The organism is Alteromonas sp. WD8-37, assembly GCF_055326825.1.
In genome coordinates this window covers 1-92425 of the sequence record NZ_JBUZOV010000009.1, presented here as the reverse complement: position 1 = coordinate 92425, position 92425 = coordinate 1, and the positions used below count along the sequence as shown (strand labels likewise).

The following is a 92425-nucleotide window of genomic DNA, read 5'->3' as shown; positions in this document are numbered from 1 at the left end:
TGCGAATACATGCATGGACAGGGTTAGCTACCCAAATAGAGTCCGAATATACGCACGCATCAAACTTTTTACTGGGTCACAAACGTGTTGCTTAACAGGAGGAGTCCATATACGGGATGACGGAGTTTTTTGGAGACCCCGCCCTTCGTTGGGATGACTTTACATTTTGGCCCGACGCCCGTCTGGATGACGCACCCGAAAGTGATCGCGGTGCAGGCCGCGATCTCCTTCTATTACGAGTAATGCTGGGTACACCGAGCAGTGTTTGGGAGATCCTGACTTTCGTCGGGATGACGATATTGTTTGGCGTTAGTAGGACGAAACTGAAAATCGTCATGGCGGCGCAAACTGTCATTTTAGTGAGTTGCCAGCGACATTATGGGAGATCCCGGCGTGCGCCGGGATGACAATATTCTTTGGCATCAGCAGGACAAAACTGAAAATCGTCATGGCGGCGCACGCCGCCATCTCCATAATATACTAGCGATGCTTTGAAAGGCCTCGGCCTATGCAAACCAAACGGGCCTTACAACTTTTTTACCCCCCAAGGTGAACCGCAAAGCTAACAATTACATATTGCTATGATTGATTTTTTTTCCTAAAGCATTCTTAATAATGCGTTATACCGTGCTGCACGCTGCCACCGTTGCAGCCAGGCAGTACTTGCGATCGTAGCAGGATAACCATGATCTCAGTGACAAATCTTTGTAAGTCATTCGGCGCATTAACCGCGGTCGACGATTTATCGTTTGAAATATATGCCGGTGACATCGTGGGATTTTTAGGCCCCAACGGAGCGGGGAAATCTACCACCATGAAAATGCTGACCGGGTTTTTGACCCCGTCGTCTGGCCATGTGCGCGTCGAAGGCCAGCGCATGAGCCAGCATACCAGCCGTTTGCAACGTATGATTGGCTATCTGCCAGAAGGCGCGCCTGCCTACGAAGAAATGACGGTGTATCAATTTTTATGTTTTATCGCCGACATACGCCAACTCACCCGCAAGCAAAAACAAGCCGGCTTGCAACGGGTGATTGACCAACTCGATTTGTACAAAGTGCTGGACCAGAAGATAGAAAATCTGTCAAAAGGGTTCAAGCGTCGGGTCGGGCTGGCCCAGGCCATCATTCATGACCCCAAAATTTTGATCTTAGACGAGCCCACCGACGGCCTCGACCCCATTCAAAAACACCAGGTACGCAACCTAATTACCAGCTTATCCAAGGACAAACTGGTGATCATTTCCACCCACATTTTAGAAGAAGTGAGCGCGGTGTGTAACCGGGTAATGATCATTGCCCGCGGCCAGCTCAAATTTGATGGCACGCCGCTGCAATTACAGCAGCAGTCAAAATATTTTCACGCGGTGACGCTTAAACTCAGTTACGCGGCGGACATTACCGGCCTGCTGGAAGTAGACGGCGTGGATGATATGCAGGTGGACAAACAAACCGGTGAGGTCACACTGTTCCCGGAACCGGGCAAATACATTTTAGGGCCGCTTACCGAGTACATCCAGCATTACAAACTGCCTATCGATCGCTTACATGTGGAAGAAGGCAAGCTGGATGATGTGTTTTTAGCTATTACCCAGCAGGAGCGTGCATGAACCGGACCCTGACTATTGCACGGCGCGAATTTGCTGCGTTTTTTGCAACGCCCATCGCTTATGTGTTTATCTCAATCTTTTTGATATTAAGTGGCATGTTTACGTTTCTGGTCGGCGACTTATACGAGCGCGGCCAGGCGGATTTGCTGCCGTTTTTCAATTTTCATCCGTGGCTGTATTTATTTCTGGTACCGGCTATTGCCATGCGCTGTTGGGCGGAGGAACGCCGCGCGGGTACCATTGAACTACTGATGACGCTGCCCATCACCATCTGGCAGGCGGTGTTAGGTAAATTTCTGGCGGCCTGGGCCATCCTGTTGGTGGCCCTGGCGCTGACCTTTCCCATTTGGCTAACAGTGAACTATCTGGGGCAGCCGGATAACGGGGTGATTGCGACAGCGTACCTGGGCAGCTGGCTGATGGCCGGCGCCTTTCTGGCCATATCAATGTGTATGTCGGCGCTAACCAAAAATCAGGTGGTTGCTTTTGTGCTGGCGGTGCTGGTGTGCTTTTTATTTGTGGTCAGCGGCACCTCGGTGGTGTTGGATGCCTTTACCGACTGGGTTAGCCCCACCACGCTGGATGTAATTGCCCAGTTTAGTTTTGTACAGCATTTTGATGCGCTGGCCAAAGGGGTGCTGGCACTCAATGATGTGCTGTATTTTTTGATAGTAGGATCGCTATGGCTGTATGCCAGCCTGATTATCATTGAACAGAAAAAAGCGCAGTAAACCATGAATAAATCAACCGCCTACATCACCCTGGCGTTACTGGCCATCTTGCTGGCCGCACTGGTCATTGTGAATAATCAGTTATTGGACCGGTGGCGGGTGGATGTGACCGAGCAACAAATTTATACGCTGTCTGCGGGCAGCAAAGCCGTCATTAGCGAGCTGGAAGAGCCGGTGACTCTGCACTTTTTCTTTTCTGATGATGCCACCAAAGGCATGACAGCGTTGCGTAACTATGCCGACCGGGTCGAAAGCCTGTTACGAGAATATGTGCAGGCCAGTGATGGCAAGGTGCGCCTGCGGGTAATTGACCCCGAACCTTTTTCTGCCGCCGAAGATAAAGCCGCCCAGTTTGGCCTCACCGGTGCTTCATTGGGAAACAACAACCAAACCGTGTATTTTGGCCTGGCGGGCACCAATACCCTGGATGACCAGCTGGCCATCGGCTTTTTCGACCCGCAAAAAGAACAATTTTTAGAATACGATATCAGTAAGTTGTTGTATCAGCTAAGCATTGCCCAACAACCCAAGCTAGCGCTGGTCACCCAACTTCCGGTGCGTGGGGGCCAAAACCCGGTCAGCGGCCAGTACGAGCCACCCATGGTGCTTTTTGAGCAGCTATCCCACTTGTTCGATGTCCATGTAGTGCCGGCTGATGCCACTGAGTTACCGCAGGGCACTGACATTGTGATGCTGGCGCATCCGCCAACCCTGCAAGACCCGCTCAAATACGCGATTGACCAGTTTGCCATGGCTCAGGGGCAGGTGCTGGTATTTGCCGATCCGCATTACGAGTCAGACATGCTTAGCCTGCTGGGGAACCCGCAAGCCAACCGCTCTGACTTAAGTTTACTGGAAAGCTGGGGGATTGATATCGACCCGGCCAATGTGGTGCTTGATGGCACCTTGGGGTTGGAGGTGCAGAGCGCCAGTGGTCAGGTGGTACGGCATCCTGCCATGCTGGGGTTGAGCCCCGAGCAGCTTGACCGTGACGATGTGATCACCGCCAATCTGGAGTCTATCAATCTGGCTTCGGCCGGGCATATTTCTCTGATGGCCTCCTCTACACTGGATATGACGCCAATACTCACCAGCAGTGAAGACAGTTTTTTACACCCTACCGATGCGTATCTGGACACGCCGGATCCCAGCGTGCTGCAGCAAGCATTAGGAGAGCAGGGCCGGCAGTTCACTCTGGCAGCACATATTTCCGGGACCACTATCTCGGCGTTTGGCGAAGCATTACCCGGCCCGCATGACAGGCCATTTAAAGCCACCACAGAGCAGTTGAATGTACTGGTGGTGGCCGACGCTGACTTGCTGGCAGATCGGTTCTGGGTGCAGCAAACCGCCTTTTTCGGCCAAACCATGTATACGCCGTTTGCCAACAATGGCGACTTTGTCACCAACGCAGCAGAAAACCTGGCCGGTAGCAATGCGCTTATCAGTATCCGCAGCCGGGGCCAATCGAGCCGGCCATTTTCCCGGGTAGAGCGTTTACAACAGGCTGCGCAGAAGAAATTTCGCAGCCATGAGCAGCAGCTGCAGGATGAGCTGGCGCAAACCGAAGCGCAGCTGGCACAACTGCAAAGCCAACAAGGGCAGGGGCCAACCCTGGTTTTAACCGAGGCGCAACAGCAGGCCATTGATGCGTTTGTGGAAAAACGGGTGGCGATTCGCAAACAGCTGCGGGACGTGCAATATGAATTGGAAAGTGACATCGACAAACTGGGCAACTGGCTGAAATTTATCAATATCGCCGCTGCTCCGCTGGTGTTGGTCATGTCGTTGTATTTGCTATCGGTGGTGCTGCGACAGCGCGCAGGACGCCGGTTTACCAAGGAAAAACCATGAATGTGCGCATGGGATTACTAGCGGGACTGGTGGTGGGAGCTTCTGTGGGCGCCTGGTATGTATTGGACAATGGTCAGGCTCGACCGGCACCACCGGACAATCAGCAGTTGCAGGCCATGGCCGCCAGCATAAAAGCAGTCAACACCGTACATATTGAAAATGCCGCTGGCGTGCTGTTTCGCGCCGAGCGGGAAGATGGCCAGTGGTATGCCACACACATGGATGACACTCTGCGTTTTCCAGTGGATACCAAGGCCTTATCAACTTTGCTGCGGCGGCTAGAAAAAGCCAGGCTGGTGGAGCAAAAAACCGCCAGCGAAGCCCTATACCCGCGCCTAGGGGTGGAAGAGTTAAGTGCCGAGGATGCCGCCTCGGTATTACTCAGCCTGGAGACTGGCCAGGCTCAGTGGCAATGGCTGGTGGGCAAAAGGGCCAAGGGCCAGCGAGGTCACTTTGTGCGCGCACAAGAGGCTAAAACTAGCTTGTTGATTGATCAGGTCATACCCCTGCCGGCCACCGCCTCAGAATGGCTGAGCCAGCAAATTTTAACCTTCAGCAGCGGCCAGATATCGCAGGTGGTGTACACTGCCGCCGATGGCAGTGCGCTATTGTTGAAACGTGGCGAAGGAGAAGCCTGGCAGGCGCGGGCCGCCAATACGCCACAGGCTGGCCAGGTTGACCCGCAATCATTGAGTTATCCGGGGGTGCTGGCCCAGACCATAGACGATTTGGTCGGGTTTAAGTATCTAACGGTACAGCCGTGGCGCGAAGCATCTTGGCAGGCCTCAGAGCAGGCCGGGCAGGTGGCAGTCACCCTGCGCAGCGGGCAACAGTGGCTGTTGGCGATAAGCACCCCTGACGAATTGGGGCATTATCATGTACATATTCGAGGCGATGCCGCCCCTGAATGGCTCAATGACTGGCTGTTTGTGGTGTCGGGCTATCAGGGTCGCAGTCTGCTTACCACGACTGAAAGTCTTACTGCCGCGCCGGCTTCTTAACTGGCGGCTACACCAGGTTGCCGGGCGGCAGGCTGCTGGGTGCGTTAGGCCTTGGTTTCGGGCTCCGCCCGGCACTGCGCCAGCTCTGCGGCCAGCTGTTCACCGCCTAAGGCGTGTGTGGTGGCCAGGTTGTTTTCAAAAATCGCGGCTGGATCGTCGTGAAACTTCAACGCTTCAGAAATTTCCGCCTCACGCAAAATGTGCAGTGTGGGGAAGGGCGAGCGGTTGGTAAAATGTGATGGCGCGTTAGCCGGTTCACCTTCAAACAAATAGTCTGGATGAAAGCTGGCCAGTTGATACGTGCCTTCATAGTGCCACTGGCCTAGCATGACCTGTGCTAAATCCAGCATATCCAGATATTGATCAAAATCACTTAAAGCCGGCAGCATGATGAGGGTGGTCGACACTTCATTCTGCTGGTCCAGTCGCTGGCACTCACGATGTAGCGCCAGCATAATATCATCCAGCTTAGGCGCATGGCACACTGTGTAGTGAATGCTATTGGCCTGCTGCACAAAGCGGGCAAACGGGCAAAAGTTATGCCCGATGACCATAGTATCAAGCCAGCGTTGGGTGGCTGCAATAATCTGGCTGTCGCTCATGAGTGAAATTTCACGTAGGCTTCTAAGGTGTTTTCAATCAGGCTGGCTACTGTCATGGGGCCCACACCGCCGGGCACCGGGGTGATCCAACCCGCCCGCTCTTTGGCTTGTTCAAATTCCACGTCACCGCCTAATGAGCCGTCGGCCATGCGGTTGATGCCCACATCTATCACGATGGCACCAGGTTTGATCCAGTCACCCGGAATAAAGTCGGATTTGCCCACCGCGACCACCAACAGATCCGCGCGGCTGACATGCGCGCGCAAGTCTTTAGTGAACTTATGACACGTGGTAACAGTGCAACCTGCTAGTAGCAGCTCCAGGGCCATAGGCCGACCCACTATATTAGAAGCCCCCACAATCACAGCATCCAGGCCTTTTACCGGGCGCTTGGTGGCCTCAATCATGGTCATGATGCCTTTGGGCGTGCATGGACGTAAGGCTGGGATACGTTGGGCCAAACGCCCAATATTGTAGGGGTGAAAACCATCAACATCTTTATGCGGATGAATATGCTCCAGAATCTCTTCTGCATTGAGGCCCGCCGGTAAGGGCAGTTGCACCAAAATGCCATCCACTTCCGGATCATTGTTTAACTCATCAATCAGGCTCATCAATGACGCCTGGTCAGTATCCGACGGTAAGTCAAACGAGCGCGAGACAAACCCCACCTCTTCGCAGGCTTTGCGTTTATTAGCTACATATACCTGTGACGCAGAATCCGACCCCACTAATACCACCGCCAGGCCTGGCGGCCGTTTATTGGCGTTTTTTAATGAGGCGACATAAGACGAAACATGCTGACGAACTTGCTTGGCAATCTGCTTGCCATCAATGATGTGCGCGGTCATAAATGCAAAGACTCTTTAAATTAAGGAAAAAACCAACGTCTGTATTGTTTCACAAAAGCAGGGTGAGCTACCAGCGATTCGCCGGCTTGAATGCGCTCACACACGCAGACTTCTTTTATCAGGGTAAGCAGACTTTCATAGAGAATCTGCAGGCGCCTGATAAAAATGGCGAGTCGGTGGCGGCTTTCATCGTGCTTGTTAGTATTATTCTAAAGATTAGAAAGAGGCTGTTTCGGCCCTTTTTGGCTTAAAAACCAACATTTTGTACATTAAACCTACTGCGCTGCCTGCTTTGTGAGCGCTTGGTATTTTTATTTGAAAAAGTGTTTGACGAGATGGGGGGGAGTCAGTAATATTCGCAACCCGTAACGGCGAGGAACGAAAACGCCGATACGTATGGCGGTGAGTGGCGCAGTTTGGTAGCGCACTTGGTTTGGGTCCAAGGGGTCGCAGGTTCAAATCCTGTCTCACCGACCACTTTGCTAACGAGGATTCGTCGGGCGCCCGTAGCTCAGCTGGATAGAGCAACGGCCTTCTAAGCCGTGGGTCGCAGGTTCGAATCCTGCCGGGCGCGCCATTTTAAGCGGGTCGGGTAAGAAAAATAATCTGTCAGAAAACACTGACATTCAGTGTAAAATGATGATAGCATTAGTTTTCAAGTCGTTAGTCAACACCATCTATGGTGGGCGTAGCTCAGTTGGTAGAGCCCCGGATTGTGATTCCGGTTGTCGTGGGTTCAAGTCCCATCGTCCACCCCACTTTTTTGCGGAAGTGGTGGAATTGGTAGACACGCTGGATTTAGGTTCCAGTGCTTCACGGCGTGAGAGTTCAAGTCTCTCCTTCCGCACCATATCGTAATACAGTCTATATACATCGGTGAGTGGCGCAGTTTGGTAGCGCACTTGGTTTGGGTCCAAGGGGTCGCAGGTTCAAATCCTGTCTCACCGACCAGTTTCTTTTTTCCCTATCTTCTCTATTATTAAGCCTAAATATGCGTTGTTGGCATGATTTGCCTCGCATTTGTGGCTATTGCCTCTCGACTCAGAAATCTTGTAGCTGTATACTACCGCGTCTTTTTTTAACCAACGTGTTTCAACAGCGATTTGAAATCGTTAGTAGAGAACCTCTGACCCGGTATATTGGCTGTCGCATTGGCAGTGGGAAGGAGGCACGCAAATAAAGCGTCAAACAGACGTACAGTTGAGGTAACATAATGCAAGTTTCAGTCGAGACGACCCAGGGTTTAGAACGCCGTCTTACTATTACCGTACCAGCAGACTCTGTTGATTCAGCGGTAAAGTCACGCCTACAGCAATTAGCGAAAACCCAGCGTATTAACGGTTTCCGTCCAGGCAAGGTTCCAGTTAGCGTCATTCAAAAGCGCTTCGGTCAGGCAGTACGTCAGGAAGTTGCTGGCGATGTTATGCAGCAAAACTTTTACCAAGCGGTAATGCAGGAAAAAATCACACCTGCTGGCATGCCAAAATTTGAGCTGACCAAAGACAAGCAAGGCGAAGACCTGGAATTTGTCGCATCATTTGAAGTCTACCCAGAAGTAGAAGTACAGGGTGTAGATGAGATCGAAGTTGAAAAGCCGGTGGTTGAAATTACCGATGCTGACCTCGATAACATGATGGAGACACTGCAAAAGCAACACGCTACGTGGAAAGAAGTAAAGCGTAAAGCGAAAAAAGATGACCGTGTTGTAATGGATTTTGTCGGCAAGATCGACGGCGAAGAATTTGACGGCGGCAAAGCAGAAGATTTCTCGCTTGAGCTGGGTAAAGGTCGCATGATTCCAGGCTTTGAAGAGCCACTGGTAGGTGCTAAAGCAGGTGACGACGTGACCGTGGAAGTGACTTTCCCAGAAGACTATCACGCCGAAGCGCTGAAAGGTAAAGATGCCGTATTTGACGTTCACGTGAAAAAAGTGGAAGGTCAGGAATTACCAGAAGTGAACGACGAGTTCGCTAAGCTGTTCGGTGTAGAAGATGGCGGCGTTGAAGCACTGAAAGCAGAAGTGCGCAAAAATATGCAACGCGAGCTAGACCAAACACTCAAAGCCAGTGTAAAAGAAGATGTAATTGCAAAACTTCTTGAGAAAAATGATATCACTGTGCCACAGGCCATGATTGATCAGGAAGTCAATGCACTGCGCGAGCAGGCGAAACAGCGTTTCAGCCAGCAAGGCGGTGGTCAGAATATGCCTGATCTGCCAGCTGAACTGTTCACTGACAATGCCAAGCGCCGTGTTTCTATCGGTTTGCTGTTGGGCGAAATCATTAAGACCAACGAGCTGAAGGCCGACGAAGAAAAAGTAAATGCGATGATTGAAACGTCTGCTTCTGCATACGAAGATCCGCAAGAAGTCATTGAATACTATAAAAATAACGAAGAACTGATGCAGCAAATGCAAAATGTTGCATTGGAAGAGCAGGCCATTGAGTGGGTATTAGCGCAAGCTAAGACTCAGGAAGTGACCAAAGCTTTTGACGAGGTAATGAACAAACAGGCCTAATTTTTTGATGCCTGTTTGACTTAACCTGTCAGCAACTGCTTAAATGCTCGGAGCCTTCCGAGCATTTTTGTTTTTAACGCTAACAAATCAAGGTAGATATGATTAACCCATTAGAACCGCAAAACGCACTGGTGCCTATGGTTGTCGAGCAGACATCCAAGGGTGAACGTTCCTACGACATTTATTCGCGTCTATTAAAAGAAAACGTTATTTTCCTGGTGGGTCAGGTCGAAGATCACATGGCCAATCTGATTGTTGCCCAGATGCTGTTTCTGGAAGCGGAAAACCCGGAAAAAGACATCTACCTGTACATCAACTCTCCGGGTGGCTCGGTCACCGCGGGCATGGCGATTTACGACACCATGAACTTTATTAAACCTGACGTGAGCACGGTATGTGTGGGTCAGGCGGCAAGTATGGGCGCATTTTTGCTGTCCGGTGGTGCCAAAGGTAAGCGTTATTGTCTGCCTAACTCCCGGGTCATGATCCATCAACCATTGGGTGGATTCCAGGGGCAAGCCTCTGATTTTGAAATTCATGCCAAAGAAATTCTGTCGATTAAAGAAAAACTGAACCGCTTGCTGGCTCAGCATACCGGCCAGGATTATGAGACAGTAGCGCGTGACACTGATCGCGACAACTTCTTAAGTGCGACCGAAGCCAAAGAGTACGGTTTGATCGACCAGGTTCTTACAAATCGATCTGACGCTGCTACTACAAAGTAGTATATTATTAAGTAGTCCGGACTTCCGCTTGGTATGGTTTTTTGAGTCCGGTCAAGGCAGAGGCATAACGTAATGAGTGATAAACAGAACTCAGACGGTGACAATAAATTATTGTACTGCTCATTTTGTGGCAAAAGTCAGCATGAGGTAAGAAAGCTGATTGCAGGGCCGTCCGTTTTTATCTGTGATGAATGTGTCGAGCTATGTAACGACATTATTCGCGAAGAAATTAAAGAGATAGCGCCAAAACAAAAACAGGATGCCTTGCCCAAGCCGCATGAGATTCATTCGCATCTGGATGATTATGTAATTGGGCAGGAGCATGCTAAAAAAGTCTTGTCGGTGGCGGTGTATAACCACTACAAACGCCTGCGCCACGGTGATGTGCATGAAGGCGTCGAACTGGGCAAAAGTAATATTTTGCTGATCGGCCCCACCGGCAGTGGTAAAACCCTGCTGGCTGAAACCCTGGCGCGCTTACTCGATGTGCCGTTCACAATGGCCGATGCCACCACCTTAACCGAAGCCGGTTATGTGGGTGAGGATGTTGAAAACATCATCCAGAAATTGCTGCAAAAATGCGATTATGATGTGGAAAAAGCCCAGCGCGGAATTGTGTACATCGACGAAATCGACAAGATTTCGCGTAAGTCTGATAACCCGTCGATTACCCGCGACGTATCGGGTGAAGGGGTGCAGCAAGCCTTGTTGAAACTGATTGAAGGCACTGTTGCTTCGGTTCCGCCGCAAGGTGGCCGTAAGCATCCCCAGCAGGAATTTTTGCAGGTCGACACGTCTAAGATCCTGTTCATCTGTGGCGGGGCATTTGCCGGCCTGGATAAAGTGATTGAACAACGTGCCGCAGTAGGCAGCGGTATTGGCTTTGGCGCGAAAGTAAAGTCCAAAGAAAATCAGCAAGCCGCAGGTGAGTTGTTTAAACAGGTTGAACCGGAAGATTTGGTTAAATATGGCCTGATCCCTGAGTTCATCGGCCGGTTACCGGTGGTTACCAGCTTAGAAGAGCTGAATGAAGAAGCCTTGATTCAGATCTTGCGTGAGCCGAAAAATGCCATCACCAAACAATACGGTGCCTTGTTTGCCATCGAAGATGTTGAACTGGAATTTCGTGATGATGCCTTGCAGGCTATTGCGAAAAAAGCCATGCACCGCAAAACCGGCGCGCGCGGGCTGCGCTCAATTGTAGAAGGTGTCTTGCTGGACACCATGTACGATTTACCGGCCATGGACGATGTCAAAAAAGTGGTAATTGATGAAACCGTGATCCGCGGAGAATCAAAACCAATTTTGATTTATGAAAATGCAGAAAATAAAAAAGCTGCATCGGAGTAAATGAAAAAAAGATAAGAAAAAGACCCTCCGGGGTCTTTTTTTGTGTCTGTGTTTTACCTACACAGATTAATGCTACGGTACCAACAAATGCGCTGGCATTTAGCTGAGCATCGCGTATCTGGCGGTGCGTAGCATCACGCTCCTACCACAAATCATTTGCCATCAGCCGATAAATGGTTAAAGGTAAGAGCCACTGTGTCGGTAATACAACAGCCGATGCCTGACAGGTAACCTGTATTTATCTTGCTGATATGCATATAAACGTTTGAACTTTGCAGCACTAACCCCATATAAATCGACATTAGCAACTAATAGAGTATTCGTATGACAACGACGCGTGAAAATCGCATAGAGATCCCCGTACTGGCATTACGGGATGTAGTGGTCTATCCCCATATGGTCATACCTTTATTTGTCGGCCGTGAAAAATCGATCCGCTGCTTAGAAGCAGCCATGGAAAACGACAAACAAATTTTTCTGGTAGCCCAAAAAGATGCCAGTGTGGATGAACCTGAAGCCGACGACATATACAGCGTAGGCACCATCGCCACCATTTTGCAGTTGTTAAAACTGCCCGACGGCACGGTAAAAGTGCTGGTAGAAGGCAATGTGCGCGGTGAAATCGATAGCTATACCCAGGCCGAGCCTTACTACACCGCTACGGTGAACAAGGTTCAGGACGAAGCCATTGCCGAAAATGAGCAGGAAGTACTGATCCGCTCAGCGGTGTCTCAGTTTGAAGGCTATGTGAAGCTGAACAAAAAGATTCCACCTGAGGTGCTAACCTCGTTAAATGGCATTGAAGATGCGGCGCGCCTGGCTGATACCATGGCGGCCCACATGCCGTTAAAGCTGACCGAAAAGCAAAAAGTGCTGGAGATGAAAGGGGTCAATGAACGCCTGGAATACCTGATGGCACTGATGGAAGGTGAGATTGATCTACTGCAGGTGGAAAAGAAAATCCGTACGCGGGTCAAAAAGCAGATGGAAAAGTCTCAGCGCGAGTACTATTTGAATGAGCAAATGAAAGCCATTCAAAAAGAGCTGGGCGAGATGGATGACGCGCCGGATGAATTTGAGGCATTAAGCAAAAAAATCACCGACAGCAAGATGCCTAAAGAAGCCGAGGAAAAAGCCCGCGCGGAATTGCAAAAGCTGAAAATGATGTCGCCCATGTCGGCAGAGGCCACCGTGGTGCGCAGCTATATTGAATGGCTGACCAATGTACCATGGCAAAAACGCAGCCCGGTCAAACGTGATCTGGCCCGTGCCGAAAAAGTACTGGACGCTGATCACTATGGCCTGGAAAAGGTCAAAGAGCGCATCATCGAATACCTGGCGGTACAACAACGGGTGAAAAAACTGAAAGGGCCTATCTTGTGTCTGGTAGGGCCGCCCGGGGTAGGGAAAACCTCACTGGGTCAGTCGGTGGCCAAAGCCACTGGTCGCAAATATGTTCGCATGGCGTTAGGCGGCGTGCGGGATGAGGCTGAGATCCGCGGCCACCGCCGTACGTACATCGGCTCAATGCCGGGCAAGCTGATTCAGAATATGACCAAAGTGGGCGTGAAAAACCCGCTGTTTCTGTTGGATGAGATCGACAAAATGTCGGCCGATATGCGCGGGGACCCGGCTTCGGCGTTACTGGAAGTGCTGGACCCGGAGCAAAACAACAAATTTTCCGATCACTATCTGGAAGTAGACTACGATCTGTCGGATGTCATGTTTGTGGCAACGTCTAACAGTATGAATATTCCTGGCCCGTTGCTGGACAGAATGGAAGTGATTCGGTTATCCGGCTACACCGAAGATGAAAAGCTGAACATCGCTACTGGCCACTTGATTAGCAAGCAGATGGAACGCAATGGTTTAAAATCCGATGAACTGGAAATTACCGAGTCAGCGATCATTGGTATTATTCGTTACTACACACGCGAAGCGGGTGTGCGTAACCTGGAACGCGAAATCTCCAAGGTCTGCCGCAAGGCAGTCAAAGATATCCTGTTATCTTCCACCAAGGATAAAGTGGTGGTGACCCAGGAGAACCTGAAAGATTATCTGGGTGTGCAGCGCCATGACTATGGCAAAGCTGATAAAGAAAACCAGATTGGTCAGGTAACCGGTCTGGCCTGGACCCAGGTGGGCGGCGACCTGCTGACCATCGAAACCAGCACCGTACCAGGCAAGGGAAAGATGACTTCCACCGGTTCTCTGGGCGATGTCATGCAAGAGTCCATTAAAGCAGCTATGACCGTGGTGCGTAGCCGTGCCGACAAGCTGCGCATTAATGCAGACTTTTATGAAAAACGTGACATCCATGTGCATGTGCCTGAGGGTGCCACGCCAAAAGACGGCCCGTCTGCCGGTATTGCCATGTGTACTGCGCTAGTTTCGTCATTAACCGGAAATCCGGTGAAGTGCGATGTGGCCATGACCGGTGAAATCACCCTGCGTGGCGAAGTGTTAGCGATTGGCGGCCTCAAAGAAAAGCTATTGGCTGCACACCGCGGCGGAATTAAAACCGTAGTGATCCCACATGAAAATGAACGCGACCTGGAAGAGATCCCGGACAATGTTAAACAAGCCCTGTCAATTCATCCGGTAAAATGGATTGATGAGGTGTTAGACATCGCCCTGGAACATCCAGTGGAGTCGTTCGAAGTAGTGAACGCGTAAGCGTCTGCTAACATGGCTGCAGGTCCTGATATGAAAGGGTCGCAGCCATTTTTTTGGGCCTGGCGGGTTAAAAAACATCCAATATCCGCCAATTCCCTCACTTTTTTTAAAAATAGGGCTTTCAAGCGAGAAAAGTTGTGTTACCTTTACTCTGAACTCGCTTGAAGCCTTGTCTAGAAAGGGATTGCAGCGAATCATTACAAATTAACGAATCGAAACACACTGCTTGATGTTACCTATCAAGCTTGTTATAACGTTCCGGTAATTAATACATACATTGTTTCGGACAAACAGTATAATAACAAACGAAGGGGATCTAATTGTGAACAAGTCTCAACTCATCGACCAAATCGCTGCTGGTGCGGACATCTCTAAAGCGGCTGCAGGCCGAGCGCTTGATGCATTCACTGATTCAGTAACAGCTGCGCTTAAAGACGGTGACCAAGTTGCACTAGTCGGTTTCGGCACATTCGCTGTTCGTGAGCGTTCAGCTCGCAGTGGCCGTAACCCACAAACTGGTGAGACTATTCAGATTTCAGCAGCTAAAGTACCTTCTTTCAAAGCTGGTAAAGCTTTAAAAGACGCGTGCAACTAAGCACAACGATTTTCAAAAAGGCGATGGTTTGACCATCGCCTTTTTTATTTGTCTGGAATAAAGATTAAGCGCGGCTCCAGCGGCTCAACCAGTATTGCGACCCAGCCAACCCGATGCACCATTGTCGGTATCAGTGGGCAGCAAAAAGCATCGCGTTTGGAACACAAATCGCGCTATAATCCTGCCATCTTTGTCAGTACATTCAGTCAGGAAACCCCTGCAAATACCCATAATTCTGACAAATGTTGTAAGCAACGGAGTTGAAAGTTAATCATGCTAGAAAGAATCCGAGAAGGTTCTCAGAGCCCCTGGGCGATGATCGTTATTGGCCTGGTGGTCTTAAGTTTCGTGTTTGCCGGTGTGGGCAGCTATTTAAGCCAGCCGGGCAGCACTGCAGTGGCCACTGTCAATGGCGAGGAAATTAGCCAGGCCAGCCTTGAGCGAGCCTATGAAAGCCAGCGTGCGCAAATGGAGTCGCAATACGGCGATAGCGTCAGTGCTATGTTTGCCAATGAAGGTTATCTGCAGTCGTTTAAACAAAATGTGCTGCAAAGCCTGATCAATAACAAGCTGGTCGAACAAAAAGCGCAGGACATGGGGCTTCGCATTGGCGATGACCAGATCCGTACCACCATCCGCCAGATGCAGGGCTTCCAAACCGCCGGCCAGTTCGATAATGAACGGTATCTGCAGGTGTTGCGCCAAAATGGCTTTAGTCCAGCTGATTTTCGTGACTACCTGCGTGTGGAGCTGACTCGTGAGCAGCTGTCCCGTGCCCTGCAGGTATCTGCGTTTGCGCTGGATGGCGAAACTCAGCGTGCCTGGCAGCTGCAGTCGCAAACCCGCAATGGTCGCTACTTTATCTTGGATGCCAGCCAGTTTGCCGATAGTGTCGAGCTCACTGACGAAGACATCAGCACTTATTATGAAGCCAACATCGCTGCCTTTGATACCCAGGAACGGGTGAAGATTGCCTATGTTACGCTGGCGGTGGACGATCTGACCGGTGACGTATCAGTGACCGACGAAGATGTGGCCAGCTATTATGAAACCAATAAGCAGAGCTATCGGGAAGAAGAAGAGCGGCGCGTCTCACACATCCTCTTCGAGTTTGGTGAAGACAAAGACGCTGCCCGTGCCGAAGCCGAGCAGGTGGCACAAGAACTGGCGGATGGTGCTGAGTTTGCTTCGTTGGCAGAGCAATACTCTGACGATACCTTTTCGGCCGAGCAGGGCGGTGACCTTGAGTTTATCAACCGGGGTATGATGGGACCGGCATTTGAAGAAGCTGTTTTCAGTCTGCCTGAAACCGGTGCGGTATCTGATGTGGTGGAGTCTGAATTTGGGTTTCACTTAATCAAACTTACCGACATTAAAGAAGAGCAGATCACGGCACTGGCAGAGGTGCGCGATGAGATCCGTGAGCGCCTGCTGACCGACAAAGCCACTGAGCGCTTCTACGATCTGCGTAGCCGCATGGAAGAAGTTGCGTTTGAGGTTCCTGACACACTGAACGATGTGGCCGGCATTGCTGATCAGCCTATCGAGCAAACAGAGCTGTTTAGTCGCGACCAGGCGCCAGAAAGCATGAGCAACCCTATTGTGCTGAACCGTGCTTTCTCCGCCGAGCTGGTGGAGGAGCGCATGAACAGTGAAGTGATTGAACTGGATGACTCAACGGTGATGGTGATGCGGGTGCAGGAGCATGAGCCACAGCGTACGCGTGAGCTAAGTGAAGTACGCAGCAGTATTGAACGCCAGTTGATGGCTGAGCGTGCCCAAGCGGCAGCCTTGCAGTGGGCGGATGAACTGGTCGCAAAACTGACCGCCGGTGAGCCGGTAGACGAGATGTTGGCCGAGTATTCGCTGGAGTGGCAACAAGCCGAGCAGGTAGGTCGTGGTCAAAGCGAATTGCCACAAAATCTGGTTCAGACATTGTTCTCACTGTCTCAGCAGGAAGGACAGCAGGCAGGCAGTGCCGAGCTGGCCTCAGGCAATGTGGGTGTGGTTGAGTTGCTAGGCATTCAACAGGCTGAAGCGCCGGATAAAGAGCTTACCGCGAACCTGCGTCAGCGTTTGGGCAGTGCCTACGGTCAGAGCATGTATCAAAGCTTTGTCAACGGGCTGCGCGCAGAAGCAGATATCGAAATTTTGATGCAGTAATGTCTGGCTGATAAGCCGATACAACGCCCTGTCTGCCAAATGATGTGCAGTCAGGACAAACGAAAAAAGGTGCGTTTTAACGCACCTTTTTTTATGTCTGTAAAATTAATCGCTGTAGTGGAGGGAGATAAAGAGGCGTTACCGGCCATCATTGCCAAAACATATCTGCTGCCTCTCAAGGTGCACTTACCCAGTCTCTTCAAACCCGACGCTGCAATTAATGGGTTAAAAACAGCATAAGTGAATAAAACAGCGCAATCACTAGCGAAATCACAAATATATACAAAAAGCCCTGTTTACCCTGTTCCAGCGTGAAGCGGTTCAAACGCAAATACACAAACCACAGCAGGCTTAAGATAAGTGGCACCAGTACAATAATTTTAAGCACAACTAACACTATGTTAGATAACCATAAATCAATAATGCGCAATTTTTTGCTAAGCGTCCAGTGGTGTACCGGATTTGTGTCGGGTGTTTCTGTTTGGCTACGTAATTTCGTCAGCCTACTGGGACATTTCTTCTCAACTATGGCGTAGGGAGTGTTTGTATGCCCACAAGAAGTAGATAAATGATGCGTAAAAACAGGCTTTTAGCGATTAATTGCCCGTATGTGCCTGCTAGGTATGAGAGTTGCTTATATCAGCGGTGATTACAATTTTTAAAGGAAGTATCAGCTATGAAGTTTTCGGCACGTATTGTTACGGCCTTAATTGGTGCTTTACTTGGGACAACCATGGGAGTAGCTCAGGCTGCTGACCGTGGTCACTATGCGCCTCAAGGCGTAGAAAAAAAGCACGATGTGGCCGCACTGCCGGATGGCTGGCGTAAGCAGCTTTCAGAAGGCGAAGTATTGACCTACGAACTGTTCCGGCACGGTAAGGTTGTCTATCGTGATGCGGCGACCGGTACGGTCGCGGTGCGGCTGGAAAATAAAGTTGTCCGGCTGGTCGAGCAAACCCGCGAAATTGTGGATATCCTCGACGCATTTTAAAAACTGTCACTGCTCAGTGACAGTTTTTTTGCACTCAAACCCACTGTTGGCTTGCGCGCAAATAGCGGTGCCAGCGCCTCTTATTTTCAATTCTTACCTGACACCGCTACCCTGCGGTGGCTGGCCTGTCTGTATCCTGGATATGACTTTGTATCGTGTGGCTTAAGGCCTGGCGGGGGGATAGTGGCTTATCGCTTTGACCATCCGAGCTTAATCAACAGGCATAAAAAAAGCGCCATAAGGCGCTTTTTTTGCTTCCCGCTAGGGCTGTCTTACATTGCTTTGATTTTAGCAGCAAGACGGCTCTTATGACGAGCAGCTTTGTTCTTGTGAATCAAACCTTTGGTAGCCATTCTGTCAAGAATTGGAGTGGCAGCAGCCAGTGCAGATTGTGCACCTTCTTTATCGCCTTTAGCGATAGCCGCTACTACTTTCTTAATGCTTGTACGAGTCATGGAGCGGCGGCTGGCATTATGCTGACGACGCTTTTCGGCTTGAATTGCACGTTTCTTAGCAGACTTAATGTTAGCCAAGGTGTAACTCCCAAATAAAATTCATGTCAAAAACGAGGATGCGGATTCTGCCTAGCTATCGCTTATTTGTCAAACTATTTTGTGCCTGAGGCGCAAATGCTGGTAAACAAAAAGCTGGCTGATTCCGTAATGGGCGCAGAGTATAGCAAGCTGTGTGGCAGATTTCACTCCTTTTTGCCGGCTTTGCAATTTCCATTGGCGCTTTTAGCGAGTGCTTTCCCGCGGTTGTCGGCCAGCCAAATTGCCCGCCGGTGATTTCTTCGCTGGGGTTGATGGGCTATAGTGTGCCTCCTTGTAACTAGCTGCCCAGAGGGCTGTGTGTCAAAAAAATTGTTAAAATCTGGCCTGGTGGTGTCGGTAATGACGCTGCTATCGCGTATTCTGGGCCTGGTCAGAGATGTGGTGGTGGCCCGCCTGATGGGCGACGGTGCAGCCGCCGATGTGTTTTTCTTTGCCAATAAAATTCCCAATTTTTTACGCCGCCTGTTTGCCGAAGGTGCCTTTGCCCAGGCATTTATCCCGGTGCTTACCGAAGTGCATCATGCCGATGACAAGGCTGCACTGCGTTTATTTGTGGCCCGGGTATCCGGCACCCTGGGGGCCATCGTGTTTGTGGTGGCGCTGGTTGGGGTAGTGGCCTCACCAGTCTTGGCGGCCTTATTTGGCACCGGTTGGTTTATTGACTGGCTGAATGATAATCCCGACGGAGAAAAATTCAGCCTGGCCTCCACCATGCTCAAAATTACGTTTCCCTATCTGGCGTTTATCTCCTTAACCGGCTTGTCCGGGGCCATTCTTAATACCCTGAATAAATTTGCGGTGGCGGCCTTTACGCCAGTGCTGCTGAATATCTGCATCATCGGCTGCGCGGTATGGCTAGCGCCTACCATGGCCCAGCCGGCTTATGCTCTGGCCTGGGGAGTGTTTATTGGCGGTATTGTGCAGCTGGCTTTTCAGCTGCCGTTTTTGTACCGCGCCGGGTTGTTGGTTAAACCGCAGTGGGGCTGGCATGAGCCCAATGTGGTTAAGGTACGCAAATTGATGATCCCGGCTTTGTTCGGGGTCTCCGTTGGCCAGCTCAATTTATTATTCGATACCTTTATCGCCAGCTTTTTAGTAACCGGCTCTATCAGCTGGCTTTATTACTCTGACCGTTTGCTGGAATTTCCGCTCGGCCTGTTTGGCATCGCCATTGCCACTGTGATCCTGCCCACCTTGTCGCGCAATCATGTGGCCAAGGATCCGCGCGCATTTTTAGCCAACATGGACTGGGGGGTCCGCATGGTCTCGGTACTCGGTCTACCTGCCGCAGTGGGGCTGGGGCTGATGGCCGAACCTATCTTAACCGTGATTTTTCAGCGCGGTGCATTTACCGCCGAAACCGCGCGGATGGCTTCATATTCACTCACCGCCTACGCCTTTGGCCTGTGGTTTTTTATGCTGGTTAAAATACTGGCTCCGGGCTTTTACTCCCGTCAGGATACCAAGACGCCGGTGAAATTCGGTATCTGGTGCATGGTGTCAAACATGGTATTCAACCTGATCCTAGCCGTGCCCTACGGCTATATCGGCCTGGCTATCGCCACCAGTTTATCGGCAGCGCTGAACGCCGGCTTGTTGTATCAGCAGTTACACCGTGACGGTGTCTATCAGTTATCGGCCCAGACCGGCGGCTTCTTGCTGCGCAGTTTTATCGCTTGCGCCGCGATGGGGGCGGTGATTGTGGCGCTGGATGTGGGCGATGCTTTTTATCGGCTAAGCTGGTTAAAGCAGGTTGGCCAGGTGGGCCTGACCATTGGCGCTGCGGTGATGACCTTTTTACTGTGTATGCTGATTCTGGGCACCCGGCCAGGCCATTTTCGTGCTTCAGAAAGCTAAAAGCTGTAGCTCAACGATTGGTATTAGTGTAAGGGTCGTTTATAATCGCGTGCTTTGTGTCTAACATTTTGCATTGTTAAGGGTACCGGCAAGTTGTGGAATTAATTCGAGGTCTGCATAACCTGCGCCCACGTCATCGTGGCTGCGTGCTTACCATTGGCAAGTTTGATGGTGTTCATAAGGGCCATCAGGCGGTGCTGGCCAATGTGCAACAGCAGGCTCGACAGCTGGGGTTACCGGCCACCGTGATGGTTTTTGAGCCACAACCTGAAGAACTGTTCACACCAGACAAGGCGCCGGCCCGCCTGAGTACCCTGGCCGAAAAATACCGGCTGCTGGCTGCCCAGCATGTGGACCGCTTGCTGTGCGTGCGGTTTAACCAGGCATTTGCCAGCCAGCAGGCGCAAATCTTTATCGAAGATTTGCTGGTGGACCGCTTAGGTGTGCGCTTTTTGGTAGTGGGCGATGATTTTCGCTTTGGCCAGGGGCGGCAGGGCGACTTTGCCATGCTCACCGAAGCCGGTCAGAAGCATGGCTTTGAGGTAGTCAGTACCCGAAGCTTTCGGGTCGATGACTGCCGCATCAGCTCCACAGCCATTCGGGATGCGTTGGACAAAGGCGACTTTGCAAAAGCCGAAACCATGTTGGGGCGGCCGTATTCGATTCGCGGGCGGGTGGTCCACGGCGAGAAAAAAGGCCGGACCATCGGTTTTCCCACCGCCAACGTGCTGCTAAAGCGCTTTCGGACGCCATTAAAAGGGGTTTTTGCGGTCAAAGTGGTTTACCAGGACAAAGTGTACCACGGGGTCGCCAATGTCGGTTCTCGACCCACACTCAATGGTAAGCAGGTCCAGCTGGAAGTGCATATTTTTAACTTCGAGCACAGTGTATATGGTCACACAATCGAAGTGTTTCCCTGCTACAAAATTCGCGATGAGAAAAAATTTGCCTCATTCGAGCAATTAAAAGCACAAATTCATAACGATGCCCAGGTTGCACAGCAAGTGCTGGGCATGATTTCGTAAGTTGTCATCACAGATAACTAATAGTTCGGGTACATGCATGCAGCGTGTACAGTTCAGGTGGATGGAAAATACAATTTTATGAGCGATTACAAAGCCACATTAAACCTCCCGGAAACCCCGTTTCCAATGCGCGGTAACCTTGCGCAGCGCGAACCAAAAATGCTGAAAGACTGGCAGGAAAAAAACCTGTATAAGCAAATTCGGGCGGCCAAAGCAGGCAAAACCCCTTTTGTTCTGCACGATGGGCCTCCGTATGCCAACGGCAATATCCACATTGGCCATGCGGTTAATAAAATCCTCAAAGACATCATTGTAAAATCAAAGACCCTGGCGGATTTTGACGCTCCCTATGTACCGGGCTGGGATTGCCATGGCCTGCCTATCGAACTGATGGTAGAAAAAAAGGTCGGCAAGCCAGGCAAAAAAGTGTCTGAAGCAGAATTTCGCCAAAAATGTCGTGAATACGCCGAAAAACAAATCGACGGCCAGCGTGAAGATTTTAAACGACTGGGCGTATTTGGCGAGTGGGACAAACCATACAAAACCATGGATTATCAGGCCGAAGCCGATATCATCCGGGCGCTGGCGAAAATTGTTGACTCCGGCCACCTGGAAAAAGGCTTCAAGCCGGTGCATTGGTGTACCGACTGTGGCTCGGCACTGGCCGAAGCCGAAGTGGAATACAAAGATAAAATTTCACCCGCCATCGACGTTAAATTCCCGGTGCGCGATGCCGATAGCATTGCCAGCGCCTTTGGCGTAAGCGCCGGTGAGCTGGCCGAGCACAAAGCCGGTGTGGTTATCTGGACCACCACACCCTGGACACTGCCGGCCAATCGCGCCATCACCTTGCATCCAGAACTGACCTACTCACTGATTGAGCGTAAAGATACCGGCGAATGGCTGGTGCTGGCCCAGGAGCTGGTTGAAAGCTGTATGCACCGTTATGGGGTCAGCGAGTTTGCCGAGGTCGCCACCTGTGTTGGACAGGCCCTGGATACCCTAACTGTGCATCATCCGTTTATCGATGAGCTGGCCATTCCGCTCATTCTGGGTTTGCACGTGACCACCGACTCGGGTACCGGATGTGTACATACCGCGCCGGCACACGGGGTGGACGATTTTAATGTAGGTAAACAGTACAACCTGGAAGTGTACAATCCGGTGGGCAGCAATGGTGTGTACCTGGACAACACGCCGCTGTTTGCCAATCAGTTTGTGTTTAAAGCCAATGAGGCCATCATCGAGACCGTGCAGGAGCGCGGCAATCTGGTGCTGAATGTCAAATACGAACACAGCTACCCGCACTGCTGGCGCCACAAGACACCGATTATCTTTCGTGCCACGCCGCAATGGTTTGTCAGCATGGACAAGCAGGATCTACGCGGCCAGTCTATCGAACAGATTAAACAAACCCAGTGGATCCCGGAGTGGGGCGAAAACCGCATCGAAAAGATGGTGGAAGGACGCCCGGACTGGTGTATCTCGCGTCAGCGTACCTGGGGTGTTCCGATTGCCCTGTATGTGCATAAAACCACTGGTGAACTGCACCCGCGCTCTACTGAATTGATGGAGCAGGTAGCGCAGCAGGTGGAACAGGCCGGTATTCAGGCCTGGTGGGATCTGGATGATGCCGCGCTGCTAGGCGACGAGGCTGATCAGTACGATAAAGTCACCGACACCCTGGATGTGTGGTTTGACTCAGGCGTGACCCATCATTTTGTGGTAGATCGCCGCGACGATATTCCAGCCAGTGCTGATCTGTATTTGGAAGGCTCTGACCAGCATCGTGGCTGGTTTATGTCATCGCTGATGACCTCCACTGCCATGCATGGCCACGCCCCCTACAAGCAAGTGCTTACTCACGGCTTTACCGTTGATGCCCAGGGCCGCAAGATGTCTAAATCGGTGGGCAATGTGGTGGCACCGCAGGAAGTGACCAATAAACTGGGCGCGGATATTTTGCGTCTGTGGGTGGCGTCTACCGATTATCGCGGTGAGATTGCGGTGTCTGACGAAATCCTGAAGCGTTCGGCCGATAGCTATCGCCGGCTGCGTAATACAGCACGCTTTTTGTTGGCCAACCTGACCGGCTTCGAGCCAGCACAGCACGCTCTGGCCCCTGAAGACATGGTGGCACTGGACCGCTGGATTGTAGGTCGTACCCGTCAGCTGCAGCATGAGCTGACCAAAGCTTATAATGAGTACGATTTGCTGGTAGTCAGCCAGAAACTGATGCACTTTTGCTCGATTGAATTGGGCAGTTTTTATCTGGATATCATCAAAGATCGCCAGTACACCGCCAAAGCTGACAGCCACGCTCGTCGCTCATGCCAGACCGCGCTGTATCATATCGTCGAAGCCCTGGTGCGCTGGATGGCACCGATCATGAGCTTCACCGCACAGGAAATCTGGCAGGAAATTCCCGGTGAACGTGATGAATTTGTGTTTACCCAGAGCTGGTATACCGGCATGGATGCCTTTGCCGGGGACCACAGCTTTGGCGATAATTTCTGGCAGCGCATCATGGCAGTCAAAGATGCGGTGAATCACGCCATGGAACAAGCGCGTAAAGATGGCCGCCTGGGCGGCTCTCTGGAAGCTGAGATCCACCTGTATGCCAACGCCGATATTCAGGATTTGCTGAATCAGCTGGAAGACGAATTGCGCTTTGTTCTCATCACCTCAAAAGTGAAACTGCATGATGCCGGCTCGCAGGGTGATGATGCTCAGGCTACAGATGTGGCCGGCCTGGCTGTGGCAGTGCGTAAGGCAGACGGTAAAAAATGCACCCGCTGCTGGCATGTCCGTGAAGATGTGGGCACGCACAGCGCGCACCCTGAACTGTGTCAGCGTTGTATCACCAATGTCGATGGTCAGGGAGAGACCCGCCAGTATGCGTAATCTTTTTCGTCAAACCGGGCTGCGCTTTTTATGGCTCAGCCTGGTGGTGTTTGTGCTGGACCAGTGGACAAAATATGCTGTGCTGGGCAGCATGGACTTATACCAGTCGGTGGAGGTAACACCGTTTTTTAACCTGACCTACGTACACAATTACGGCGCTGCTTTTAGCTTTTTGGCTGATGCCGGCGGCTGGCAGCGCTGGTTTTTCACCGCTATTGCGGTAGTGATCAGTTTGGTGATCCTGGGCTGGCTGAAATCAGCCCCGCGCCAGCAGGTGCTGTTACCCGTGGCCTTTTGTTTTATCTTGGGCGGCGCGCTGGGCAATGTGTATGACCGTCTGGTTCACGGCTATGTTATTGACTTTTTAGATTTTTACGTAGGTCAATGGCACTGGCCGGCATTTAATCTGGCTGACAGCGCTATCTTTATTGGCGCGGCGCTCTTGATTCTGGACATGTTTACCTCCAGTAAACAGGCAGAATCCGACACCACACAACCATCGCAAAAGCAGTAAGCAGAGGTTTTTTTATGACAGAACAAGCCATTGGTAATCACAGTGAAGTGCTGATGCACTTTGATTTAAAACTGGAAGATGGCTCGGCGGCGGACAGCACCCGGGTCAATAAAAAACCGGCCAAACTGGTAATGGGCGATGGTAGCCTGACCCCCAACTTTGAAGCCTGCCTGCTGGGCTTGAAAGCGGGCGACAAAAAATCCTTCACCCTGGCGCCGGAAGATGCGTTTGGGCCGTCTAACCCAGACAATATTCATCATATGGATCGCACCCGCTTTGGCGCGGACTTAGAGCTGGCCGAAGGCTTGATTTTAGGCTTTGCCCAGCCTGACGGTAACGAAGTCCCGGGCATCGTGCGTGATATCGCCGGCGACTCGGTGACAGTGGATTTTAATCATCCGCTGGCCGGCCATACGGTCATCTTTGATGTCGAAATTTTATCGGTCAGCGAACCGGCCGCTTAAGGATACTCCCATGCAAATACATCTTGCTAACCCTCGTGGCTTCTGTGCCGGCGTCGATCGCGCCATCACCATCGTGGAACGCGCGCTGGAAATGTTTAAGCCGCCTATTTATGTGCGTCATGAGGTGGTGCATAACAAATTTGTGGTGGAAGGGCTGCGTGATCGTGGGGCGGTGTTTGTGGACGAATTACACGAAGTCCCCGACGACAGTATTGTGATTTTTTCTGCTCACGGGGTGTCGCAGGCGGTACGCAAAGAAGCAACCCGACGTGGCTTAAAAGTATTTGATGCCACCTGTCCACTGGTGACCAAGGTACATATGGAAGTGACCCGGGCCAGTAAAACCGGCACCGAGTGTATTTTGATTGGCCATGCCGGCCACCCTGAGGTGGAAGGTACCATGGGGCAGTACGACAACCCGCAGGGCGGTATCTATCTGGTGGAGTCTACGGCCGATGTGGCTACGCTGGATGTCAAAGATCCGACCCAGTTGTATTACTGCAGCCAGACCACCTTATCAGTGGATGACACCGCTGATGTAATTGATGCCCTGCGCGACCGCTTCCCCAAGATTCAGGGGCCGCGTAAGGATGATATTTGCTATGCCACGCAAAACCGCCAGGATGCGGTGCGGGATCTGGCCAGTGACTGCCAGGTATTGCTGGTGGTGGGCGCACAAAACAGCTCTAACTCCAACCGCCTTCGCGAACTGGCCGAAAAAGTCGGCGCGCGTGCGTATTTGATTGCCGATGCTAATTGCATTCAGCGTGAGTGGCTGGAAGGCATCGAGCATATTGGGGTGACGGCCGGCGCCTCGGCACCAGAAGTGCTGGTGCAGGGCGTGGTGGATAGACTGCTAAGCTGGGGCGCGGTAAAAGCCACCGAGCGCAGCGGACGTGAAGAAAATGTCGAATTTGCGGTGCCTAAAGAGCTGCGTATCAAGCAGGTCAGCTAAGCACCACGGGAATTGAATTCGATACTTGGGCGCGCCTGCCAATACTTAAACCTGTACCTGACTGATATAGCATAAAGTCGTCAAGGTTTAACAAGGTGTTGGCAGGGCATGCGCCATCAGGGATTTGCACACAATCAGCAAGGGGTCGGATTAATCGAGATCCTGATCACGCTGTTTATACTGGCCATCGGCTTGCTGGGCGTGGCCTCGCTGCAGTTTGTGGGCTCGTTTGCCAACAAGGATGCCATCAGCCGTACCCAATCTGAATTTGTTGCTGAACAAATCTCTGAGCGCCTGCGCAGCGCCGCCCGCCCGGCGGCAGTGGGCGATGGCATGGTAGTAGAAAATGCCTATTTTGATGCTGCCAACTATAACTTCTCCGGCCTGTCCTGCGCCGGTTCTGATCCCTACGACTGTTTTTGTCTAAGCCGCCCGGCCAGTGTGCCTGATTGCGAAGCCACTCAATGCAGCGAACCGCAAATGGCCCGCTACGATGGCTGGGCATTATCCTGCGCGGCAGTGCAGACCAACCCGGCGACCCACATTGTGCTGAGCTGCACCGATTCGGTGGCAGGCGATGGCGATACCTGTAGTGCCGGCTCGCGCATTCATATCGATCTGCGCTGGCCGGTGAATACCCGCGCCAATCAAACCAGTGCGCTGCCGGCACGCTGCAACCCGGCAGCCGGGGATACCAATGCCTGTGTGTTTAAGGACATCACCTTATGAAACGGGCGCACGGTTTTTCATTGGTAGAGCTGATGATTTCGCTGGCACTGGGGCTGGTGATCACCGCGGCGGTGATCCAGGTCATGGTCAGCTCGCGGGTAACCAATAATCTTAATCAGGCGGTAGCGCAGGTGCAGGAATCGGGGCGCTTTATCATGACCCGGCTGACCCGGGAGCTGTTGCCGGTTGGCCGCTATGATTTGGTCAGTGCCCGAGTGGAAGACAGTGTAGATACCACTATGGAAGCCGCGTTTGTACAAAACCGGCCGGTGGCACTGGCGGGCGACTTTGCTGCCATGACCACTTTAGGCAGTGTGCAGGCGGCCAATGGTGCCAATGACACGCTGGTGGTCAATTTGCTGGCTGCGGCGGATTGCAGTGGTGCCCGCCACGGCTATACCGACAATCGCGAATTTCATGTGGTCAATGTTTACCGGGTCATCGCCGGCAAGTTGACCTGTACCGGTTATGACGGCCGATTGTTAACAGGGCAAAAAGCTGGCGCCATCAACAGCAGCGCCATCACCCTGGTAGACAATGTGCACAGTTTTCAGCTGATGTATGGCATCAGTGAGCCCGCCGCTACGTCTAAAGGCTTGCCGGTGCAATATGTGACCGCCAACGAACTGGGCGCCGCGCGCGCGCAGGGTCAGCAAGTGGTAACGCTGCGCTTAGGTGTTTTGCTAAAAAGTGATGCGCGGGAAACCAGCCAGATGCCAGTCAATCAGATCGCGGTGCTCAACGAGTCGCCGATTAGTACCGACTCTAACCATTATTTTCAGGTCTTCTCGCAAACGCTGGCGCTGCGCAACATGAAAAATTTTGTCAGGAGTGCAAAGTGAAAAAACAACAGGGTGTGGTGCTCATATTAGCCTTATTGGTGTTGCTGTCACTGACGCTATTAGGGGTAAGTGCAGTCTCCGGCAGTTTAAGTCAGGCGCGGATGGCCATGACAATGCAACAGTCCGGGCTGGCCTTCGACGCGGCTGAGGCCGCGTTGGCCGGGGTGTTTTTTGAAGCAGAAGATGAAGCCCTATTGGCTAACACGAACCTGATGGACCCGCTGTCCCAGGCCCGCCAGGGCACCACGCTGGACCCGCAAACCGATACCTTAAGCTGTTTTGAGGATGCTCAGTGGACCAACCGTCAACTGACCAATGCCGGGCTAACCGTGAACGCTGTGCATACTGATGCCGGCGATTACCAAACCGAAATTACCACCCGTAGCTGGTCGCGCACCGCGTTTGTGCGTGAGCAGGCCTGCCGCGGCTCCTCCAATGTGATTGGCGGCAGCAACTTAAGCTGTCATGTATTTGTGGTGCGCGGGTGCGGCCAGGTGGATGGACGGCCGATGGTCGTGGCCAATTCGGTATCAGCCGCTGTGTTGGCACCGGCCAGTAATTAATAAGAGCCTATGATATGAAAACATGTCTACGAATTTGGTGTGCTGCAATTTTATGGCTAAGTATCGGCAGTGCTGCGCTGGGCGATGATTTGGATATTTACTTAGGCACAGCCGGCTCGGCGGTGACCTATAACCCGAATGTTCTGTTTATCATGGATACCTCCGGCAGTATGTCGAACAGAGACGATACTGATAAATCGCGCATGCTGCGGGTAAAAGAAGCATTCAAAACCGCCATTTCTTCAGCCACCAATATCAACGCCGGACTGATGCGCTTTTCTGACCAGGGCGGGCCGGTGCTGTTTCCGGTGCGTGACATCGATGCCCCTATCAATGCTGAAATTGTCACCTCCACCGCCGAAGATGCCAGCGATGCGCACGAGATCAATGGCCAGCTCACCACGTCTGCCAATGCCGTGAAGCTGACTCAGGGCACCGACACCGTGCTGTCCGGCTTTCGTTTTTCTAATATCATGATCCCGCAGGGTGCGGTGATCACCAATGCGTACTTACGCTTTACCTCGGCCCAGCTCAACACAGCCGCTGCCACTATGACCATTCAGGGTGAGCTGAGCGGCGATAGCCCGGCATTTTCTGATAGCGCAAAACTGTCGGCCCGAACCCGCACCACCGCTGCTCAGGTGTGGGACAATGATAATAGCTTTCCGCTGAGCGATGAGGTAATCGCCACCCCGGACTTTACCCCGGTGGTGCAGGAGATTGTCAATCAAAGTGGCTGGTGCGGCGGCCAATCGCTGAGCATCCTGGTGGAAGGCAGCAGTACCGATAATGCCAGTGCGCGTGAGGCGCGGGCCTATGATACCGGGCTCGATCAGTCGCCACAGTTAGTGGTCACTTACGATCAGTCTACCGCCAATGGTTGTATTAGTGCGGTGTCACATTTTCAGGTGAACAGCCAGCACGATAACCGCGAAGAAACCCACAATGGCTACAACGAAACTGCCAATGTGCTGAACATGCAGGACCGCAGTAACGCCTATATCGGCTTGCGCTTTCGTAACCTGAATATTCCTCAGGGCGCCGAAATTCAACAGGCTTACCTGCAGGTGACCGCCAATGATTCCTACGGTGGTTATGCACGCACCCGGATCCGCGGTATCGATCGCAATGATATTGGTCGGCTAAGTAGGCTAAATCGCTATGGACTGCGTGATATTGACAAAACTGCTGCTGCAGTAACCTGGGAGATGGACCCGTTTTATTATTATTACCCATCCTATAGCCCGGATATCAGCAGTATTATCGCTGAGGTGGTGGGTCGCACAGGCTGGCAGCCTGGCAATGACCTGGCCTTGGTCATGGATGATTTTGTCGGAGAGCGGGGCGCGTTTACCTATCGTGGTTCGGGTGGCTATGCGGCTAAGCTGATTGTCCAGTATAAGGGCCAGGCGACCCCGGGGACTGTGTCTACCGTGCGTGAACATCTCACCAGTAAAGTGGATGAGCTAACCGCCAACGGCTATACCCCTATTGTTGATACCCTGTATGAAGCCACCAATTACTATGGCGGCCGCGACGTGTATTACGGCCGCCAGCGCGGCAACTCTTCGGTCAACAGCAATGTGCGCCGCGCCACGCGTGTCAGCCACCGGGCCAGCTATACCGGTGCCGACGCGGTGCGTCCCTATGGCTGTACCGAGGATAATTTAAGTTCGAGCAACTGTATCAACGAGTATATCCCCAGTGGGGCAACTTATATCTCGCCCGTCACGGATTTACAGTGTCAAACCAATAACCACATTGTGTTGTTATCAGATGGCGAGGCGAATAATAATCACAGCGTGGATGAGATACAGGCATTATTGGGCAAATCCTGCAACGGCTCAGGCGGCGAAGCTTGCGGGCTGGACCTGGTGCGCAATATCAGTGATAAAGATACTTCTGTCATCGATCGGCGCATCATGACCCATACCATTGGTTTTGCGGCTAATTCCACCGCCAACAACTTTTTAAACAAACTGGCTCAACAGGGCGGCGGGGGCTTTTACAAAGCGGATGACAGCGACCAACTGCTCAATGCGTTTGAAACCATCTTGCGATCGGTCAAGGATATCAATGCCACCTTTGTGTCACCGGGCGTTGCGGTAAATCAGCTGAACCGGTTAACCCACAAAGATGAATTGTATTTTGCGCTGTTCAAGCCAGCCGAAGGCACCGACTGGCCGGGCAATCTGAAAAAATACCGGCTGGCCGGCAATACTATTGTAGATAAAAATGGCGTTGAAGCAGTAGATAGCGTGACCGGCTTTTTCTCTGACACTTCGCATAGCTACTGGTCGGTACTGGCCGATGGAAATAGTGTGCGTGAAGGCGGCGCTGCCAGCCTGCTGACCGGCACCCGCAATATGTACTTTTTTGATGGCCCCGGCACCATTGTCTCCAGCACAAATCGAGTGCATGAAAACAATACCGCAATCAGCGAAACCGATATGGCGGTGCAAAATGAGTCCGACAGTACGGTGTTGCGTGAAACCGTCTTGAAGTGGGCGCGTGGCGTGGATATCAAAGATGCTGATGGCGACGGGCAAACTACTGATGTGCGCCTGCAAATGGGCGATCCTATCCATTCGCAGCCGGTCATTGTCAATTACAGTGATACTGAGTCGGCGATCTTTGTGGCCACCAACCAGGGCTTTTTACATTCATTTGATGCCCAGACCGGCCAGGAAAATTTTGCGGTGATCCCCAAATCGTTGTTGGCTAACCTGCCGACCTTTTACCGAGATAATTCAACGTTTAACCATGTGTATGGCTTAGATGGTGATATTGTGGCGCGCCAGGTGGGCGACAAAACCTATCTGTATGTAGGCATGCGTCGCGGTGGTCGTCATTATTATGTATTTGACGTGACAGCAAAAAGCTCACCAAAGCTGGTCTTTTCCATTGACGGTGGCAGCACCGGATTGGAAAAACTGGGCCAGACCTGGTCACGGCCCACTCTGACCAAGGTCAACATCGGCGGCCAGGTCAAAAATGTAATGATCGTTGGCGGCGGCTACGATGACGCCCAAGACGCCAAAACAGTCCGCTCGGCAGACACTATGGGCAATGCGGTGTTCATGTTTGATGCAGATACCGGCAGCTTGTTGTGGCATGCCAGTGATGCCAGTGCGGATCTTAACCTGACTCATATGCAATACAGCATCCCTGGCCGGATCTCGGTGATTGATCGCAACCACGACGGGCTGGCCGACCATATGTATGTGGCCGACATGGGCGGCCAGTTGTTCCGCTTAGACATTCAAAACGGCCAAGGCACTGCCAACCTGGTACGCGGAGCGCGGCTGGCGGATTTTGGCGGTGATACCGCCGAGCAAAACCGGCGCTTTTTTTACGGTCCGGATGTGGCCGAAGTCGCGTTGGGCGATGAGCACTATTATGCAGTGACCATCGGCTCTGGCTGGCGGGCATCGCCGTTGGATACCACCATCGAAGATCGCTTTTTTATGCTCAAAGACAAAGGCGCGTTTAGCACAGACGCCGATGGTCACTTTACCTTTAAAACCGATACCAGTCTGGCAACCATGTACAATGCCACCGAGCACTTTTTGACCAGTGACGACGAAACCACCCGTGAACTGGCGGCGAGCAGTTTTGCCACTAAGGATGGTTGGTATATTGAAATGACCACCGGGGGCGAAAAAATTCTGTCTTCACCGCTGATCATTGACTATAAAATATTATTCACCAGCTATATTCCGGCAGCCAGTTCACAAAGCGCCTGTGCTCCGCCTACCGGTAATAGCCGTGCGTACCTGGTGAACCTGGTTAACGGCAATGCGGTGGATGACTTAAACAACAACAGCGCGTTGGACGGTCAGGATCGCTATGCTGATCTACAGCAAAGCGGCATTGCCCCGGAAACCAAGATTCTGATTGAAGAAATCATCAAGCCGGTGGTCTGCCTGGGCACCGAATGTGCTTCGGCGGTGATTGAAACCGATGATGATGGCGCTGAAGTGGCGTGTACCTCCGACTTTTCGTGTCTGGTGCGCAATATCTATGGACGGTTTGAGCGAGTAATCTATGACAGTTGGACAACCGAAACAGAACGCCAATAACTACCCTGTGGCACGTACAGCGGGATTTACCCTGATTGAGCTGATGGTAACGGTGGCTATTGTGGCCATCGTGACAGCAGTGGCCTATCCATCTTATCAGGGCGTGATGAAAAGCAGCTATCGCAGTAATGCTCAGGCCGACCTGATGGCGTTTGCAGCCAGTATGGAGCGGCATTACAGCGGCACGTTTTCTTATACCGGGGCAGCCGAGGCCGCGGCCGATACCGGCAGCCCTGCCGTATTTGCCAGCTATTCACCCGCCTCTGAGCAGCAGGCCAATAAGCGCTATGATCTGACCATTGAGGAAGCCAATAACACTCGGTTTATTATCAAAGCCACCCCGGTATCCGGCAGTGCTCAGGCCGGCGACGGTGCCTTGTATTATTACAGTGACGGGCGCAAAGCCTGGGATGTTAATGGCAGCGGCACCGTGGATGCAGCCGAGTTTTGCTGGGCGTGCTGAGCATAAGCCTGGGTGAGGGCCGCCGGATAGCGTTCAGCTAAGACTACCAGCCCGGTGAGCGGGGGATCGTACACCGCAACCGGCACGCTGACATTGCGCTGGCTATACAGGGTAGCAGCCCGCTGAACCTGCGCGCTGCTCTTCGCCAGGTGAGTGATCAATGCTGTGGCCCCGCTTACCAGCAGCGCACAGGCCACCAGGCACTCCACCAACCCCATACCACGTTGATTCATTCAAAATCCCGCCAGCTACCGGCCACGTTGTGATGGCTTTGCAGGCTTTCCAGACCCTGCAGCTGTTCTAAAATATCGGGCCGATAATCTATCTGTGAAAGTGGTAGTGTGGCCGGTGCGGTGGTCAGCACAGCGCCATATAGCCGATTACTTGCCGAGGCACTGTATAAGGTATTCGCCGGCAGCTGGCTAATGTGCGTCCACAGCCCGTAGACATGATTATTGCCGGCCAGTGTGACCCGGTTATTGATACTGATCACCCATACCGGGGCTGTGGCCGATCCCAGCTGGCGGCCGGCTGCCAGTTCACAATCGTTGTGCAAGATCACCAGCCCCGCTGTGGCAGCCGACAGCTCCTGGCAGTCATGGCTGGCAGGGCGCTGTAACAATGCCTTTGATAATGGTGGCTGCATTGAGGTAAGTAGCGGCTCGAGTAGAAATGCAAAATCCTTACTTGCAGCAGCGGTTAGTACCTGTCTGGCCTGGCTAGGCAGCGCAGCCAGAATCGGTACAGTGATACGTTGCTGCCAGGCGCGTAGCGGGCCACTTTCGTAATAAATCTGGCTGAGTAATATCGGCCCGGCGGCAGGGTGTTGCTGGCCGACAAGTATAGAACCGGGGGCAGGCGCCGGTTTACTCCCTGCCAGGCGAAAATACTGCGCCCATGCCGATTGTAGGTGCTGACTGCCGCTCATCAGTTGCAACAACTGGGTGACCCCACTGGTCAGCAGTGCTGCACTCAGACAGGCCAGGCTGAGCACGATGATAAGGGGCACCAGCACGCTGCCGGTCTGTGTTTTAGCCATTGGGAAGCTCCACATTAAAGTTCACCGTGGCGGTAATCTGTCGGTGCTGTTTCAGCCGCGCTACCAGATTTATTTGCAGAAAGGGCATCGCTGGCGGCACTGTAACCAGGGAAAAGACCAGGTGGGTCACCTCGAGCTGTTTAGGATCGGTAATATCGTGCCAGCCTTTGTCTTCACAGCCCCGGCCATCCACTCGCGCCTCCAGCGCGCGGTTATGCAGGCGAAACCCCAGCTGCTCGTTGACCGATGAAGTGTCGCGTATGCCATTATGGTTTTTGTCATAGTGAAACAGCAGGCAACTGGCGGCGGGCTCGCTGGTGTGTTGTGCGATCGACACCCCCGGATAGAAGGGGGAAGTGCTGCGCTCCTGACCGGCCAGTAACCGGGCTCCGGCATGGCCATCGTAGCCGGCGCGCCGCACTTCGGTGCTGATAAGTGCCTGTAATTGCACCAGCCGCGTATGCAGATGTGTTTGTTGCATCAGCTGCCATTGCGCCACCGCGTGGCTTGCCGCAAACTTTGCCACGGCGGTGGCAAGCAGGGCGCTGATTAACAGGCTAACTAGCAGATGAACCAGGCTGTAACCTAACATGAAGCTATGCCCGCCATGGAACTGCCCAGCGTGCACCAGCGCTGACGGCCCAGGTTATTCACCACGATCCTAATTAGATAAGGTGACCGGCCAACAATGATGGAGCCTGCGGTGCCCTGGCTCAGGCCGGTAAACGCACTAAATTCAATCTGATTGGGCCGGGCCAGCTGTAATGCACTAAGCGGTGCCTGCAAAAAAATGCTGCTGCTTTGGCCGGGTGCACAGTCGGGCGTCTGGCACAGGCAGGCCGGCTCAGCCACCATCGCCACACAACCTGGCAAGCCCGGAGACAATTTGACCAGGCTATTTCGGCCCTGGGCAATAGCCTGATTTTGCGCCTGTTGTAAGAGTAGCATGATTGCTTTGGCAGTTTGCCGGGTACTGGCCTGTTGATGCCAGTTGATATAGGATGGGACAGCCTGGCCGACCACAATAGCAATGATCACACAGACAACCAAAAGCTCCAGCAGGGTAAAACCGGGTTGTCGGGAAAGTCTGTTCTTTAGCACAGTAGGCCTCAATCAGCAGCGTGATACAGTAAGACCTATCGTAAACAAAAAACACAGCCGGCAAAGCTGTACTAATAGAGGGTTTTTAAATGCAAAAACAACGTGGCTGGTCGTTAGCGGAAACGATGATCACCCTGGCCATGGTTGGCATTTTGGCGGCGATGGCAGTACCGGCTTATCGCTATTATCAAAATGATGTGCAGCTTAAACAGATTCAGCTGACCTTACTGGAATTGCAACAAGCCCAGCATGCGTATCAGTTAGAGCACCAGCGCTTTGCCGAACTCACTGCGCTGAAGCCGGTGCAGACACCGGCTCACTTTACCCTAGAGCTGGAAAATGTGTCGCCATCGACTTTTCGGCTGGTGGCCGAAACCCAGGTGGGTGAGGCGCAATGCCAGCGCCTGACCATTGATGAAGCAGCTCGGCGTCAGCCTGCTGAATGCTGGCAATAATGCTTATGAGCAGGACAGGGCAGCGCCGTCGGCATCTTCTTTGATGTCGTCATTATTGCTATCTGTGGCGACCGCGACCCGGCCATACAATGAAATTAACAGGGCAGAGGCCTGGTTGGCCTGACCGGTGGACGGGCAAATAGTGGCAGTCGCCTGCTGGCTGACCGAGCCATCAGCAAAAAATGTCAACGCGGCGCTTAGCCCGGTTATTGTATTCCCGGCGGTCAACGCATCGGCGCTGGCAATGATGGGTTCTGCAATATTGCGCTTGCCATCGGCATTGGCATCGGCAAACACCATTTTGGTTTGCTGCCAGTTGGTGCTGCAGTTGGTGTAATCGGCAGTGGGGCAGACAATCACCGGCAAGGCTTCATCCACGGCAGAAAAACGCGCCACTCGGGCCACCGTACTCAAATTATTAATATCTGCGATGACCTTATTCTGATTGAGCATATTATTGATCCCGGGCGTGCCCACGGTAATCAAAATGGCGGCGATGGCCACAGTGATCATCATCTCAATTAAGCTGAGTCCATATTGCGATTTCATGAGGGTGTAACATCCGATAACCTGATACCCTAAGCCTATCGGGTTTTGGCCCGTTTTGGGTATGCAATTCCACCAGCCGGTATAGTTGCCGGTAAACAAGCGCGCGTAGGCAGACTACTGACACCAGCCGGCCAATCGCGTAAACTTGCTGATACAAGTGTAAGACTCTGGGAAATCAAATGGATAAACAAGCTGTTATCGTGCAAATGAAAGTGCTGCCAACGATTGATGTGGAGCACGAGATCCGCCGGCGGGTAGATTTTATCAAACAGCAGCTGACCGAGTCCGGGCTGCGTACGCTGGTGTTGGGAATCTCCGGCGGTATCGACTCCTGCCTGCTAGGCCGGCTGGCGCAGCTGGCGGTCAATGAGCTGAACGAAGCCACTTACAACCAGTATCAGTTCGTGGCAGTCAGATTACCGTATCAGGCCCAGGCCGACGAGCATGATGCACAGCAAGCGATTGAGTTTATCCAACCCAGCCAACAAGTGGCGGTCAACGTCCAGCCCGGCGCTGATGCTATCCACGCAGCCACTACCGAGGCGCTGGCCGACGCGGGTCTATTGCCTGCCGATGAGGCCAAGCAGGACTTTGTTAAAGGTAATGTAAAAGCACGTACCCGCATGGTGATCCAGTATGATATTGCCGGTTTGATGGACGGGTTGGTGTTAGGCACCGATCATTCGGCGGAAAATATCACCGGGTTTTACACTAAGTTTGGTGACGGCGCGTGCGATTTGGCCCCCTTATTTGGCTTAAATAAACGCCAGGTGCGTCAGTTGGCCAAACACTTAGGTGCACCGGCGCAACTGATTGAAAAAGCGCCGACTGCCGATTTGGAAAGTTTGTCTCCGCAAAAAGCCGATGAGGCAGCGCTGGGGCTAACTTATGACCAAATCGATGACTTTCTGGAAGGACGTGAGGTTGAAACAGCGGTCAGCGATAAACTACTGCGGATTTTTGCCCGTACACAACACAAGCGGGACCCGATCCCCACGATTTATGACCAAGAGTAAGCAGTAATGAAAAAAATTGAAGCGATAATTAAGCCATTTAAAATGGACGACGTGCGCGAAGCCCTGGCTGAGGTGGGTATTTCCGGCATGACGGTGACCGAAGTCAAAGGGTTCGGCCGGCAAAAAGGCCATACTGAGCTGTATCGGGGCGCGGAGTACCAGGTGGATTTTTTACCCAAAATCAAAATTGATATCATCATTGATGATGACCGGGTGGAACAGGCGGTTGAAGCCATTGAGCAAGCTGCTAAAACCGGCAAAATCGGTGACGGAAAGATCTTTGTCTACAATGTGGAAAGTGCGCTGCGTATCCGTACCGGTGAGACTAACGAAGATGCGATATAACGTATTTCGCTGATGCGAGGTTGGGTATCTGGCGCGCATCATCCGCCGTGCTACAAAAAAGGCCATCTATGCAGATGGCCTTTTTTAATACTAATATTTTGGTAACGCTTAGTGGTCGTTGCCGCTGCCTGGACCATGGGCGTGGCCATGTTCCAGTTCTTCAGCAGTCGCTTCGCGTACTTCTACCACTTCTACTTCGAATTTCAGCGGTACGCCGGCCAGCGGGTGGTTACCATCGATTACCACGTGGTCTTCGGCCACATCAATAACCATTACAGACTGCTCACCCTGCTCAGTGCTGGCACGAAACGACATGCCAACTTCAACTTCCATGCCGTCGAACATTGATTTTGGTACTTGCTGTACCAAGCCGTCAACACGATCGCCATAGGCTTTCTCAGGTGCGATATCTACCGCAAAGCTGTCGCCCTGCTCTTTATCCTGCAGAGCATCTTCCAATCCTTCGATCAAAAAACGGCGACCCATTAGCACTGTTAGCGGCTGCTTGCCTTCAGATGAATCCAGCTGAGTACCGTCTTCGGCTGAAACAGTGTAATGTAGTGATACCACGCTATTGGAAGTAATTGTCATAAAATTTCCTGGTCTAACTTTCGCAGCCACAGGCTGCTGTGAATTTTGCGCGCCCGCTAAGGGTGATCACCCCCGGCCACGCACGTTATTACTCGATTGCTCTATTGTATAGGGTAGTGGCTTTGGCGAAAACTGATAGTCCGGCCAGTCTTTTAGACGAAACATTTCATCCGGCTGCGTATCATTGTTAGCCACTGCCAACAGCCAGGTTTGTTCACCTAAGGTGGCGCAACGAATCACACTGCCACCACGACGCCAATTCTCGCCCAGCTGCTTTTCCAGGGTATGGCTGTCATCTACCGGCAATGCCGTATCCACGCTAAAGATAAAGGCTGCCCGCTTGTTTTTGCCCAAAAAGCGGGTGCGCGCGACGACTTCCTGGCCCATGTAGCAGCCTTTTTTAAAGTCGATGCTATCTAAAGCCTGAGCATTAACCATTTGTGGCACCCACTCATTGATATGACTACCAGCAATGTCCGGTACCCCCTGACTAATGGCCAGTGCTTCAAACACAGCCACCGGATAGTGGGGCAGGTCTGCCAGTGCTTCGGTCAGAGCTGTGGCCAATGTAGTGTCGGCTAGCACAAGAAACAGTTGCTCAGGCAGATCGTAGCGTACGACCACCCCATTAGCATGCTGCACACTTTCCAGCGGCGCCTCAGGTAAGCGGCCGAACTGACTTTCCAGCCAGCGCTCAGCCCGTTCACCGGTGAGGGCAAACTGGCGGTAAGTCTCACTGGCATCGAGTATGTCGGCCTTGGCAAACACGCCGTATTTATTAAGCTGAGCCAGGGACATATCCAGTGCGCTACGATTTACCGATAACAGCACTTTGTCCTGGTGCCGCACTACCAGTGGCAGCGCCCAGGCCTTACCTTTAAAGTCGCAATGCGCAGCGCGCCGGGCTCGATCATCTGCAAGCTTGAGCACATCGATGGTTAACTGGCCTTGTAAAAATGAATCCTGATCAGGTCCACTGACCTGCATAATACCCATATGTTCCAGTTCAATGACAAACTCTGTTGCCAGTGCATCCAACCGATCAGGTAAAGCCATAACCACCCTTTGATTAAGCAATTTGCGATTAACAGCATAGTTTGGGGGCAGATTCTAATTTCGCAAGGGAATGAGAATAATTTCATTCAAAAGGACAGTGATTCAGGCATATTGCGCGTGCTATGATGAGCGCCACGTTAATAACAGGTTGTAGTGGTTTATGTTTTCACCCAAACGTTATGCACGGCTGAAGTGGGCGTGTCGCCGTGGCATGCTGGAACTGGACGTGTTGTTGTTGCCTTTTGCTGAAACCGGTTTTCATGACCTGGATGAGGAAGAGCAGGAAACCTTCGAAAAATTGTTAACCTGTGACGACCCGGATCTGTTTGCCTGGTTCATGGGCCACCAGGCGTGCCCGCAGCCAGAATTGGCGGCGATGGTCGAGCACATCCTGGGCCGTGTTAAAGTATAAATTCACCATCGTACCGCTGGCGATTCGCCGGTATGCCGTGCTATTGCCGGCCCTGGCAGGGGTGATTGCGGCTTTCAGTGCCAGTGATGCGCTGTTTTCGTACCTGGCTCGCTGGGAGGTTTATTGCCTGGCAGCATTGATGTGGGTGGCCTGTGTCATTCAGTTGCGATGTGCACCGCAACCCGTTCCGATGCTGGTATTATTTGATGGCGAACAACGCTGGCAACAGGCGGCTACGCCTCAGGCGTTGGCGGAGGCGCCGGTGAGGCTGGTATCGAAGCGCTCCCGGCTCACGCCATGGGGCCTGTATGTGGGATTTGACAATCATCAACCCGGTCAGTGGATTTTGAAGCACGAAATCGGCCAGGCCGATTTCCGCCGGGTGGCGCGGGCAATCCGCGCTCGCTGAGCATCACTAAGGTTTGTGGTCAACACTATGAGCGTATTATCTCTTGTTTCTTCTGCATTGCTGCAACGGGCTGACAAGTTCCGACTCACGCAATTCAAACCACCCCAGGCGCCCAGTTGCGAATACACTGACGACTGGCTCATCGATAAGCGCCACTATCAGGACTATTGTCAGGTGGTCGGTTGGCGGGATCCGGTCAATCTGCATCCCTGCTATTTGCAGATGCTTAGCTTGCCGCTGCAGATAAAATGCCTGACCACGCCAAACAGCCCGTTTCCGGTCATGGGCCTGGTGCACCGCACCAACGCGATTACCCAGCAGGCCAGCATTGATATGGAACAGCCAGTTACCCTGTATGCGCGTTACGGAAAGGTTCGCCAGCATTCCCGCGGCTGGGAATTTGAGATTACGGTAGAAGGGCGCCAGCAAAAACATTCTGTGTACCAGGCTACTGCCGGCTATCTGGTGAAGGTGCGAGCACCCCATGTCAGCCCGTCGCCCAAGCGCGTAAAGCCGGCCCCGCTGGCCTTGCCTGAAGCAGCCAGCGAACTGGCAGTCCTGGACGTGCCTGCGCATTGTGGCCGCGCTTATGCGCGGTTGTCCGGCGATGCCAACCCGATTCATTTAAGCCGCGCCAGTGCGGCTCTGTTTGGCTACAAACGGCCCATTGCCCATGGTATGTGGAGCCTGGCCCAGGTACTCAGTGCGGTACAGCAGGACAACGCCAGCCAGAATGTTTGCCATTTTAGCAGTGAAGGGCGTTTTTTGCGGCCGGCGTATTTACCCTGCCGCATGCGGGTTTATCAGGCAACCGACCAGCACACAGCCGATCTGTGGCTGGTCAGCGATAACGCCGATGTCGGCCACTACCAGGGCAGCCTGTCCATCGGTAGCTAGGTGCCCAGCACGCCTGGCGGGTTGGGGGAGCGGTTTTTGGCCGGCGTCAGGACAGAGACCGTCGGCGGATCGGCCAGCTCCGGATAATCCAGATTAAAATGCAGACCGCGGCTTTCTTTACGCTGCATGGCACAGCGCACGATAAGCTCGGCCACCGTCACCAGGTTGCGCAACTCCAGCAGATTGTTGGACACCCGAAAATGCGCATAATATTCCTGAATTTCCTGTTCCAGTAAGGTGATCCGGCGTAGCGCCCGTTCCAGCCGCTTATCGGTGCGCACGATACCCACATAGTCCCACATAAATAGCCGTAGCTCGTGCCAGTTATGCTGAATAATGACTTCTTCATCCGAGTTGGTCACCTGGCTTTCATCCCAGGCAGCGATCGGTTCGTGTTTTACCGGGTCAGGTAAGCGGGCCAGAATATGCTCGGCTGCCGAGCTGGCATAGACCACACATTCTAATAATGAGTTAGACGCCATGCGGTTGGCGCCATGCAATCCGGTATACGCGACTTCGCCAATGGCATACACATTGTCTAAGTCGGTTCTAGCGTGCTGGTCGGTCATCACGCCGCCACAGCTATAGTGCGCCGCCGGAACCACCGGGATCGGTTGCCGGGTGATATCAATGCCCAGCGCGCGACAGCGCCGGTAAATATTGGGAAAATGCTTCACAATAAAATCAGCCGGCTTGTGGCTGATATCCAGATACATGCAATCCTCACCTAGCCGCTTCATCTCATAATCGATGGCCCGGGCCACAATATCCCGGGGGGCCAAATCGCCGCGCTCGTCAAAATTGAGCATAAAGCGGGTACCATCAGCATGGCATAGCTGCGCGCCTTCGCCGCGCAAAGCCTCACTAATCAAAAAGTTACGTGCTTGCGGATGGTACAGACAGGTGGGGTGAAACTGGTTAAATTCCATATTGGCCACCCGGCAGCCGGCCCGCCAGGCCATGGCAATACCGTCCCCACTGGATACATCCGGGTTCGAGGTATATTGATATACCTTACTGCCACCGCCGGTGGCCAATGCGACAAAACGCGCGCGGATAACCTCCACATGCTCGCGCTGGCGATTCCACACATAACAGCCTGCAATGCTGCCCGGGGTCTGATTGGCAGCAATCAGATCGATAGCATTGTAGCGTTCAAAAAAATGAATGTTGGGATGGTTTTTCACCGCATCGTTAAGGGTAATTTGCAGTGCTTCGCCGGTGGCATCCGCCGCGTGCAAAATACGCCGGTGGCTGTGGCCGCCTTCGCGGGTCAAGTGATAGCGCTCTTCGCCCTGTTCATTTTGTTCTTTATCAAACGGCACGCCAAAGCCAATCAGCCAGGTCAAGGCTTCTTTGGCCCGTTCGGTGGTAAACCGCACCGCGGCTTCATCACACAGGCCAGCGCCGGCTTTCAGAGTATCCTGGACATGGGCATCTACCGAATCCTGCTCATCAAATACCGCTGCTATCCCTCCCTGGGCATAGCGGGTGGAGCCTTCATTGCGATCGCTTTTGCTTAACACGATGACATTACAATGATCAGCCAGTTTGAGGGCCAGGCTGAGACCGGCAGCACCGCTGCCAATTATCAATACATCGCAGCGGTGTTCGATAGCCTGCGTTTGTGTGTCGGGTAGTGAAGATGTCACTGAATTCATGTATTTTAGCGGGTAATAATTATGCTAAGGTTCGGCAAGTCTAATGGATGAGTGGTAAAAAACAATGGGCTTGCGGCCTTTGCGCCCGCGATTTTACCAATTTATCGTCAATTTAATCGAACTTATCTGCCATGGCCCGGTCTATGTGTTGCTTGCGTGAGCTATGGTGTGGTTGAAGTGAAGGAGTAATAGCTCGGATGAGCGAGCAGATAACCGATCAGCAGATTGTGGAAAAAGTACAAAGTGGCGATAAGAATGCTTTTAATCTGTTAGTTACCCGCTACCAGCATAAAGTCATGCATCTGGTGTCACGCTATGTCAAAAACAGTGGCGACGTGGCGGATGTGACGCAGGATGCATTTATTAAAGCCTATCGGGCATTACCCAACTTTCGGGGTGATAGCGCCTTCTACACCTGGCTGTACCGGATTGCGGTAAACAGCGCCAAAAATTATTTGGTGGCGCAGGGCCGTAAACCGCCGGCCAATGATGTCGATGCCGAGGAAGCCGACTATTATGAGGGCAGTGATGCGCTCAAGGAGCAGTCCACGCCAGAACGGAGTCTGTTATCTAGCGAGATTGAAAGCACGTTGTTCAAGGTAGTGGAAAAACTGCCTGATGATTTGCGGATGGCCATCACCCTGCGCGAAATTGAAGGCATGAGTTATGAAGAAATTGCCAATGTGATGGAGTGCCCGGTGGGCACAGTGCGCTCGCGGATTTTTCGTGCACGCGAAGCCATTGATAAAGTTTTAAAACCCTTGTTAGAAAATTGAACTTTCAGTAATCGATTCAGACTAACAAGCTGTAGTAGAAAAAATACGCGATCATCATGTGATCAGGATTGTATAATATGACGCAACAGCAAGAAAAATTGTCAGCCTTTATGGATGGCGAGAGCGATAGCAGTGAAGTCCTTGATGCCCTTAAACAGGATCCTGAACTGCAGCGCCAGTGGCGACGTTATCATGTTATCCGCAGCGGATTACGCCAGGAAGCCAGTGTAGCACCACAACTTGATATTACTGCGCAGGTCGCCGCCGCATTGGAAAATGAACCCACAATTATGGCGCCCCAGCCGCGCAGCTGGCGACAGCGATTGGCGAAAGCTGCAGTGGTGCCGTTTGCCCGTCAAACCGGCCAGCTGGCTGTTGCAGCCTCGGTGGCGGTAGCGGTGATTTTGGGCGTGCAGCAATTTAATCAGCCGGCAACCAGCACAACGCCTGGCGGTGCGGCCACGCCGTTGATTGGTACTCCGGGCGGATTGGCGCCAGTGAGTTTGGAACAGTCGCGGCCGGTAACGCGTGATGATCGAGCGGTGCTGATGGAGAAAAAGCGCAAGATTAATGCGTTGATTACCGATCACGAGCAACAACTTAAACTAAAACATGTGAAGCAGGAGTCGACCCAGACTCAGCCAGAACAATAAGTCAGCAAGGATGAATGTGGTAACTCATACCCAGGCAGCCCACCGGCAAGGTCGGCTGCCTTTTTCGTTATGTGGCCTGGTATTAGTGGCAGCATTGTACGGGCTGCCGGCCGTGGCTCAGCAAGCCCCAATGGACAGCGTTGACACTGAGCGTAGTCTCAATCCGGATGTGGCTGGCGACGCCGCCGCGCGGCAAAGCGCCAGCAGTTGGCTCAACAAACTGGCCAGTACAGTGGCCAGCCGCAATTTTCAGGTGTCATTTGTATTGAGCCGTGCGGGTCAGGAAACCATTCCGTATTTGTGGCGGCACGCGGTGCTGGCTGATGGCACCGTCATGGAACAGCTGAATGTGCAAAATGGCCCGGGTCAGGAACAAATTCGGGTGGGTGATGTTGTCAGTGTGTTTGAGCCTGACACCCAGCCGTATAGCCTGCGCGCCACCGCTATTCAGGGCCCCATTCCTGCGGCCTTGCTGCAGACCCCTGATAGCCTGCAAGCCGGCTATGAATTCGTCACAGTGGGTCGGGCCCGGATCTCCGGGCGCACGGCGCAGCAGCTGCGCATCATAAGCCGCGATAACAATCGCTTTAGTTATCAGCTGTGGTTGGATGAACAAACCGGCATGTTGCTCAAGCTGAATACGTTGGACTTACAGGGCGCGGTGATTGAACAAATTCAGATTACCGGATTTACCTTAAGCGACGCACCACACCCGTATTTTGCCAAAGTGAATCAGGCCAATCTGCCGCCGCCTATGGCGGTGGGTCAGGACAAGAACCCTGAACATCAGTGGCAGCTGGGCTATCTGCCTAAAGGCATGACGCTGGTGCGTGAAGATATCCGCCGCTTGCCCGGCACCGGCCAGGTGGTAGAATACAAGCTGTTCAGCGATGGCCTGGTGGATGTGTCGGTGTATGTACAAAAAGCCGAACAGGGTGTGGGCGCCGACTTGGCCTTGCGCCATGAACTCAATACCTTTTTGAGCCTGGTCCAGGGGCAGGTGCAAATCACCGTGGTGGGCGAAATCCCGCTGCAAACTGCCACCACTATCGCCCAGTCAATTGAGGTAAAACGAGACGCGCTATGATGACCGAAACTGCCACCGTAGTGGCTGTGGACGATGACCTGATTACCCTGGAAGCCGCCATTAAGTCGACGTGCTCCACTTGTCAGGCCCAGTCGGAATGTGGGTCTGGGGTGATCTCGCGGGCGCTGGCGCCTAAAACCCAAACTGTCACTGTACGTAGTCCGTTGCCGGTTAAGGTTGGCGATCAGGTCTCAGTGGGCATACCCGAAGCCGGCCTGTTAGGCGCGTCATTGTGGTTGTATCTGGCCCCGTTACTGATCTTACTGCTCTCTGCCAGTTTGATTCATACCCTGGCCGCTGCGCTGGGCCCCTGGCAGGAATTAGCTACCATTGCCGGCAGCGTGCTGGCGACGTTAGGTGGCTTTGTGTTTATCTCCGGGCATCTTAAAAAGCTCGACCAGACCCGCTTTACTCCTACCTTACTGTCGGTAATCAGCCGCCCGGCCAAGGGGACAGTGGTCGAACCCTGAGCTTTGCGGCATCGCCGCGCTGCTAGCCGTCCTGGCTCTTTGCGATATTTGTCGCCATCACCCATCATTGCCGGGCAGGGAACTTGCCCGGGAATTGTGACTCAAACTGGTCAGGCAGGTATGCAAAACAGGTAATGCACACTCACAGACAGTGAGCTAACCGATAAGTATAGAATAGGGCGCAATCAGCGCCCTGTTTTTGTATGGGGCTTTTCTATATAATCAGCGCATTATTTTTTTGGCGTGCCTGGCCACGCAGTCTAACAAAATACAATCAGGTCCCCCAGTAGGTCCCCGAATTGAGAAATGGCATTTAATGACAGATAAAAACACTAGTGTTCACAGTAAGATACGTAACTTTAGTATTATCGCGCATATTGATCATGGTAAATCCACCTTGTCCGACCGCCTTATTCAGGTGTGCGGCGGATTAACTAACCGCGAAATGGCCGAGCAGGTTTTGGATTCCATGGACCTGGAGCGTGAGCGGGGTATCACCATCAAGGCGCAGAGTGTGACCCTAAATTACACCGCCCGCGATGGCGAAACGTATTTGCTTAACTTTATCGATACCCCCGGGCACGTGGACTTTTCCTATGAAGTGTCGCGCTCGCTGGCGGCCTGTGAAGGGGCGCTGCTGGTGGTGGATGCCGGGCAGGGGGTGGAAGCACAAACGCTGGCCAACTGTTACACCGCCTTTGATATGGACCTGGAAGTGGTGCCGATTCTGAACAAGATCGACCTGCCACAAGCCGATCCAGACCGGGTGGCCGAAGAAATTGAAGACATTGTCGGCATCGATGCGTTAGAAGCTGTGCGCTGCTCGGCCAAAACTGGGCTGGGCGTTGAAGATGTGCTTGAAGAAATTGTTAAACGTATTCCGCCGCCAGTGGTTGAGCACGACAAACCATTACGCGCGTTGATTGTGGATTCCTGGTTTGATAACTATCAGGGCGTGGTGTCTCTGGTGCGCATTGTGGAAGGTGAGCTGAATGTCAAAGACAAAATTCAGATCATGTCGAACGGGCAGACCCACCAGGCTGATAAAGTAGGTATTTTTACTCCGAAGCAAAAAGATACCCAGGTTCTGCGTGCCGGCGAAGTGGGTTATGTAATTGCCGGGATTAAAGAAATCACCGGAGCGCCAGTGGGCGATACCATCACCCTGGCCAAACAACCGGCTGAAAAAATGCTGCCAGGCTTTAAAAAAGTGAAGCCGCAGGTGTATGCCGGTGTCTTCCCGGTCAGCTCCGACGATTATGAAGATTTTCGTGATGCCCTGAGCAAACTGGCGCTTAACGATGCGTCGTTGTTTTTTGAGCCAGAAAGCTCTGCGGCCTTAGGTTTTGGATTCCGCATCGGCTTTTTAGGCATGCTGCATATGGAAATTGTGCAGGAGCGACTGGAGCGTGAATACGATCTGGATCTTATCACCACAGCGCCCACGGTAATTTACGAAGTCCTGACCACCAAAGGGGAAACGCTGGTGGTCGACAGCCCGGCAAAATTGCCGCCGGTGAACGACATTGATGAAATTCGTGAGCCGATTGTTGAGGCCAATATTCTGGTGCCGCAGGAATACCTGGGTAATGTTATTACCTTATGTGTGGAAAAACGCGGTATGCAGACCAACATGGCGTATCATGGCAAGCAGGTAGCCCTGACCTATGAAATTCCTATGGCCGAAGTGGTGCTGGACTTTTTTGACCGCCTGAAGTCTACCAGCCGCGGCTTCGCCTCGTTGGATTATAACTTCAAAAAATTCCGCGCCTCGGACATGGTGCGGGTGGACATTATGATTAACGGCGACCGCGTGGACGCGCTGGCTATTATCACTCACCGTGAAAACAGCCAGGGCCGTGGTCGCGACCTGGTAGATAAATTACGGGAACTGATCCCACGGCAAATGTTTGATATCGCCATTCAGGCTGCCATCGGCAACCATGTGATTGCGCGTAGTACCGTCAAGCAGATGCGTAAAAACGTTATCGCCAAATGTTATGGCGGAGATGTGAGCCGGAAGAAAAAGCTGCTGCAAAAGCAAAAAGAAGGGAAAAAACGGATGAAGCAAATTGGCAATGTGGAATTGCCCCAGGATGCATTTCTTGCGGTGCTCAAGGTTGGTAAATAATGGCAAATTATTTTTCCATCTTACTGGTCATATTAACTCTGATAACCGGCCTGGTCTGGTTACTGGATAAGCTGGTGTGGGCGCCTAAGCGCCGCGCTGCCGGGCGCACTAACGCGGAAGACGTACCGTACTGGGTCGACACCTCACAACAGGTGTTTCCGGTCATCGCCTTTGTTTTAGTGCTGCGCTCCTTTTTATATGAACCGTTTCAAATCCCATCGGGTTCGATGATGCCTACCTTGCTGGTGGGGGATTTTATATTGGTGGAAAAATTTACTTATGGCCTCAAAGATCCGGTGGCGCGCAATAAGTTTGTCGAAACCGGTTCGCCCGAGCGCGGTGACATTGTGGTTTTCAAATATCCTGAAAGCCCCAATGTTGATTATATCAAGCGGGTAGTGGGGCTGCCGGGTGATACCGTGGTGTATCAGAATAAACAGCTGTATATACGCCCCAAGTGTAACGGCGATAATGCCAGCGCATGTAATAAGCTGCAGCCAGTGCCGTTAGAATTCCAGGCGCGCGGCGAATTTGTGCAAAATATGGCGCAGCTGCTGCGCTACGAAGAAGCCTTGGGCGATACCCCGCATGATATCCTGCGCCATCCTACCCGGGCGGATATATCTTCGCGCTTTTACACCCAGCCAGGTACGCGCAGTAACGAATGGCTGGTACCAGAAGATCAGTATTTTGTGATGGGCGATAACCGTGATAACAGTCGCGATAGCCGCTTCTGGGGCTTTGTGCCTGATGCCAACCTGGTGGGCAAGGCTGTGGCGATCTGGATCAGTTTTGAATTTGAACGCAAACCGCAGGATTTTATTCCTACCTGGGTGCCAACCGGAGTGCGGTTTAATCGAATTGGTGGCATTGATTAATGCAAGGCATCGACAAATTTGCCCATCTTCATCGGGCGTTAGGTTACACATTTTCTGATACCCAATTGCTGGAGCAAGCGCTGACCCATCGCAGCGCCGCCAAAAAGCACAACGAGCGGCTGGAATTTTTAGGTGATGCGGTGCTGGGCATGGTGATTGCCGATGCGCTATTTGCCGCGTTTCCCAGTGTACCGGAAGGTAAACTGACCCGGATGCGATCCACCCTGGTCAAAGGCGATACGCTGGCCGAGCTGGCTAAAGAAGCCAACGTGGGGGAACTGCTAAACTTAGGGCAGGGTGAGCTAAAAAGCGGAGGCCATCGGCGCGGATCTATCTTAGCCGACGCCATGGAAGCCATTTTAGGTGCCATTTATTTAGATGCCGGTTTAGAGCGAGTGCAAAGTGTCATCCTGCAGCTGTGGGACACGCGCTTCAAAGCACTTGATCCTAACGAGCACCCCAAGGACAACAAAACCCGCTTGCAGGAATTTTTGCAGTCGCGCAAGCTGCCGCTGCCTATTTACGAAGTGGAAAATATATCTGGCAAGGACCATGCCCAAACGTTTGAAGTAAGCTGCGCCGTGGCCGGTGACGATCAGCCGGTGCGGGCCACCGGCAATAGCCGACGCAAAGCCGAACAACAGGCAGCCAAACTGATGCTGGAGAAATTAATTGATGCATCCTGATGCGCTTGAAACACATTGTGGCCTGGTGGCCATCGTCGGGCGGCCCAATGTGGGCAAGTCCACTCTGTTAAACCGTTTGCTGGGCCAGAAGGTCAGCATTACCTCACGCAAGCCACAAACCACCCGGCACCGTATTTTGGGCATCGACACGGACGATACCCATCAAACTATCTATGTGGATACCCCCGGCCTGCATAAAGATGAAAAGCGCGCCATTAACCGGTTTATGAACCGTGCCGCATCCAGCTCGCTGGCGGAAGTAGGGCTTATCCTGCTGGTGGTAGAAGGTACCCGCTGGGGTCCGGATGATGAGATGGTGCTAAACAAAGTGCGTCAGTCTGGGTTACCGGCCTATCTGGTGGTCAATAAGATTGATAAAGTGGCCGATAAAGCCGCGCTGGCAGATCATCTGCAAAAGCTCAACAGTCTTTATGAGTTTGAGCATATTGTGCCGGTGAGTGCCAAGCAGGGTAAGCAGGTAGATGCCTTGCGTGACCTGGTTAAACAAACCCTGCCGCCCAGCGAATTTTATTTTCCTGAAGAATATATTACCGACCGTTCGAGCCGCTTTATGGCCGCCGAGATCATCCGCGAAAAGCTGATGCGTTATACCGGCGATGAGCTACCGTATGCCACTACAGTGGAAATCGAGCAGTTCAAACTGGCCGATAACGGCGTATACCGCATCAATGGCCTGATTTTGGTAGAGCGTGAAAGCCAAAAGCGCATGGTAATTGGCAAGGGTGGTAACCATATAAAGACTATTGGCGAACAAGCTCGCTTGGATATGGAAAAACTGTTCGATACCAAAGTGTTTTTGGAACTTTGGGTTAAAGTGAAACAAGGCTGGTCTGATGATGAGCGCGCCTTGCGCTCGCTGGGCTACGGCGAAGACTGAATAAGAGGCAGGTGCGATGGCAATTTCGGATTTACGCAGACAATATTCTTTGGCCACGCTGAGCGAAGAACAATTGACTGATGACCCGTTGGAATTGTTTCAGCGCTGGCTGGATGATGCAATTGCCGCACAAATCCCTGATCCCACGGCCATGACAGTGGCCACGGTCAATGATCGGGGCCAGCCCTCCCAGCGCATTGTGCTGCTCAAAAAAGTGGATGAAAACGGCTTTGTGTTTTTTACCAATTTTGGCAGCCGCAAGGCGCAGGACCTGGCCGGCAACAGCGCTGTCTCGTTGCATTTTCCTTGGTTTTTTATGGAACGTCAGGTACATGTTCAAGGCCACGCGCAGCGTATTGAGGCAGCCGAGAGTGCCGCCTATTTTGCCTCGCGACCCAAAGACTCGCAGTTAGCTGCCTATGCCTCACGCCAAAGCCAGCCGGTAGCTTCGCGTGACATTTTGATGCAGGAATTTACCCAGCTAAAACAAACTTACGCCGACAAGCCCTTGCCCACGCCGCAGTTTTGGGGCGGTTATCGGGTAATGCCTGAGCAACTGGAGTTTTGGCAGGGTGGCGAAGATCGCCTGCATGATCGGTTTCAATACCGTCGCGAAGACGGCGACAACTGGGCTATCCAACGCCTGATGCCATGATTGACAGCCACTGTCACCTCGACCTTGCCGCTTTTGATGACGACATTGACTCAGTCATTCACTGCGCGCGGCAGGCCGGGGTGCAACGGTTTTTAATACCTGGCACCACCCCACAGGGCTGGCAGCGCCAGCTGCAGCTTAAAGCCCGCTTTAGTGAAATTGATATTGCTTTTGGGCTACATCCCTATTTTGACGCCACGCTGACCTCTGCCGGTATTCGCGAGCTGGAAAGTATGTTGACGCAGCATCGTCAGCAGGTGTGTGCGGTCGGTGAGATTGGCCTGGATAAAACCCGGCCGATGGCCATGGATACCCAACAGGATCGGCTGATGGCACAACTGGACCTGGCCAGTGCGGTTGGCTTGCCGGTGGTGTTGCATCATCGCCAGACGCATCATTTGTTGACCAAAGCTCTTAAAGAGGCCCGCTTTACTCAGGGCGGGGTGGTACATGCCTTTTCAGGTAGCCAGCAGGTGGCCGAGCAATATCTGGACAAAGGCATGTTGCTGGGGATCGGGGGCACCATCACCTATCCGCGCGGGCAGAAAACCCGTGACACATTGCGCCAGATTAGCCTTGATCATCTGCTACTGGAAACCGACGCGCCAGATATGCCCTTATGCGGTTATCAGGGCCAGCGCAACACGCCGGCGCAGTTACCTCTGGTAGCCAATTGCCTGGCTGAGCTTAAACAGATTTCGGTAGCAGAGGTGGTTGCTCGTACCTCGGCCAATTACCGGCGCCTGTTTTGCGCCGACGGAAAGGCAGCCCCCTGACCCCAGCGCCGATAATGGCGTTTGAGTGCCGGACGTACCTTATAAAACAAGCGGGCCAGATAGAGGCCAGCGGTGAACGCCAGTAAAATCAAGGTAACCCCGACCAGCCAGTGGCCCTGTTGCAATTGTTCAATGGCGCGCACAGTTTGCTGCGGATATGTCAGCAGACGAATATAACCAATGGTAACCCCGGCGTTGTTGGCAATATCATGAATATGCGTGACCGCGCCGGGGGCCTGGTCGAGCAGAGACGGCAGCGGCTCGGCCGGGGCAATTTGTACTCCCTGGCTATTAAATACACCCGCTTGGATCACCCGCGGCTCGGCGGTGAGGATCACCAGCGCCTGATTGAGCTCCTCGTATTGCTGGGCCTGCACCAGCGGGCTAAACAACCGTGCATACTGGCCGGCCAGAACCGTGCCCGGTGTTTGTTGCTGGGCAGCAATCCACTGCTGCTGGCGCTGTTGATAATCCAGCACGGTATACACAGTCAGGGCGCTCAGGCCCAGCGCGATCAGTATGTGAAAAATGCGTTTTACCGCCTGATACCCACTGATATCGGTAGGCGTACTGCGGCGCGTGCTGGGCGGGGGAACAAATTGGTTAATAACATCACCTGAGACATCGTATGCTTTTCCCATTGTAGGCAAGTCCTTCAAAATTCCAAGATAATTTCCACCCGACGCTGTCATGCGGTAGGATAATCGCCTCTTTATGTTTGATTATCAGGAATGGCAGTGACCCCTGTGACGGTTTCTTCGGCCCAGCGCCATCAGCATACATTTTTACTCGACCAGCTCGGTACACATCAGGCGCTGCTCTGGGCCGATAACCAGTGGTATTGCCAGCCCGCCTGTCTAGATAAGCATAGTCAGGGTGTGCGTTTAACGCTATGGGCACAGGCACTGACCCTGCATCAGTTGGAGCAGGTGATGCAGGCGCTAGGCAGCACGCTGCAGGTGGGTGCTTTCACGCGGCAACAGTATTGTGGCCGGTTTGGCGAGACAGTGCTTAGCGCAGCGGTGACGGTTAACGATGTTGCGTCGCTGCCAGCACAATTAGCTGATGTGTTTACCCGTTATGGTGTTGAAGCAGCGGTAGTAAACCAGGCGCCGCGCCTTGATAGCCCGGGTTTGCTGGTGATGGACATGGATAGCACCCTGATTGCCATGGAGTGTATTGACGAGATTGCCCGGCTCAGTGGCACCGGGCCGCAGGTGGCAGAAGTTACCGCCAAAGCCATGCGCGGAGAACTGGATTTTAATACCAGCCTGGTATCACGGGTAGCCTGCCTGAAAGATATTGAAGTGGCTAGCCTGGAGCAAATACGCGATAGTATGCCCCTGATGCCTGGCGTGGCTAGCCTGGTGAACGAGCTAAAACAACACGGCTGGCGGTTGGCTATCGCCTCAGGCGGGTTTACCTATTTTGCCGATCATCTTAAACAGCGGCTGGGCCTGGATGCCGCGTTTTCCAACCAGCTCGAAACTGCCGATGGTCGGCTGACCGGCAAGGTCACTGGCACCATTGTCAATGGTGAAGAAAAAGCCTGCGTAGTGCAGTACCTGGCTAGCGAGTATGCCATTACGCCCGGACAGGTGGTGGCTATGGGCGATGGCGCCAATGATTTGCCGATGATGGGCAAGGCCGACTTAGGCGTGGCCTGCCATGCCAAGCCGGTGGTCAATGCCCAGGCGGATGTGGCCATACGCCGCAGTGGCTTGCACAGCCTGTTGTATTTACTGGCAAGTTAGGTAACCAGCGTAACCCGAGGCCGGCGCGCCAGCCTTGATTAGCCTTGTTGCAGCAGGGCGTGGTCCGAAGATTTAAAGGCCGCCAGGTGCAGGCGGTTTTTGCGGATCATGGCTGCATCAATATTGTAGCGGGTCAGTACTTCATCGGTGACATCCACCAGATGGGCACAGGCCACGATATTCCACATAATGTCCTCTAATTCCCGGGCCCGGTGCAGGGCATACATGCTGACATAGTTCAGCTCTGCCTGGAACATCTCGGTATCGGGCTTGCCGGTGGTGGTTAGCAGCACATGCAACGCAATAAACTGGCCGCGGCTAATGGCCTCGTTGATAAAGTTGATGCGGGTTTCATCGCCGGCAAACTGACTGTCGAAGCGCGGTAGCACCGCCATGCGGCTCAGGCGCTGGCTGGGATCATAGGCAATGTACAATTCCTGGCGCAACGGTAGATGCTCCAGCTTAATTTGCTTGATGCCATGCTGCACAAAGGGCGCTTCTAAATTGCGGTCGCGAAACATAAATTCAAAGTTTAGCGTTTGTTGCTGGGCATAATGGGCCGCCACGCGGTTGAGCCGATCATCATGCTGAGTCGCTATGGCGGCGGTGGGCAGATAGCGCGCGCCTTCCTTAGTCATTACAAAGGCCAGACTGGGCGTGTTGCGGGCATTGATACAGCGCAGCGCATGGCCAATACCGGGTACATCTTCTTCTTCCGGCGAGGCTTTCAGGGCAGTTTTATTTTGTTTGATCAGATCCTGGAAAAACGCCCGCGCGCCGGCTCCTTCATCGCCGTCGATGGCTTTGAGATGCACAATGTTTTTTTCATTGTTTACCGTCACCACCTTGTAGCGAAGATGCATCAAATCGTAACTTTGGGTCAAATTCTGCAGTTTAGGCAGGGCCACCTGCACCCGTGGATCATGCATGTCCTCAAACGGACGATTCAGTTCCACGCGCAGTCCGCGCACCGAGATATCCTCACTGATCCCTTGCCAGGTTTGCTCACCGTCGGGGCTGCTCAGCACAATGGAGGTGCGCACCAGATAGCGTTTTTCCATACGCTTTTCCTGGTAGCGATAGCGGTAGCACTGAATGTCCGCCGGCGGGCGGTTGCGGGCATGGCCGAACACTCGCAAATGAGCCAGGTTGCCGCGATTAAACTGATACTGGCCATAATGTTGCTGGCCGCTCTCAGAGGTAACATCGGTGATGTGCACCAGATACTGCAAATGTTTAAGTCGGGCCATCAGGCGAGCCGACGGACGCTGGTTTTGTTGCTTGATTTTGGCACTAACTGTATCGGGAATCGATAGCGGAGCATAGGCCTGGTCCGGCGAGATACTGGTCATGGACAGTTTGAACACCCGCCAGCTGACCTTGCGAGCACCAAAGCCCAAAAAGGCGGTTTTAAGCGACTCTTTATTATTCAGCTCAGCGGTGGAAGCCGAATAAAAATAGATTTTGTCCTGTTGCAGATGGGTAAAGGCAAACACATACATGTCGCGCTGCCCGTCTGGGCGGTTAGCCAGGTGCACCAGGCGCTGATGATTCACCAGATACCCCAAACGCAGGCTGTTGGTTTCATCTGACCAATAATCCATGATATCGGTGTTTACTTCATTGAGCATGGCAAATCTGGGCAGCAGTCGGATGTCCCCGCTTTCGGTTTTACGCGCATCCACAAACACCGGCAATGACGGGCTGCGCGGAGACAAAAATTGCTCAACAATTTTATTGTGCACCGCGTCGATGGTATTGCTCATGTTCACTTTATAGCGGCGTTTGTTGCCGTGAATAAAGTTTTCCAGAAACTGGTCAAACGGCTGATTAGGAATGCTGGTGTCGCGCTTGAGCATCAAGTAGTGATGATCGTTTTTAAACAGCGAACGCAAGACTCGGTAACTCACGCCATGTTTTTTATCCATGGCAAATTCTTCTTCCAAGCCGCGAAAGAAAATTTCCAGTTGCTCATTTACCTGAATGCCGGCATCGCGGCTTAGTTTGATTTGCAGGCCATTGGTGGAAATGTCCACACTATTACCGCGCCAGCTTTGACCATCTTCGCCAAACACTTCAATGGTCACAGCAAAATTCATTCGCTCAGAATGTCGGCGGGCATAAGATAGCAGGTTAACCACCGGCACAGTGTATTTTTCCAGTGCCAGGGTTTGGGGCTGGTTGCGCTGCTGATCGCTGACTTGCTGCTCGGCTGCTGCGCGCTCACGGATCACCTTGTAATTATTGTCGGTGGCCAGCACCGCCTCATATACGCCAAAGGTAAAACTGCCGTAAATAACCAGCTGCTGCTCGAAGGTATCGATGGCCATGTCATCAAGATAATGGCGAATGCCGTTGAATTCGTATAAACGGCATTCGCCTTTAACCTGACCCCGAAGATCAATCGAACGCATGCACGGCCGGGCCAGCCGCTTCATTTCCATTTTAATTAAAAAGCGACGTTCTTTGGGCAGGTGCGCGGTGTACTCTGCCAGCCGTTGAGCTAAACCAGGCTTATTGATATAGGGGACAAGCTGTTCAATTATGTCAGCATATTGCTGTAAATCATCATTCATGGGCAACTACAGGAAAATTTTATCCATCCATTGGTTATCGGCAGGTACCACCCATTATTGAGTTTTTTTGTCTATGGGATCAGCATGCAGGTGGCACTGTATCCATGTAGAATACGCGAAAAAATCCTCGGGTGAAAATAGTATTATGGCTAAACGCAAAACCGCTTATGTCTGTAGCGAGTGCGGCGCAGACTATCCACGCTGGCAGGGCCAGTGTAATGAATGCAAAGAATGGAACACCATCACCGAGTATGTGGTCAGCGCGGCCAAGCCGGCAGCCAGCAGCGCAACCCGGGTGGGCTATGCTGGTCAAACTGCGGCGCGGATTGAAAAACTGAATGAAATTGATTTACAGGCTTTGCCGCGCTTTACCGCCGGTTTTAAAGAGCTAGACCGGGTATTAGGCGGCGGCATTGTGCCGGGCGCAGCCATGTTGATCGGCGGTTCGCCCGGGGCGGGCAAAAGCACCTTGTTGCTTCAGGTGATGTGCCAGCTGGCGCAACAATTCAATGCTCTGTACGTGACCGGTGAGGAATCGTTACAGCAGGTAGCGATGCGGGCTAATCGCTTAGGCCTACCCGATGACAAGTTGATGATGCTGGCCGAGACCAATGTAGAAACCATCTGCCAGCTGGCACTGGCTGAACAGCCCAAGATCATGGTCATTGACTCAATTCAGGTGATGCATGTGTCAGAGGTTGCCTCGGCGCCCGGCAGTGTGTCGCAGGTGCGTGAAAGTGCGGCCTATCTGACCCGCTTTGCCAAACAGCATCATATTGCCATGTTTATTGTCGGCCACGTGACCAAAGACGGTAACCTGGCCGGCCCCAAAGTGCTTGAGCATTGTATCGATTGTTCGATGATGCTTGAAGGGGAAGGCGATTCACGGTTTCGAACTCTGCGCAGCCATAAAAACCGCTTTGGGGCAGTGAATGAGCTGGGCGTATTTGGCATGACTGAGCGTGGCCTAAAAGAGGTGAGCAATCCTTCGGCGATCTTTTTAAGCCGCGGTGAAAACCATGCGGCTGGCTCCAGTGTAATGGTGATTTGGGAAGGGACCCGGCCGCTGCTGGTGGAAATACAGGCGCTGGTGGATTATTCACAGATGGCCAACCCGCGTCGGGTTGCGGTCGGTCTGGAGCAAAACCGCCTGGCCATGTTGTTGGCGGTGCTGCATCGCCATGGCAATGTGCAAATGAACGATCAGGATGTGTTTGTTAACGTGGTGGGCGGGGTCAAGGTATCTGAAACCGGTGCTGATTTGGCCTTACTATTGGCCATGGTGTCGAGCTTTCGCAACCGGGTATTACCCCGCGAGCTGATAGTGTTTGGCGAAGTGGGCCTGGCCGGTGAGATCCGCCCGGTACCCAATGGTTCCGAGCGTATTATTGAGGCGGCTAAACATGGCTTTAAACGGGCGATTGTGCCAAAAGCCAATGCGCCCAAACAGGCCCTGCCGGGCATTGAAGTGGTCCCGGTGACTCAGCTGTCGCAGGCGCTCGACGCATTGGAGTAGATAGCAGCAATCAGGGTATTCAGATCGTGTTCGGTAAAAGCAGTATCGCCGCTGTTAAGTTCCACCAGACGGCGCAGCGAGGCCAGAGACTCTACATCGATATGCGCTACCTTACAGCCCATGGACACTCGCGGGGCGCGCTGGTCGGTATGGCGATACAGTTGTTCTAAATCCATCTCAATCAGCGGCTGCGCCTGTTGCTGTAAAAAGCTGGCGTGGTAGGGCTCATGAGAATCAAACGGCAAGGTGTCCAGGTCCGTCTCACGTGCGCTTAAGCGCAGGCCCTGCAATGAGACATCTTCAATAATAACCGGGATTTGATTATCGCCATGCGCAAGGGTGCCTTTGACTTGCAGGCGAACCCGTTGATATTGGCGTTGGTCTGTCATAATACTCTCCGATGCGATTTACCCTACAGCGCATCCCGTTATGCGACCTGGGGTGTGTATTGTTGTAATCCAAAGATGATGCACCGGTCAATACGCAGTTATCAAAGAACTGATTACCGTATTACGTCGAAGTAACAAAAAACCGGGCCTGAGCCCGGTTTGTCGTTTATTTTTTCGTCATGCGTTTGTATTTCAAACGATGCGGCTCCACCACATCCTGGCCGTAAGTTTCTTTTAGCCAGGTTTCGTAGTCGTTATAGTTACCTTCGAAGAAATTGATTTTACCTTCGTCGCGGTAATCCAGAATATGAGTAGCCACCCGGTCTAGGAACCAGCGGTCGTGCGAAATAACCATGGCGCAGCCGGGGAATTCCAGCAAGGCATTTTCCAGTGCACGCAGGGTTTCTACGTCCAGATCGTTGGTCGGTTCATCGAGCAGTAAGACGTTACCGCCGGCTTTAAGCAGCTTGGCCAGATGCACCCGGTTGCGTTCACCACCGGACAGATCCTTGATGTACTTTTGCTGCGTGGTGCCTTTAAAGTTAAAGCGGCTGCAGTATGCACGGGCGTTAATTTCAAAATTGCCGATGCGGATAATATCCTGATCATCAGAAATTTCTTTGTACACCGTGTTGTTCTCATCCATGTGATCACGGAACTGCTCAACACTGGCCAACTGCACGGTTTCACCCAATTCGATGTTACCCGAATCCGGTTGTTCCTGGCCGCTCAGCATCCGGAACAGGGTTGATTTACCCGCACCGTTGGGGCCGATGATGCCCACAATCGCGCCTTTTGGCACCGAAAAGGTCATATCGTCAATCAGAACCCGCTCGCCGTAAGACTTGTGCAGATTTTCAACATCAATAACTTTATCGCCCAAGCGCTCACCCGGTGGGATAAACAGCTCGTTGGTTTCGTTACGTTTTTGATATTCAGAGGTGGACAACTCTTCAAAGCGGTTCATCCGCGCTTTGGATTTGGCATGACGGCCTTTGGGGTTAGAGCGTACCCATTCCAGTTCCTGTTTAATGGACTTCTGGCGGGCATTTTCGGTGCGCTCTTCCTGCTCCAGGCGTTTTTCTTTTTGTTCCAGCCACGAGGAATAGTTGCCTTCCCACGGGATCCCTTCTCCACGGTCCAGTTCCAGGATCCAGCCAGCTACATTGTCCAGGAAGTAACGATCGTGGGTAATGGCCACAACGGTGCCTTCATAGTCGTGCAGGAAGCGTTCTAACCAGGCCACAGATTCGGCGTCCAAGTGGTTGGTCGGCTCATCCAGCAACAGCATATCTGGCTTTTCCAGCAGCAGGCGGCACAGCGCAACCCGGCGGCGTTCACCCCCGGACAGTTTGCTGACATCGGCATCCCACGGCGGCAGGCGCAAGGCATCGGCTGCGCGCTCCAGCGTGTTATCGATGTTGTGACCATCTTTGGCCTGAATGATGGCTTCCAGCTCACCCTGTTCTTTGGCCAGCGCATCAAAGTCGGCATCTTCGGCAGCATATTCAGCATACACTTCATCCAGACGCTTCAGCGCGTGCGTCACATCGGCCACCGCTTCTTCGATATTGCCGCGCACATCTTTACTTTCGTCCAGCTGCGGTTCTTGCGGCAAGTAGCCAATATTGATGCCGGGCATGGGCCGCGCTTCACCTTCAATGTCGGTATCCACACCGGCCATGATACGCAGCAGGGTTGATTTACCAGCGCCGTTTAAGCCCAGTACGCCGATTTTGGCGCCCGGAAAAAAGCTTAAGGAAATATCTTTAAGAATATGCCGGTTTGGCGGGACAACCTTGCCAACCCGGTGCATTGAGTAAACGTATTGAGACATGCTTTGTCCTTGCCCGAAAAAATGACGCATATTGTAGCGCCTTTAGCAGGCGATACCAATCCGTATCGCGCTCCGCCCATAGGGATTATTCGCCCGGTGGAGGCATAGCCAGGCGCAGTCATGCGTCCGCTGGCATAAAAATTTTGCCCGGCTGGCGCGACGATGTGGCAAATTTTCAGTAGGATAGGCGCCTTTGACAGTTTTTTTGCAATAGGTGAACAATGACCAGCGCAGGCAAATCACAGTATTCGTTACGGGAACTGGCTGACCACGTGGGCGGCGAAGTGGCCGGGGATGAGACCATAATGATCTCCGGGGTGGCCACGCTGGCCGGCGCCCAGGCCGAGCACATTTCCTTTTTGACCAATACCAAATACAAACCGCAACTGACCAGTACCGGCGCCGGTGCGGTGATTTTGCACGAAAAAATGCGTCAGGACAGCCCGGTGCCAGCGCTGGTGCATGCCAATCCGCACGCTGCGTTTGCCTATATCGCCCAGTTATTCGACACCACCCCGCAGCAAGCCAGTGGTATCGCCGACAGTGCGCAGGTGGCTGCGTCAGCCAGCCTGGGCGAAAATGTTGCGTTAGGGCCCAATGTGGTTATCGGTGAACATGTGCAGTTAGGCGATAGTGTAACCATTGGTGCTAACTGCGTGATTGGTGAAGGCGCAGTGATTGGTGCTGGTTCCACCTTGTATCCGAATGTCACTGTGTATCATGGCGTGCGGATTGGCCAGCGGGTAACTGTGCACAGTCAGACCGTGCTGGGCGCTTCTGGTTTTGGTTATGCCAACGACAAGGGCACCTGGGTACCGATCCCGCAGACCGGCGCAGTGCAAATTGGCGACGATTGCCAGATTGGCGCCTCCAGCAGCATCGACCGTGGGGCGATGGAAGACACCATTATCGGCAAAAATGTGATTATCGATAACCAGGTCCAGGTTGGTCACAACTGCATCATTGAAGATCATTCGTGTATTTGTGGTGCCACCGGCATTGCCGGCTCGGTACATATCGGCAAGCACGTCATTATTGGCGGCGGGGTAGGCATTAACGGTCATATCCGGATCTGTGATAATGTACAGGTTACCGGGTACACCATGATTGTGCAGGATATTACCGAGCCTGGATTGTATTCATCCGGTCAGCCAGCCATGAAAAATCTCGACTGGCGCAAAAACACGGTACGTTTAAGCCAGATTGGCAGCCTGATGGAGAGAGTGAAAAAGCTGGAAAAAGCGCAAAACTAAGCCAGCTTGCCACCGTCAACAGATCGTACCACGGCCAGTCAGATGATTGGCCACAAACCAGTATACAAGCTGGCTAAAATGACTAGAATAGGCGTTCATTTTATTGCCATTTCAAACGCTGTTAAGGAGCCTTCATGTTACCTCGCGAAATGACGATTGCGGATTTTGATCCCGAACTGGCTGATGCCATGACCAAGGAAACAGCTCGTCAGGAGCACCATATTGAGCTAATTGCTTCGGAAAACTATTGTAGTCCGCGTGTAATGGAAGCGCAGGGCTCGCAGCTTACTAACAAATATGCCGAAGGCTACCCGGGCAAGCGTTATTATGGCGGTTGTGAACATGTGGATGTGGTCGAACAGCTTGCTATTGACCGCGCCAAGGCACTGTTTGGTGCTGATTACGCCAATGTGCAGCCGCATTCTGGTTCACAAGCCAATGCTGCAGCCTTTATGGCCCTGCTTAATGCTGGCGACACGGTGCTGGGGATGAGCCTGGCCGATGGCGGCCACCTGACTCACGGCTCGCATGTTAACTTTTCCGGTAAAACCTACAACGCAGTGCAATACGGACTGAACAATGATACCGGCGAGATTGATTATGCGCAGGTTGAAGCGTTGGCGCTTGAGCACAAGCCAAAAATGATCATTGGCGGTTTTTCTGCCTATTCGGGTATCGTTGACTGGGCAAAATTCCGTGAGATCGCGGATAAAGTCGGTGCCTATTTGCTGGTAGACATGGCCCACGTAGCCGGATTAATTGCCGCAGGCATCTATCCTAACCCGCTGCCGCATGCGCATGTGGTAACGACGACTACGCATAAAACTCTGGCGGGGCCGCGCAGTGGACTGATTTTGTCCGCCTGTGGCGATGAAAGCATTTACAAAAAATTGAACAGCTCAGTGTTCCCAGGTAACCAGGGTGGCCCGCTGTGCCACGTGATTGCTGCCAAAGCAGTAGCGTTCAAAGAAGCACTGGAACCGTCATTTAAAACCTATCAACAGCAAGTGGTTAAAAATGCTAAAGCCATGGTGGCTGTGCTGCAAGAGCGCGGCTACAAGGTGGTATCAGGCGGTACGGAAAACCACCTGTTCCTGCTGGATCTGATTGATAAAGATATCACCGGTAAAGATGCTGATGCTGCATTAGGCCGCGCCAATATCACGGTAAACAAAAACTCCGTGCCAAACGATCCGCGTTCACCATTTGTCACCAGCGGTCTGCGCCTGGGCAGCCCGGCCATTACCCGTCGCGGTTTTGAGCAGGCACAAAGCGAACAGGTAGCACACTGGATTTGTGACATCCTGGACAACATGGGTGATGAAAGCGTGATTGAGCGTGTTAAAGCCGAAGTTGTCAAATTGTGTGAACAATTTCCGGTTTACGCCTAAAATTGCTACAGGTGTTGTACTCGTGGTGTGGCGGGGCAACACCGCTGACCACGAGGACACTCTATGTTTTGCCCGTTTTGCTCTGAGCAGGAAACCAAGGTCATTGATTCCCGGCTGGTAGCGGAAGGGCAGCAGGTGCGCCGCCGGCGCGAATGCCTGGTATGCCACGAGCGGTTTACCACATTTGAAAGCGCCGAACTGGTGATGCCTCGAGTGATCAAACGAGATGGCTCGCGCGAGCCGTTTAACGAAGATAAACTGCGGGCAGGTTTGCAGCGTGCGCTGGAAAAGCGCCCGGTAAGTACAGAAAAAGTCGAACAGTGTGTGCTGTCGCTAAAATCCCAGTTGCGTGCCACCGGTGAGCGCGAAGTGTCCAGTGAATTCCTGGGCAATCTTATCATGACCGCGCTGCGCGAACTGGATAAGGTGGCCTATGTGCGCTTTGCCTCGGTGTACCGCTCTTTTGAAGATATACGCGAATTCGGAGAAGAAATCGCCCGACTCGGTGACTAACAACCTCTATGACTGCCTCTTCTGCCAGCTCAACTTCCATCGCACAAGATTACTACTGGATGGCAGAAGCCATCAAACTGGCCGACCGTGGCCGTTATAGCACCTCACCCAACCCCCGGGTTGGCTGCATCATCGTCGTCGACAATCAACAAAAAGTGGGCGAGGGGTATCATTTACAAGCCGGCACGCCCCATGCGGAGGTGCATGCTCTGCATCAGGCCGGCGAGCAGGCCCGCGGCGCCACCGCTTATGTCACCTTAGAACCCTGTAGCCATTTTGGTCGCACTCCACCGTGTGCCGATGCGCTGGTGGAAGCCGGTATCAAGCGTGTAGTGGTGGCCATGACCGATCCCAATCCGCAGGTGAGTGGCCGGGGCATTGCCCGGTTGAACGACGCTGGCATTGAGGTGACCTGCGATATAATGGCCGCCGAAGCAGCCAAACTCAACCCAGGGTTTATCAAGCGCATGATGACCGGTAAGCCTTACGTCAGGCTCAAGCTAGCCATAAGCTTAGATGGTAAAATTGCGCTGGCCAACGGAGTGAGTCAGTGGATCACCGGACCTGAAGCGCGCCGTGATGTGCAGTTGTTACGCGCTGCCAGTTGCGCCGTACTGACCGGTAGCGGTACCGCCCGTGCGGATAACCCCAGTTTGCTGGTGCGTCGCGAGCAGGCCCAGTTTCGCCATTATCCATTGGCCCAGCTGCGTCAGCCGGTGCGGGTGGTATTGGATACCAATAGATCGTTACCGGCAGATTTGCAATTGTTTAATGACGGAAAGCCAACGTGGCGGGTAATTGCTGATAGTCTATCGGCCCAGGCAGGCGACTTACCCGTACCCATGGTCGCCGGTCGGCTAGATCTGGCGGCGATGCTGAGCAGTCTGGCCGCCACTAATATTAATGAGGTGCTGGTGGAAGCTGGCCCGGCACTGGCTGGTGCTTTGCTGCAGGCCGGCGAGGTGGACGAGTTGATTGTGTACCAGGCACCGCGCTTGCTGGGTGACCAGGGGCGCAGCATGGTGACCCTGCCGGCATTTACCGACTTGGCGCAAACTATTGAATTATCGCTACAAGCACACATACAGATAGGCAACGATACCAAGCTGACCTATCGGGTTGGCGCGACCCTTTAACCACGAGAAGATTATGTTTACAGGAATTGTGCAGGCATTGGGCACCATTGCCAAACTGGATCGCCGCGGTGACGATATTCGCCTGACCGTGAATACCGGCAAACTGGATATGTCCGACGTGGCGCTGGGCGACAGCATTGCCACTAACGGTGTATGTTTAACTGTGGTGGAACAAGGCCCGGATTATTATTGTGCCGATGTGTCTGCCGAAACCCTCAAATACAGCGGGTTCAAAGATTATCAGAGCGGCTCAAAACTGAATCTGGAAAAAGCCATGCGGCCCACCGATCGGTTTGGGGGGCACATTGTTTCCGGCCATGTGGACGGTGTGGGTGAAATTGCCAAAATCGTTGAACACAGTGATTATGTGGAAGTGTGGGTGAATGCCCCGGCAGAGCTGGCCAAGTACATCGCACACAAAGGCAGTATTACCGTGGATGGGGTGAGCCTGACGGTAAATGATGTAGACGGTGCCAGCTTCATGTTGTGGATCATACCCCATACCCTGCAGGAAACAGTCATTGGCCAATACCGCGCCGGCACCCGGGTAAACCTGGAAGTGGATGTGGTTGCCCGCTATCTGGAGCGACTGATGCTGGGTGATAAAGCGGCAGATAAAAAAGCCTCCAACCTGGACATGGCCTTTTTGGCCGAACACGGTTTTCTAAAAAAATAACCCTACAAGCGAATTTTATGGCACTGAATACAACCCAAGACATTATTGAAGACATCCGCCAGGGCAAGATGGTCATCCTGATGGATGATGAGGATCGTGAAAATGAAGGCGATCTGATCATGGCGGCGGAGCATGTTACCCCTGAAGCCATCAATTTTATGGTCACCCATGCCCGCGGCCTGGTGTGCCTGCCGATGACTCAGGAGCGTTGCCGGCGTCTCAATCTTCCATTAATGGTGGACAAAAACGGCGCGCAGTTTACTACTAACTTTACCGTCTCTATCGAAGCCGCTCGCGGCGTGACCACCGGTATTTCAGCGGCTGACCGGGCTACCACAGTACTAGCGGCAGTCAATCCTCAAGCCAGTGCGTCAGACATCGTGCAGCCCGGGCATATCTTCCCCTTGATTGCCAAAGAAGGCGGTGTGCTAAATCGCGCCGGCCATACTGAAGCCGGAGTAGACCTGGCGCGTTTGGCCGGCTGTGAGCCCGCGGGCGTGATCGTTGAAATCCTCAACGAAGACGGCACCATGGCGCGTCGCCCACAGTTGGAAAAATTTGCGCAAAAGCATGGTATCAAAATCGGTACCATTGCCGACTTGATTGAGTATCGCAACTTAAATGAAACCACCATCGAAAAAGTGGCGCAGTGTCATCTGCCTACCGAATATGGCGAGTTTGAGCTGCACACTTACAAAGATATTATCGACAACCAGGTGCATTTTGCCTTAAAAAAAGGCGATATAGACCCGGCAAAACCAACGCTGGTACGGGTGCATCTGCACAATACCTTAAGCGACCTGCTCGGCTCGACCCGCTCCATCAATCGCTCACTGACGCTGCCTGACGGTATGCGCCAGATTGCTGAACAGGGTGGGGTACTGGTCGTATTGGGCAAAGAAGAAGATCTCATCAGTCAGGTGCAACGCTTTGCGGCCGAAGATCGCGGCGAACAGCCGGCCGGTCAGGCCTGGCAGGGCTCATCACGCACCATCGGTGTGGGCAGTCAAATCCTGGCCTCTCTGGGCGTAGAAAAAATGCGCTTATTGAGCAAGCCAATTAAATACCATGCCCTGTCCGGTTACGGCCTGGAAGTGGTGGAATATGTTCACCCCGAGGGTGAACACTAGCCACGTGGGGCGCGCAGTTGCGCCGAATCAATTCATTTAGTTTGCGTGCAGTTGTGCTATACTGCGCGCCGTTTTTCATCAAGGGTAGAAAGCCATGCAGGTTATCGAAGGTAATATCAGAGCCACCGGTAAAAAATTCGCGATTATTGTCTCTCGCTTCAACAGTTTTGTGGTTGAAAGCTTGTTGGAAGGTGCACTGGACACCTTAGAGCGGCACGGTGAAGTCAGCGATGGCGATATTACCCTGGTACGTGTACCTGGTGCCTATGAGCTGCCTATTGCAGCCAAAAAGGTTGCCGAAAAAGGTGAATTTGACGCGATTATTGCGCTGGGCGCTGTGATCCGTGGCGGCACCCCGCATTTTGATTTTGTCGCCGGTGAGTGTAACAAAGGGCTGGCCCAGGTTTCTCTGGAGTACGGCATTCCGGTTTCGTTTGGTGTTATCACCACCGATTCTATCGAACAGGCCATCGAACGCTCCGGCACCAAAGCTGGCAATAAAGGCGCCGAAGCGGCGCTGGGTGCGTTAGAAATGGTCAATGTCATGGGCGCGCTGGAAAGCCTGTAAGGATAGTTTGTGAAAGTTTCTGCAAGACGTAAAGCCCGTGAATTAGCCCTGCAGGGTATCTATTCATGGCAAATGAGCAAGAATGATATTGCTCAGGTGGAGTTAGCCCTGGCGACCAGCAATAATATGCAGCAGGTCGATATGGTGTACTTCCAGGCCATCCTACGCGGCGTGGCCCAAAATGCCTCGCGCTTTGATGACACCATCAAGCCGTATCTGGGCCGATTGCCTGAAGAGCTCGATCCTATCGAAAAAGCCATTTTGCGCCTCGCCACCTACGAGTTGGTTGAGCGTGTGGATGTGCCCTATCGTGTGATCATCAATGAGGCGATCGAGCTGGCTAAGGTGTTTGGCGCCGAAGACAGCCACAAGTTTATTAACGGCGCACTGGATAAAGCCGTGCGTAAACTGCGCGAACACGAGCGGTAAGCGCAGTCCGCCTCCCGGACTGCAATCTGTTTAATCCATCGAAAAGAGCATCGTGAAAGAGTTTGATTTAATTGGCCGCTATTTTGTCGATGGTGGTTATCAGCGAAAGGACGTTGTGGTCGGTATCGGCGATGATTGTGCGGTGACTACTGTTGCGGCCAATCAGCAACTGGCCACCACTACAGACACCCTGGTTTCCGGGATCCATTTTCTGGCCGACGCTCCAGCCAAATCTGTGGCCTATAAGGCTGTGGCGGTCAACTTAAGTGATCTGGCTGCCATGGGCGCAGAGCCGGCTTGGATTAGCCTATCGTTGGCCATCAGTGAAGTGGATGAGAGCTGGATGGCCGACTTTGTTGACGGCATGTATGAGCTGACCCGCTATTATTCAGTGCAATTGATAGGTGGTGATACAGTGCGTGGCCCCTTATCCATGACCATTACCGCCCAGGGCTTCATACCGCCGGGCAATGAACTTAAGCGCTCTACCGCGCGGCCGGGTGACTGGGTGTATGTCACCGGTCACCTCGGAGATGCTGCGGCCGGTCTGGCAATTTTACAGGGCGAACTGGATGCGGGTGAAGGTGTTCGTGATTATCTGGTTAACCGGCATTTGTACCCTACGCCTCGAGTGGCCGCCGGTACCGCGCTGCGACGTGTGGCCAGTGCCTGTATCGATGTGTCAGACGGCTTTTTAGCCGACCTGGGGCACATTCTTAATGCTTCAGGCTGCGGTGCCTGTATTCAGGTCGATAAACTGCCTATCTCCAGTCAACTCAATGACAGTGTTAGCCCCGATCAGGCCATTGAGTATGCCTTGAGCGGCGGTGATGATTATGAGCTGATCTTTACCGTCAACGAAGAACAGCGCGGTAATCTGGAAACCGCTTTGGCCAACACTGGGATTCGGTTTAGCTGTGTCGGTCAGATTACCGGCCACGCGAAAAAGATTGATTTGAAAAACAAAAATACTGCTTACCCTATCCCGGCTACACGCGGTTTCGAGCACACTGTCTGATGCAGCGCCAATATCGCGAGCGGGTGTCCATGCGAAACCCGATTCATTTTTGTGCGCTGGGTTTTGGCAGTGGCCTGGTGCCGGTGATGCCTGGAACCTTCGGTTCGCTGGCGGCGATCCCCTTGTTGATGTTATTGATTGATGCCAGTGATGGTGTGTTTGCCGGCCTGACGGTACTGGCCACGCTGGTTGGCATTTATCTATGTGGCAAGACCGCCGATGATATGCAGGTTCATGATCATGGTTCAATTGTGTGGGATGAAATTGCCGGGATGCTGTGCACCTTTATTCTAATACCTCTGACCCCGTTGCACCTGCTGGCCGGTTTTGTGCTGTTTCGGCTATTCGATATTCTCAAACCCTGGCCGATTTTTGTGATCGATAAGCGCCTGCATGGTGGAGTAGGGATCATGCTGGATGATATTCTGGCCGGGCTGATGGCCTGTATTTCACTGCACGCAATCTTATTGCTATGGCCGTTTTAATGGCGTATCGGATATAAAAAAACCGGCTCATGGCCGGTTTTTTTGTCTGTACCAACGGGGTATCAGTACGCCTGTACCTGGCGCACGATACCTGCTGTATCCAGGCCCAGTTCGGTGTACATTTCCTGCTGGGTGCCTTGCTCAATAAAGCGGTCCGGCAAGCCTAACTGCAGCACATGGGCCAGGCGTTTATCCTGTTGTAAGAACTCTACCACCCCGGCCCCGGCGCCGCCAGCAATACAGCCATCTTCCAGCGTGACCAGCAAATCGTGGTCATCGGCCAGTTGGCGAATAAGCGCTGCATCCAATGGCTTCACAAAGCGCATGTCCGCCACACTGGCATCCAATTGTTCAGCAGCCTCTAATGCGTAGGGCAGCAAGGTACCAAAATTCAAGATGGCCACTTTTTTGCCTTCGCGCAGCATGCGTCCTTTACCGATTTCCAATGCCTGCATCTCGGCCTGTGGGGTGACACCCATGCCGGCACCACGGGGATAACGCACCGCCGCTGGCTGATTAGCGCGATGACCGGTGAAAAGCATCTGGCGACACTCGTCTTCATCGCTGGGTGCCATGATCAACATATTGGGGATACAGCGCAGGAAGGCTAAGTCAAATGCCCCCTGGTGGGTCTGACCATCGGCGCCGACAATGCCAGCGCGGTCGATGGCAAACAAAACCGGCAGATTTTGCAGTGCCACGTCGTGGATAAGCTGATCATAGGCCCGCTGCAAAAAGGTCGAATAAATTGCCACCACCGGATGCAGGCCATCTTTTGCCAGCCCGGCAGCATACGTCACACTGTGCTGCTCGGCGATGGCCACATCACTATACTGGTCCGGGAATTGCTGGCTGAAGGCCACCATGCCCGAGCCTTCGCGCATAGCCGGCGTAATGGCCATCAATTTGGGATCCTGGCGTGCCATATCACATAGCCACTGACCAAAGATGGCTGAGAAGCTGGGCGCACTGGCTTTGGCTTTGGGCAGCGCATTGTCGGCCGGGTTAAATTTAGGCACTGCGTGAAATTTGATTGGGTCTTGCTCAGCCTGAGGATAGCCTTTGCCTTTGCGGGTGACCACATGCAGCAGCTGTGGACCTTTGAAGTTGCGCATATTACGCAGCGCATCCACCATGGTCCCTACATCGTGACCATCGATAGGGCCGATATAATTAAAGCCCAGTTCTTCAAAGATGGTTCCCGGTACTACCATGCCTTTTAAATGCTCTTCGGCACGGCTGGCAAATTCTTTGATCGGCGGTACATTGCTAAGGAGCTTTTTGCCACCATCCCGGATCTTGTTGAAAAAGTTGCCGGTCAACAAGCGCGCCAGGTGCGAATTCAGCGCCCCGACATTTTCTGAAATCGACATTTCGTTGTCGTTGAGCACTACCACCATATCTTTATTGATATCACCAGCATGATTCATGGCTTCAAACGCCATACCGGCGGTCATGGCACCATCACCAATGACCGATACCACCTTACGGCCTTTGCCTTCTTTTTCGGCTGCAACAGCCATGCCTAGCCCGGCACTGATGGAAGTGGAGGAGTGGCCGACTGCAAACGTGTCGTACTCGCTTTCACCTGGCCAGGGGAACGGGTGCAAGCCGTTTTTCTGGCGAATGGTGGACATTCGGTCCGCGCGCCCGGTAATGATTTTATGTGGATAGGCCTGGTGGCCCACATCCCAAATCAGGCGGTCGAACGGGGTGTTGTACACATAGTGCAGAGCCACGGTCAGTTCAACGGTGCCCAGCCCGGATGCAAAATGGCCACTGGACTGGCTGACACAGGTCAGCAAGTACTGGCGAAGTTCATCGGCCAGGCTTTTGAGTTTGTCCTGAGGCAGCTTGCGCAACTGCTCCGGGGTTTGTGCCTTGGCTAGTGTAGGGTAGTGGGTTAGGTCTAAACTCATTGGTTTTATTCTGTCTTGATGGGCAGCGCTGTTATCAGTGCTGGCGATTTACCATTAAATCGGTGAACGCTGCCAGATAGTCGGTATTGTAGGGTAAACTGTCCAGCGCTTGAAGAGCCTCGTCATGCAGGCGGGCCAGTTCTTGTTTGGCCTGCTCCATGCCCAGTAAGGCCGGGAAGGTATTTTTTCCCAGTCCTTCGTCTGAGCCCTGCGGTTTGCCCAGCGTCTGGGCATCGCCTTCCACATCCAAAATATCATCCTGAACCTGAAAGGCCAGGCCAATAATCTGGGCGAAACGTTGCAGCGCCTGCCGGGCCTCGGCATTGATGCCGGCCACCAGGGTGACCATGTCGACACAGGCCACCAGTAAGGCGCCGGTTTTTAACTGGTGCAGTTGGCGTAAGGTTGTAATGTCGATACTTTTGCCGGTGGCTGCCAGATCAATGGCCTGGCCGCCGCACATGCCACTGTAGCCGGAGGCTCGTGCCAGTAATGCCACCAGTGCCGCGCGTTGTTTACTTGCCTCAGCCGATAACGGCGCATCGGTCAGCACTGTAAAGGCCAGCGTCTGCAACGCGTCGCCGGCTAGAATCGCGGTGGCTTCATTAAAGCGGATATGGCAGGTTGGCTGGCCGCGGCGCAGGTCATCATCGTCCATGGCCGGCAAATCATCGTGCACCAGCGAGTAGCCATGAATGCATTCGATGGCCATACTGATAGCCGTCTGGTCCTGGACCGGCACATCCAGGGTGTTTCCCACCAGGTGAACCAGTAACGGACGCATGCGCTTGCCGCCTGCCAATAGCGCATAGCGCATGGCTTCTTTAAGTTCGGGAGCATGGTCGGGCAGGCCGGCGATCAAAGCTTGCAAACTGTCATCTGTTTGTTGTTTTACACGATGACGCAATGCATCAAAATTCATAATACAGACCTGAAATACAAGGGCCTATGCGGAATGCCGGCCCAGGGAAGCGCGCTATTGCGAGGTGTTATCGTCGGCAAAATCTGCCAGGGTTTCATTACCATTTTCAGACAGCAGCATTTTGACTTTTTGTTCTGCCTGTTCCAGCGCCTGCTGGCTGGCCCGGGATAAGGCGATGCCGCGTTCGAATTTTTGCAGTGCTTCATCCAGTGGCAAATCACCGTTTTCCATCTGGTTTACAATGGCTTCCAGTTCGGCCAGGCTTTGCTCAAAAGACGGGGCGTTGGTTGACTTAGTCACAATAACGGTTCCGCTGTTATGTAGATTAGGCGCACATTAACCGACAGGGCCGGACCGGTCAAATGGTTTGTCCAGTCATGCACTTGTCGCAGGCCGCTGTAGGGTAAAAAGTGCTGTGGAAAATACCTAAGTGAGCGGGTTAACACCGCAAATTGTAAGGCAGAGGTATAGAATTTTCACCAGATGCCGATAGTATACATGACACATTGTGTTCCGGTTACTGTTTAAGTCGGCGCAACACCTTTGGTGTTGTTCGCAACCAAATGATTTAGTGAGGATATTCCTGTGGATTTAGCAACCGTCATTGGCATGTTGGGTGGAATTGGCTTTATTGTCATGGCCATGATTCTGGGCGGAGACCTGGTGATGTTCGTCGATGTTCCCTCGGTGCTGATCGTATTTGGCGGAACCCTGTTTGTAGTGTTGTCACAATTTACCCTGGGCCAGTTCTTCGGCGCCGGCAAGATTGCCGGTAAAGCATTCATGTTTAAAATCGACACCCCGGATGAGCTGATCGAAAAAATTGTTGAGATGGCAGATTCGGCGCGCAAAGGGGGCTTTCTGGCGCTGGAAGAAGCTGAGATTGCCAACCCCTTTATGCAAAAAGGCGTCGACATGCTGGTAGATGGCCATGATATCGAAGTGGTACGTGAAACCCTGATTAAGGATATCTCAATGACCACCGAACGCCACGAGTTCGGTGTGTCTATCTTCAAAGGCATGGGGGATGTGGCTCCGGCCATGGGAATGATTGGTACCCTGATTGGTTTGGTGGCTATGCTGTCTAACATGGACGATCCGAAAGCCATCGGCCCGGCCATGGCCGTAGCCTTGCTGACCACCCTGTACGGCGCGTTTTTTGCCAATGTTATCTGCTTGCCTATCGCTTCTAAACTGCGCAACCGGGTGGAAGAAGAAAAGCTCAATCAAAAGCTCATCCTGGATGGCATCGTTGGCATTGCCGATGGCCAGAACCCACGGGTGATTGAAGGTATTTTGAAAAACTACCTGGCATCCAGCAAACGCGGCGACGCTGACGAGGAGTAAGCAGCATGGCACAACAGGAAGAATGCCCTAAATGCCCGCCCGAAGGTTTGCCCGCCTGGATGGGCACCTTTGCCGACCTGATGTCGCTGCTGATGTGCTTTTTTGTACTGCTGCTGGCGTTTTCGGAAATGGATGTACTCAAATTTAAGCAAATTGCCGGTTCAATGAAATTCGCCTTCGGGGTGCAAAACAAAATCGAAGTTAAAGATATTCCCAAAGGCACTTCGGTGATTGCCATGGAATTTCGCCCGGGTAAGCCCGATCCGACTCCCATCGAAACCATTCAGCAGCAAACCATGGAAGTGACCCAGCAAATGTTAGAGTTTCAGTCCGGCGAGGATGCCTCGGCCGGCGGTCGGCAGAAACAGCGAGGCGAACAGCGCGGTGGCCAGGCGCGGCAAACTGCCAGTGAACAAACATCCTCGGCGCCACAGGCTGCAGATAAAGACAAAGTCGAAGAGATGATGAAAAAGGTGGCCGAGCAGCTGCAAAAAGAAATTTTGGACGGCTCCATTGAGCTGGAAAGCCTCGGACAGCAAATTACTATTCGTATTCGTGAAAATGGCTCGTTTTCCGCCGGCTCGGCATTTTTACAACCACAGTTTAAACCGGTGTTAAAAAAGGTTGGGACAATTTTGGCTGATATGCCGGGCGAGATTGAAATTTCCGGGCACAGTGACGGCCAGCATATCGCCAATGAGTTGTACCGTTCCAACTGGGACTTGTCAGCGCAGCGTGCGGTAGCAGTGGCCGAAGAGGTACGTACGGCCACCGGTTTTGACGAAAAACGCATGAAAGTGGTAGGCAAAGCAGACACCCAACCGCTGGTGGAAAACCCGCAAACCTCTTCGGAGCGGGCGCAAAATCGGCGGGTCGAAATCAGCATCAATCAGGGCAAGCCTAAAATTTCCAAGCCCATTTCTGTATTGAGCGACGAGTAACTCTATTGCAGGGTTACTTCCACTGTGCGGTGCATCTTGAGATACAGCGTACAGCGGGTTTGTCGACCAACACCGTCTTGTTCACATTCACCAATTAGCCTGCCCGCAATGGCGCGGCAACTGCGCACATCAAAACAAACAAATAATCAACAAGTTGTTTACATTAATTCTGAAAGCGCTTACATTGCTCGTCGCATTGGCCGATAAACTCAACGCTGGGACGCCGGCACGGAATTTTAAAGGTAAAGGTATGTGGATGAAGCAAAACCTCGTGAGAAAAGCAGTTGTTTTAGCAATAGGCGGTATCATGACTCAGCCAGGGTTAGCCGCTGTATGTCAAAACCCGACCCCTGTATGGCAAGATGAATTTAACGGAACCGAACTGGATACCAGCAAGTGGGAGATCATGCTTGGTGATGGTTGTAGTTATGGCATCTGCGGTTGGGGTAATAATGAGCTGCAAAGTTACCAGGCAGAAAATTTATCTGTCGCTGATGGTAAGCTGACCATTACTGCGAAAAAGCAGCGCGTAAAAGGAAGTCAGTATACTTCTGGCCGAATCCGAACAGCAAATATGCCTAATGGCGGTGAATGGACTCACGGGCGCTTCGAGGCAAGTATCAAGTTGCCTACTGGCACGGGCATGTGGCCGGCATTTTGGATGCTGCCTACTGATCCCGCTGAAGGCTGGCCGATGAGTGGTGAAATTGATATTTTGGAGGCCACCGGCCAGGCCGATATGATCGCCTTTGGCACTCTTCATTATGGCAATCCGTATCCCAATAATGAGTGGACCAGTGGCCGAATTTTAAAGCAACCTGATCGTTGGTCGAGTGCGTTTCATGAGTTCGCCATAGAGTGGGAACCCAATGAAATTCGCTGGTATGTCGATGACATTTTGTACTCCGTCAAAACTCCTGAGGACTTGAGTGATCCTGGATTTTGGACGTTTGAAAATTACAGCTATCACTTTTTACTTAATATGGCAGTTGGTGGGAGTATCGGCGGGGTGGTAGACGATTCACAACTGCCTCAAACTATGGAAGTCGACTATGTGCGGGTGTACGACTTTGGGCAGCCTTCACTGTCCGGTCCCCACATTGTTGATGCAAATTCTCAGGCGACCTATCAGATTGTGGATGAAACAGGGACTGGCAGCAGTTATAGCTGGACGACTCCCACCCAGCAAACATCCAGCACTAATAGTGTCAGTGTCAACTGGGCGCAGCAAGGCGGAACTGTCTCGGTTGACATCAGTAATAGTTGTGGGGCCAGTACTGTAGCTATGGATGTGCATGTACTACCGGAACTTACCAGTGAACATGCTCTGGATGATTTTGAAAGTGATGGCGCTATGACGATCACTAGTTGGGAAGGGCAATACAATGAGGTACCCAACCCCTTACCAGACAGTGTGAATAATTCGGCCACCGCCCTGGAATATGTGCGAAGCAACGCGTCACTGTATGATGTGATCGCTGGCAGTACAGCAGTCATTACGGATGCTGGTCCCCTCATCAAGGGCAATAAAGCATTTTATATGGATGTCTATATGCCGGTTCCGTCAGTGCAGGAAGTCCTCATCCAACTTGAAGACAGCAGCCAGGCAACCGCGGACAACTATCCGTCCGGTCGGCACTCCAAATTTATTGCCCATACAGAAGCTGTGGCAGGTTGGCAGCGCCTGAAATTTAAACTGGAAGACAGAGTTGATGGCGGTACAACTGATACCGATGTAGATACTATCGTAATCCTGATCGCGCCTAACACGAACAATGGCGATACCTATTATCTTGATAATATTGAACTCTACGGCGCGGATGCCGGCCAGAGCGAAACCGCTACCACAGCTGTCGTGAGCAGTGTGTCTACCAGCACGGTCAGCGCTGGCAAGGGCATGAAAAAAGCGCAGGCTGTTGTTTCCATTGCAGATAACACCAGCGGGCCAGTGGCCGGCGCCACTGTCAATGGCCAATTTGGCGGAGACTGGAATGAGGTGGTGAGCGGCATCACAGATGCTAATGGCGAGGTTACATTTACCTCCTCTGGCGCATTATCTGGCAATGTTACAGCTAATTTTTGCGTAAGCGATGTGCAAAGCTCGCTGACATTTGATGCCTCAAATAGCAACGGGATGTGCCCTTAATCAACGCATCTGGCAGTAGGCAAAATAAAAAGGCTTACCGGGTGGTAAGCCTTTTGTTTTTACTGCTGAAGACGTTGCTACTACCCTCGCGTAATGGGCAGTCGGCATTGAGGTTTAGTCATCACCAGCTGCACCGCCGAAATGGCCCGTTCTAAAAAGCCGCCTTCGCAATATTTTAAGTAGTAGGTCCACATGCGCGCAAAGCGCTCATCATAGCCATCCTGCATCAGGGCGTCTTTGGCCAGTACAAACGCCTGGTACCAGTCATCCAGGGTTTTGGCATAGTCCAGCCCGATATCATGTAAATCGCGGATCATCAAATCACTGTAACGCTTCAAGTGGTCATTGATCACCAGCTGCGAGGGCAAAAAGCCGCCTGGGAAGATGTATTTTTGAATAAAATCCACACTATCGGCGTAGCTTTCAAAGCGCCGGTCGTCAATAGTGATAGATTGCAGCGCCATGATGCCGTTAGGTTTTAGCAGGCTGCTGCATTTGCTGAAAAAGTTGCCCAGATAGCGCTTGCCCACAGCTTCAATCATCTCTACCGACACCAGCTTGTCATACGAGCCGGTGAGATCGCGGTAGTCTTTTTTCAGCAGGGTGATTTTGTCCTGTAATTGCTCCCGTGCTACCCATTGGGAGGCATAGGCATACTGTTCTTCTGAGATGGTGGTAGTGGTAACCCGGCAACCATAATGTTTGGCCGCAAAAATGGCCAGGCCGCCCCAGCCGGTGCCAATTTCCATTAAATGATCATCGGGCTGCAGTTTTAGCTTGTTACACAAGGCTGCCAGTTTGTGTTGCTGGGCATCCGCCAGACTGGAGTTGGCATCTGGATAAATGGCCGAGGAATACATCATGCTACGATCTAAAAAGCGGGTATACAGTTTGTTACCCAAATCATAATGCGCTTCGATATTCTTTTTGGCCTGCTGAGCATTGTTACTGCGGGCAAAATGCTGCACCTTGTTAACCGGCATAGTCAGCCATTTAAATTTGTTTTCCCAGGCATCCAAAAACGGCAGGTTGCGGGCAAAGATACGAATTACCGACGTCAGATCTGGGGTGGTCCACAGGCCATCCATGTAAGTTTCGCCAGCAGCGATGCTACCGCCCAATAACAGTTGGCGGTAAGCCCCCACCGCCTGAATATCAATCTCGGCACGTAAGTCTTCATCGGGTTTACCAAAGCGGGCGACCGGTTGTCCTTGTTCTTTAATTTCCATGATGCCACAGGGCAACATGGCCATGACTTTTAAAAACGCTGAGCGACAGACGCGGTCGGCCAGCGACCCGGCAGGGAGGAGTGTTACTGCGGTTTCTCCGTGAGACATAATCTTTCCTAACTTTTCGGGTGCGGGTAGACCGGCGTGCGTTTTAACCACAGCTTCAATGCCTGCCAGTAGATCCCCGCCACTGTTTTTATTGTCATGCTGGGGATCTTGCGGATCGCCCGGGCTAAGGTTTTTGACGTCAAAGGCTGCCGGGTCATAGCTAAACCGGCGCTAAAATCCTTATGTTGCTGATGGCAGTCCATCTGCATAGTGAATTGTTCACCGGGCTGGCTGATAGTCCACTGATACTGCATCTGCATCGGATTAAACGGCGATACATGAAATTGCTTATCAGTGGGAGCCTGGCTCGCCAGGTCGACCACATAATAATGACGCTCATTCCACGGCGTATTCGATACTTCTGCCAACATATGAGTAAAGTCGCTCTGAGCGTCAGGTCGGACAAAGTAAAAATTCACCGGGCTAAAATACAAGCCCAACATACGGCATTGCCCCAGCATGAATACTTCGCCGTTAACTGTCTGTTCACTGTGCTGATTAATTTTCTCCAGCACCGCCTGCTTAATGGTGCTATCAGCATTGCCAACATAATCTGTTCTACGTAACCGTACAACAGACCGATGCCTGGATGAAAAATGTTTAACAGTATCATCAAGTTGCTCAATCTCATCCAGGTTTAGCCAAAACAAGAAAATGCGGTAGCTAAACCGATGAGAGGTAGGGCGAAAGCGCTCGTGATACACCGTGCCCTCATAAATGCCGCAACTGTTCACAATTGTTTTCCAAACCGGCGGGCCACATCCAGAGCACTGTTTACCCCATCTTCATGAAAGCCGTTGTACCAGTATGCGCCGCAAAAATGCAGCTGATCCACACCGCAAATCTCTGCCCGGCGTTGCTGTGCGGCCACCATCTGGTGACTGAATTGTGGATGTGCATACTGGTATTGACCCAATATGGCGTGCTTATCGATATTAGGCGTATTGTTCAGCGTGACACAAAATGTGGAAGCGGTGTCGAGCCGCTGCAAAATATTCATGTTGTAAGTTACTGTAGCCGGAGCCTGAAATTCAGCCGCGGTTTCATTGAGTCGGTAATTCCAGCTGGCCCAGGCCAGTTCACGCTGAGGTAACTGGTCGGTGTCGGTGTGCATGACCACATCATTATCAGCATAAGGAATACTGCCTAAAATCTCTTGCTGAGCTGCCGTAGGCTCGGCTAGCATTGCCAACGCCTGGTCACTGTGACAGGCAAAAATCACCTCATCAAAGGTTTCGCTGCCAGCGACACTATCTACCTGCCAGCCGTCTTTGGTGCGGCGAACCTGTTGCACTGGGGCGTTAAGACGGATGGTATCCTTGAAGCCGGCGGTTAGCGGGCCAATATAGGAGGATGATCCGCCCACAAGCGTATACCACTGCGGGCGGTCGTCGATATTCAGCAAGCCGTGGTTGTGAAAAAAGCTTAGAAAAAACGCGAGGGGAAAATCTTTACTCTGGGCCAGGCTCGCCGACCAGATAGCCGCACACATGGGCAGGATATACAGATTAGCAAAATCTTCACTGAGTCCCAGCTCGTCGATAAATTCACCCAGCGTGATATGCAAGTTATCGACGCCGTCTTCGACACGCGCTTTACAGGCTTTATTAAAAGTCAGAATATCACGCACAATTTTCCAGAATCGCGGGCGCACTATATTGCGCCGCTGAGCGAACAGGGTATTGAGGTTGTTACCATTATATTCAATGTTGGCCTGGCGGGCCTGTACCGAAAAGCTCATTTCGGTTGGCTGACGGGCCACGCCAAGGTTATCCATCAGCTTGATAAAGTTCGGGTAGGTCCAGTCATTAAAGACAATAAAGCCGGTGTCGATATGATGTTCGGTGTCATTCACTGTCACTTTTTTTGTCGCAGTATGTCCACCGATATAATCATTGGCCTCATACACCACAAGCTCATGGTCCCTATGAAGCAAGTGGGCGCAGGTTAGACCGGAAATTCCTGTTCCGATAATGGCAACCTTTTTTGTCATTGTTATTGTCTCTGTTACTGCTTGTCGCGCATCAAAAGCGAGAGCTTGCGTTGAAGGGGCACCGGCAGAATATGCAAAAAGCGCATGATCCAGCCAAATACGGTGGGGAAGAAAATTGACTGGCGATTTTTTTCTATCCCTGTTAATAAGTCTTTTGCCGCACGCTCGGCTTTTATGATCATGGGCATATCAAAGTCGTTCTGGTCGGTCAGCGGGGTTTCCACAAAGCCGGGCGATACCGATTGCACCTTCACCCCTTTTTTTTCTAAATCAATTTCCAGCGATTTGGTGAAATAGTGCAGCGCTGCTTTGCTGGCACCATAGGCTTCGGAGCGGGTGAATGGGAACAGGCGTGCCATACTGTCAACGATCACCAGTTTGCTGCCTTTGTTTAAGTTAGGCAGTAACCCATTGACGCAATTGACCACGCCAAAAAAGTTGGCTTCAAACACGCGGCGAAACATTTCAGGCTCAAACTTATCAATATCGACATATTCACAGGTACCGGCGTTAAGCACCGCAATATCAAAATGACAGCCAGCCAAGGCTTCTGCGGTCGCTTCTTTGTTGCTGACATCAAATTGCAGCGTTGAAATATTGCTGTCTTTGGCAAGTTCGTCCAGTTTGTCTTGATTGCGGCCACAAGCGATGATGCGGTAGCCCTGACTGGCGGCATGTTTGGCAAATGCTTCACCAATACCCGAGGTTGCGCCGGTTACCAATATGGTACTCATTGCGCGAGTCTCCTTTTTATTGCCCGTACCACCGTACCCAGCAGTGGGATATGTTCATAAACCATTTCACCCAAATCGTAATAATCCCGGTGATAATAGAAGCCGCTGTCGTTTTCTTTGAGCAGGGTGGTGCCCTGAAGCTGAATCGACTTTTTAGGTTTGTGCAAGATTAGATTCATTTGCCAGGACAGCACATAAGACACTTCATCCGTATTAGGCTTACAGGCCGCAACATTGAAAATATCAAACTGACAGCTTTGTGCCCGTGACAAAAGCTGGTCGAAATAGGCTTTAACCTCATTCAGTCCTTCATGCTTATCAATCGGGTCGATAAAGGTTACGTCTGAGGTATAAATTTGTTCTAAGTCATCAGATGAAATTTTTGTAAGGTCTCGATATATCGAACAAAATGTGTCTATGCGGGTCATGTGAGACTTTTTGTAAAATGTATAAAACACTTACCCATATTTTCACACCAAAGATCAGATCTGCGGGTTTTTTACTCGCTTAATTACCTGCGTGAGGTCGATCCAATTAGATTTGTAAGGCGTAACCCACCACATTCACTTCTCACAATACTGTTTGTTGATGTCTTTCCCCACTTACCCATTATTTCCTTTATCTGCTCACCTGATGCCTCAGGGGCGCATGTCGCTGCGCATCTTCGAGCCCCGTTATATCCGGATGGTCAAGGAAGTGTGTGCTAACGACAGTGGGTTAGTGATTTGTATGCTTAATGCTGAAGGTGACCCGCAAACCAATCAGCATATCTTTCCGGTGGGCACATTTTCACAAGTTATCGACTTTGAATTACTTGAAGATGGGTTGCTTGGCATAAAGGTTGCTGGTCTATACACCGTAGAGGTAAGCAACATTGCAACAGAGTCTGACGGATTACGTGTTGGGCAGTGCGAAAAGCGAGACGCTTGGCAATGTGATGTTCCTGCCGAACAAATATCACCTATGGTGAAAAAGTTAAAGGAAGTATTCGAGCGGTACTCTGAGTTAGAGAGTTTGTACGCTACCACACAGTTTGATAACCCAACCTGGGTGTTGTACCGGTGGCTCGAATTGTTACCCATAGACGCAAAACAAAAACAGTATTTTCTTGCACAGCAAAATTGCAAGCCGCTGCTAAACTATCTTTATACACTGATGCAGTAACTGGTGTGTAAATTTTACAGTTAGCCGCGTAAAAAATTGAAGTACTGGTCAGATTGTCTAAAGGATCACGATAACTTTTTGCCGTAGAACATCATCACCAAACAGAAAATGCGGACGAAGCTTATGTTAGTTGGAATTCCATTAGAACAAAGCAATAGTGTAGTTAAACCAAAAGATTGTGCAGGCGAAATGTCAGGTTACATTGTGGCTGTGGCAGAAACTCGCTGCAAACGATCCTTTGCGCGTATCTTTAGCTATTTCGCCCCGCGTCTACGCTCTTATGCGCTGAAGCAAATGGGGAATGAAGCCTTAGCAATGGAACTGGTGCAAGACACCATGTCCAATGTTTGGCAAAAAGCCCACTTGTTTAATGCCGAAAAGGGCAGTCCGTCTACGTGGATTTTCACCATAGCGCGCAACATTCGTTTCGATATGCTGCGCAAGTTGCAAAACCGTAAAGAAGATGTGTGCTCGGATGATTTGTGGCCGGTCTTGTGCGAACAAACTGCAGACGCCAATGAAACATCTTTGGATGAACAAATTACTTTAGAACAAATTGGATTTATGTTCGAAGCGTTACCGGTTAAACAAAAAGCCGTTATCGAAGCTATCTATATTGATGGCAAATCACAGCAGGAAGTGGCCGATGAGCTGAGCATTCCGCTTGGCACCGTGAAATCAAGAACACGTCTTGCACTGCAACGATTGAAGGGTATGCTGCAAGACCATGATTAAGTTTCATCCTGACCCTGGGCAATTATCGTTTTATGCCCAGGGTGGGTTGTCACCTGTAGAATCAATAATGGTGTCGGCGCATTGTGATATGTGCCAGCGCTGCTATGATGCTGTGCAACAAAATATTGCGCAGCAGGCTGAGCAATTCGAAGCATATAATGAAGTGCCAGCGCCTTCCCACAAAGTCCTTCAGCAATTTGACCAGATGTTGGCTGATATTTTACAGTCTCCCCAGGAACCGCAATCTGATGAACCAGTCCAGTCTTCACGCAGTAGCAGTATCGATTTGGATGGGCGTCGATTTTTTATCCCCTATACTTTACAAAAGTTTGTGCCGGTAACCGGCAATTGGGCCAGTCTGGTGGGTAAGCTCTGGCAGGCGCCGGTGCATATTGGCGGTACGGCTGTGGCAAACTTTATCTATATGGCTCGTGGGGGCGGCATCCCTGAACACACCCATCGTGGTGAGGAGCAGACTCTGGTGCTGCGCGGAGGCTATGAAGACGGTATCCACCAGTATCATGCCGGGGATCTGATCACCCTGGATGACCAGCATACCCATGCGCCGCATTGCTATGACCCCCAAGGGTGCCTGATGTTCAGCATCCTCGACCAACCCTTGCATTTTACCTCAGGTATTGCCCGGTTAATTAACCCATTTAGTCACGTATTTTTTCGTTAGGCAATAAAGTGGAGATGCAGGCTTGATAAGCTTGCCAATGTATAGCGATGAAGATACTAGCGGGTTGAAGGCAGAGTGCCTGGGGCCAGGCACTCCAGAAACTCTAGCTGATATAACCACTCTCAGGGTAATTCAGGCGCAAGGTTTTCATTGCGTTTTCACGCAACTCATCCAAGCCCAGTTGCTCATAGCTTGAGACCATGATTTCCAGGGCTTGTTGAACCTGGTCTGAGTCCGGATAGTGCTCAATCACATAGCGGCCACGGTTGGCGGCGGCCACAAATGCTTCGCGGCGCATATAAAAACGAGCAATAGCAATCTCGTAACGAGCCAGCCGGTTTTTAATATGAATCATTCGTTTGCGCGCATCGGCAGCATACTTACTATCTGGGTATTGCTGGATCAGACGACGAAAATCATCAAATGCCTGGCGGGATTTGGCCGGATCGCGGTCGGCCCGGTCAATATTCATCAATTCCTGAAACAAATTGCTGTCGGCTTCCATATTCACCAACCCACGCATGTAAAATGCATAATCCACATCAGAGTGGTTCGGGTTCAGACGGATGAAGCGATCGATAGTCGCCACTGTTTCATCAATTTTGCCGGATTTGTAATAGGTGTAGATCAGGTCTAGTTGTACCTGATGTGACAGCGGGCCGAAGGGATAGCGTGAATCCAGTGCACTTAATGTGTTGGCAGCAGCACTAAAGTTACCGTTCTGCATATTTTGCTGCGCGCGCTCATACATTTGCTGCGCACCCATGTTGGCCAGTGCGGCTTGTTCTTCAGCATCTTCTGATGAGCTGCATCCTGCGACAGACACCAAGACACCAACTACCAGCGGTGCCATATAACGAAATGACTTCATAATTGTTTTCTCGTTCCCCAAATTTGGTCGTGTTTGGCGTGGCTTGTTCACGTATTCTGCGGGCATTCTAACGCACTCATTCTGTGAATGACCACAGAATCCTGCAAAGATCGTCTCAACAAACAGCAAAGCTTGTTATAATACGCCTTTTCCTTAATGAATTGGCGCGCTATGTCCGAGTCACACAATACCGTAAACCTTGAGGCGGTTACCCAGCCTCAGCATTTTGGTCAAAGGTTAGATCAGGTTCTAGCTGATTTGTTCCCCGAATATTCCCGGTCCAAGCTTAAAGGCTGGATTCTGGATGGCAATGTTACTATCAACGGCACCGTAAATACTACTCCACGGCACAAGATGACCATGGATGAAACGGTGCGGGTCGACGCCAAGATGGAAGTGCAAACTCAAAGCCGGCCGCAAGAAATTGCGCTGGATATCGTATATGAAGACGAGCATATTCTGGTAATGAACAAACCGGCCGATTTGGTAGTACATCCGGGGGCGGGCAATCAGGATGGCACTATTTTAAATGCGTTGCTGGCCCATGTTCCTAATATTGATAAAGTCCCGCGGGCGGGCATTGTGCATCGGCTGGATAAAGACACCACCGGCCTGATGGTGGTGGCCAAAACCGTACCGGCGCAAACTCATCTGGTGGATCAGTTGCAAACCCGTACTATGGCTCGTGAATATGAGGCACTGGTGATTGGCACCATGGTCGGTGGCGGCGAAGTGGATGCACCTATCGGTCGGCATGCCACTAAGCGCACCCTGATGGCAGTGCGTGAATCCGGTAAGCCGGCGGTGACCCATTATCGGGTGATCGAAAAATTCCGCGCACATACCCATATCCGGCTGAAGCTGGAATCCGGCCGTACTCACCAGATCCGCGTGCATATGACACATATCAAACACCCGCTGGTGGGCGATCCGGTCTATGGCGGGCGGCCGCGCCTGCCTAAAGGGGCTGAAGCAGACTTTGTGGATACATTGCGCAGCTTCAAACGTCAAGCGCTGCACGCAGCGCAGCTGTCGTTGTTTCACCCGGCAACCGAAGAGTGGATGACTTGGCAGGCGCCGGTGCCTGAAGATATGCAGCAGCTGATTGAGGTGGTGCGTCAGGATACCCGCCAACATGGCTTTGACGACTGACCTGTCTTTGATCATCCCCTCGTGGGCGGCACCGGCATCAGTGACCGCCTACACCAGCACACGCCAGGGCGGTGTAAGCCAGGGGCGCTATGCTTCGCTCAATATGGGCCTGCACGTGCAGGATGATGCCGAGGCGGTGGCGCAAAACCGGGCTCGCTTGCCCGGTGCCGCGCAGCTGCAATGGCTGGATCAGATTCATAGTCGGAAAGTTCACGACCTCACCGATGCATCGAGGCAAGACACGTTGACCGGCGATGCGAGCATCAGCCGCTCGCCACACCATTGGTGTGCAGTCATGACCGCTGACTGTGTTCCGGTGTTGTTGTGCCAGCGCGACGGGCGGGAAGTTGCTGCCATTCATGCTGGCTGGCAAGGCCTGGAAAAAGGCATCATCAGCCAGACCCTCTCGCAGATGCGAAGCCCACCAGATGAGCTGTTGGCCTGGATTGGTCCTGCCATCAGCGCCCGGCATTATCAGGTCGATGACGCCCTGGCAGCACGCTTTGCGCAAGTGCCGGGTGCTTGTCAGGATGACCCGGAGCCGGGCAAACAGCGTTTAGATTTGCCCGCCATTGCTGCTTTTCAACTCAGCGCTGCCGGTGTAGATTCGGTCACGCATTCACATCTGTGTACCTACCAACAAAACAATCAATTTTATTCCCACCGGCGCGCCCAGCATCGGCAAGCAGTACCTACAGGCCGCATGGTGACCGTGATCGGCATCAACCATGGTTAAAATTTAACTGCATGACTTGAATCATGATTCTGCAATACCTATAACCAAGTAAGGCAGTTGTGTAGGAATCACAGGTATGCGATTAGACAGATTTACCAGTAAATTTCAGTTAGCCATTTCTGATGCGCAATCGTTGGCCCTGGGCCGCGATCATCAGTTTATTGAACCAGTTCACCTGATGACCGCCATGCTCAATCAGCAGGGCGGATCGGTGCGCCCGTTACTCGACCAGGCCGGGGTCAATGTCAATGCGTTGCGCTCGGCCCTCAGTGAAGCGATTGAACGCTTGTCCCGGGTTGAAGGGGTGGGTGGGGATGTGCAGCTGGGTAAGGACAGCGGTATCCTGCTTAATCTGTGCGATAAGATTGCACAGCAGCGCAAAGATGAATACATCACCTCGGAAATGTTTGTGCTGGCCGCTTTGGAAGACAAGGGCCGGCTGGGCAGCATTTTGCGTGAATTACATGTCACCAAAGACAAAGTGGAAAAAGCCATTGATGCTATGCGCGGCGGCCAAAAGGTGACCGACCCCAATGCTGAAGATGTGCGTCAGGCACTAGAAAAGTACACCACGGACCTTACCGAGCGTGCCGAACAGGGCAAGCTGGATCCGGTTATCGGCCGGGATGATGAGATCCGTCGGGCGGTGCAGGTGTTGCAACGGCGAACTAAGAACAACCCAGTGCTGATTGGCGAGCCGGGAGTGGGTAAAACCGCCATTGTTGAAGGCCTGGCTCAGCGCATCGTTAATAAAGAAGTGCCTGAAGGATTAAAAGACAAGCGGGTGTTGTCGCTGGATATGGGCGCGCTGGTGGCCGGTGCCAAATACCGCGGTGAATTTGAAGAGCGGCTAAAAGCCGTGCTCAATGAGCTGGCCAAAGAAGAAGGCCGCGTTATTTTGTTTATTGATGAACTTCACACCATGGTGGGGGCAGGCAAAGCTGACGGTGCCATGGATGCTGGCAACATGCTTAAACCTGCACTTGCCCGGGGTGAGCTGCACTGTGTTGGTGCCACAACGCTGGATGAATACCGTCAGTATATTGAAAAAGATGCCGCATTGGAGCGGCGTTTTCAAAAAGTGCTGGTGAATGAGCCGTCGGTAGAAGACACCATCGCCATCTTGCGCGGTTTAAAAGAACGTTACGAGCTGCACCATTCGGTGGATATTACCGACCCGGCCATTGTGGCGGCAGCCAGTTTGTCACATCGGTATATCAGTGACCGCCAGCTGCCGGATAAGGCCATTGACCTGATTGACGAGGCGGCTTCGTCCATTCGCTTGCAGATTGATTCCAAACCTGAAGAGATGGACCGCCTGGAACGGCGCATCATCCAGCTGAAGCTGGAAGAGCAGGCGCTGGCCAAAGAAACCGACGATGCCAGCCACAAACGCCTGGAGACCATCGAGTTAGAGCGTGAGCAGCTGGAGCAAAAATATGCTGCGCTGGACACCATCTGGCGCGAAGAAAAAGAAGCCATGCAGGGTACCCAGACGATTAAATCTGAGTTGGAGCAGGCTAAGCTTGACTTAGAAATCGCCCGGCGCGCCTCGGATCTCAACCGGATGTCAGAATTGCAGTACGGGCGGATCCCTGAGCTGGAGATGAAACTGGAAAAAGCCTCAGACGGCGAAACCAGAGAAACCCAGTTATTAAAAAACCGGGTATCAGATGCCGAAATTGCCGAGGTGTTATCCCGCTGGACCGGGATCCCGGTAGCTAAAATGCTAGAAGGCGAGCGTGAAAAACTGCTGCGTATGGAAGATGCCTTGCATAAACGCGTGGTCGGCCAGTCAGAAGCAGTCAATGCGGTATCCAATGCAATTCGGCGCTCCCGGGCGGGTCTGGCTGATCCTAATCGCCCCATCGGTTCCTTTTTATTCCTTGGCCCTACCGGGGTGGGCAAAACCGAGCTGTGTAAGGCCCTGGCTGGCTTTTTATTTGACACAGAAAGCGCCATGGTGCGCATCGATATGTCTGAGTTTATGGAGAAGCACTCGGTTTCACGGCTGGTGGGTGCGCCTCCTGGGTATGTGGGTTATGAAGAGGGTGGCTATCTGACCGAAGCTGTACGCCGCAAACCCTACTCGGTGATCCTGCTGGATGAAGTGGAAAAAGCCCACCCGGATGTATTTAACATTTTACTTCAGGTGCTTGATGATGGGCGACTCACCGACGGGCAGGGCAGAACGGTAGATTTTAAAAATACTGTAGTGATCATGACCTCCAACCTGGGCTCCCACATCATTCAGGATAAGAGTGGAGAGGATGATTATGCCGAAATGAAAAGCCGCGTGATGCATGAAGTCGGCCAGCATTTTCGGCCAGAATTTATCAACCGGGTGGATGATATTGTGGTGTTTCACCCACTGGGTAAAGATGAAATCAAAGCCATTGCTAAGATTCAATTGGCCGCCTTACGCGCCCGCTTGGCCGACAAGGGCTACAAGCTGGAGTTATCTGGCGCGGCGATGGACAAATTAGCCGATGCTGGCTTCGACCCGGTGTTTGGGGCCCGGCCGCTCAAACGGGCAATCCAGACGCAAATTGAAAACCCGCTGGCCCAGGCATTATTGGCCGGTGATTTGATGCCGGATAGTACTGTTCGGATTGATGAGCGTGACGGTGAAATCGTGATTGATGAGCCGAATAAAACGCGGCATTAGTCATAGCGTTAAAAATGAAAAGGAGGCCTGATGGCCTCCTTTTTTGTTACAGCTGCTGCGCCCAGGTTACCGCTTCAGGCTGCTCTCTGAAGGGGTGTGATAAAGTGTTGTGCTTTTCTAGCCAGGCTTTGGCTTCCGGCTGGCGGGTCAGCTTAGCCAGGGCATAGGCAATATGATATTGCACTGCCGGATCTGAGGCATCCAGGGTGTACGCCTGGCGCAGCAGACTTAACCCAGCCTGGGTGTCATCTTGCAGCGTCAGGATCCAGCCTTTTGTGTCCAAAAATGCTGCTGCACGGGGGTGCCCTGCTAACGCTTCATCTATTAGAGTAAGTGCTTGCTGCGGGCGCTGCCGCGCATAGATATTGGCCAGGTTATTGAGCACATACGGACGCCGCGACAAGCTCGGGGCAGTAAGCAGTTGCTCATATAATCGGCTGGCCAGTTCCGGCTGGCCATCGATAAAGTATAAATCGGCCAGTATATTTAAATGGATAAGCTCTGATTCCTGACTGGTCTGCGCCAGATAGTCCATCAGCTCGGCGCGCCGGGTACCAGTGCGAGCTAATTCAAATGCTTTTAACAAGGGCGCGATAAAGGTGCGCATCTGCTGGTTGGCTTGCAGATAATACTCAAAGGCTTGTTCGGGCTGTTGGCGGGCAGCTGCCAAGTCTCCCCGCACCATAGCCACATCCGCGGTCATACCGGTTTTTTTCTGCAGTGCGTGAATGGTTGCCTCGGCATCATCTAACTGCTGGCGCGCAATATAGAATGAACTGAGCTCCAGATAGGGTAGCGCCTCATCGGGGGTTAGCGTTACCGCGCTTTGGTAAGATTTAAGCGCACCGGCCATATCATTGGCTTGCTGTTGAAAACGCGCCAACGATAAAAGCTTGACTGCATCATCCTGCCACAAGGCATACACCATGTTGAGCTGGGTGATCGCGCCGGGTTGATCATCAAGCGCTGTCAGCAGCGAGGCTTTTTGTAAATGATAATCGGCAGACAAGCGTTCCAGCGCTAATAGTGCATTGACCTCGCTCAGCGCTGCTTTCAAATTACCTTGTTCACGATAAATGCCAATCAGCAGTTGGCGAGACTGTTGGTTATCCTTATCCAGCGTTTTAGCTGTTAGTAAATGCTCGATGGCCGACTCAGTTTGATCAGCGCCCATATAAATTTGCGCCGCCAGAATATGTCCGGCGACATGTTTTTTGTTAAATTTGAGTGCCGCTTCCACCGCCTCAATAGCTGTTGCAAACGCATCTCGATAATACGCAATCCGGGCGTGAGCAACTAAACCTGCCACAGAGTCGGGATGATTGGTTAACAGACTGTCGACCAGTGAAGCGGCACGCTCATACTGGCCAGTGCGGATAAGTAAATCTGCCACTAGCGCCTGATAGTCCGGGTCGCTGGTATCCTGCTGCAGTAATTGTTCAGCCAGCGTCAGTGCCGAGCCAAAATCATTGGTATCACTGTGTAGGCCAATTTTCAGTTGCAAGACATCGGCGCGCGCAGAGCCGGCCAGCGGCCCATTTAGCAGTTGCCAGGCTTCTTCCGGCTTGCCGGTACTCACCAACAATTTTGCTTTAAGCACTGCCAGCGTTTCCTGGCCGGTAAAGTTTTGCTCCAGTGCCGGAAGCAGTTGATCACACTTATAGGCGCGACGGCTGGCAATAAACAAATCACAGGTTAATTGTGCCAGTTGCATATGGCGAACGACCAGTGACTCGTGCTTTTCCAATAACTTAATGGCATCTTTATATGCACTGGTTTTCAACAGGGCATCGGTAAGCATACCCAGTTGTTCGGGGGAAGGATCGCGTTTGGAGATGTAACGTGACAACTCTGTGCGGGCCATGCCGTAGTTTTTGTTCAGATAGGCAACGATACCGGCGATCAGGCTCAACTCAATCTGTTCATTTAACTGCTCATCAGTCAGCAGGCTCAGTCGCTCAGTCAGCTCACGCAGGATTTTGTCAGCTTCCAACTGGTTTTGGGTAAGGGCCAGGATCCGGGCTTTTAATAACTGAATTTGCACATCACCCGGTGTTTGCGCTTCGATTTTGGTAACCAGCGCAGAAGCAGCATCAAACTCACCGTGTTCGGCCAGCGAGCCAGCGTAAGCGCGCATAGTGGCCGGGTTATCCGGCGCGGCATCATAGGCTTGCTGATAAATGGCCAGAGCATCGTGCCCGGTGGCGTCAGCCAGTTTACCCTGAACCAGTAAGGTTGAAGGTGTATCGCCCGCCAGCGCCTGGGCCTGGCTTAACAGGCGCTGAGCATACTGAGTGTCATTCAGGTCGATAGACAAAGTGGCCTGGGCCAGCAGTAAGGCTACGGACTGCGGAAATTGACCAAGCGCGTGCTCATACAGTCGTTGTGCCTGCTGGCGTTTATTTTGCCGGATCAAAGCCGTTCCGGCTACCAGGGTGACTGATTGCTTGGCCTCATCATTTAGCGGATATTGTTTGAGTGCAGCAAACAACTTGTCATACTGACCGGCAAATAAATAAGCACGAGACAATGCCGGCATCACCAGGCTGGCATCGCCACCGGCAGCCAGTACTTCTTCCAACTCCTGGGTGGCTTCCAGTACATAGCCGTCCATCAACAAAATTCGGCCCATCAACAATTTGGCGGGCAGATGCTCTGGATCAGTGTTTAATACATGCTTCAGATTAATGTAGGAATGCTTGATTTCGCCGCTATTAAAAGCAGATAAAGCGGCATCATAGGAATAATCACTCTGCGCCAGGGCAGGGCCTGCAGATACCATCGCGCCGGTTAATACCAGACCGGCAACATAGCCTGTTAGATTTTTTTTCACTGTGTCCTCGCAACAGCAATAATTATTGCAACTAAGTGTACACAAAAAAGCCCCGGCAAGGCCGAGGCTTAGGTATGCAATTTTTGACGTTTTATGCGCGGCGGCGACGAGCAATCAGGCCCAAACCAGCCAGCAGAAGCAATGCAGTTGCCGGGGTAGGAACATCGACATGAGGACGCGATTCTGTAGTGACGGCTAACAACTTAAACGAATCATCTCCAGCTGTCAGTGAATTACCACCAAATACACTATTGTATGCACCAATAAGCCAATATCTGGCTTCACGAACATGAGACGAAAAATCGGTAGCAGACGCATTATTTTTGACATCTTCAACATTGCCAGAGTAAAGCAAAGTACCAGCAGTTCTGGAAGAATCTAATATTGAGCCCCAGCTTGAAACATCTAAGCCGCGCGCAATGCTACTAAAAGCCGCAACGGAAATATCAGAGCCTTTGTTGCTAGAGACATAATTAATATCAATGTTAGTAATAGTCACAGCATCTTTGAAATCGAAAAACAAAAAGTCTGAACTGCCACCATTGTCTACAGTGTGACTATCATTTTTGCCATTTAGAACGCCCTGCCCATTGCCAGACCAAGTCCCTAAACCAGATTTTAACCTTCCGTGATCATCGTATCTTTCCCGAACTTGATGAACACCATGGCTACCACGGTCGGTCCAACCAGTCACTGTTAAAGTATTACCTGTATCAGATCCTCTGAAATAAGCATCACCATAACTATTATCAGAGACTGCCCAACCCGGATTTTGATAATCAAACAGGCTAGAACGTTTATCTAAGCGCCATTCTGTCGTATCTGACGCCTGAACTGCGAATGTGCCTGATGCCAAAACACCAATTATGCCGAGCGTGCTGAAAATCTTTTTCATTGTTATTTTTCCTAGTAACCGACTACCACTTCGCTATATCAAGAATTAGGACAAAAATTATACACTATATAATTCAATAGCTTGTAAATTTTACGGTGTAATATATTCTCATGATGTAAAAATTACTGACATACTTCTTCAGTATAATTTTTTGATTTTTGCACATTATGTAAACTGCTGGCGTATAGAGGCCTATACTCGCGTATCTGCCGGTGATCTCTTGGATTTTACTATCGTGCGCGGGGAGGTTTATGAAATACTATGAACAGAAGCGTATCTTAAGAATGAGGAAATATGGCGCATAGTAAACGCAAAGGTATTTATCTGTTACCTAACTTACTCACTACGGCTGGGTTGTTTTCAGGCTTTTTCGCAGTCGTGTCATCCATGAATGGCCGCTTTGAAGCTGCAGCCATCGCAATCTTTGTGGCGATGATTTTTGATGGTCTCGATGGGCGGGTTGCAAGAATGACCAATACCCAAAGTGATTTTGGCGCTGAATACGATTCAATGGCCGATATGGTGTCATTTGGTATGGCGCCGGCTTTAGTTGCCTATAACTGGGGCCTAACTGAACTGGGTAAGCTGGGTTGGCTGGCCGCCTTTATCTATGTAGCCGGTGCGGCGTTACGTCTGGCCCGGTTCAATACGCAGGTAGGCATCGCAGATAAACGTTTTTTCCAGGGGCTGGCCAGCCCGTCTGCTGCTGCGCTGGTATCTGGCTTAGTATGGGTCGGTGTTGAGTATGGTGCCAATGGTGATGACTATGGCTTTATCGTCGCACTGATTACCTCTGCCGCTGGCTTGTTGATGGTAAGCAACTTTAAGTACAACTCCTTTAAAGAAGTGAACTGGCACGGCAAAGTCCCCTTTGTGGCCATTCTTATTATACTGATGGTGTTCGTCATCGTAGCCACCGAACCGGCTTTAGTATTGTTCCTGGTATTTGCCTTGTATGCGCTGGCCGGGCCAATCAATACCTTCCGCACAGTAGAAAAGGTGACGCTGGATGATGTGGTTGGCGATCATGAAGAAGCCGATGCAGACTTTAGTGAAGAGGAAAAACCCCAGCAAAAGGCAGCTGAAAAAGACGAATAAATGGCTTTTTGAGTAAAATTTAAACATAGTGAATAAAAAGCGACCATCCGGTCGCTTTTTTTATATTTATTGCTAAATAATACTTGCGTAATTCTGCCGGATTTGTAGAATGCGCACCTCTTCAACGAGACAGCCAAAAACAAGGCCAAATGTTGAAGGTTGTTATCCTGCTGCAGAGCACGGATGGCAAGGTTTTCAAGCGACACGCTTTGAGAAAAAGATTTCAAAAAAGTGTTGACGCCGAAAACCGAATCGCGTAGAATGCGCATCCCGCTTCGGGGAGTAAACGAAGCAAGCGACAAGGCCAGTTGGTCAGTCGCACTGTTCTTTAACAATGTATAACAAGACAATCTGTGTGGGCACTCGTTAAGAGTGTCAACCGACGATTCATAGATATATTCGATTTTTAATTGAAGAGTTTG

General features: G+C 52.1%; 88 protein-coding genes and 5 tRNA genes. 65 read left to right on the top strand and 28 right to left on the bottom strand.

Annotation, left to right across the window (positions count from 1 at the left end):
* The first annotated feature begins 685 nt into the window (after positions 1-685).
* From ACTUJZ_RS15260 to ACTUJZ_RS15245, 4 genes are read left to right on the top strand one after another with little or no spacing between them, the layout of a single operon-like run.
* Complete coding sequence (locus ACTUJZ_RS15260; protein WP_463637201.1) at positions 686-1609, top strand: ABC transporter ATP-binding protein; 924 nt, start codon at positions 686-688, stop codon at positions 1607-1609.
* Entirely contained in the window at positions 1606-2340 is a 735-nt protein-coding gene (locus tag ACTUJZ_RS15255) for an ABC transporter permease subunit (protein WP_463637200.1), read from the top strand. The genes ACTUJZ_RS15260 and ACTUJZ_RS15255 overlap by 4 nt, the downstream gene beginning before the upstream one ends.
* Before the next feature lie 3 nt (positions 2341-2343).
* Positions 2344-4194 carry a GldG family protein gene (locus ACTUJZ_RS15250; RefSeq protein ID WP_463637199.1) on the top strand — a complete coding sequence of 617 codons (1851 nt, stop codon included), beginning with the start codon at positions 2344-2346 and terminating at the stop codon, positions 4192-4194.
* Between the two features lie 8 nt (positions 4195-4202).
* On the top strand, positions 4203-5195 hold the full coding sequence (locus ACTUJZ_RS15245; protein ID WP_463637198.1) for a DUF4340 domain-containing protein: 993 nt from the start codon (positions 4203-4205) through the stop codon (positions 5193-5195).
* Positions 5196-5239: 44 nt separating this feature from the next.
* Here the strand turns inward: ACTUJZ_RS15245 and ACTUJZ_RS15240 are convergent, their stop codons facing one another.
* Together ACTUJZ_RS15240 and folD are read right to left on the bottom strand one after the other, a co-directional pair.
* Positions 5240-5797 carry a DUF1415 domain-containing protein gene (locus ACTUJZ_RS15240; RefSeq protein WP_463637197.1) on the bottom strand — a complete coding sequence of 186 codons (558 nt, stop codon included), beginning with the start codon at positions 5795-5797 and terminating at the stop codon, positions 5240-5242.
* A complete protein-coding gene (folD, locus tag ACTUJZ_RS15235; protein ID WP_463637196.1) occupies positions 5794-6648 on the bottom strand; it encodes a bifunctional methylenetetrahydrofolate dehydrogenase/methenyltetrahydrofolate cyclohydrolase FolD in 855 nt (284 codons plus the stop codon). Before folD ends, ACTUJZ_RS15240 begins: the two co-directional genes overlap by 4 nt.
* Positions 6649-7048: 400 nt before the next feature.
* Here folD and ACTUJZ_RS15230 point away from each other — a divergent pair.
* The 11 genes from ACTUJZ_RS15230 to ACTUJZ_RS15180 all read left to right on the top strand — a co-directional run bounded on the left by ACTUJZ_RS15230 (position 7049) and on the right by ACTUJZ_RS15180 (position 16675).
* Positions 7049-7125 (top strand) — tRNA-Pro (locus ACTUJZ_RS15230).
* Between the two features lie 23 nt (positions 7126-7148).
* Positions 7149-7225, top strand: a tRNA-Arg gene (locus tag ACTUJZ_RS15225).
* Between the two features lie 105 nt (positions 7226-7330).
* A tRNA-His gene (locus tag ACTUJZ_RS15220) sits at positions 7331-7406 on the top strand.
* 7 nt (positions 7407-7413) lie between these two features.
* A tRNA-Leu gene (locus ACTUJZ_RS15215) sits at positions 7414-7498 on the top strand.
* Between the two features lie 24 nt (positions 7499-7522).
* Positions 7523-7599: transfer RNA gene (locus ACTUJZ_RS15210), tRNA-Pro, on the top strand.
* Positions 7600-7861: 262 nt separating this feature from the next.
* Entirely contained in the window at positions 7862-9166 is a 1305-nt protein-coding gene (tig, locus tag ACTUJZ_RS15205; protein ID WP_463637195.1) for a trigger factor, read from the top strand.
* A gap of 98 nt (positions 9167-9264) precedes the next feature.
* Positions 9265-9891 (top strand): ATP-dependent Clp endopeptidase proteolytic subunit ClpP, encoded by a 627-nt coding sequence (gene clpP, locus ACTUJZ_RS15200; protein WP_463637194.1) that lies wholly within the window; start codon positions 9265-9267, stop codon positions 9889-9891.
* 72 nt (positions 9892-9963) lie between these two features.
* Entirely contained in the window at positions 9964-11241 is a 1278-nt protein-coding gene (gene clpX, locus ACTUJZ_RS15195) for an ATP-dependent protease ATP-binding subunit ClpX (protein WP_463637193.1), read from the top strand.
* Positions 11242-11565: 324 nt separating this feature from the next.
* Positions 11566-13917, top strand: a complete 2352-nt coding sequence (gene lon, locus ACTUJZ_RS15190; protein ID WP_463637192.1) for an endopeptidase La — start codon at positions 11566-11568, stop codon at positions 13915-13917.
* A 322-nt stretch (positions 13918-14239) separates the two neighbouring features.
* Complete coding sequence (hupB, locus tag ACTUJZ_RS15185) at positions 14240-14512, top strand: nucleoid-associated protein HU-beta (RefSeq protein ID WP_262995626.1); 273 nt, start codon at positions 14240-14242, stop codon at positions 14510-14512.
* 273 nt (positions 14513-14785) lie between these two features.
* Positions 14786-16675: a SurA N-terminal domain-containing protein gene (locus ACTUJZ_RS15180; protein ID WP_463637191.1), complete on the top strand. Its 1890-nt coding sequence runs from the start codon at positions 14786-14788 to the stop codon at positions 16673-16675.
* Positions 16676-16892: 217 nt separating this feature from the next.
* Here ACTUJZ_RS15180 and ACTUJZ_RS15175 read toward each other — a convergent pair whose 3' ends face one another.
* A complete protein-coding gene (locus tag ACTUJZ_RS15175; RefSeq protein WP_463637190.1) occupies positions 16893-17063 on the bottom strand; it encodes a hypothetical protein in 171 nt (56 codons plus the stop codon).
* Between the two features lie 288 nt (positions 17064-17351).
* Between ACTUJZ_RS15175 and ACTUJZ_RS15170 the strand changes: the two genes are divergently transcribed.
* Positions 17352-17666 carry a hypothetical protein gene (locus ACTUJZ_RS15170; RefSeq protein WP_463637189.1) on the top strand — a complete coding sequence of 105 codons (315 nt, stop codon included), beginning with the start codon at positions 17352-17354 and terminating at the stop codon, positions 17664-17666.
* A gap of 272 nt (positions 17667-17938) precedes the next feature.
* Here the strand turns inward: ACTUJZ_RS15170 and rpsT are convergent, their stop codons facing one another.
* Positions 17939-18199, bottom strand: a complete 261-nt coding sequence (gene rpsT, locus ACTUJZ_RS15165) for a 30S ribosomal protein S20 (RefSeq protein ID WP_463637188.1) — start codon at positions 18197-18199, stop codon at positions 17939-17941.
* Between the two features lie 318 nt (positions 18200-18517).
* Between rpsT and murJ the strand changes: the two genes are divergently transcribed.
* The 11 genes from murJ (at position 18518) to ACTUJZ_RS15110 (ending at position 32618) form a co-directional block, all read left to right on the top strand.
* Positions 18518-20077, top strand: a complete 1560-nt coding sequence (gene murJ / locus ACTUJZ_RS15160; RefSeq protein WP_463637187.1) for a murein biosynthesis integral membrane protein MurJ — start codon at positions 18518-18520, stop codon at positions 20075-20077.
* A gap of 95 nt (positions 20078-20172) precedes the next feature.
* A complete protein-coding gene (gene ribF / locus ACTUJZ_RS15155; protein WP_463637186.1) occupies positions 20173-21102 on the top strand; it encodes a bifunctional riboflavin kinase/FAD synthetase in 930 nt (309 codons plus the stop codon).
* A gap of 78 nt (positions 21103-21180) precedes the next feature.
* Positions 21181-24006, top strand: a complete 2826-nt coding sequence (gene ileS, locus ACTUJZ_RS15150) for an isoleucine--tRNA ligase (RefSeq protein WP_463637185.1) — start codon at positions 21181-21183, stop codon at positions 24004-24006.
* Positions 23999-24520 (top strand): signal peptidase II, encoded by a 522-nt coding sequence (gene lspA / locus ACTUJZ_RS15145; protein ID WP_463637184.1) that lies wholly within the window; start codon positions 23999-24001, stop codon positions 24518-24520. Before ileS ends, lspA begins: the two co-directional genes overlap by 8 nt.
* A gap of 14 nt (positions 24521-24534) precedes the next feature.
* Positions 24535-24984, top strand: coding sequence for an FKBP-type peptidyl-prolyl cis-trans isomerase (gene fkpB, locus ACTUJZ_RS15140; protein ID WP_463637183.1), 450 nt, complete (start codon positions 24535-24537; stop codon positions 24982-24984).
* Between the two features lie 10 nt (positions 24985-24994).
* Positions 24995-25939: a 4-hydroxy-3-methylbut-2-enyl diphosphate reductase gene (gene ispH, locus ACTUJZ_RS15135; protein ID WP_463637182.1), complete on the top strand. Its 945-nt coding sequence runs from the start codon at positions 24995-24997 to the stop codon at positions 25937-25939.
* A 108-nt stretch (positions 25940-26047) separates the two neighbouring features.
* On the top strand, positions 26048-26668 hold the full coding sequence (locus ACTUJZ_RS15130; RefSeq protein ID WP_463637181.1) for a type IV pilus modification PilV family protein: 621 nt from the start codon (positions 26048-26050) through the stop codon (positions 26666-26668).
* Entirely contained in the window at positions 26665-27510 is an 846-nt protein-coding gene (locus ACTUJZ_RS15125; protein WP_463637180.1) for a PilW family protein, read from the top strand. The genes ACTUJZ_RS15130 and ACTUJZ_RS15125 overlap by 4 nt, the downstream gene beginning before the upstream one ends.
* Entirely contained in the window at positions 27507-28073 is a 567-nt protein-coding gene (locus ACTUJZ_RS15120) for a PilX N-terminal domain-containing pilus assembly protein (protein WP_463637179.1), read from the top strand. Before ACTUJZ_RS15125 ends, ACTUJZ_RS15120 begins: the two co-directional genes overlap by 4 nt.
* Positions 28074-28087: 14 nt before the next feature.
* A complete protein-coding gene (locus ACTUJZ_RS15115; RefSeq protein WP_463637178.1) occupies positions 28088-32155 on the top strand; it encodes a VWA domain-containing protein in 4068 nt (1355 codons plus the stop codon).
* Positions 32121-32618: a type IV pilin protein gene (locus tag ACTUJZ_RS15110; RefSeq protein WP_463637177.1), complete on the top strand. Its 498-nt coding sequence runs from the start codon at positions 32121-32123 to the stop codon at positions 32616-32618. Before ACTUJZ_RS15115 ends, ACTUJZ_RS15110 begins: the two co-directional genes overlap by 35 nt.
* On the opposite strand, the gene ACTUJZ_RS15105 is transcribed toward ACTUJZ_RS15110, so the two are convergent.
* Genes ACTUJZ_RS15105 through ACTUJZ_RS15090 form a run of 4 tightly spaced genes read right to left on the bottom strand, consistent with a single transcriptional unit; the run spans position 32540 to position 34758 of the window.
* Positions 32540-32851, bottom strand: coding sequence for a hypothetical protein (locus tag ACTUJZ_RS15105; RefSeq protein ID WP_463637176.1), 312 nt, complete (start codon positions 32849-32851; stop codon positions 32540-32542). The genes ACTUJZ_RS15110 and ACTUJZ_RS15105 overlap by 79 nt on opposite strands.
* Positions 32848-33657, bottom strand: coding sequence for a hypothetical protein (locus tag ACTUJZ_RS15100; RefSeq protein ID WP_463637175.1), 810 nt, complete (start codon positions 33655-33657; stop codon positions 32848-32850). The genes ACTUJZ_RS15105 and ACTUJZ_RS15100 overlap by 4 nt, the downstream gene beginning before the upstream one ends.
* Positions 33650-34249 (bottom strand): hypothetical protein, encoded by a 600-nt coding sequence (locus tag ACTUJZ_RS15095; RefSeq protein ID WP_463637174.1) that lies wholly within the window; start codon positions 34247-34249, stop codon positions 33650-33652. The genes ACTUJZ_RS15100 and ACTUJZ_RS15095 overlap by 8 nt, the downstream gene beginning before the upstream one ends.
* A complete protein-coding gene (locus ACTUJZ_RS15090) occupies positions 34243-34758 on the bottom strand; it encodes a GspH/FimT family pseudopilin (protein ID WP_463637173.1) in 516 nt (171 codons plus the stop codon). The genes ACTUJZ_RS15095 and ACTUJZ_RS15090 overlap by 7 nt, the downstream gene beginning before the upstream one ends.
* An 89-nt stretch (positions 34759-34847) precedes the next feature.
* Between ACTUJZ_RS15090 and ACTUJZ_RS15085 the strand changes: the two genes are divergently transcribed.
* Entirely contained in the window at positions 34848-35213 is a 366-nt protein-coding gene (locus ACTUJZ_RS15085) for a type IV pilin protein (protein WP_463637172.1), read from the top strand.
* A 3-nt stretch (positions 35214-35216) separates the two neighbouring features.
* On the opposite strand, the gene ACTUJZ_RS15080 is transcribed toward ACTUJZ_RS15085, so the two are convergent.
* Entirely contained in the window at positions 35217-35762 is a 546-nt protein-coding gene (locus tag ACTUJZ_RS15080; protein ID WP_463637171.1) for a GspH/FimT family pseudopilin, read from the bottom strand.
* A gap of 179 nt (positions 35763-35941) precedes the next feature.
* Here ACTUJZ_RS15080 and nadE point away from each other — a divergent pair, with 179 nt between their 5' ends.
* Together nadE and ACTUJZ_RS15070 are read left to right on the top strand one after the other, a co-directional pair.
* Positions 35942-36778 (top strand): ammonia-dependent NAD(+) synthetase, encoded by an 837-nt coding sequence (nadE, locus tag ACTUJZ_RS15075; RefSeq protein ID WP_463637170.1) that lies wholly within the window; start codon positions 35942-35944, stop codon positions 36776-36778.
* 6 nt (positions 36779-36784) lie between these two features.
* On the top strand, positions 36785-37123 hold the full coding sequence (locus ACTUJZ_RS15070) for a P-II family nitrogen regulator (protein WP_463637169.1): 339 nt from the start codon (positions 36785-36787) through the stop codon (positions 37121-37123).
* 108 nt (positions 37124-37231) lie between these two features.
* Here the strand turns inward: ACTUJZ_RS15070 and ACTUJZ_RS15065 are convergent, their stop codons facing one another.
* Together ACTUJZ_RS15065 and ygfZ are read right to left on the bottom strand one after the other, a co-directional pair.
* A complete protein-coding gene (locus ACTUJZ_RS15065; RefSeq protein WP_463637168.1) occupies positions 37232-37714 on the bottom strand; it encodes an FKBP-type peptidyl-prolyl cis-trans isomerase in 483 nt (160 codons plus the stop codon).
* A gap of 66 nt (positions 37715-37780) precedes the next feature.
* Positions 37781-38770 (bottom strand): tRNA-modifying protein YgfZ, encoded by a 990-nt coding sequence (ygfZ, locus tag ACTUJZ_RS15060; RefSeq protein WP_463637167.1) that lies wholly within the window; start codon positions 38768-38770, stop codon positions 37781-37783.
* Positions 38771-38930: 160 nt separating this feature from the next.
* On the opposite strand from ygfZ, the gene ACTUJZ_RS15055 reads away from it, so the two are divergent.
* From ACTUJZ_RS15055 to ACTUJZ_RS15045, 3 genes are read left to right on the top strand one after another with little or no spacing between them, the layout of a single operon-like run.
* Positions 38931-39182, top strand: a complete 252-nt coding sequence (locus ACTUJZ_RS15055) for an FAD assembly factor SdhE (protein ID WP_463637166.1) — start codon at positions 38931-38933, stop codon at positions 39180-39182.
* Positions 39169-39591 carry a hypothetical protein gene (locus ACTUJZ_RS15050; protein ID WP_463637165.1) on the top strand — a complete coding sequence of 141 codons (423 nt, stop codon included), beginning with the start codon at positions 39169-39171 and terminating at the stop codon, positions 39589-39591. Before ACTUJZ_RS15055 ends, ACTUJZ_RS15050 begins: the two co-directional genes overlap by 14 nt.
* A 27-nt stretch (positions 39592-39618) precedes the next feature.
* The gene (locus ACTUJZ_RS15045) at positions 39619-40488 is read left to right on the top strand and encodes a MaoC family dehydratase (RefSeq protein ID WP_463637164.1); all 870 of its coding nucleotides are present in this window, start codon (positions 39619-39621) and stop codon (positions 40486-40488) included.
* On the opposite strand, the gene nadB is transcribed toward ACTUJZ_RS15045, so the two are convergent.
* Positions 40485-42149: an L-aspartate oxidase gene (gene nadB / locus ACTUJZ_RS15040; protein ID WP_463637163.1), complete on the bottom strand. Its 1665-nt coding sequence runs from the start codon at positions 42147-42149 to the stop codon at positions 40485-40487. The two genes, ACTUJZ_RS15045 and nadB, sit on opposite strands and share 4 nt — an antisense overlap.
* A 197-nt stretch (positions 42150-42346) precedes the next feature.
* Between nadB and rpoE the strand changes: the two genes are divergently transcribed.
* From rpoE to ACTUJZ_RS14990, 10 genes are all read left to right on the top strand, one after another.
* Entirely contained in the window at positions 42347-42925 is a 579-nt protein-coding gene (rpoE, locus tag ACTUJZ_RS15035; RefSeq protein ID WP_463637162.1) for an RNA polymerase sigma factor RpoE, read from the top strand.
* A 77-nt stretch (positions 42926-43002) separates the two neighbouring features.
* Positions 43003-43578 carry a sigma-E factor negative regulatory protein gene (locus ACTUJZ_RS15030; protein WP_463637161.1) on the top strand — a complete coding sequence of 192 codons (576 nt, stop codon included), beginning with the start codon at positions 43003-43005 and terminating at the stop codon, positions 43576-43578.
* Between the two features lie 10 nt (positions 43579-43588).
* Positions 43589-44665, top strand: coding sequence for a MucB/RseB C-terminal domain-containing protein (locus ACTUJZ_RS15025; RefSeq protein ID WP_463637160.1), 1077 nt, complete (start codon positions 43589-43591; stop codon positions 44663-44665).
* Complete coding sequence (locus tag ACTUJZ_RS15020) at positions 44662-45135, top strand: SoxR reducing system RseC family protein (RefSeq protein WP_463637159.1); 474 nt, start codon at positions 44662-44664, stop codon at positions 45133-45135. Before ACTUJZ_RS15025 ends, ACTUJZ_RS15020 begins: the two co-directional genes overlap by 4 nt.
* 316 nt (positions 45136-45451) lie before the next feature.
* Entirely contained in the window at positions 45452-47266 is a 1815-nt protein-coding gene (gene lepA / locus ACTUJZ_RS15015; protein ID WP_463637158.1) for a translation elongation factor 4, read from the top strand.
* Positions 47266-48144, top strand: coding sequence for a signal peptidase I (gene lepB, locus ACTUJZ_RS15010; RefSeq protein WP_463637157.1), 879 nt, complete (start codon positions 47266-47268; stop codon positions 48142-48144). Before lepA ends, lepB begins: the two co-directional genes overlap by 1 nt.
* Complete coding sequence (rnc, locus tag ACTUJZ_RS15005; protein ID WP_463637156.1) at positions 48144-48830, top strand: ribonuclease III; 687 nt, start codon at positions 48144-48146, stop codon at positions 48828-48830. Before lepB ends, rnc begins: the two co-directional genes overlap by 1 nt.
* The gene (gene era, locus ACTUJZ_RS15000; protein ID WP_463637202.1) at positions 48820-49728 is read left to right on the top strand and encodes a GTPase Era; all 909 of its coding nucleotides are present in this window, start codon (positions 48820-48822) and stop codon (positions 49726-49728) included. The genes rnc and era overlap by 11 nt, the downstream gene beginning before the upstream one ends.
* A gap of 16 nt (positions 49729-49744) precedes the next feature.
* On the top strand, positions 49745-50383 hold the full coding sequence (pdxH, locus tag ACTUJZ_RS14995) for a pyridoxamine 5'-phosphate oxidase (RefSeq protein ID WP_463637155.1): 639 nt from the start codon (positions 49745-49747) through the stop codon (positions 50381-50383).
* On the top strand, positions 50380-51159 hold the full coding sequence (locus ACTUJZ_RS14990) for a TatD family hydrolase (RefSeq protein WP_463637154.1): 780 nt from the start codon (positions 50380-50382) through the stop codon (positions 51157-51159). Before pdxH ends, ACTUJZ_RS14990 begins: the two co-directional genes overlap by 4 nt.
* Here the strand turns inward: ACTUJZ_RS14990 and ACTUJZ_RS14985 are convergent.
* Complete coding sequence (locus ACTUJZ_RS14985) at positions 51117-51800, bottom strand: AhpA/YtjB family protein (protein WP_463637153.1); 684 nt, start codon at positions 51798-51800, stop codon at positions 51117-51119. The genes ACTUJZ_RS14990 and ACTUJZ_RS14985 overlap by 43 nt on opposite strands.
* Positions 51801-51896: 96 nt before the next feature.
* Between ACTUJZ_RS14985 and serB the strand changes: the two genes are divergently transcribed.
* Complete coding sequence (gene serB, locus ACTUJZ_RS14980) at positions 51897-52913, top strand: phosphoserine phosphatase SerB (RefSeq protein WP_463637152.1); 1017 nt, start codon at positions 51897-51899, stop codon at positions 52911-52913.
* Between the two features lie 38 nt (positions 52914-52951).
* Here the strand turns inward: serB and ACTUJZ_RS14975 are convergent, their stop codons facing one another.
* Positions 52952-55489: a PilZ domain-containing protein gene (locus tag ACTUJZ_RS14975; RefSeq protein WP_463637151.1), complete on the bottom strand. Its 2538-nt coding sequence runs from the start codon at positions 55487-55489 to the stop codon at positions 52952-52954.
* Between the two features lie 145 nt (positions 55490-55634).
* Here ACTUJZ_RS14975 and radA point away from each other — a divergent pair, with 145 nt between their 5' ends.
* The gene (gene radA, locus ACTUJZ_RS14970; RefSeq protein ID WP_463637150.1) at positions 55635-57005 is read left to right on the top strand and encodes a DNA repair protein RadA; all 1371 of its coding nucleotides are present in this window, start codon (positions 55635-55637) and stop codon (positions 57003-57005) included.
* Here the strand turns inward: radA and ACTUJZ_RS14965 are convergent.
* Together ACTUJZ_RS14965 and ettA are read right to left on the bottom strand one after the other, a co-directional pair.
* Positions 56972-57394 (bottom strand): PilZ domain-containing protein, encoded by a 423-nt coding sequence (locus ACTUJZ_RS14965; protein ID WP_463637149.1) that lies wholly within the window; start codon positions 57392-57394, stop codon positions 56972-56974. The genes radA and ACTUJZ_RS14965 overlap by 34 nt on opposite strands.
* A gap of 166 nt (positions 57395-57560) precedes the next feature.
* Positions 57561-59231: an energy-dependent translational throttle protein EttA gene (gene ettA, locus ACTUJZ_RS14960; RefSeq protein WP_463637148.1), complete on the bottom strand. Its 1671-nt coding sequence runs from the start codon at positions 59229-59231 to the stop codon at positions 57561-57563.
* A gap of 221 nt (positions 59232-59452) precedes the next feature.
* On the opposite strand from ettA, the gene lpxD reads away from it, so the two are divergent.
* The 10 genes from lpxD to ACTUJZ_RS14910 all read left to right on the top strand — a co-directional run bounded on the left by lpxD (position 59453) and on the right by ACTUJZ_RS14910 (position 67830).
* Positions 59453-60484: a UDP-3-O-(3-hydroxymyristoyl)glucosamine N-acyltransferase gene (gene lpxD, locus ACTUJZ_RS14955; RefSeq protein ID WP_463637147.1), complete on the top strand. Its 1032-nt coding sequence runs from the start codon at positions 59453-59455 to the stop codon at positions 60482-60484.
* Positions 60485-60618: 134 nt separating this feature from the next.
* Complete coding sequence (gene glyA / locus ACTUJZ_RS14950) at positions 60619-61875, top strand: serine hydroxymethyltransferase (protein ID WP_463637146.1); 1257 nt, start codon at positions 60619-60621, stop codon at positions 61873-61875.
* 63 nt (positions 61876-61938) lie between these two features.
* On the top strand, positions 61939-62388 hold the full coding sequence (gene nrdR / locus ACTUJZ_RS14945) for a transcriptional regulator NrdR (protein ID WP_463637145.1): 450 nt from the start codon (positions 61939-61941) through the stop codon (positions 62386-62388).
* A gap of 8 nt (positions 62389-62396) precedes the next feature.
* On the top strand, positions 62397-63524 hold the full coding sequence (gene ribD, locus ACTUJZ_RS14940) for a bifunctional diaminohydroxyphosphoribosylaminopyrimidine deaminase/5-amino-6-(5-phosphoribosylamino)uracil reductase RibD (protein WP_463637144.1): 1128 nt from the start codon (positions 62397-62399) through the stop codon (positions 63522-63524).
* 13 nt (positions 63525-63537) lie between these two features.
* Positions 63538-64200 (top strand): riboflavin synthase, encoded by a 663-nt coding sequence (locus ACTUJZ_RS14935; protein WP_463637143.1) that lies wholly within the window; start codon positions 63538-63540, stop codon positions 64198-64200.
* Between the two features lie 17 nt (positions 64201-64217).
* Positions 64218-65330, top strand: coding sequence for a bifunctional 3,4-dihydroxy-2-butanone-4-phosphate synthase/GTP cyclohydrolase II (ribBA, locus tag ACTUJZ_RS14930; RefSeq protein ID WP_463637142.1), 1113 nt, complete (start codon positions 64218-64220; stop codon positions 65328-65330).
* Between the two features lie 94 nt (positions 65331-65424).
* Positions 65425-65898, top strand: a complete 474-nt coding sequence (gene ribH / locus ACTUJZ_RS14925) for a 6,7-dimethyl-8-ribityllumazine synthase (protein WP_463637141.1) — start codon at positions 65425-65427, stop codon at positions 65896-65898.
* Between the two features lie 9 nt (positions 65899-65907).
* Positions 65908-66327 (top strand): transcription antitermination factor NusB, encoded by a 420-nt coding sequence (gene nusB, locus ACTUJZ_RS14920; protein ID WP_463637140.1) that lies wholly within the window; start codon positions 65908-65910, stop codon positions 66325-66327.
* A gap of 52 nt (positions 66328-66379) precedes the next feature.
* Positions 66380-67345 carry a thiamine-phosphate kinase gene (thiL, locus tag ACTUJZ_RS14915; RefSeq protein ID WP_463637139.1) on the top strand — a complete coding sequence of 322 codons (966 nt, stop codon included), beginning with the start codon at positions 66380-66382 and terminating at the stop codon, positions 67343-67345.
* Positions 67345-67830 carry a phosphatidylglycerophosphatase A family protein gene (locus tag ACTUJZ_RS14910; protein ID WP_463637138.1) on the top strand — a complete coding sequence of 162 codons (486 nt, stop codon included), beginning with the start codon at positions 67345-67347 and terminating at the stop codon, positions 67828-67830. Before thiL ends, ACTUJZ_RS14910 begins: the two co-directional genes overlap by 1 nt.
* Before the next feature lie 62 nt (positions 67831-67892).
* On the opposite strand, the gene dxs is transcribed toward ACTUJZ_RS14910, so the two are convergent.
* Genes dxs through xseB form a run of 3 tightly spaced genes read right to left on the bottom strand, consistent with a single transcriptional unit; the run spans position 67893 to position 70971 of the window.
* Positions 67893-69749 (bottom strand): 1-deoxy-D-xylulose-5-phosphate synthase, encoded by a 1857-nt coding sequence (dxs, locus tag ACTUJZ_RS14905; protein ID WP_463637137.1) that lies wholly within the window; start codon positions 69747-69749, stop codon positions 67893-67895.
* A 34-nt stretch (positions 69750-69783) separates the two neighbouring features.
* Entirely contained in the window at positions 69784-70671 is an 888-nt protein-coding gene (gene ispA / locus ACTUJZ_RS14900; protein ID WP_463637136.1) for a (2E,6E)-farnesyl diphosphate synthase, read from the bottom strand.
* A gap of 54 nt (positions 70672-70725) precedes the next feature.
* Entirely contained in the window at positions 70726-70971 is a 246-nt protein-coding gene (gene xseB / locus ACTUJZ_RS14895; protein WP_463637135.1) for an exodeoxyribonuclease VII small subunit, read from the bottom strand.
* 285 nt (positions 70972-71256) lie between these two features.
* Here xseB and pomA point away from each other — a divergent pair, with 285 nt between their 5' ends.
* From pomA to ACTUJZ_RS14880, 3 genes are all read left to right on the top strand, one after another.
* Positions 71257-72018, top strand: coding sequence for a flagellar motor protein PomA (pomA, locus tag ACTUJZ_RS14890; RefSeq protein WP_463637134.1), 762 nt, complete (start codon positions 71257-71259; stop codon positions 72016-72018).
* A 5-nt stretch (positions 72019-72023) separates the two neighbouring features.
* Entirely contained in the window at positions 72024-72959 is a 936-nt protein-coding gene (locus tag ACTUJZ_RS14885) for a flagellar motor protein MotB (RefSeq protein ID WP_463637133.1), read from the top strand.
* 154 nt (positions 72960-73113) lie between these two features.
* Positions 73114-75105, top strand: coding sequence for a family 16 glycosylhydrolase (locus ACTUJZ_RS14880; RefSeq protein ID WP_463637132.1), 1992 nt, complete (start codon positions 73114-73116; stop codon positions 75103-75105).
* 80 nt (positions 75106-75185) lie between these two features.
* On the opposite strand, the gene ACTUJZ_RS14875 is transcribed toward ACTUJZ_RS14880, so the two are convergent.
* The 5 genes from ACTUJZ_RS14875 to ACTUJZ_RS14855 are packed head-to-tail and all read right to left on the bottom strand — an operon-like array spanning position 75186 to position 79597.
* Positions 75186-76442 carry a class I SAM-dependent methyltransferase gene (locus ACTUJZ_RS14875; protein ID WP_463637131.1) on the bottom strand — a complete coding sequence of 419 codons (1257 nt, stop codon included), beginning with the start codon at positions 76440-76442 and terminating at the stop codon, positions 75186-75188.
* Between the two features lie 8 nt (positions 76443-76450).
* A complete protein-coding gene (locus tag ACTUJZ_RS14870; protein WP_463637130.1) occupies positions 76451-77176 on the bottom strand; it encodes a DUF1365 domain-containing protein in 726 nt (241 codons plus the stop codon).
* Positions 77173-78435, bottom strand: a complete 1263-nt coding sequence (locus ACTUJZ_RS14865; RefSeq protein ID WP_463637129.1) for an NAD(P)/FAD-dependent oxidoreductase — start codon at positions 78433-78435, stop codon at positions 77173-77175. The genes ACTUJZ_RS14870 and ACTUJZ_RS14865 overlap by 4 nt, the downstream gene beginning before the upstream one ends.
* A gap of 14 nt (positions 78436-78449) precedes the next feature.
* Complete coding sequence (locus ACTUJZ_RS14860; RefSeq protein ID WP_463637128.1) at positions 78450-79169, bottom strand: SDR family NAD(P)-dependent oxidoreductase; 720 nt, start codon at positions 79167-79169, stop codon at positions 78450-78452.
* Positions 79166-79597, bottom strand: a complete 432-nt coding sequence (locus ACTUJZ_RS14855; protein WP_463637127.1) for a nuclear transport factor 2 family protein — start codon at positions 79595-79597, stop codon at positions 79166-79168. The genes ACTUJZ_RS14860 and ACTUJZ_RS14855 overlap by 4 nt, the downstream gene beginning before the upstream one ends.
* Positions 79598-79757: 160 nt before the next feature.
* Between ACTUJZ_RS14855 and ACTUJZ_RS14850 the strand changes: the two genes are divergently transcribed.
* The 3 genes from ACTUJZ_RS14850 (at position 79758) to ACTUJZ_RS14840 (ending at position 81750) form a co-directional block, all read left to right on the top strand.
* Positions 79758-80333, top strand: a complete 576-nt coding sequence (locus ACTUJZ_RS14850) for an LON peptidase substrate-binding domain-containing protein (protein WP_463637126.1) — start codon at positions 79758-79760, stop codon at positions 80331-80333.
* A 123-nt stretch (positions 80334-80456) separates the two neighbouring features.
* Positions 80457-81068 carry a sigma-70 family RNA polymerase sigma factor gene (locus ACTUJZ_RS14845; protein ID WP_463637125.1) on the top strand — a complete coding sequence of 204 codons (612 nt, stop codon included), beginning with the start codon at positions 80457-80459 and terminating at the stop codon, positions 81066-81068.
* Positions 81061-81750, top strand: a complete 690-nt coding sequence (locus ACTUJZ_RS14840) for a ChrR family anti-sigma-E factor (protein WP_463637124.1) — start codon at positions 81061-81063, stop codon at positions 81748-81750. The genes ACTUJZ_RS14845 and ACTUJZ_RS14840 overlap by 8 nt, the downstream gene beginning before the upstream one ends.
* Before the next feature lie 103 nt (positions 81751-81853).
* On the opposite strand, the gene ACTUJZ_RS14835 is transcribed toward ACTUJZ_RS14840, so the two are convergent.
* Positions 81854-82621, bottom strand: coding sequence for an outer membrane protein assembly factor BamD (locus ACTUJZ_RS14835; protein WP_463637123.1), 768 nt, complete (start codon positions 82619-82621; stop codon positions 81854-81856).
* Between the two features lie 171 nt (positions 82622-82792).
* Between ACTUJZ_RS14835 and rluD the strand changes: the two genes are divergently transcribed.
* The 3 genes from rluD (at position 82793) to clpB (ending at position 87177) form a co-directional block, all read left to right on the top strand.
* A complete protein-coding gene (rluD, locus tag ACTUJZ_RS14830; RefSeq protein WP_463637122.1) occupies positions 82793-83773 on the top strand; it encodes a 23S rRNA pseudouridine(1911/1915/1917) synthase RluD in 981 nt (326 codons plus the stop codon).
* Positions 83757-84509: a peptidoglycan editing factor PgeF gene (gene pgeF, locus ACTUJZ_RS14825; RefSeq protein ID WP_463637121.1), complete on the top strand. Its 753-nt coding sequence runs from the start codon at positions 83757-83759 to the stop codon at positions 84507-84509. Before rluD ends, pgeF begins: the two co-directional genes overlap by 17 nt.
* A gap of 76 nt (positions 84510-84585) precedes the next feature.
* Entirely contained in the window at positions 84586-87177 is a 2592-nt protein-coding gene (gene clpB, locus ACTUJZ_RS14820; RefSeq protein ID WP_463637120.1) for an ATP-dependent chaperone ClpB, read from the top strand.
* Between the two features lie 46 nt (positions 87178-87223).
* On the opposite strand, the gene ACTUJZ_RS14815 is transcribed toward clpB, so the two are convergent.
* A complete protein-coding gene (locus ACTUJZ_RS14815; RefSeq protein WP_463637119.1) occupies positions 87224-90010 on the bottom strand; it encodes a tetratricopeptide repeat protein in 2787 nt (928 codons plus the stop codon).
* Positions 90011-90101: 91 nt separating this feature from the next.
* On the bottom strand, positions 90102-90905 hold the full coding sequence (gene xdp1 / locus ACTUJZ_RS14810) for an exosortase-dependent surface protein XDP1 (protein ID WP_463637118.1): 804 nt from the start codon (positions 90903-90905) through the stop codon (positions 90102-90104).
* A 294-nt stretch (positions 90906-91199) separates the two neighbouring features.
* Here xdp1 and pssA point away from each other — a divergent pair, with 294 nt between their 5' ends.
* Positions 91200-92003, top strand: a complete 804-nt coding sequence (pssA, locus tag ACTUJZ_RS14805) for a CDP-diacylglycerol--serine O-phosphatidyltransferase (RefSeq protein ID WP_463637117.1) — start codon at positions 91200-91202, stop codon at positions 92001-92003.
* Here the strand turns inward: pssA and ACTUJZ_RS14800 are convergent.
* On the bottom strand, positions 91931-92425 hold a 495-nt coding region (locus ACTUJZ_RS14800), incomplete at its 5' end, for a hypothetical protein (protein WP_463637116.1). The genes pssA and ACTUJZ_RS14800 overlap by 73 nt on opposite strands.

What these genes read in the sequence shown, in the direction of transcription:
- ACTUJZ_RS15100 (WP_463637175.1), bottom strand. Translation starts at nt 33,657, where the DNA reads ATGGCTAAAACACAGACCGGCAGCGTGCTGGTGCCCCTTATCATCGTG.
- ACTUJZ_RS15055 (WP_463637166.1), top strand. Translation starts at nt 38,931, where the DNA reads ATGTTTTCACCCAAACGTTATGCACGGCTGAAGTGGGCGTGTCGCCGT.
- radA (WP_463637150.1), top strand. Translation starts at nt 55,635, where the DNA reads ATGGCTAAACGCAAAACCGCTTATGTCTGTAGCGAGTGCGGCGCAGAC.
- ribBA (WP_463637142.1), top strand. Translation starts at nt 64,218, where the DNA reads ATGGCACTGAATACAACCCAAGACATTATTGAAGACATCCGCCAGGGC.
- folD (WP_463637196.1), bottom strand. Translation starts at nt 6,648, where the DNA reads ATGACCGCGCACATCATTGATGGCAAGCAGATTGCCAAGCAAGTTCGT.
- rnc (WP_463637156.1), top strand. Translation starts at nt 48,144, where the DNA reads ATGCAAGGCATCGACAAATTTGCCCATCTTCATCGGGCGTTAGGTTAC.
- ACTUJZ_RS15025 (WP_463637160.1), top strand. Translation starts at nt 43,589, where the DNA reads ATGAATGTGGTAACTCATACCCAGGCAGCCCACCGGCAAGGTCGGCTG.
- ileS (WP_463637185.1), top strand. Translation starts at nt 21,181, where the DNA reads ATGAGCGATTACAAAGCCACATTAAACCTCCCGGAAACCCCGTTTCCA.
- pgeF (WP_463637121.1), top strand. Translation starts at nt 83,757, where the DNA reads ATGGCTTTGACGACTGACCTGTCTTTGATCATCCCCTCGTGGGCGGCA.
- ACTUJZ_RS14990 (WP_463637154.1), top strand. Translation starts at nt 50,380, where the DNA reads ATGATTGACAGCCACTGTCACCTCGACCTTGCCGCTTTTGATGACGAC.
- ACTUJZ_RS15250 (WP_463637199.1), top strand. Translation starts at nt 2,344, where the DNA reads ATGAATAAATCAACCGCCTACATCACCCTGGCGTTACTGGCCATCTTG.
- ACTUJZ_RS14975 (WP_463637151.1), bottom strand. Translation starts at nt 55,489, where the DNA reads ATGAATGATGATTTACAGCAATATGCTGACATAATTGAACAGCTTGTC.
- ACTUJZ_RS14840 (WP_463637124.1), top strand. Translation starts at nt 81,061, where the DNA reads ATGATTAAGTTTCATCCTGACCCTGGGCAATTATCGTTTTATGCCCAG.
- ispH (WP_463637182.1), top strand. Translation starts at nt 24,995, where the DNA reads ATGCAAATACATCTTGCTAACCCTCGTGGCTTCTGTGCCGGCGTCGAT.
- ettA (WP_463637148.1), bottom strand. Translation starts at nt 59,231, where the DNA reads ATGTCTCAATACGTTTACTCAATGCACCGGGTTGGCAAGGTTGTCCCG.
- ACTUJZ_RS15110 (WP_463637177.1), top strand. Translation starts at nt 32,121, where the DNA reads ATGACAGTTGGACAACCGAAACAGAACGCCAATAACTACCCTGTGGCA.
- ACTUJZ_RS15130 (WP_463637181.1), top strand. Translation starts at nt 26,048, where the DNA reads ATGCGCCATCAGGGATTTGCACACAATCAGCAAGGGGTCGGATTAATC.
- tig (WP_463637195.1), top strand. Translation starts at nt 7,862, where the DNA reads ATGCAAGTTTCAGTCGAGACGACCCAGGGTTTAGAACGCCGTCTTACT.
- ACTUJZ_RS14910 (WP_463637138.1), top strand. Translation starts at nt 67,345, where the DNA reads ATGCAGCGCCAATATCGCGAGCGGGTGTCCATGCGAAACCCGATTCAT.
- ACTUJZ_RS15125 (WP_463637180.1), top strand. Translation starts at nt 26,665, where the DNA reads ATGAAACGGGCGCACGGTTTTTCATTGGTAGAGCTGATGATTTCGCTG.
- ACTUJZ_RS14845 (WP_463637125.1), top strand. Translation starts at nt 80,457, where the DNA reads ATGTTAGTTGGAATTCCATTAGAACAAAGCAATAGTGTAGTTAAACCA.
- clpP (WP_463637194.1), top strand. Translation starts at nt 9,265, where the DNA reads ATGATTAACCCATTAGAACCGCAAAACGCACTGGTGCCTATGGTTGTC.
- ACTUJZ_RS14855 (WP_463637127.1), bottom strand. Translation starts at nt 79,597, where the DNA reads ATGACCCGCATAGACACATTTTGTTCGATATATCGAGACCTTACAAAA.
- ACTUJZ_RS14965 (WP_463637149.1), bottom strand. Translation starts at nt 57,394, where the DNA reads ATGACAGACCAACGCCAATATCAACGGGTTCGCCTGCAAGTCAAAGGC.
- ACTUJZ_RS15240 (WP_463637197.1), bottom strand. Translation starts at nt 5,797, where the DNA reads ATGAGCGACAGCCAGATTATTGCAGCCACCCAACGCTGGCTTGATACT.
- rluD (WP_463637122.1), top strand. Translation starts at nt 82,793, where the DNA reads ATGTCCGAGTCACACAATACCGTAAACCTTGAGGCGGTTACCCAGCCT.
- ACTUJZ_RS14935 (WP_463637143.1), top strand. Translation starts at nt 63,538, where the DNA reads ATGTTTACAGGAATTGTGCAGGCATTGGGCACCATTGCCAAACTGGAT.
- ACTUJZ_RS14860 (WP_463637128.1), bottom strand. Translation starts at nt 79,169, where the DNA reads ATGAGTACCATATTGGTAACCGGCGCAACCTCGGGTATTGGTGAAGCA.
- ribH (WP_463637141.1), top strand. Translation starts at nt 65,425, where the DNA reads ATGCAGGTTATCGAAGGTAATATCAGAGCCACCGGTAAAAAATTCGCG.
- ACTUJZ_RS14835 (WP_463637123.1), bottom strand. Translation starts at nt 82,621, where the DNA reads ATGAAGTCATTTCGTTATATGGCACCGCTGGTAGTTGGTGTCTTGGTG.
- nadB (WP_463637163.1), bottom strand. Translation starts at nt 42,149, where the DNA reads ATGAATTCAGTGACATCTTCACTACCCGACACACAAACGCAGGCTATC.
- clpB (WP_463637120.1), top strand. Translation starts at nt 84,586, where the DNA reads ATGCGATTAGACAGATTTACCAGTAAATTTCAGTTAGCCATTTCTGAT.
- ACTUJZ_RS15045 (WP_463637164.1), top strand. Translation starts at nt 39,619, where the DNA reads ATGAGCGTATTATCTCTTGTTTCTTCTGCATTGCTGCAACGGGCTGAC.
- pssA (WP_463637117.1), top strand. Translation starts at nt 91,200, where the DNA reads ATGGCGCATAGTAAACGCAAAGGTATTTATCTGTTACCTAACTTACTC.
- lon (WP_463637192.1), top strand. Translation starts at nt 11,566, where the DNA reads ATGACAACGACGCGTGAAAATCGCATAGAGATCCCCGTACTGGCATTA.
- ACTUJZ_RS14865 (WP_463637129.1), bottom strand. Translation starts at nt 78,435, where the DNA reads ATGACAAAAAAGGTTGCCATTATCGGAACAGGAATTTCCGGTCTAACC.
- ACTUJZ_RS14850 (WP_463637126.1), top strand. Translation starts at nt 79,758, where the DNA reads ATGTCTTTCCCCACTTACCCATTATTTCCTTTATCTGCTCACCTGATG.
- clpX (WP_463637193.1), top strand. Translation starts at nt 9,964, where the DNA reads ATGAGTGATAAACAGAACTCAGACGGTGACAATAAATTATTGTACTGC.
- ACTUJZ_RS15105 (WP_463637176.1), bottom strand. Translation starts at nt 32,851, where the DNA reads ATGAATCAACGTGGTATGGGGTTGGTGGAGTGCCTGGTGGCCTGTGCG.
- era (WP_463637202.1), top strand. Translation starts at nt 48,820, where the DNA reads ATGCATCCTGATGCGCTTGAAACACATTGTGGCCTGGTGGCCATCGTC.
- ACTUJZ_RS15260 (WP_463637201.1), top strand. Translation starts at nt 686, where the DNA reads ATGATCTCAGTGACAAATCTTTGTAAGTCATTCGGCGCATTAACCGCG.
- nadE (WP_463637170.1), top strand. Translation starts at nt 35,942, where the DNA reads ATGGATAAACAAGCTGTTATCGTGCAAATGAAAGTGCTGCCAACGATT.
- lepB (WP_463637157.1), top strand. Translation starts at nt 47,266, where the DNA reads ATGGCAAATTATTTTTCCATCTTACTGGTCATATTAACTCTGATAACC.
- ACTUJZ_RS14875 (WP_463637131.1), bottom strand. Translation starts at nt 76,442, where the DNA reads ATGTCTCACGGAGAAACCGCAGTAACACTCCTCCCTGCCGGGTCGCTG.
- ACTUJZ_RS15085 (WP_463637172.1), top strand. Translation starts at nt 34,848, where the DNA reads ATGCAAAAACAACGTGGCTGGTCGTTAGCGGAAACGATGATCACCCTG.
- ribD (WP_463637144.1), top strand. Translation starts at nt 62,397, where the DNA reads ATGACTGCCTCTTCTGCCAGCTCAACTTCCATCGCACAAGATTACTAC.
- ACTUJZ_RS15180 (WP_463637191.1), top strand. Translation starts at nt 14,786, where the DNA reads ATGCTAGAAAGAATCCGAGAAGGTTCTCAGAGCCCCTGGGCGATGATC.
- nrdR (WP_463637145.1), top strand. Translation starts at nt 61,939, where the DNA reads ATGTTTTGCCCGTTTTGCTCTGAGCAGGAAACCAAGGTCATTGATTCC.
- ACTUJZ_RS15095 (WP_463637174.1), bottom strand. Translation starts at nt 34,249, where the DNA reads ATGTTAGGTTACAGCCTGGTTCATCTGCTAGTTAGCCTGTTAATCAGC.
- rpoE (WP_463637162.1), top strand. Translation starts at nt 42,347, where the DNA reads ATGAGCGAGCAGATAACCGATCAGCAGATTGTGGAAAAAGTACAAAGT.
- ACTUJZ_RS15170 (WP_463637189.1), top strand. Translation starts at nt 17,352, where the DNA reads ATGAAGTTTTCGGCACGTATTGTTACGGCCTTAATTGGTGCTTTACTT.
- lpxD (WP_463637147.1), top strand. Translation starts at nt 59,453, where the DNA reads ATGACCAGCGCAGGCAAATCACAGTATTCGTTACGGGAACTGGCTGAC.
- ACTUJZ_RS15245 (WP_463637198.1), top strand. Translation starts at nt 4,203, where the DNA reads ATGGGATTACTAGCGGGACTGGTGGTGGGAGCTTCTGTGGGCGCCTGG.
- ACTUJZ_RS14985 (WP_463637153.1), bottom strand. Translation starts at nt 51,800, where the DNA reads ATGGGAAAAGCATACGATGTCTCAGGTGATGTTATTAACCAATTTGTT.
- pdxH (WP_463637155.1), top strand. Translation starts at nt 49,745, where the DNA reads ATGGCAATTTCGGATTTACGCAGACAATATTCTTTGGCCACGCTGAGC.
- xdp1 (WP_463637118.1), bottom strand. Translation starts at nt 90,905, where the DNA reads ATGAAAAAGATTTTCAGCACGCTCGGCATAATTGGTGTTTTGGCATCA.
- ACTUJZ_RS15065 (WP_463637168.1), bottom strand. Translation starts at nt 37,714, where the DNA reads ATGACAATTACTTCCAATAGCGTGGTATCACTACATTACACTGTTTCA.
- ispA (WP_463637136.1), bottom strand. Translation starts at nt 70,671, where the DNA reads ATGAATTTTGATGCATTGCGTCATCGTGTAAAACAACAAACAGATGAC.
- fkpB (WP_463637183.1), top strand. Translation starts at nt 24,535, where the DNA reads ATGACAGAACAAGCCATTGGTAATCACAGTGAAGTGCTGATGCACTTT.
- ACTUJZ_RS15080 (WP_463637171.1), bottom strand. Translation starts at nt 35,762, where the DNA reads ATGAAATCGCAATATGGACTCAGCTTAATTGAGATGATGATCACTGTG.
- glyA (WP_463637146.1), top strand. Translation starts at nt 60,619, where the DNA reads ATGTTACCTCGCGAAATGACGATTGCGGATTTTGATCCCGAACTGGCT.
- ACTUJZ_RS14885 (WP_463637133.1), top strand. Translation starts at nt 72,024, where the DNA reads ATGGCACAACAGGAAGAATGCCCTAAATGCCCGCCCGAAGGTTTGCCC.
- ACTUJZ_RS15070 (WP_463637169.1), top strand. Translation starts at nt 36,785, where the DNA reads ATGAAAAAAATTGAAGCGATAATTAAGCCATTTAAAATGGACGACGTG.
- ACTUJZ_RS15255 (WP_463637200.1), top strand. Translation starts at nt 1,606, where the DNA reads ATGAACCGGACCCTGACTATTGCACGGCGCGAATTTGCTGCGTTTTTT.
- ACTUJZ_RS15020 (WP_463637159.1), top strand. Translation starts at nt 44,662, where the DNA reads ATGATGACCGAAACTGCCACCGTAGTGGCTGTGGACGATGACCTGATT.
- ygfZ (WP_463637167.1), bottom strand. Translation starts at nt 38,770, where the DNA reads ATGGCTTTACCTGATCGGTTGGATGCACTGGCAACAGAGTTTGTCATT.
- ACTUJZ_RS15030 (WP_463637161.1), top strand. Translation starts at nt 43,003, where the DNA reads ATGACGCAACAGCAAGAAAAATTGTCAGCCTTTATGGATGGCGAGAGC.
- ACTUJZ_RS15115 (WP_463637178.1), top strand. Translation starts at nt 28,088, where the DNA reads ATGAAAACATGTCTACGAATTTGGTGTGCTGCAATTTTATGGCTAAGT.
- lspA (WP_463637184.1), top strand. Translation starts at nt 23,999, where the DNA reads ATGCGTAATCTTTTTCGTCAAACCGGGCTGCGCTTTTTATGGCTCAGC.
- lepA (WP_463637158.1), top strand. Translation starts at nt 45,452, where the DNA reads ATGACAGATAAAAACACTAGTGTTCACAGTAAGATACGTAACTTTAGT.
- dxs (WP_463637137.1), bottom strand. Translation starts at nt 69,749, where the DNA reads ATGAGTTTAGACCTAACCCACTACCCTACACTAGCCAAGGCACAAACC.